Origin of the sequence: Methylocella tundrae (assembly GCF_901905185.1) — a bacterium.
Lineage (GTDB): Bacteria > Pseudomonadota > Alphaproteobacteria > Rhizobiales > Beijerinckiaceae > Methylocapsa > Methylocapsa tundrae.
This window is the reverse complement of the sequence record NZ_CABFMQ020000120.1, coordinates 113,968-196,879: the sequence shown is the minus strand read 5'-3', so window position 1 is coordinate 196,879 and position 82,912 is coordinate 113,968. Positions and strand designations below refer to the sequence as shown.

General features: G+C 61.2%; 70 protein-coding genes and 1 pseudogene (1 of these 71 cut by a window edge). 35 read left to right on the top strand and 36 right to left on the bottom strand.

What is annotated here, in order from left to right; translation table 11 throughout:
* The first annotated feature begins 152 nt into the window (after window positions 1-152).
* Both MPC4_RS18105 and polX read left to right on the top strand, forming a co-directional pair.
* Entirely contained in the window at window positions 153-611 is a 459-nt protein-coding gene (locus tag MPC4_RS18105) for a YbhB/YbcL family Raf kinase inhibitor-like protein (RefSeq protein WP_174513753.1), read from the top strand.
* A gap of 93 nt (window positions 612-704) precedes the next feature.
* Complete coding sequence (polX, locus tag MPC4_RS18100) at window positions 705-2,420, top strand: DNA polymerase/3'-5' exonuclease PolX (RefSeq protein ID WP_174513752.1); 1,716 nt, start codon at window positions 705-707, stop codon at window positions 2,418-2,420.
* A gap of 212 nt (window positions 2,421-2,632) precedes the next feature.
* Here the strand turns inward: polX and MPC4_RS18095 are convergent, their stop codons facing one another.
* Window positions 2,633-2,968: a nitroreductase family protein gene (locus MPC4_RS18095; protein WP_174513751.1), complete on the bottom strand. Its 336-nt coding sequence runs from the start codon at window positions 2,966-2,968 to the stop codon at window positions 2,633-2,635.
* 44 nt (window positions 2,969-3,012) lie between these two features.
* A pseudogene (locus MPC4_RS18090) lies at window positions 3,013-3,292 on the bottom strand (DNA -binding domain-containing protein).
* A gap of 678 nt (window positions 3,293-3,970) precedes the next feature.
* Here MPC4_RS18090 and MPC4_RS18085 point away from each other — a divergent pair.
* Genes MPC4_RS18085 through MPC4_RS18070 form a run of 4 tightly spaced genes read left to right on the top strand, consistent with a single transcriptional unit; the run spans window position 3,971 to window position 8,488 of the window.
* Window positions 3,971-4,273: a DUF485 domain-containing protein gene (locus MPC4_RS18085; protein ID WP_134492857.1), complete on the top strand. Its 303-nt coding sequence runs from the start codon at window positions 3,971-3,973 to the stop codon at window positions 4,271-4,273.
* On the top strand, window positions 4,273-5,964 hold the full coding sequence (locus MPC4_RS18080; RefSeq protein ID WP_174513750.1) for a cation acetate symporter: 1,692 nt from the start codon (window positions 4,273-4,275) through the stop codon (window positions 5,962-5,964). Before MPC4_RS18085 ends, MPC4_RS18080 begins: the two co-directional genes overlap by 1 nt.
* 45 nt (window positions 5,965-6,009) lie before the next feature.
* Window positions 6,010-7,815, top strand: a complete 1,806-nt coding sequence (locus tag MPC4_RS18075; RefSeq protein WP_244629099.1) for a putative nucleotidyltransferase substrate binding domain-containing protein — start codon at window positions 6,010-6,012, stop codon at window positions 7,813-7,815.
* A 1-nt stretch (window position 7,816) separates the two neighbouring features.
* Window positions 7,817-8,488, top strand: coding sequence for a 3'-5' exonuclease (locus tag MPC4_RS18070; protein ID WP_174513749.1), 672 nt, complete (start codon window positions 7,817-7,819; stop codon window positions 8,486-8,488).
* A gap of 428 nt (window positions 8,489-8,916) precedes the next feature.
* On the opposite strand, the gene MPC4_RS18065 is transcribed toward MPC4_RS18070, so the two are convergent.
* From MPC4_RS18065 to MPC4_RS18050, 4 genes are all read right to left on the bottom strand, one after another.
* Complete coding sequence (locus tag MPC4_RS18065) at window positions 8,917-9,768, bottom strand: PPK2 family polyphosphate kinase (RefSeq protein ID WP_174513748.1); 852 nt, start codon at window positions 9,766-9,768, stop codon at window positions 8,917-8,919.
* A gap of 304 nt (window positions 9,769-10,072) precedes the next feature.
* Window positions 10,073-11,665 carry a flavin monoamine oxidase family protein gene (locus MPC4_RS18060; RefSeq protein WP_174513747.1) on the bottom strand — a complete coding sequence of 531 codons (1,593 nt, stop codon included), beginning with the start codon at window positions 11,663-11,665 and terminating at the stop codon, window positions 10,073-10,075.
* 63 nt (window positions 11,666-11,728) lie between these two features.
* Window positions 11,729-12,061 carry a (2Fe-2S) ferredoxin domain-containing protein gene (locus MPC4_RS18055; RefSeq protein ID WP_134492865.1) on the bottom strand — a complete coding sequence of 111 codons (333 nt, stop codon included), beginning with the start codon at window positions 12,059-12,061 and terminating at the stop codon, window positions 11,729-11,731.
* Between the two features lie 558 nt (window positions 12,062-12,619).
* Complete coding sequence (locus tag MPC4_RS18050; RefSeq protein WP_174513746.1) at window positions 12,620-13,687, bottom strand: GlxA family transcriptional regulator; 1,068 nt, start codon at window positions 13,685-13,687, stop codon at window positions 12,620-12,622.
* 163 nt (window positions 13,688-13,850) lie between these two features.
* On the opposite strand from MPC4_RS18050, the gene MPC4_RS18045 reads away from it, so the two are divergent.
* From MPC4_RS18045 to MPC4_RS18020, 6 genes are all read left to right on the top strand, one after another.
* The gene (locus MPC4_RS18045) at window positions 13,851-14,423 is read left to right on the top strand and encodes a cysteine hydrolase family protein (RefSeq protein ID WP_174513745.1); all 573 of its coding nucleotides are present in this window, start codon (window positions 13,851-13,853) and stop codon (window positions 14,421-14,423) included.
* Window positions 14,424-14,824: 401 nt separating this feature from the next.
* A complete protein-coding gene (locus MPC4_RS18040; protein ID WP_174513744.1) occupies window positions 14,825-15,229 on the top strand; it encodes a winged-helix domain-containing protein in 405 nt (134 codons plus the stop codon).
* 582 nt (window positions 15,230-15,811) lie between these two features.
* Window positions 15,812-17,560: a methanol/ethanol family PQQ-dependent dehydrogenase gene (locus tag MPC4_RS18035; RefSeq protein ID WP_280514835.1), complete on the top strand. Its 1,749-nt coding sequence runs from the start codon at window positions 15,812-15,814 to the stop codon at window positions 17,558-17,560.
* Window positions 17,541-18,362: a substrate-binding domain-containing protein gene (locus MPC4_RS18030; protein WP_174513742.1), complete on the top strand. Its 822-nt coding sequence runs from the start codon at window positions 17,541-17,543 to the stop codon at window positions 18,360-18,362. The genes MPC4_RS18035 and MPC4_RS18030 overlap by 20 nt, the downstream gene beginning before the upstream one ends.
* On the top strand, window positions 18,359-18,823 hold the full coding sequence (locus MPC4_RS18025; RefSeq protein WP_174513741.1) for a c-type cytochrome: 465 nt from the start codon (window positions 18,359-18,361) through the stop codon (window positions 18,821-18,823). The genes MPC4_RS18030 and MPC4_RS18025 overlap by 4 nt, the downstream gene beginning before the upstream one ends.
* A gap of 3 nt (window positions 18,824-18,826) precedes the next feature.
* Entirely contained in the window at window positions 18,827-19,642 is an 816-nt protein-coding gene (locus MPC4_RS18020) for a cytochrome c oxidase assembly protein (protein WP_174513740.1), read from the top strand.
* On the opposite strand, the gene MPC4_RS18015 is transcribed toward MPC4_RS18020, so the two are convergent.
* From MPC4_RS18015 to coxB, 5 genes are read right to left on the bottom strand one after another with little or no spacing between them, the layout of a single operon-like run.
* Entirely contained in the window at window positions 19,621-19,998 is a 378-nt protein-coding gene (locus MPC4_RS18015; RefSeq protein ID WP_174513739.1) for a c-type cytochrome, read from the bottom strand. The genes MPC4_RS18020 and MPC4_RS18015 overlap by 22 nt on opposite strands.
* Complete coding sequence (locus MPC4_RS18010) at window positions 19,986-20,462, bottom strand: hypothetical protein (RefSeq protein ID WP_174513738.1); 477 nt, start codon at window positions 20,460-20,462, stop codon at window positions 19,986-19,988. The genes MPC4_RS18015 and MPC4_RS18010 overlap by 13 nt, the downstream gene beginning before the upstream one ends.
* A 4-nt stretch (window positions 20,463-20,466) precedes the next feature.
* Window positions 20,467-21,090, bottom strand: a complete 624-nt coding sequence (locus MPC4_RS18005) for a cytochrome c oxidase subunit 3 (protein WP_174513737.1) — start codon at window positions 21,088-21,090, stop codon at window positions 20,467-20,469.
* Window positions 21,083-23,035 carry a cytochrome c oxidase subunit I gene (ctaD, locus tag MPC4_RS18000; RefSeq protein ID WP_174513736.1) on the bottom strand — a complete coding sequence of 651 codons (1,953 nt, stop codon included), beginning with the start codon at window positions 23,033-23,035 and terminating at the stop codon, window positions 21,083-21,085. Before ctaD ends, MPC4_RS18005 begins: the two co-directional genes overlap by 8 nt.
* 22 nt (window positions 23,036-23,057) lie before the next feature.
* Complete coding sequence (coxB, locus tag MPC4_RS17995) at window positions 23,058-24,011, bottom strand: cytochrome c oxidase subunit II (protein WP_174513735.1); 954 nt, start codon at window positions 24,009-24,011, stop codon at window positions 23,058-23,060.
* Between the two features lie 146 nt (window positions 24,012-24,157).
* On the opposite strand from coxB, the gene MPC4_RS17990 reads away from it, so the two are divergent.
* Window positions 24,158-24,553 (top strand): GlcG/HbpS family heme-binding protein, encoded by a 396-nt coding sequence (locus tag MPC4_RS17990; protein ID WP_134493195.1) that lies wholly within the window; start codon window positions 24,158-24,160, stop codon window positions 24,551-24,553.
* A 77-nt stretch (window positions 24,554-24,630) separates the two neighbouring features.
* On the opposite strand, the gene MPC4_RS17985 is transcribed toward MPC4_RS17990, so the two are convergent.
* Entirely contained in the window at window positions 24,631-27,024 is a 2,394-nt protein-coding gene (locus MPC4_RS17985) for a transketolase (protein WP_174513734.1), read from the bottom strand.
* A 127-nt stretch (window positions 27,025-27,151) separates the two neighbouring features.
* Here MPC4_RS17985 and MPC4_RS17980 point away from each other — a divergent pair, with 127 nt between their 5' ends.
* Window positions 27,152-27,616 (top strand): Lrp/AsnC family transcriptional regulator, encoded by a 465-nt coding sequence (locus MPC4_RS17980; RefSeq protein WP_134492894.1) that lies wholly within the window; start codon window positions 27,152-27,154, stop codon window positions 27,614-27,616.
* 177 nt (window positions 27,617-27,793) lie between these two features.
* Here the strand turns inward: MPC4_RS17980 and MPC4_RS17975 are convergent, their stop codons facing one another.
* The 13 genes from MPC4_RS17975 to gltS all read right to left on the bottom strand — a co-directional run bounded on the left by MPC4_RS17975 (window position 27,794) and on the right by gltS (window position 43,604).
* A complete protein-coding gene (locus tag MPC4_RS17975; RefSeq protein WP_174513733.1) occupies window positions 27,794-29,362 on the bottom strand; it encodes a GMC family oxidoreductase in 1,569 nt (522 codons plus the stop codon).
* Window positions 29,363-29,389: 27 nt separating this feature from the next.
* Complete coding sequence (locus tag MPC4_RS17970) at window positions 29,390-29,914, bottom strand: Twin-arginine translocation pathway signal (RefSeq protein ID WP_174513732.1); 525 nt, start codon at window positions 29,912-29,914, stop codon at window positions 29,390-29,392.
* Window positions 29,915-29,999: 85 nt separating this feature from the next.
* The gene (locus MPC4_RS17965) at window positions 30,000-30,395 is read right to left on the bottom strand and encodes a VOC family protein (RefSeq protein WP_174513731.1); all 396 of its coding nucleotides are present in this window, start codon (window positions 30,393-30,395) and stop codon (window positions 30,000-30,002) included.
* 9 nt (window positions 30,396-30,404) lie between these two features.
* Window positions 30,405-30,812 carry a c-type cytochrome gene (locus MPC4_RS17960; RefSeq protein ID WP_174513730.1) on the bottom strand — a complete coding sequence of 136 codons (408 nt, stop codon included), beginning with the start codon at window positions 30,810-30,812 and terminating at the stop codon, window positions 30,405-30,407.
* Between the two features lie 228 nt (window positions 30,813-31,040).
* The gene (locus tag MPC4_RS17955) at window positions 31,041-31,394 is read right to left on the bottom strand and encodes a ribbon-helix-helix domain-containing protein (RefSeq protein ID WP_174513729.1); all 354 of its coding nucleotides are present in this window, start codon (window positions 31,392-31,394) and stop codon (window positions 31,041-31,043) included.
* A 119-nt stretch (window positions 31,395-31,513) separates the two neighbouring features.
* Entirely contained in the window at window positions 31,514-33,595 is a 2,082-nt protein-coding gene (locus MPC4_RS17950; RefSeq protein ID WP_174513728.1) for a sigma-54-dependent Fis family transcriptional regulator, read from the bottom strand.
* Between the two features lie 240 nt (window positions 33,596-33,835).
* Entirely contained in the window at window positions 33,836-35,479 is a 1,644-nt protein-coding gene (groEL, locus tag MPC4_RS17945) for a molecular chaperone GroEL (RefSeq protein WP_174513727.1), read from the bottom strand.
* A gap of 175 nt (window positions 35,480-35,654) precedes the next feature.
* Window positions 35,655-35,975 carry an MmoB/DmpM family protein gene (locus tag MPC4_RS17940; RefSeq protein ID WP_134493197.1) on the bottom strand — a complete coding sequence of 107 codons (321 nt, stop codon included), beginning with the start codon at window positions 35,973-35,975 and terminating at the stop codon, window positions 35,655-35,657.
* 112 nt (window positions 35,976-36,087) lie between these two features.
* Window positions 36,088-37,161, bottom strand: coding sequence for a ferritin family protein (locus MPC4_RS17935; protein WP_174513726.1), 1,074 nt, complete (start codon window positions 37,159-37,161; stop codon window positions 36,088-36,090).
* Window positions 37,158-38,246 carry an FAD-binding oxidoreductase gene (locus tag MPC4_RS17930; protein ID WP_174513725.1) on the bottom strand — a complete coding sequence of 363 codons (1,089 nt, stop codon included), beginning with the start codon at window positions 38,244-38,246 and terminating at the stop codon, window positions 37,158-37,160. The genes MPC4_RS17935 and MPC4_RS17930 overlap by 4 nt, the downstream gene beginning before the upstream one ends.
* 130 nt (window positions 38,247-38,376) lie before the next feature.
* Entirely contained in the window at window positions 38,377-40,035 is a 1,659-nt protein-coding gene (locus MPC4_RS17925) for a ferritin family protein (RefSeq protein ID WP_134492912.1), read from the bottom strand.
* 432 nt (window positions 40,036-40,467) lie between these two features.
* A complete protein-coding gene (locus MPC4_RS17920) occupies window positions 40,468-41,943 on the bottom strand; it encodes a porin (RefSeq protein ID WP_244629098.1) in 1,476 nt (491 codons plus the stop codon).
* Window positions 41,944-42,407: 464 nt separating this feature from the next.
* Entirely contained in the window at window positions 42,408-43,604 is a 1,197-nt protein-coding gene (gltS, locus tag MPC4_RS17915; RefSeq protein ID WP_174513724.1) for a sodium/glutamate symporter, read from the bottom strand.
* Window positions 43,605-43,831: 227 nt separating this feature from the next.
* Here gltS and MPC4_RS17910 point away from each other — a divergent pair, with 227 nt between their 5' ends.
* From MPC4_RS17910 to MPC4_RS17900, 3 genes are all read left to right on the top strand, one after another.
* Complete coding sequence (locus MPC4_RS17910) at window positions 43,832-44,893, top strand: helix-turn-helix domain-containing protein (RefSeq protein ID WP_174513723.1); 1,062 nt, start codon at window positions 43,832-43,834, stop codon at window positions 44,891-44,893.
* A gap of 193 nt (window positions 44,894-45,086) precedes the next feature.
* Window positions 45,087-46,184 (top strand): efflux RND transporter periplasmic adaptor subunit, encoded by a 1,098-nt coding sequence (locus MPC4_RS17905; protein ID WP_174513765.1) that lies wholly within the window; start codon window positions 45,087-45,089, stop codon window positions 46,182-46,184.
* Complete coding sequence (locus MPC4_RS17900; RefSeq protein ID WP_174513722.1) at window positions 46,184-49,231, top strand: efflux RND transporter permease subunit; 3,048 nt, start codon at window positions 46,184-46,186, stop codon at window positions 49,229-49,231. Before MPC4_RS17905 ends, MPC4_RS17900 begins: the two co-directional genes overlap by 1 nt.
* 30 nt (window positions 49,232-49,261) lie before the next feature.
* Here the strand turns inward: MPC4_RS17900 and MPC4_RS17895 are convergent, their stop codons facing one another.
* On the bottom strand, window positions 49,262-50,308 hold the full coding sequence (locus MPC4_RS17895) for a cation diffusion facilitator family transporter (RefSeq protein ID WP_174513721.1): 1,047 nt from the start codon (window positions 50,306-50,308) through the stop codon (window positions 49,262-49,264).
* Window positions 50,309-50,373: 65 nt separating this feature from the next.
* Window positions 50,374-51,057, bottom strand: a complete 684-nt coding sequence (locus MPC4_RS17890) for a TetR/AcrR family transcriptional regulator (RefSeq protein WP_174513720.1) — start codon at window positions 51,055-51,057, stop codon at window positions 50,374-50,376.
* A gap of 263 nt (window positions 51,058-51,320) precedes the next feature.
* Between MPC4_RS17890 and MPC4_RS17885 the strand changes: the two genes are divergently transcribed.
* Both MPC4_RS17885 and MPC4_RS17880 read left to right on the top strand, forming a co-directional pair.
* The gene (locus tag MPC4_RS17885) at window positions 51,321-52,391 is read left to right on the top strand and encodes an HlyD family secretion protein (protein WP_244629097.1); all 1,071 of its coding nucleotides are present in this window, start codon (window positions 51,321-51,323) and stop codon (window positions 52,389-52,391) included.
* Window positions 52,378-53,940, top strand: coding sequence for an MDR family MFS transporter (locus MPC4_RS17880; RefSeq protein ID WP_174513718.1), 1,563 nt, complete (start codon window positions 52,378-52,380; stop codon window positions 53,938-53,940). The genes MPC4_RS17885 and MPC4_RS17880 overlap by 14 nt, the downstream gene beginning before the upstream one ends.
* Here MPC4_RS17880 and MPC4_RS17875 read toward each other — a convergent pair.
* From MPC4_RS17875 to MPC4_RS17865, 3 genes are all read right to left on the bottom strand, one after another.
* Entirely contained in the window at window positions 53,937-55,280 is a 1,344-nt protein-coding gene (locus MPC4_RS17875) for a threonine/serine exporter family protein (protein ID WP_244629096.1), read from the bottom strand. The genes MPC4_RS17880 and MPC4_RS17875 overlap by 4 nt on opposite strands.
* A gap of 40 nt (window positions 55,281-55,320) precedes the next feature.
* Window positions 55,321-56,724: a class II fumarate hydratase gene (fumC, locus tag MPC4_RS17870; protein WP_174513717.1), complete on the bottom strand. Its 1,404-nt coding sequence runs from the start codon at window positions 56,722-56,724 to the stop codon at window positions 55,321-55,323.
* Window positions 56,725-56,845: 121 nt separating this feature from the next.
* Complete coding sequence (locus tag MPC4_RS17865) at window positions 56,846-58,543, bottom strand: NAD-dependent malic enzyme (protein ID WP_174513716.1); 1,698 nt, start codon at window positions 58,541-58,543, stop codon at window positions 56,846-56,848.
* A gap of 394 nt (window positions 58,544-58,937) precedes the next feature.
* On the opposite strand from MPC4_RS17865, the gene poxB reads away from it, so the two are divergent.
* Entirely contained in the window at window positions 58,938-60,671 is a 1,734-nt protein-coding gene (poxB, locus tag MPC4_RS17860; protein ID WP_174513715.1) for a ubiquinone-dependent pyruvate dehydrogenase, read from the top strand.
* Between the two features lie 211 nt (window positions 60,672-60,882).
* A complete protein-coding gene (locus MPC4_RS17855) occupies window positions 60,883-61,863 on the top strand; it encodes an aldo/keto reductase (protein ID WP_174513714.1) in 981 nt (326 codons plus the stop codon).
* 32 nt (window positions 61,864-61,895) lie between these two features.
* Here the strand turns inward: MPC4_RS17855 and MPC4_RS17850 are convergent, their stop codons facing one another.
* Window positions 61,896-62,972: an NAD(P)H-dependent flavin oxidoreductase gene (locus tag MPC4_RS17850; RefSeq protein ID WP_174513713.1), complete on the bottom strand. Its 1,077-nt coding sequence runs from the start codon at window positions 62,970-62,972 to the stop codon at window positions 61,896-61,898.
* A gap of 348 nt (window positions 62,973-63,320) precedes the next feature.
* Between MPC4_RS17850 and MPC4_RS17845 the strand changes: the two genes are divergently transcribed.
* Entirely contained in the window at window positions 63,321-63,758 is a 438-nt protein-coding gene (locus MPC4_RS17845) for an ArsC/Spx/MgsR family protein (RefSeq protein WP_174513712.1), read from the top strand.
* A 2-nt stretch (window positions 63,759-63,760) separates the two neighbouring features.
* Entirely contained in the window at window positions 63,761-64,513 is a 753-nt protein-coding gene (locus MPC4_RS17840) for a hypothetical protein (RefSeq protein WP_174513711.1), read from the top strand.
* A 494-nt stretch (window positions 64,514-65,007) separates the two neighbouring features.
* Here the strand turns inward: MPC4_RS17840 and MPC4_RS17835 are convergent, their stop codons facing one another.
* The 3 genes from MPC4_RS17835 to MPC4_RS17825 all read right to left on the bottom strand — a co-directional run bounded on the left by MPC4_RS17835 (window position 65,008) and on the right by MPC4_RS17825 (window position 67,506).
* Entirely contained in the window at window positions 65,008-65,949 is a 942-nt protein-coding gene (locus MPC4_RS17835; RefSeq protein WP_174513710.1) for an electron transfer flavoprotein subunit alpha/FixB family protein, read from the bottom strand.
* Window position 65,950: 1 nt separating this feature from the next.
* Entirely contained in the window at window positions 65,951-66,700 is a 750-nt protein-coding gene (locus tag MPC4_RS17830) for an electron transfer flavoprotein subunit beta/FixA family protein (protein ID WP_174513709.1), read from the bottom strand.
* Window positions 66,701-66,951: 251 nt separating this feature from the next.
* Complete coding sequence (locus tag MPC4_RS17825; RefSeq protein WP_210253686.1) at window positions 66,952-67,506, bottom strand: DUF4142 domain-containing protein; 555 nt, start codon at window positions 67,504-67,506, stop codon at window positions 66,952-66,954.
* 308 nt (window positions 67,507-67,814) lie between these two features.
* Between MPC4_RS17825 and MPC4_RS17820 the strand changes: the two genes are divergently transcribed.
* Window positions 67,815-68,456: a glutathione S-transferase family protein gene (locus MPC4_RS17820; RefSeq protein WP_134492946.1), complete on the top strand. Its 642-nt coding sequence runs from the start codon at window positions 67,815-67,817 to the stop codon at window positions 68,454-68,456.
* A gap of 212 nt (window positions 68,457-68,668) precedes the next feature.
* Window positions 68,669-69,538, top strand: a complete 870-nt coding sequence (locus MPC4_RS17815) for a xanthine dehydrogenase (protein WP_174513707.1) — start codon at window positions 68,669-68,671, stop codon at window positions 69,536-69,538.
* Window positions 69,539-69,722: 184 nt separating this feature from the next.
* On the opposite strand, the gene MPC4_RS17810 is transcribed toward MPC4_RS17815, so the two are convergent.
* Window positions 69,723-70,124, bottom strand: a complete 402-nt coding sequence (locus MPC4_RS17810; protein WP_174513706.1) for a group III truncated hemoglobin — start codon at window positions 70,122-70,124, stop codon at window positions 69,723-69,725.
* A 249-nt stretch (window positions 70,125-70,373) separates the two neighbouring features.
* Between MPC4_RS17810 and MPC4_RS17805 the strand changes: the two genes are divergently transcribed.
* From MPC4_RS17805 to hemN, 5 genes are all read left to right on the top strand, one after another.
* Window positions 70,374-70,988 carry a glutathione S-transferase family protein gene (locus MPC4_RS17805; RefSeq protein WP_174513705.1) on the top strand — a complete coding sequence of 205 codons (615 nt, stop codon included), beginning with the start codon at window positions 70,374-70,376 and terminating at the stop codon, window positions 70,986-70,988.
* A gap of 53 nt (window positions 70,989-71,041) precedes the next feature.
* Window positions 71,042-72,661: a SagB/ThcOx family dehydrogenase gene (locus tag MPC4_RS17800; RefSeq protein WP_174513704.1), complete on the top strand. Its 1,620-nt coding sequence runs from the start codon at window positions 71,042-71,044 to the stop codon at window positions 72,659-72,661.
* A 93-nt stretch (window positions 72,662-72,754) separates the two neighbouring features.
* Window positions 72,755-73,012, top strand: coding sequence for a type II toxin-antitoxin system Phd/YefM family antitoxin (locus MPC4_RS17795; protein ID WP_174513763.1), 258 nt, complete (start codon window positions 72,755-72,757; stop codon window positions 73,010-73,012).
* Window positions 73,013-73,032: 20 nt separating this feature from the next.
* Window positions 73,033-73,422 carry a type II toxin-antitoxin system VapC family toxin gene (locus MPC4_RS17790; protein WP_174513703.1) on the top strand — a complete coding sequence of 130 codons (390 nt, stop codon included), beginning with the start codon at window positions 73,033-73,035 and terminating at the stop codon, window positions 73,420-73,422.
* 217 nt (window positions 73,423-73,639) lie between these two features.
* The gene (gene hemN / locus MPC4_RS17785; RefSeq protein ID WP_174513702.1) at window positions 73,640-74,989 is read left to right on the top strand and encodes an oxygen-independent coproporphyrinogen III oxidase; all 1,350 of its coding nucleotides are present in this window, start codon (window positions 73,640-73,642) and stop codon (window positions 74,987-74,989) included.
* 66 nt (window positions 74,990-75,055) lie between these two features.
* On the opposite strand, the gene MPC4_RS17780 is transcribed toward hemN, so the two are convergent.
* Window positions 75,056-75,703 (bottom strand): TetR/AcrR family transcriptional regulator, encoded by a 648-nt coding sequence (locus tag MPC4_RS17780; protein WP_174513701.1) that lies wholly within the window; start codon window positions 75,701-75,703, stop codon window positions 75,056-75,058.
* Between the two features lie 302 nt (window positions 75,704-76,005).
* On the opposite strand from MPC4_RS17780, the gene MPC4_RS17775 reads away from it, so the two are divergent.
* The 5 genes from MPC4_RS17775 to MPC4_RS17755 all read left to right on the top strand — a co-directional run.
* Complete coding sequence (locus tag MPC4_RS17775; protein ID WP_174513700.1) at window positions 76,006-77,142, top strand: thiolase family protein; 1,137 nt, start codon at window positions 76,006-76,008, stop codon at window positions 77,140-77,142.
* Window positions 77,142-79,463 carry a 3-hydroxyacyl-CoA dehydrogenase/enoyl-CoA hydratase family protein gene (locus MPC4_RS17770; protein ID WP_174513699.1) on the top strand — a complete coding sequence of 774 codons (2,322 nt, stop codon included), beginning with the start codon at window positions 77,142-77,144 and terminating at the stop codon, window positions 79,461-79,463. Before MPC4_RS17775 ends, MPC4_RS17770 begins: the two co-directional genes overlap by 1 nt.
* A gap of 37 nt (window positions 79,464-79,500) precedes the next feature.
* On the top strand, window positions 79,501-81,294 hold the full coding sequence (locus tag MPC4_RS17765; protein ID WP_174513698.1) for an acyl-CoA dehydrogenase C-terminal domain-containing protein: 1,794 nt from the start codon (window positions 79,501-79,503) through the stop codon (window positions 81,292-81,294).
* 70 nt (window positions 81,295-81,364) lie between these two features.
* Entirely contained in the window at window positions 81,365-82,111 is a 747-nt protein-coding gene (locus MPC4_RS17760) for an enoyl-CoA hydratase-related protein (RefSeq protein WP_174513697.1), read from the top strand.
* 256 nt (window positions 82,112-82,367) lie between these two features.
* Window positions 82,368-82,912, top strand: partial view of a DUF47 domain-containing protein gene (locus MPC4_RS17755; RefSeq protein WP_174513696.1) — the 5' portion only. It continues 1,351 nt past the right edge of the window; the window shows 545 of its 1,896 coding nt (coding positions 1-545); the start codon lies at window positions 82,368-82,370; its stop codon lies off the right edge, out of view.

The window sequence follows — 82,912 nt, the reverse complement described above, 5'->3', positions numbered from 1 at the left end:
CAAACTATCCCGAGATCGCCGCCGCTCTGGTCGGCTGGGGAATTGATTCCATAAGCGTCAATCCATCCAGCCTGATCGGCGCGCTGAAGGTGGTGGCGGATGCGGAACGCGCGGCGGCCGCGGCGCGGCCTTAGAGCGTGGGAGACGAATCCATGCAACTCAGATCGAGCGCCTTTTTCGACGGTAGCGCTATCCCGCGGCGTTTTACCTGTGCGGGCGAAGACGTGTCCCCGCCGCTCCATTGGACTGATGCGCCGGAAGGAACTCGCAGTTTTGTCCTTCTCTGCGACGACCCCGATGCCCCGGCAGGGATTTGGCGTCACTGGGCGGCTTACGATCTTCCTGCCGATCGTGCAGCGCTCCCCGAGGGCGCTGGTCGGGCCGGAGGCGAGGATAGCTCAAAACAGGCGCTTAACGACTTCGGCCGATCGGATTACGGCGGCCCCTGCCCACCACGCGGCCATGGGCCGCATCATTACCATTTCCGGCTGCTTGCGCTCTCAATCGACCATCTGCCAGTGCGCAGGAATCCATCCTGCCGGGATGTCGAACGAGAGGCGCGCAAACATCTTCTTGCGGAAACAATCCTCGTGGGAATGTACCAGCGATGATCAGTAAGATCGGTTTCGTTCACGAGGGTTTTCCAGGCTGTGTCGCCGGATCCGCTGCTTACGCGCCTTCCTGAAAGATAGGGAACAGGATCGATGCCGGTGCAGAATGCCGAGATTGCGGCGTTGTTCGACCAAGCGGCCGAGCTACTGGAGATCAAGGGCGATAACCCTTTTCGCAGCAGGGCATACCGCCGAGCCGCGCGCCTCATTGAAGGATTGCCTAAAAGCGTTACGAGTCTTCTGAAAGCAGGGGAAGATCTCTCGGAATTGCCCGGCATCGGCAAAGATTTGGCCGGTAAGATTGCGGCCATCGTCACAACCGGAAAATTCGATCTCCTCGAATCCTTGAAGGACGAGTTGCCCGGCGATCTGGGCGAGATAGCCGCCTTGCCCGGTCTCGGTCCGAAACGCGTCAAGCTTCTCTACGACAAGCTCGGCGTTCGCTCGATCGAAGATCTTTATCGCGCCGCCAAGGCGGGGCGTCTCCGCGAGCTCCGGGGCTTCGGCCCAAAGAGCGAGGCGAAGCTCCTTGCCGCGCTCGCCAAGCCCCCGAGCCAGAAGAGGTTTAAACTCGCAATGGCCGAGGCGGAGGCGGAAGCGCTTGTCAGCTTCCTGCGCCCGGGGTTGGACAAAGCTCGGGTCGTAGTGGCGGGCAGCTATCGCCGGCGTCGCGACACGGTCGGGGATCTGGATATTCTTGTCGCCGCGCACCGCAATGCGGCTGTCGGAGACAGGCTCTCAAAATATGAGAACGTGGCGAACGTCCTCGCCCACGGGCCGACGCGGACCACCGTCGTGCTTCGCTCCGGCCTCCAGGTCGACCTCCGCGTCGTTCCGGAACAGAGTTACGGCGCGGCTCTGATGTATTTTACCGGCTCCAAGGCGCACAATATCGCGCGCCGCGCTCTCGCCAATGAGCGCGGTTGGAAACTCAATGAATATGGTCTTTTCGACGGCGAGCGGCGGATCGCCGGTGCGACAGAGGAAGACGTCTATGGGAAGCTCGACCTCGCCTTCGTCCCACTGGAGCTGCGCGAGGACCGGGGCGAAGTCGTGCTGGCAAAGAAGAAACGGCTGCCCAAGCTCGTGTCGCTCTCCGACATTCGCGGCGATCTTCACGTCCATTCGGAGTGGAGCGACGGCACGGTTCCCATTGCCGACATGGCCGCAGCAGCCAGAGAGCGCGGCTACGCCTATATGGCGATCACGGACCACAGCCAGCGCGTAACCATCGCTCATGGCCTCGATCCTGCGCGGCTTTCGCGGCAAATTGACGAAGTTGATCGCCTCAACGACGAACTCGAGGGCTTCGTCGTGCTCAAAGGCGTCGAGGTCGATATTTTGGCGGATGGTCGCCTTGATCTTCCAGATAAAATCCTGTCTCGTCTTGATGTCGTTGTTGCCGCCGTCCATTATAAGTTCGATCTCTCCCGCCAGTCTCAGACGGAGCGGATCATACGCGCGATGGACAACCGGAACATGTCGATCCTGGCGCATCCGACCGGCCGATTGATTGGAGAGCGGGAGCCCTATGACGTCGATATGGAGCGCGTCATCGCTGCGGCGCGTGAGCGCGGTTGCCACCTCGAGGTGAATGCTGAGCCGGAGCGGCTGGATCTGACAGATGTGCACGCTCAAGCCGCGAAATCGATGGGCGTCAAAGTCGCGATCTCGACCGACGCTCACACGACCGCGGCGCTCGGATATATGCGGTTTGGCGTCGACCAGGCGCGCCGCGGCTGGCTCGAGTCTGGCGACGTCATCAATACGCGGCCGCTGGGCGAACTGAAAAAGCTCCTCAAACACTGACTGGTCGCACCACGGACGCGGCGGCAGCAAAGACAAGTCCTTCAGCGCTACGACCTCAGATCGCGACCCGAACAATAAACCGCAAGCGAACGCGATAGCTGAGTCTCACAAGCTGCGCTCAAGCGCCCTCGCGCGGGATCGACGCAATCTGCAACGAAATGGCGCGAACTCAACCGTCGCCGCGCCTTGCGTCTGCGGCGTTGCGAAGCGATTTAACTGATCCAACGAACTTCGGGCGCTTTTCGTGGAACGGCCGGCGCGGGAGTCCTTGGGCGACCGACGATGATCGGGGCCACAGGGACATGGGGTTCTGGAACGCCAATTGTTTCCTTTCCCTTCGGCGTGCCGAACCAGGCCTGCGCGAGCCCGATCCAGCAAGAGCCGAAGCCGGCACCGTGAGCAGCGAGCATGAGGTTTTCAGCTGCCAGCGCACAGTCCTCGACAATCCATGGTCCCTGCGCGATGGCCGAGATCACGATCAGGGTCGGCGCGTGGTAGAAGATGTGGAAGTCCGGGTCTGCTAGTCTTTCACAGAGATGCGCCGGCATGGGGGCCGTGGACCGGATGTTCAGCAAGTGAGCCTTGGTTAGACTCAGTGCGGTGCGCCGCCCTGGTGCAGATGTCGGTACCCGTGCTCGGTCATCCACCGCGCCCGGGCCAGGTGGGTTTCCCAGGCGTGCCGAGTCCCGGCCGGGCTCGCGCTCTGGATCCCGGTGCAATACGATCCGCGCGACCTCTTTCCAATCTGCACCGTCTTCCTCGGCGTCGAGGAGACGAAGATAGGTCACCAGACGCTGTTCGTCATAGCCCGTTAGCACCGAGGCCGTCGGTGCTTCGTCAGGCATGTCAGGGTCGAGCGGAGGCTGCTGCATCGCGTGAACGAGTCAAGGAAACCTTGGGAACTTCAGATTAGGCGTATTGCGATGCCGGGAATAGACCCGAACTGCGCATCGCGTGATGGAGAGCCTGCATCACCCTGGTGGTTCCGAAACGCCTCGGATCACCCTCGCTGGTATCGAACTCATGCACCGGATCAGAAAAAGTCAGTTCAAGCTCGGAAGGCTTCGCATCAAAGACCACCGGGCGCCTGCCGCATGAGTCGGATCATCCCTTGCCGTTCCGCTGTGCTCTCACGGAAATTTTGCACCATAGCCCTTAGCTTTGAGCAGCATGAAGCGAATACGCGTCTTTTTCATAGGCAGCTGTCAAAGGGAGAAGACCTTATTGATGACGGTAGGCGCGTTGATCCTGGTCAATGCACCACGATCGCCCTGGAACTAGGCAGCGAGGCGACTGGGCCGATCGGCCTAGCGCGCCTCGATAAAATCTCCTCAGAAAGCGGGGTTTGAGCGTGTGAGTTTCCGAACTGGTCGCGCTGATTATCAACGCCTGTCGCTAAGGAGTTTTGGCGGACCCGTCGCGTCCAAAGCGGGTTGACCGCTTTGCGATGTGGAGGATTGCGAAAGGCGCTTTATTAGCGCAATGTGGCGGACGAAGGGCGAGAGTCCAGCAGTCCAGACAATGGACGCCAGAAGCGGGAGGGGAACAGCATGGCGCAGGGCTACGAATCCATCCAACGAAATCCGAAATATATTGAACTCGTCAGGCGGCGCTCAACGTTCGGCTGGTCTCTCTCAGCGGTCATGTTGGTGATTTATTTCGGGTTCATATTGCTGATCGCTTACGAGCCCAAATTTCTTGGCACGCCTATCGGCGCCGGAGTTATGACAATCGGGATTCCGATCGGCCTCGGCGTAATCGTTTCAGCGTTCGTTCTTGTCGGAGTCTATGTTCGGCGAGCCAACGCGACTTACGACGGTCTCGTTCGTGACATCGTCGAGGAGTCACGCTGATGCGCCCGTTGTACGCTCTCCCCGCCGCCGCAATTCTCGCGCTCCTCCCGGTCCTCGCGCATGCCGCGGGAGCGGTCGAAGGGGGCGCTAAGCAGGCGACCAACTGGTCAGCCATTGCGATGTTTGTGCTCTTTGTTTGCCTTACTCTTGGCATTACCTATTGGGCGGCCAAACAGACGAAATCCGCCGCCCAGTTCTATTCCGCCGGCGGCGGCATCACCGGGTTTCAGAATGGCATCGCGATCGCCGGCGACTACATGTCGGCCGCCTCATTCCTTGGCATCTCGGGCCTTGTCTATCTTTCCGGCTATGACGGGCTGATCTACTCTGTAGGGTTCCTGGTCGGCTGGCCGATTGTAACGTTCCTGATCGCCGAACCGCTGCGCAATCTCGGCAAATATACATTTGCCGACGTCGCGTCGTTCCGTCTGGGGCAAACGCCGATTCGAATCCTCGCCGCCTGCGGCTCGCTCGTCACTGTGGCGTTCTATTTGATCGCCCAGATGGTCGGGGCCGGTAAACTGATTCAGATTTTGTTTGGCCTCGACTATTGGATGGCGGTCGTGATCGTCGGGGTGCTGATGATTGTCTATGTCACCTTTGGCGGAATGCTCGCAACGACCTGGGTGCAGATCATTAAGGCTGTCCTGCTGCTGTCGGGCGCCAGTTTCATGGCGTTCGCCGTCTTATGGAAGTTTGGCTTCAGCCTCGAAGCGCTGTTCGCGAAGGCTGTCGAAGTGCACCCGAAGCATCTCGCCATCATGGCGCCCGGCAGCCTCGTATCCAATCCGATCTCGGCGATCTCGCTTGGGCTCGCGCTGATCTTCGGCACCGCTGGATTGCCGCACATTCTCATGCGCTTCTTCACGGTCTCCGACGCCAAGGCCGCGCGCAAATCTGTGTTTGTGGCGACGGGCTTCATTGGCTATTTCTACATCCTCACCTTTATCATCGGTTTCGGCGCGATCTGCCTCGTTGCGACTGATCCGGCGTTCCTCGACACCGCGATCGCCGCGGTCAAGGGACCGATCGCCGCGATCAAGGGCGGCTCGAACATGGCGGCCATTCATCTTGCGGATGCGGTCGGCGGAAGCCTCTTCCTTGGCTTCATCTCCGCGGTCGCTTTCGCCACTATCCTCGCCGTTGTATCCGGCCTCGCGCTGGCTGGCGCGTCGGCGATCAGTCATGACTTGTTCGCGACCGTCATCCGCAAGGGTCGCGCCAATGAGCAGGAAGAAATGCGGGTGTCGAAGATCGCCACGGTGTGCCTTGGCGTCCTTGCCATTGTGCTTGGCATCGTGTTCGAAAAGCAGAACGTGGCCTTCATGGTCGGCCTGGCGTTTTGTATAGCCGCCTCCTGCAATTTCCCGGTGCTGCTGTTGTCGATGTTCTGGCGAGGGCTGACGACGCGCGGCGCCCTCATCGGCGGCTTCCTCGGCTTGACCTCGGCCGTCGTCCTGGTCGTGCTTTCACCGGCTGTCTGGGAGGTGACGTTTGGCAACCCGAAAGGATCAGCGCCATCTCCGTATGAAAACCCCGCGCTGTTTTCGATGACCATCGCCTTCGTCGGCATCTGGCTGTTCTCGGTGCTTGACCACAGCAAGCGCGCACAGATCGACCGCGCCGGGTTTGACGCTCAATTTGTTCGTTGCCAGACCGGCATCGGCGCGACCAAAGCGTCGGCGCATTGACAAGAAGGAGAGCTCCGGACACGGCTCATTTCGCGTCCGGAGCGCATGAGTTTGCCGAACGCCTTTGACGAGCAGAACCCGCCGTTCGATCGCCTGACGTCGCAGGAAATCGAGGAAGTACGCCGCGCCCTCGACATCGCCTATTTCCGCCCCGGCGAGACGATCATCGCCCAGGGCGAACCATCCGAGGCGCTCTATGTCATTATCAAAGGCGTCGTAGAGGAACGCGCCGGCCGGGAGGTTCTTTCCCTTCTCGGGCCAAAGGATTCCTTTGACAGCCGCGCTCTCGTTCAAGGGCGGGCGAGCCACGAGTTCCTCGCGCGGGAGGAGACGCTGTGCTACCTGCTGCCTGGAAAGGCGGCGCTCGGCCTTATTCAGAGCAACCCGCGTTTCGCGGCGTTTTTCTATCTTGAAATTTCGCGCAAGCTCGATGCGATGGCGCGGGATGAGGAGGACAGCCGCGTCGGCACGCTGATGCGCGCGCGCGTGTCGGACATGAAGTTGCATCCCGCATCCTTCATTGATGCAACCGATACGATCGAGGCGGCCGGCCATCGCATGCGGGAGATCAACACCAATGCGCTATTCGTGCGCGACGGCGCACGGACCGGCATCCTGACCGGAATGAATCTCTCCAAAGCTGTTGTGTTGAACCGCATGCCCATCGAAGCGCCGGTCGGACCGATCACGCACTTTGACGTGGTCTCCCTTTCCCCGGATGATTTTGTCTATTCGGCGTTGATCCTGATGACAAAAAGCAACAAGCGCCGCGTCGCGGTTCACGACGGCGCGGCCTACATTGGCATTCTCGAAGATATCGAGCTTCTCAGTTTCGTGACCGGCAATGCGCAGTTAGTCGCGCAGCGGATCGACAGGGCGCTCACACTTGCGGACCTCACCATCGCATCCCGTGAAATCGGCGGTCAGGTTCGCCTGCTGCGACGTCAAGGGGTCAAAATCGAGGTGGTCGCGGAAATCGTCTCGGATCTCAACCGGCGCCTGTTTGCTAAAGTGTTCGATATTCTTGCCCCGGCGCCTATCCGCGCTCGCGGTTGTCTTGTGGTTATGGGCAGCGAGGGGCGCGGCGAGCAGACGGCGCGCACCGATCAGGACAACGCTCTGATCCTGGCCGAGCCAGTGGATGAGCGCCTGCTTGAAGCGTTTCGCTGCGATTTCACCGCGGCGCTGGAAGGCTTTGGCTTCTCGCCTTGTCTGGGCAATGTGATGGTGCGCAATCCGGCGTGGTCGCGCACGCTTGCCGACTATCTCGCGGCATTCCGGCGCTGGGTCGCGCTTCCCGACGAAAACGCCCATATGAACGTCGCGATCTTCTATGACGCCGCCGCTGTTGCGGGCAACGCCGAGCTTTTGGCGGAGGCCAAGGCCCAACTGATCGCGGCGACGCGCGAAAACAGCGCCTATCTGGCGCATTTCGCCCGTGCGATCGAAGCCTTTCCGATGCCGATCGGATTCTTCAATAATCTGCTGACGCTGGACGGCCACGGCGACGCCGTCGATCTGAAGAAGGGCGGCATTTTCCCTATTGTGCATGGCGTGCGCAGTCTTGCGCTGGAACGCGGGCTGACTGAAACCGGCACCGGCGAGCGCATTCAACGGCTCGTCGAACTTGGCCTGATCAGCCGCGACCTTGGTCGCGAACTGACTCAGTCCCTGTATTTCCTCATGACGCTGCGCCTTGACGCCCAGCTTGCCGCCACAGGCGCATCGAGCGCGCTGGTGCGACCGGCGGAGCTTTCAAGCCTGCAGCGAGATCTGCTGCGTGACGCGTTCCGTGTCGTGAAGCAGTTTCGCGATGTCGTCCGCCGGCGCTTTAACCTTGGCATGTTCTGACATGATTCTCCGTGCGCTGAAGCGCCTCTTCCATCAGATCAGCCTCGGCGACCAATCCTACCGCTTCATGTTCGCTCCCGGACCCATTGACGAAGTCGTCGCTTTCGACTGCGAGACCACAGGGCTCGACTGTCGCCGCGACGACATCATCACCATTGCCGCAATTCGCATAAAAGGCGCCCGCATCCTGACGAGCGAACGGTTCGAGGCGGTCGTGCGGCCGGAGGCGCGCATGCGCGCAGATGCGATCAAGGTGCACCGCCTTCGCGAGGCGGACGTCGAGGCGGGCAAGCGGATAGAGAAGATCATCCCGGAGTTTCTGCGCTTTATAGGCGGCCGACCGCTGGTTGGATATTATGTCGAATTCGACGTCCGAATGATCGACAAATATATGCTTGGACTGATCGGCATCGAACTGCCGAACCCGCTCATCGAGGTTTCCAAGCTCTACTATGAGCGCAAATACGGTGACGCGCCGGCAGGCGCGATCATTGACCTTTCATTCTCCGCGATCCTGAGCGACCTCGACCTGCCGGCGCTCGATCAGCATGACGCGTTCAACGATGCGCTCATGACCGCGATGATCTATCTGAAGCTGCGCGATTTTAAGGAGAGGGGGGTTCGCATCCCAAGATCGCGCGTCACGAGAGGCACGGAGGCGCCGCTCGGATAGAATCCGCGACAGCGGGAGGGGAGCGGGCGCCGCCAATGCCCCACTCAGTGCTTATCTGCCATTATGAAGTCGAGGAAAGCGCTCTGGCCGATCCCCGTGCTGCTGATCGAAATCCTCTCTCCGAGCAATCAGGCAGAAACCTCTGCCAATGTCCTGGGCCTATGCCTCGATCCCGAGCGTTCAGGAGATCCTCGTCGTCAGGACCGCCGGGATCGGCGCCGATCATCCTCTGCGGCGCAACCGGGACGGATCATGGCCCGACCGGGCCCTCGCCATCGGCGAGCTGAAACTTGAGAGCGGCGGTCTCGGACGCCTCTCGCCGCCGCTTATCGCACCATGCGGCTGGCGGCGAATAGTTAAGCAAGATCGCCGGGCCGGGCCCCGTCATAACGCCAACGCCGTCCAGCGCGGGAAGCCGGCCATATTCTTCAGTTTGTCTGTTGTTTCTTTTCGGCCTTTTCGGCGGCATGATATTTACGACGGATGTCGGCGAGATCGACGGTCGGTTTCGGATACGACATATGAAGATCGTCCATGGTGTCGGCGACGATCTGGGACACCGCGAGATTGCGAAACCATTTATGGTTGGCGGGGATGACGAACCAGGGCGCATGGCGCGTGCTGGTTGCGCTGAGCGCTTCCTCGAAGGCGATCGTGTAATCGTCCCACAGCGCGCGCTCGGCATAGTCGGACTCGCTTATCTTCCAGTTCCGCTCCGGATCATCGAGGCGCTCGGCGAAACGGGCGAGTTGTTCTTCCTTGCTGATATGTAGAAAGAATTTCAGGATCGTTGTCCCGGCCTCGGCGAGCCCTTTTTCGAATTCGCGAATGCGGGCGTAGCGCGCCGTCAAGGTCGGCTTGTCGATCAGTTTGTGCACGCGGGTGACGAGAACATCTTCGTAGTGGGAACGGTTGAAGATCGCGATTTCGCCTTTGGCGGGCGCATGGGGATGGACGCGCCATAAAAAATCATGCGCGAGTTCGAGCGGCGTCGGCTGCTTGAAGCCTGTGACATTGGCGCCCTGCGGGTTGAAGGCTGCGAAGACGTGGTTCACCGTGCCGTCCTTGCCCCCGGCGTCGAGCGCTTGCAGGACGATCAGAACCGAGTGATTCTTTTCGGCGTAGAGCAGCGACTGACGGCTCATGAGTTCGCTCTGGTACCGCGCCGTGTCCGCGGCCGCCGCTTCGGCCGTTTCATGATGTCCCTTATAGGCGGGATCGACGTCCTTGAGCTTCAGTGTTTTGTCCGGATCGACAAAAAAAAGATCACGATAATCCATACTTGCCCCGTTTGTTTTCGAGCGAATGGCTGGCGCATATGGGCGAAAGGGAGAAATGGACCTCCCCGAACGAGCTTCGACGTTTTGAGCCTTGCGAGCTGCTTGATTCGTCATTGCAGACATCGCTCGGGGCTATCTTGCCTGGCTTTGCGATCCTTTTGAAGGTCTGATCTTAGCGCGGTGACGAGTGCGAACGGCGAGAATTAGGCCCCAAACGCTACGCCTACGGTTCCGCAGCAGGCGCCGCGCTGGCGTGACACAGCGAAATCTCAAAGGCCGGGCGTCCGCGGCGGCGAAGTCCGCCTCAGTGTGTCGCGGCGCCGCGCGCCGGCGTTCTGCGGAGGAAATATGCGTTGACGGAGAGGCAGAATTCCTTCCATGCCGCCGCGATGTCGCGCAACATTGCCTGCACATAATCTTTGGAGGGTTTGTCCTCACCCGGAAAATTCGACAGCGCGCAGGAGGTGCGGTTGAACTCAAGGACGCAATCCATGAGACCCTGGATGAACCCCTCGAACGTCCTGAGCGCTTCGGGCGTCATCGCGGAGCGGCCGCGCTCCACCGCGACGGAGCTCATATCGAAGGGAAGGTCCTCGAGTTGCAAGAGCGCCTCGCTGAAAATTTGCTCTATGCTGGCGACCACGGCGCGCTGCGTGACAATCTCCTTGTCGGCGCTCGCCAGCATGGCGTTGAGATGCTTGCGGTAGATTTCGAGAAGCTTTGCTTGCCGCCCGGCCACCCACCGGCCGAATTCGGCAATGCCTTCGGCGTTGGACCCCATCGCCTTCACGTGATTTTGTGTATTGTCGGCGGGCGCGAAACTGCCAATATCGCGCAGAAGGCGGCGGGCGGAGTCGAGCGCCCCCTCCATATAGCCGCCGGCATAGCTCGCCGTCTCGGAGCCGCCGAAGAAGAGCTTTCCGTCCCAGGCCGCCTGCCGCAAAGACGGATTGCCGTAGTGGGGATGGTCGTCCGGTGGAACCAGGTCGCGGCGGGAGCAGGTATATTCTTCCAGCGCCCAGTCCTGATAATGCTGCTCGCCATGTTCGAATTCGGGACCGAAGATCTGGCCGATCTGATTGCCCATCAGCATCGGCAAGCCGACCTTGAAGGTCTCCCGCAAAGACGGCGACAGCGCGAGAAAGCCGCCGAGCGCCGCGCTCGAACCCGCGCCATCGCACGCGTCGAAGATCTCCCGAAACACCGCCTGTCCATGCGTAACGAAGGCGTTGCCCGACTGGCCCGCCTCGCGCCACAGCGGCCGGTCATAAACGATGACCGCCTTCGCCTCGCCGGCCATCCAGGTATAGGTTTCGCGCATGGCGGCGATCACATGATCGTCGAGGCCCGGCTCGAAGCGGATCTTCTCCTCGGCGAGGCGGGGAGGCAGGGCGAGGACGACGCGGCGGGCTTCGACGACGGTCAGCGCGTCGCCCTGCCGGATGTGCAACTCGACATGGTCGCCGCGATCGACGATCGCTGAAACCGCATGATCAAGACGCAGCCGGTCCGCCGGGATTTTCCGCGCGAGCGCTTCTATGATTGAAGCCATGCCGCCTTCGACGCGCCGCGCGCCCGCGTGCACGCTTTCATTCTCGCTCGGCTCCGCTTTCTTTTCAAAGTCGTTCAGCCGAAAGACCGTTCCGGAATCATGCTGCGGGAAACTGACGAGCCCGAGGTCGGCGATCAATTTGACCATTCCAGGCTGAGTGTCCGGCCAGTGCCAGGTCGGGCCGAGGTCGAGCCGCATGCCGGCCTTTTTCGAGGCGACCGAGAGCACCCGTCCGCCAAGCCTTGAGCGCGCCTCGAACAAAGCGAACGAGCGCGCCTGCGACTGCAAACCAGCGGCAAGCGCTAACCCGCACAAGCCTCCGCCGACGATGGCCGTATCCAGCATACCGAACCTCTTTGTCGCTTTTCGTACCTTCCGGCCGAAATATCGTGCTCACCGTGGTTCGAATCACCGCTTCGGCACGATGATCAAACGCTCGACCGGGTTGCCTTCGACGAAATGCGATTGGATGATTTCGTCGATGTCCTCAATCTTTTCCGGGTGATACCAGATCCCCTCGGGATAGACGACCATCAAGGGACCTGCGCGGCAGAAGCTGAGACAGCCGGATGCGGTCACATTGACGTCGGACAGCTGCTTTGCCTCGACCTTTTGCTGGAGGCGCTCCCACAACGGCTGCGCGCCGCTGTCCATGCAGCTGCCACGCGGATGGCCGGGCGGTCGTTTCGTGAAACAGGCAAAGACGTGGTATTTGAAGACAATCGGTAGATCGAGCGACATGAATCCATCCCGGATGGCGGTGGAAGCGGTGTTCCTGGAATTATTCAAATCCTGTGCCGACGGATTCAGGCGTCATCGATCGTTGTCTGCTCTGTTTCGGACAAAAACGAGAAAATCCCCGAAAATGAGGGCGTGACGCGCAGATTTTGCGGTCGGCGGCGGCGACTCGGGCGCTGGGAAGGGACTTTCTTAACGATTTCGCTATCGCAGCCGGATGACGAAGAGTCGCGGCTTTGGCGCCAAAGCACACAAATGGCCAGCCGTGGCTCTTGGCCGCTTTATGACAAAACGGGCAGACTCATATGCGCGCGTCCGGCGTCTCGCATGCTCTGTCGAGGTCCGCCGGACGACGCTCTTCAGGCGAGCAAAGCAGCGGCTCTTTTGCGTTTGCAATGCTTCGTCGTCACCTCGACGATGCGCAACCGCCGGGACCGAGGGTCGAATGCGCCTCGCGTTTACGACACAAAAGAAAACCGTATGACCATCATCATTAAACGGCGCGCCGATAAACCCGCCTGAAAATACGCCGAGAGCGGGCATGAAAGCGCCGCCCCGCTTTTACTGCCGCTCGTCACGGAATGGGCTCCCGACGCCGGCGGCTATGCTGAACCGTCGCCGATAATCCGCGGGCGTCAGCCCCATCACTTTGAGGAATACTTTGCGGAAGGCGCTCGCGTCGTCATAGCCTACGGCGAAGGCGATTTCGTCAAACCGCCGGCTCGTGAATTCGAGCATTTCGCGCGCCCTGCCAACGCGCAAATGCTGGCAATATTCGGTAGGCTTAAGCCCCGTCGCCTTGTGGAAGCGGCGCAAAAAAGTGCGCTCCTCAAGCCCGGCCCGCGCCGCCATCGCCTTTAGCGACACATGGCGCGGCTGCGCCCCTTGCGCCTGCAGCCAGTGCTGCGTCTTCAAAATAGCCTCGTCGCCATGACGAAGCTTCGGCGAGAAGCTGCTGTAGTACCGCTGCTCGCGTCCGGCCGGATCGACCAAAAGAAATCGCGCCGTCTCGATCATGATTGTTGGCCCGAGCAGCCTGTCGACCAGCTTCAGGCCGAGGTCGGTCCAGGCCATGAGGCCGGCCGCGGTGATAATGTCGCCGTCATCGACGATCAGCTTGTCCGCATTGACATGGATGTCGGGGAAGCGTTGCGCCAACGTCTCGGCGTGGCTCCAATGCGTCGTCGCCAAACGTCCGGCAAGAAGGCCAGTCTCGGCGAGAAGAAAGGCGCCCGCGCAGATCGAGCAGAGCGTGGCTCCCCCGCGGTGCTGTTCGGCGAGCCACAGAGCGAGGCGCGCCGTTGCGTCCCGTTCCGGCGGCTCGGCGAGACTCGGCGGCGCAATGATCACAGCGGGACGGCTATCAAGCTGAGGATGCGTGTCAAAGGCGCTTTCGACGCAAGCGTGCGCCGCGTCCAGTCGCCAATGGCTGATCCGAAGCGCGGTCGCGTCGCCGCCATGCCCCTCAGCGAGTCTGTTTGCGATGCCAAACAGATCGGTCAATCCGTACACGGCGGCGAGCTGCGCGCCGGGATAAAGGAGAAGGCCGATCTCGACCGGATCGCCGCTGCCGCCGCGCGTCGTGATCGCGGGGAATGACGACGCCTCTTTGTCTTTGTGTTTTCGCATGGCTTCTCCGTTGCAACAGCCGACGCCGCGGCTGGCGCCCGTGCGTTATTTGTCGGTTTCAGCCTCAATAATGTCACTTCCGCCAATCGGCGCAATGGGCGCATCGACGTATCCCTTCCATCGCGAGGGCAAGGGCCTTCGCAGTTAAGGAAAGGATAGGCGCATGACCAAACGCGCTCTTGTGGTCGTCGACATTCAGAATGACTATTTTCCCGCCGGGAAATGGCCGCTGAGCGGCATTGAGGCGGCGGCGGACAACGCCGCCCGGTTGATCGCCTCCGCGCGCGCCGCGGGCGATCTTGTCATCCACATCCGCCACGAATTTGCAACCGATGACGCGCCCTTCTTCACCCCCGGCTCCGAAGGCGCGCAGGTTCACCCGAAGGCGCGCAATCTCGCTGGCGAGCATGTGGCGCTGAAGCATCAGGTCAACGCATTCCGCGGGACGGATCTCAAAGAGACCCTGGACCGAAACGGCGTCACGGAGGTCGTGATCTGCGGCGCCATGAGCCACATGTGCATCGACGCCGCCGCCCGCGCGGCCAGCGACTTCGGTTATCAGGTCACGGTGGTGCATGACGCCTGCGCCACGCGGGATCTCGAGTTCGACGGCGTGCATGCGCCGGCGGCGGAGGTCCACGCGGCGTTCATGGCGGCGCTCGGCTTTGCTTACGCCACATTGCGGTCCACCGACGAATATCTTGATGCATCAAAAATCCAGCCGAAGGTCGCCTGACGCCGTCGTCGTGAAGACCACCGTCAACATCACGCCCTGAAGAAGACAAGGACAGCGAAGCATTAGTTGCTCTTTTTCGGGGCTGCCGCCTGACCCTGTTGCGGGCGCCCCTGGCGCAGATTTGCGGCTCGCGCGCGAAGTAGATGGAGCCGAGGCGCCCGGCTCCGATCATCAAACGGGTTAAGAGGAGCTGGTAATACTGTAGATTTGCAATGCCCTATAGATTCGGAAGCAAAACTGTGCGACTAACGGTGTCGCCGCGCCGAAGTGTCCTATGGTAGGCGCGGTTGAACCATAAAGCTGAAGGGCCTTCCCGGTGTATGTGAGGATCGAGCATCGACTCTCTCGGCCAGGTTGCAAAACTAACCCAGTCAACCCCTATTAACATTTGCAAGGCGTCAATGGACACTGCACTCGAACGCATCCGCGAAAAAATCGCTGAACTTGAGACGAAGATCGTCGACCTGCGTATTGCCGAACGTGAGCTGCAAGCTCTCGAAAAGCCAGCGGCGCGAAGGGCAAAACAGGCGCCCGAGCCGGAGCCAAAGCCAAAGCGCGTTTCGAAAAAGGCGAACGAGCCGGCTGAGGCGCGCCAGACGATAGGCTCTGCGATTGCTGCGGTGCTTGAGCAGCATGGCGCCCTTTCGGCCGCCGAGATCGCCGAGCATATCAAGGCCACAGGCCGGGATATCAGCAACAGAACGGTGTCCTTTGCGCTTCAGGCGCTGAAAAAGCGCGGACTCGTCAAGAACGCGGATGGCCAGTGGACGCCGCCCAAGTCCCGCTCTCGGCAGGCGAGCGCTTAAAAGCGCCCGGGCAATGTGCTGACGGCTCAGCTTTGATGGGGTGCGGCTTCTGAACGAAGCCGTGGCCATTGTCTTGGGCGATGGTCTGGGCGCCGGCGGAACCGCGCGTCGCTCAGGCTGTGGCTTGAGCCGGCGGCGCGGCGCCCGCGCCGATCGCAGGCGCTGCTTCATCGCCGACGAAGAGGAAAGCGGGCGGTTGATAGTAGCACCCCCGCTGGCGCCCCGCCCGTAGATCTCACAGGCAGTCGCCGACCTCGGTGCGGCCTTCGCGCGGCTTGGTCCGCGCGGAAAAATCGAGGAGTCTGACCCGGAAGGGCTAGCCATAGGCCAGAGCGGCCCCATGGCAATCCGGCGAGCGGCCACATCTTCGCCGACGCAAAGCCCGGCGCAATCTTTCGCGGCTCCTTGAAATTCTTGCGCCTGCCAACCGTTCGCTATTCGGCGGCCGCCGCTAAGCCACTTAAACGTGATCTCGGAACCAATCCGGAGCGATCCGCTTTTAAGGATCGGTGTAGAGCTTAGCGGATGATTGCAATGACTGGTCGCGCCAGGTGGGCTTTTAGAGTCCTCGCTTCAGGGCTGATGAGCACGTTGACGCTTTGGTGCGCCTCGGCGCAGACGCCCCCGTCCTTTGCCAAGGCGGACCAGGACGGTCAATGGACCATGCCGGCGAAGGACGTCGCCAGCACGCGTTACAGCTCCCTCGATCAGATCAACGCTCAAAACGTCAAGGATTTGAAGGTCGCCTTTACATTTTCGACCGGAACGGACAGGGGCGTCGAATCCGCTCCGCTCGTCGTTGGCGACACCATGTATATCGTAGCGCCTTATCCGAATACGTTGTTTGCGCTGGATCTGAAGAATGATGGCGCGTTGAAGTGGCGCTACGATCCAAAGCCAAGCCGCGCCTCGCAGGGGGTCGCGTGCTGCGATGTGGTCAATCGGGGCGCGGTCTTTGCCGACGGCAAGCTGATCTACAATACGCTTGACGATTATACAGTCGCCGTCGCTGCGGACACGGGTCAGGAGGTTTGGCGCACCAAGATGGGCGAGATTAACAAAGGCGAGACCATGACGATGGCGCCTCTGCTCGCCAGAGATAAGGTCCTCGTTGGCGACTCAGGCGGGGAAATGGGCGTACGGGGCTGGGCCGCGGCGCTCGACGTGAAGACCGGAAAAATTCTTTGGCGCGCCTACAATACCGGCCCCGATTCTGATGTGTTGATAGGCTCCGAATTCAAGCCCTTCTATGACTCCGAGAAGGGAAAGGATCTCGGAGTAACAACCTGGCCCGCCGACATGTGGCGGCACGGCGGCGGCTCGGTTTGGGGCTGGGCGTCCTATGATCCAGATCTCAACCTGATCTATTATGGCGTGTCCAATCCTGGCCCCTGGAACTCGACGATCCGGCCGGGGGACAACAAATGGACCTCGGGCATTTTTGCGCGCGATGCGGACACGGGTCAAGCGCGCTGGTTCTACCAATATAGTCCACATGACCTCTACGACTATGATGGCGTAAATGAAGAGATTCTGCTTGATCTCATTTGGAAAGGGCAGCCGCGAAAGGTGCTCGTCCATCCCGACCGCAATGGCTATGTCTACGTCATTGACCGCACTAATGGCGAGGTCTTGTCGGCCGAGCCTTTCCAGGCGATCACAAGCACGACCGGGGTCGATCTGAAGACCGGCCGCCTTCAATATGTCGAGGCCAAACGCCCGAAGACAGGAGAGACGGTCAGGGATATCTGCCCGGCGCCACCCGGTGCGAAGGACTGGCAGCCCACAGCCTTTTCTCACAAGACGGGCCTTCTCTATATCCCGCACAACAACCTCTGCTTCGACACGGAAGAGCTGGACGTCGGCTATATAGAAGGCACGCCCTATGTCGGCGCCAATGTTCATATGAAGGCCGGTCCCGGCGGCAATCGCGGCGAATACGCCGCATGGGACATCCTTAAAGGCAAGAAAGTCTGGGCGATCAAGGAGCGGTTTCCTGTCTGGAGCGGCACTGTCGTCACGGCGGGCGATGTCGCTTTTTATGGGACCATGGAGGGTTGGTTCAAAGCGGTGAACGCCAATACTGGCGAATTGCTTTGGCAGTTCAAAACCGGCTCTGGAATCATTAGCCAGCCCGTCACCTATCGCGGTCCCGACGGGAAGCAGTATGTCGCCGTTCTGTCGGGCGTCGGCGGCTGGTCCGGCGCGATCGTCGCCGGCGGCCTCAACAAGATGGATGGCACCGCCGCTCTCGGCTTCGTCAACGCCATGAAGGATTTGCCGGAGGTGACGACGAAGGGAGGCATGCTCTATGTCTTCGCGCTTCCTTAAGATCCTCGCCGCGGCGGTGACATTTACCGCGGTTTCAGCGGCGGCTCAGGGGCGCGAGCTGCGTGTGTGCGCCGATCCCAATAATTTGCCATACTCCGACGTCAAGGGCGCGGGGTTCGAGAACAAGATCGCGCAAGTGATCGCCTCTGACATTGGCGCCGATCTCAGCTATTTCTGGTTTGCCCAAAGGCGCGGGTTTTTACGCAATACGTTGAACGCGAACGCCTGCGATGTGGTTATCGGCATCCCCGCCGGCATGCACATGCTGCGCACCACAAAGCCCTATTATCGGTCGGGCTATGTCTTCGTCACGCGCGAGGACCGTCCTCCGATCACAAGCTTTGACGACCCAAGCCTCGCCCATCTGAAAATCGGCGTGCAGCTCACAGGCAACGATGGAGTGAACACGCCGCCGGCTCATGAGCTCGGCGATCGTGGCATCGTCTCGAATATTCGAGGCTTCATGGTCTATGGAGACTATGCCGAAGCGGCTCCTCTGCAGGACATCGTCAGCGCGGTGACGAAAGGCGATATCGACGTTGCGATCGTCTGGGGCCCCCAGGCGGGCTGGTTCGCCAGCAAGCAGCCGACGCCGTTGCGCGTGACCCCTGTCGCCGACGCCCGCGTCCCGCTTCCGATGAGCTTCGACATCGCCATGGGCGTGCGCAAGTCTGATGAGGCGTTGGCCGCGGAGCTCGAGGCCGCGATGATCCGGCGGCGAGCCGACATGGACGCCATTCTCGCGGACTATCACGTTCCGCGCTTTGCTATCCCAAGCCAAAAAGCTGAGGCGGCGCCATGAATAGAACAGGCCTTTTCGCCTTATCGTTTGGATTAGCGTGCGCCCTGTCCTATTCATCCAGCGCTCAGGATCAGGGCGCGGCCGGAAGCACGAGCGCAGACTCCGCCGCCTTGCCGGCAGTTTCTCTTGGCGGTTTCGCGCCGGCCGGCGGACAGGTCGTGACCGGCGTCAGCAAGATCGGCGAGGAATATGCCAAAAGTGCTCAACATATCGAGGCCGGAAGGCAGCTTTTCCAGGCCATGAACTGCTCGGGCTGCCATTCCAACGGCGGCGGCGGCATGGGTCCGCCCCTCATGAAAAAGAACTGGATCTACGGCGGAAGCGTCGAGAATATCGCCTCCACGATTGTCGAGGGCCGGCCAAATGGCATGCCGACTTTCCGCGGCCTGCTGCCTATGGAGCAAGTCTGGGAAATCGCAGCCTTCGTCAAATATATGGCTGATCACCCAACGGAGAAATAGGCCGTGACGCAGCACTATATCCCTTATTGCGGCGTCGCGCCGACGCCTGGATCGATCAAGTGGAATTTTGATCCCGTCCTGCTCGCGATCCTGGCTGCCGGCGCCTGCGCCTATGCGCTGGCGTTTTGGATCCTCAAACCATCAGAGCGCGCAAAGCTTTCACTTCACCCGATCGCCTTCGCGGCCGGCTGGATCTTTCTTGTCGCGGCGTTCATTTCTCCTTTGTGCAACCTCGGCGTCGCGCTTTTTTCCGCCCGCATCGGTCAGCATATGGTGCTGGCGCTGATCGCCGCGCCGCTCCTCGTTATTGGCGGCGCTGATATTCTCGTGGCGCGCGCCTTCGGTCGCGACGGCCGCCGATTGACGCAATCTGAAATCATAGCTGCGCCGCTGCTGTTCGCGCTGGCGCTGTGGCTCTGGCATACGCCTGCGGCCTACGACGCCGCGCTGCGTAGCCACGTCGTCTATTGGTTGATGGAGATCAGCCTTCTCGTGACGAGCGTGTTGTTGTGGCGCTGTCTGTTGCGCGATCGCTCACGAAATCCCGGCGCGGCTCTCGCTGCGAGCCTCTTCACAGCCTTACAGATGACCGGCATCGGAGCCTTGCTCGCTTTCGCGCCGTGCGCGCTCTTCACCGTGCATTTCACGACAACGCAGGCGTTCGGCCTTTCGCCGCTTGAGGATCAGCAACTGGGCGGTCTTTTTATGTGGCTGCCGTTCGGCTTGATCCTGACAATTCATGTGATCGGCGCCATCGCCGCGACGATGCGCAATGCGGAGCAACGTCCGGCGGACTTCTATCGCAGCGTTTCGAGATAGGCGACGATTTTTCTTGCGGAGGCTTCGCTCATCGGAAGATCAGGCATGGCGTTTCCAGGAACGACAGCTTGAGGATGCCGTACCCAGCTTTGCAGATTTTCGGGCGTATTGCGCAAGACGCCAGCGACATAGACGCGTGAGCCGATGTGGTCGAGCGGCGGCCCGACATTTGCGTCGGCGCCGTCAATGCCGGGGATCGAATGACAGTATCCGCAGCCAAGGCTTGAAATCAGAGCGGCGCCCTGTCTCGCTTCAGTTTTGGAATCTGAACGCGCAACGTCACATCCGGAGCAGGCAAACGCGATGCCGAGCGTGACGCCAATCCGCAAAGCGCGTTGAGGAGCTATTTTCCGCATGATGGTCCTGCAAGAGCCGCGAGCGAGTCAAAAAGGATCGCGATCAGAAACAGACTGCTCATCAAAATGCCCCCAAGGGCTATAAACCGGGTGCGCCCCTCGCCGATCTCGGTGGTATGCTGCGCAGCAGTCGCGCCGCTCTGTCTGGGCTGTTTGGTGGCGTTTTCACGGCGCGTCGCGAGCCAGGCGCGATAGGAAACGAACAAAGCTGCGAGCGCGACGGCACAGGCCAGTCCGTCGACCGCCAGCAGGAAAGCCTGGCTGGCGCCGGGCGTCATCGCCGCGTCAAGGCGCGGCTCTGCTCCGGCGCAAGCCTGACCCGCGACGCTGACATTAACCAGAAGATGCAGGGCCCAGATGAGCGGCGCGCCCATGAGGCCAAAGGCGAGAGCCACAATCTCTGCCTCACCGCGCGCGGGAGCTGGATGACTTATGTCGGACGCGGCGAGTTGATCTTGCGCCATGCCGTCACCTCAAATAGGGCACGAGAAAGAACGTTGCGAAAATGAAAAGCCAGACGATGACGATGAAATGCCAATATATGGCGACGATGGAGACGGCGTCGCCGCGGTTTGCATCGAAGCTGCCCAGTAGCGCCCAGACCAGCAGCGCCGCCAGCGCGATGACGCCGGCGGTCGCATGGACGATGTCTAACCCGGTCGTCAGCACATAGAATGAATGATAGGCGTCAGCCGAAATTGTCGCGCTTTGGTGCAGCCAGTCACGGGACTGAAGACCGACGAAGATTACGCCCAAGGCAAGCGTCAGCGCCAGCGCCTGGACCAGCCGGTCCGTCGCGCCGGTTGCGACGCACCGCTGGCCCCATGCCAAAGCGGCGCTGCTGGCGATCAGAACGATCGTGCTTGCGCTCGCCAAAGCGAGCGGCGGCAAGCCGTCCAGGGGCCATTTTTCGGCTGACTGAAGTAAGGCATAGCAGTAGCCGAAGAGCACATAGGCGAAGAGCGAGCCTTCCGTCGCGACGATCAGCCACGCTCCGTACCAGCCTGACGCGCGACCGTTCGGGTCGACGCCGGAGACGCCTTTGATCGCCACAGGTCCGGCGCCGTTGGCTCCGAGCGCAATCTCAGACATGCTCAGCCTCTCCGGTGATGATCAGCGGCGGCGCCGGATTTGGCTGCAGCCAGACGATGAGAACAACAGCGCAGGCAAGCGTCGCTCCTGCTGCGAGCGCCCAGACATGCGCCAGCAAACCGATGAAGACAAAAGTGGTTGCAACGCCGAGAAGGAACGGCAGCCAGCTGTCCCCCGGCATCCGCAGCACGCGGTCGGGTTCGCCATCGAGGACTGTTGTCGCGACGATCTCACGCCCATCATCCAGAGCAAGGCCGCGATCGAGGATCGACGCGCCGGGGTCGCCGAGGCGATCCTCCCACAAAGGATGACGGCTGCCCACTTGCGGAATGACGGCGAAATTATAGGGCGGCGGAGGCGAAGGCGTCAGCCATTCGAGCGTGCCCGCGTCCCAGGGGTTGGCGCCGGCGACGGCCCTCCGGCGCAGGCTCACAAACACGTTGATGATAAAGAGAAGAATGCCGAACGCGAAAAGGAACGATCCAATCGTCGTAATCAGATTGAGCGAGGACCAGGCCATGTCGGCCGGGTAGGTGTAGACTCGCCGGGGCATTCCGAGAAGACCCGAAATATGCATTGGGAAAAAGGCGAGGTTGAAGCCGATGAACATCAGCCAGAAATTCCATTTGCCCAATCGCTCGTCGAGCATGCGTCCCGTCATTTTCGGTAGCCAGGTGTAAAACGCGCCGATGACAGGAAAGACGTTGATGCCAATCAGCGTATAATGCAGATGGGCGACAATGAAATAAGTGTCTGTGAGTTGCCAATCGACGGGAGCCGACGCCGTCATCACGCCGCTGACGCCGCCGATGACGAAAAGCGCGATCGTGCCCGCGTAGAAATGGAACGCCGCGGTTGCCTGGGGGCGCCCCGTCCATATGGTGGCGATCCAGCAAAAAACGGCGATGGCGCTCGGTACGGTGATGACGAAAGATACGCTGCTAAAGAACGCAAGAGCCATGCTCGAAATGCCAGTCGCGAACATGTGGTGCACCCAGACGCCAAAGCCGAGCGCCATGGTGGCGACGGTCGACAGGGCGACCAGCGTGTAGCCGACCAGCGGCCGGCGGCAGAAGATAGGCAAGCCGTCCGAGACGAAGCCCATGGCCGGCAACACGACGGCGTAGACCCAGGGATGGCCGAACATCCAGAAGAGATGCTGCCAGAGTAGCGGTTGTCCGCCATTGCCCTCCGTGAAGAAATGCGACCCGAAATTGCGATCGAGCCAGAGCATCAGGAAAGCGAGGCTGACGCTCGGGACGACGAGGATGTTCGCGACTGACGCGGTCAGCGTTCCCCACACGATGATCGGCAATCGATTGATCGACATGCCGGGAGCCCTCGTGCGCATGATCGTCACCACAAAATTAATGGCGCCGACCGTCGTCGAAATGCCGAGGAAGATCATCCCCAGGGCATAGAAGTCGATATTGACCCCCGGATTTGCGGCTTTTTCCGCATAGGGCGCGTAATTGAACCAGCCGGCGTTCGGGGCGACGCCAAGCACAAAACTCGCATAAATGAAAAGACCGGAGAAGAGAAAAGTCCAATACGAGAGCGCGTTGACGCGCGGAAACGCCATATCGCGCGAGCCAAGCAGCAATGGCCAGAGATAATTGCTAAAGCCCGAGAGGATAGGCATTGCGTAGAGGAAAATCATCGACACGCCATGCATGGTGAAGAGTTCGTCATACTGTTCCGGCGTCAGCAGCCGTAGATTGGGGCCCGCCAATTGCAGGCGCATGGCGAGCGCCTCGAGACCCCCCGCAATCAAAAACGCGAAGGCGGTCACGATATAGCGCAGGCCGATTTCCTTATGATCGACAGTGACGAAAATGCCGCGCCAGCCCGGCGCGGTTTCCCACAGCGCATGCAAACGGCCTTCGAGTTCGGGAGAGGGCGCAACGAGAGCCGGCAACCGGATCACTCTCTCTTGATCGACCATGCAGCGTCCTTCCGCATTTTGCTCAGTTCAGGGTCGCGAGATAAGTTGTCACCGCATGAAGCTGCGCGCCCGACATGTCGAGCCTCGGCATCTTGGCCCCAGGTTTGATGTGCTGCGGATCTGCGATCCAGCCGGCCAGCGCTCCGGGCGTATTGGGCAGAGCTCCAGCCGCGATGGCGGCTCTGCTCATCAGATGCGTCAGATCTGGCCCAACCGCGCCTCCCGCCAGGGAGCCGCGGACGGTATGGCAGACGGAGCAATGGCTCTGAAACGCCTTTCGGCCATCCGCGATCGCCGCCGGCTCAGACGCGAGCGGCGCTTTTCCCTTCACCTGCCTGGCGCGCCATGCGTCGAAACTGTCGCGGCTTTCAGCGACCACGGTAAACGCCATATGGGCGTGTTGCTTTCCGCAATATTCGGCGCACTGTCCGCGGTAGACCCCGGGTCTATCGGCCCGTAGCCAGGTCACGTTAATATGACCGGGGATCATATCTGTTTTGCCATTCAGGGCGGGCGCCCAGAACGAATGAATGACATCACCGCCCCGCAAGCGAATTCGGACGGCTTCGCCGACCGGAATATGTATTTCATTGGCTGTGGTGAAGATGCGGAAGGCGTCCTTGTCGAGGTAGCGAATCTCCCACCACCATTGCCGCGCCGTCACCTCGAGGTCGATCGCCGGCGCCCTATTCGAGCGGTTCACCGCGGCCATGGTCGCCAGGGTCCACACGAGCAGCCCAACAAGCACCGCCACCGTCAGCCCGGCGCCAGCGTATATCCAGCTGAGCGGCGTGTTGGCCTGCACAATCCGGTCTGCCTGTTCGATGGGTCGCCGCCGGAAAATAGCGAAAAGAATCAGAGCGCTGATAATGATGATTACGCCCAGCGAAACAGCGATAAGACCGCGCGTTAACGGCGCGATCGCGGAAGCGCCGGAGCCGTATCCTGTCAGATAGTTCAGCGGAAATTCGCTCATGCGCCCGGCGCCTGGTGATCAAATCCGGCGGTAAACGTCGCCATTTGAGGTTGGTTCCGGACTGTCCGGTTCATGCGGCGGACGCGAGGGAACGGGGTGCGCGCCGCGGCGTTACGAGCTCAATCCAGACAAGGAGGGATTTGATGATGGTTACATTGAACGATGCGCGCCGCGTGATCGCTGCGGCGGAAACAAAAGCGCAGGAAATCGGTCAGCCGTCCAACATCGCGGTGGTGGATGCCGGCGGAAATCTCGTCGCCTTTGCCCGGATGGATAAAGCCTGGATGGGCAGCATCGATATTGCGATCAACAAGGCGTTCACTGCGAGAGCCTTCGACATATCGACTGAAAAGCTTGGCGAGCTGAGCCAGCCGGGCGGCCAATTTTTTGGCATCCTCGCCAGTAATCACGGGCGGGTCATGATTTTTGCAGGGGGCGTTCCGCTCAGGAAGGGCGATGAGATTGTTGGCGCGATTGGCGTCAGCGGGGGCATGAAGGATCAGGATATCGCGTTGGCCGAGGCTGGCGCGCGCGCCTTTTAGGGCTGGCGCGCCTCCCCTTTATTGGCGCGATGCAGAGTCGACTTTGAGAATGGTTTTGTGTCGGCGCGACGGCTGATCTATGAGGCCATCCGCGCATGCCTTATCGGCCGTCCGGGCGCGATGGTTTGCGCCGCCATGACGATGGCCTTCGCATCAATGCCAAAATGGCGGTAGAGGTCGGCCAGCGTTCCGGTCTGGCCGAAGTGCTCGACGCCCAGTGATCGGGTGCGATGGCCGAGGACGGAACCAAGCCACGCGAGCGTCGCGGGGTGGCCGTCGAGAACCGTGACAAGGCAGCAATGGGATGGAACCTCAGTGAGCAGGCGCTCTATGTGGCTTCGCGCCGTGGCGACGCCGTGCTCGCGCGCGCGGCTTGCCGCCATCCAGCCGGCGTTGAGCCGATCGGCCGAGGTGACGGCGAGGAGGCCGACGTCCCGCCGGTCTTCCGCCATCAGGCCGATGGCGGCGATAGCCTCCGGGGCGATGGCGCCCGTGTAGGCGACGACGATCTGCGCATTCGGGCCGGGCCTGCGCATCCAATAGGCGCCATCGATAATGTCGCGCGAGAGGGCGGGGGTGAGAATTCTTTGAGGCTGCTCGAGCGAACGGGTTGAGAGGCGCAGATAGACTGCGCCGCCCCGCTCGTCCCGCAGCCAGCTCGTTTGGTCCGGCTCTCCTTCACCGGAGCGCTGAATATAGTCGAACGACCAGCGCATGATGGTCGCCAGCTCGTCGACGAAGGCGGGCTCGAAGCTGGCGAGGCCGTCCTGCGCCATGCCGATGAGTGGCGTTGCGATTGACTGATGGGCGCCGCCTTCCGGCGCCAGCGTCACGCCGGAAGGCGTCGCGACGAGGATAAAGCGGGCGTCTTGGTAGCAGGCATAATTCAAGGCGTCGAGCCCGCGCTCGATGAACGGATCGTAGAGCGTGCCGATGGGCAGGAGGCGCTCGCCAAAGAGCGTGTGCGACAGCCCGAGCGCGGAAAGCATGGAAAACAGGTTCATCTCGGCGATGCCGAGTTCGACGTGTTGTCCGGCCGGAGAGAAGGTCCAATGGAATGTCGAGGGAATACGTTGGGCCTTGAATGTGTCGGCGATCTCCTCGCGGGCAAATAGCCCGCGCCGGTTAACCCAGGCGCCGAGGTTCGTCGAGACCGTCACGTCCGGCGAGGTTGTGACGATGCGCTTCGCCAGCTCCGTATCGGCCTTGGCGATTTCATGCATCAGAACGCCGAAGCCCTGCTGCGTTGACATCGCTGTCTGCGCCGGGGCGGCGATGTCGGGAACGCTGATCGCCGGCGCCTCGAAACGCCGCCGCCCCCGCTGAACGAAGGGCGCGTTCGCCACGAACGCTTCGATTTCCTCCGGCGACCGGTCGAGCCCCTCGAGGAGATCCCATTCGTGACCCTCGCGGACGTTCATCGACTGACGCAGCGTTTCGATCTGCGCGGGGGTCATCAAGCCCGCATGGTTGTCCTTGTGGCCGGCAAGCGGCAGGCCGAAGCCTTTAATCGTGTAAGCGATGAAGCAGACCGGACGGTCATGTGTCCGGGCATCCTCAAAGGCCTTGAGCAGCGACGGCAGATCATGGCCGCCGAGATTGCTCATCAGCCGGAGGAGTTCGTCGTCGCTGCGCCGTTCGATGAGGCGTGAGGCCGCGCCTTGATCGCCAAGATCATCAAGGAGACGCTTTCGCCACGCGCCGGGTCCCTGGAAAGTCAGCGCTGAGTACAGCTGGTTCGGACAGCGGTCTATCCAATCACGCAATATTTTGCCGCCGGGCTCTGCGAAGGCCTGCTGTTGCAGCGTCCCGTGCTTGAGGATGACGACATCCCAGCCGAAGTTTTGGAACATCGATTCGAAACGCGCCCAAAGCCCCTCGCGCACCACGGCGTCGAGGCTCTGGCGGTTATAATCAACAATCCACCATGTGTTTCTGAGGCCCTGCTTCCAGCCTTCAAGGAGCGCTTCGAAGATGTTGCCTTCGTCCATTTCGGCGTCGCCGATCAGGGCGATCATGCGTCCTTCCGGCAGATCGGTCCCCCAGCCCTTGGCCCTTACATAATCCTGCGCAAGCGACGCAAAGAGCGTTTGGGCGACGCCGAGACCGACAGATCCGGTCGAAAAATCGACGTCATCAATATCTTTGGTGCGGGAAGGATAGGATTGGGCGCCTTTGTAACCGCGGAAATTCCCAAGTTTCTCTCGAGTCTGATGGCCGAACAGATATTGGATCGCGTGGAAAATCGGGCTGGCGTGCGGCTTCACGGCGACCCGGTCTTCGGGCTTCAACACCGCAAAATAGAGCGCCGTCATGATCGTCGCCATTGACGCCGAAGAGGCCTGATGGCCGCCGACCTTCAGGCCATCCGCATTTGCGCGCAAATGGTTCGCGTTGTGAATCATCCACGTTGCGAGCCACAAGACTTTGCGTTCAAGCTCTGAGAGAACAGGTAGACGGAGATCGGTCATGCGCTAGCTCCTTTGAAGCCCTAGTTTAGGTGGCCAGCGCTGGCGATTGGAGCTAAATTGCGTCGGCAGGCCAATCAGTTTTGGCTGAATCAGCTAATGTGGGCTGGAAAATCGCGAGCATCGGCTCATGCGGGATATTGATGAAATCGATCGCAAGATTATCGCCGCCGTTCAAAACGACGGCCGGATCACGACGCATGAGCTTGCCGCCCGCGTCGGCCTTTCGCCGTCGCCTTGCGCGCGACGCGTTCGGACGCTGGAAGACAGCGGCATCATCAAGGGATATACGGCGATCATCGATCAGTCGAAGGTCGGGTTGCCGATCAGCGCCTTCGCGTCGATAAAGCTCGAACGTCAGCGCGAAGCAGATCTCGATCGTTTCGCGCATGCCGTCGCGCGCTGGCCGGAGGTCGCCGATTGCTACCTGATGACCGGCCAACGTGATTATCTGCTGCGCATCGTAGTACGCGATCTTGAAGCCTACGAGCGTTTCCTCAAGGACAAGCTGACACGCCTCGATGGCGTCGCCTCGATCGAAACGAGTTTCGCGCTCGGTCAGGTCAAGCGGTCCGAAGTGCTGCCGTTGCGCTAAAGTATGACGCCGAAGGAACGGCGTCATGCTGTAAGATAAAAGGCCTAAAGAGCAGAATGCGATTCCGTTTGAACGCATTCCGCTCAAGGCGCGCCGCCTATCCTGCAACATCCGGCGCGGGCCAAAGTCAGGCGATGCGCGCCCGTGGGCGCAACGCATCGACGGTCTCGCGGGTTGTCAGATCGTATTTGCGCTCATCTCTTTGGCGATATGATCTGCCTGGCGGATCGCCAGGGCGACGATGGTCAGCGTTGGATTTTCGCAGGCGCCTGTCGTGAACTGAGAGCCGTCCGATACGAACAGGTTCTTGATGTCATGCGTCTGGCCATGCTTGTTCACAACACCATCGCGCGGCTTCTCGGACATGCGGTTTGTGCCGAGATTATGCGTCGACGGATATGGAGTCTGGGGGAAGACGCGGGTGGCGCCGACAGACTCATAAAGCGCCGTTGCGCGCTGATAGGCATGGTTGCGCATGGCGACGTCATTGGCATGATCATCATAATGCACATTGGCGACCGGAAGGCCGAACTTGTCTTTCGCAACAGGGTCCAGAGTGATCCGATTGGTCTCCTGCGGCATGTCTTCCCCGACGATCCAGAGACCCGCCATGTTCTGGTAGGAATCAAGCGCAGAGGTGAACTCGCGTCCCCAGGCCCCCGGATCAAGAAAGGCCGCCATGAAGGGCAGGCCGACAGAGATTGTTTCGAATTCGTAGCCGCCGGAAAAGCCGCGTTCTGGCTTGTGCGCCGCCTCGTCGCGGACGATGCCCGCCATCGTCGTGCCGCGATACATGTGAACAGGCTCGTCGAATATGGCGAAGACGGCGCCCGTCGTATGACGCATGTAATTGCGGCCGACCTGACCTGACGAATTGGCGAGGCCGTTCGGAAACAGAGACGAGGCGGAATTAAGCAACAGCCTTGGGCTTTCGATCGAATTGCCGGCGACGCAGACAACCCGCGCCTTCTGCCGTTGCAGCGTTCCGGCGCTGTTGGCATAAACGACGCCGGTGACTTTGCCGGATGCGTCATGTTCGATTCTGACAGCCTGACTGTCGGGCCGCACTTCGAGGTTCCCGGTTTCCTCCCCTTTCGGGATCTCTGTATACAGCGTCGACCATTTGGCGCCGGACTTGCAGCCTTGAAAGCAGAAACCGATCTGTTGGCAGCTGCCGCGTCCGTCACGCGGCTCGGAGTTGATCGCCATTCGGCCGGTGTGCACCTCCTTGTAGCCAAGCTTTTTCGCGCCGGCTTCGAGGACTTTGAAATTATTATTGCCGGGAAGGCCAGGGATCCCATTGGTGCGGGTGACGCCCATCTTGTTCTCGGCCTTTTCGTAATAGGGCTCGAGCTCTTTCAAGGTGAGGGGCCAATCAAGCAGATGCGCTCCCTCGATCTGCCCGTAATGGCTGCGGGTCTGAAACTCGTAATCCTGAATGCGAAGCGAGGCTCCAGCCCAATGCACCGTGGTGCCTCCAACGGCCTTGACGATCCAGGCGGGCAAATTGGGAAAATCGCGATGGATGCGCCAGGAGCCCGACGTTGTGCGCATGTCCGACCAGGAGAGCTGCGTGAAGGAAGCCCATTCATCGTTGATGAAATCCTCGATCTCGAAGCGTTGTCCAGCTTCGAGAATAACGGTTTTCACGCCTTTCAGCGCCAGCTCCGCGCCGAGCGTTCCGCCGCCTGCGCCGGAGCCGACGATCACGACGACCGAATCGTCGTTGAGATCAAATTTAGCCATGATGCGTCCTCATATTCTTATGGCTAGTCAGAGCCAGGTCAGATCGTTGAAACCGCGGTGGAGATAGCCGCCTTCCGACGCGCTTTCTCCCTCATATCCAAACAGCGGCCAGATCTCTTTCTGGTTATAAAGTCCGACGACGAGGCCGGAGCGAATCATGAGAAAGAACGGACCTGCTTCGATTTCCTTGAGGATCGCAACGCGCGGCTCCTCCCAACCGATCTCAGCATAGGGGACGCCGTGCCGCGCCTTGGCGATGCCGTCGATAAGCATTACGCTATCTTCGATCATGGCCTTGACGGCGGGATTATCCGCTGACTTTTTGTCATAGCCTTTGACCGCGATGGCGTAATATTTGTCGGTCAGCCGGTCATGCGGGTAGATATCGCGAGCGATCTTGACAAGAGTCAGCATGGTTCCCGGCTTCAGGCTGTTGACTTCGAGTCCCCAGGCCTCGCCGGCGTGAATGAGCGCGGAGCCCGAAACGACGATCGCCGCGGAAATCGTCGCCGACCCCGCAAGAAATCGCCGCCGGTCGATTGTCTCTGGCATAGAACTGTTTGTCTCGCCCGCCTTCATGGCGTTCCTCCAATTTTGTATCAATTTGCTTTTATTGTTTGGTATGCAGAGGCGCCTTCTAACGATAGCGGCCATGCTTTTGAAGAACCTCGATCTTGTAGCCATCGGGATCCTGAACGAAGAAGAAGCGCGCCATCAGACTGCCGCCACGAAAAAACTCTTTGACCGGATTAGGCTTCAGTCCCTTCGCCTCGAACCGGGCATGCTCCTTGTCGAGATCATTGACGACAAAGGCGACATGCCCATAGGCGTCGCCGAGCGCGTAGGGCTGCTTTCGGTCATGATTGATCGTGAGCTCGATCTCGAAGTCGGCGTCGGGGCTCCGCAAATAGACCAGGGTGAAATCGTCGAACGGAAAGCGATCGGCGACTTCAAGGCCGAATGCCGCGCTGTAGAAGTCGACCGACCGCTTTTCCTCCAATACCCGAATCATCATATGAATGGCTTTGGTCATGCGACGTTCTCATTTTGGAGCTGATAGAGATTTCAGATATTCGATGACGAGCTTCCGTTTCTCCGGATTTGTCTGCCGGTAATTCATGAACGTGCCTGGATGGGCTTCCTGAGAGTTCGTTATCCAGGGATCGAGCGTCGCCTCGCTCCAGACCCAATCGCCGGATTGCAGCGCATTCGAATATTTGAAACCCGCAATGCTGCCAACCTTGCGTCCGTAGACGCCGAAGAGATTGGGTCCCTGGCGCGCGCCGGCGGCGGGATCGCTCGAATGACAGACCCCGCAACTCGTCAGGAATTGTTGTTTGCCCGCGGCGGCGTCCTCGGCGCGGGCGGAAACGGCATAGAGAGTCAACAGACTGGCGCACACAGCAACAGCGCAGCGGCGGTGTCCGAAGACCTTCGACAAATCTCTCATCAATGCTGCCTTCCATGCGCGGCCCGCCGCCACCTTTTCGACTGGCGTGTTGAAGCTATATTTTGCAAGCAGGGATAGGGTAGTAATTGATTACTACCTTTGCGAATTTCGCCCGATTGTGAAAAAGCGCCATGTAGGTGGCGGCCAACGCATGATTGGGAGATCGGCGCCTGTTGGTCGAGGCGATCGGCCACCCGGCTCGGCCATCAGATTGGCGCGAGGCGGCTATCAGTCGAGAAAGGCGGCTTTGCTCAGGTCGAGGCGAAGATTGGCGAAACTACCTGGCGCCGCATTGATCAGAGCCGGCAGACTTGCGTGACTGCCGATCTCGACCGCATAACGAATGCAGGCGCAGCGCAACAAGGCTGTAAAATTTCCGATTTCGCCATGAAATTCCAGAATCTCATCATGCAGCCTGGTCAGAAAACGACCGAGCGTCATGCCTTCCGATGCCGCGATCGTCTCCAGGATCTGCCAAAACAGCGCTTCGAGCCGGATCGACGTCACATGACCGCCGAGCCGGATCGAGCGGGTCTGACACTGATAAGATGTTGCGTCCAATTCGCAGAAGATCTTGCACATTCAATCCTCCTTATCAGCCTACCGTCTTGGTCGAGTGCGCGTGCGACGGCAAGGCAAACGTCGCAAGACGGTGGGGGCAACAAGCTTGCGACGCTGGCCCGGTCCACGCGGCCGTCGAATTACTCCGCAACGCGATCGGCGTCCGGCGCTGAATTGCTATCGCGCGGCATATCGAGCCCATAGGCTTTCAGGCGGCGGTAGAGCGTCGTGCGCGCTATTCCAAGGGCCGCTGCGGTCAGGCTGATGTTTCCCTGAAAGCGATGCAACACGTTCTCTATGTGCTGCTTGCCGAGGCTACGCAGATCACTTGCTCGCGGCAATTCTTCGTCCAGTGAACATGAGTCAGCGCGGACGCGAGGCAGTCTACAAGAAGCGGACAGATCCGAACGTTCTTCCGGCAGACGGTAGTCCACAATCTCCTCAGGGAGCCACCCGCGGCCGATAACTGGCGTGTCGCACAGCAGGAGCGCGCTCTCCACCACATTGCGAAGTTCGCGAATATTGCCGGGCCACGGATAGGTCTTGAATAGACGGAGCACGTCCGGGGCGAAACAGCGCAGGCCGAGATCATGCTTCTTTGAAAGATGGTTGAGGAAATGTTGCGCCAGCAAGACCGCGTCGCCATCGCGTTTGCGCAAAGGAGGAACCTTGAGCGTCGAAACGTTGAGTCGATACAAAAGATCGCGACGGAATCGCCCTTTTTCGACTTCTTCGCGAAGGTCGCGATTGGTCATCGCGATGAGCCGGACCTTGATCGGGCGGGGCGTCGCGTCGCCCACTCTGCAAACCGCGCCTTCCTCCAGAACGCGCAGGAGAAACGGCTGGAGATCCAGCGGCAGTTCGCCGATCTCATCGAGGCAGAGCGTGCCATTATTGGCCCGCTCGAAGCGGCCGATGTTGCCATTCGAGGCAGCGCCTGTGAACGCGCCCTTCACATAGCCGAAAAGTTCTGTTGCGATCAGATCGCGTGAAATGGCGCCGCAGTTGAATGGGATGAACGGTCCATCGGCGCAGGGGCTTGCGTCATGGATTGCCCGCGCGAACAGCTCTTTGCCAACGCCTGTTTCGCCTTCGATGAGAACCGGGGCCTGATAGATGGCGAGGCGGCTTGCGCGGTGAATGGCGTCCAGCATAATGGCGCAATTGGTGACGATTGGCTCAAAGGCTTTGGAGCGTATGACCGCGGGAGCCGGCGGCCGCTGCGCAGCGGCGGCGATGACGACCGCGCCGATCAAGGCGCCATCGTGATGGACCGGCAGAAGATTGCCGGGATTGATGCCATAGCGCGCGGCGGCGGCGAGATCGAAGCTTCTACCGTCCTTGTTCAGCGTTAGAAGCGGTTGATCCGAATGGAAAGATCCATCCGCAAACTCGCGCGCCTTGGCCCGCATCGCCATCAGCCGAGGCGCATGTTCGTTAGCCAGCACGACCTGACCGCCGCGGTCGACGACAATAACGCCGTCTGACCACCCCCTGCCGATCCCGGAGCTGTATTCCAACAGCATTCTGCGCTCAACCTCGAGTTGCAGCGACAGCGCGGCTTCAATTCCGCGCGCCACCATGACCGCGAACGCAAGGTTATGCTGCTGGAAGGTGCTCTTCGCGCCGGACATATCGACGAGGCCGAGCAGGACCCCATCAAGCGGGTTGCGGACTGGCGCGCCGACGCAGGTCCAATTTTTCGTCAAGGCGCAGAAGTGCTCCGGCCCGTGAATCAAAACCGGAGCGCGCGACGCCAGCGTCGTGCCGATTCCATTTGTTCCCGCGTTGGCCTCGCTCCAATCCGCTCCGACGACGAGGTTGATGTCCTGGCCGGCCTCCAGCGTGCCGGGATCGCCGACCGCGTCGAGCACGACTCCGTCAACATCGGTGAGAAGCAGCATGGATCCGCTGCCGATCAGCAGTTGTTGCGCTTCCGACAACACTTTTGCTGCGGCCTGTAGGAGCAGACGATTGCGCTGCAGTCTCTGCTCGAACTCGCGTTGCTCGATAATTGTCTTGGAGCCGGGAAGCTTGTGATCGATGCCTATCGCGGCGCATCGCTCCCAGGATTGCGCCACGACGTTACGCACCTTGAGCTGACGCGATGTGCCAGCCAGATAATCTTCCCAGGCTTTCATGATGGTGCGTTCTTCGCCGGGACCAAAGCCCGTCGATTGCTCGGGCGTCCCCGCCCATTCATTCAACTGGTCGAGATGCATCGCCTCGAATGTCCCCCGGAGCCAATTCCCATCCCTTATCAGGCAATTTATTGCCGTTCGCTCTCTCTGCGGAGAGCGTTAAAAGAGCAACTTATTCCTTCCCCTCTTTCGAGACAATCGCTAATTCAAACCACCAGCTCGCTATTCACACGCTTAAGCTCGACATTGCAGGGCTGCCAAAAAAGCGAGCCGAAGAAAGCGCTTCAAACCGGAAGCGCTCCCTTTCGCGGCGTTCAATTCTCAGGCGCGGCCGAGCAGCTCTCCACCACCGCCGCGCGCTGGACCGGCGGTCGGATCGACGTAGTCGCCGCGATCAACGATCAGCGTATTGGTGCCCAAAATGAGTTTGGCGGAGGACACCGCGTTACGGACGGAGGCGATTGTCACGCGGACCGGATCGATGACGCCAGCTTCGAACATGTCGGCCAATTGCCCGGTCCTGGCGTCGAAACCGACGCCGGCGGGGGCCTTCGCCACCGCGGCAATGGTGGCCTCGGGATCGCGTCCCGCGTTTTCGGCGATTTGAGCGAGGGGCCGCTGCATCGCGGAACGGAAAAGAGCGACGCCTATGGCGGCGCCTTCATTGGCCGCGCCATTGCCTTTTGGCCTTATCGTGGCGGCCAGTTCGAGCAGCGTCGTTCCGCCTCCTGCGACCACTCCATCGAGGAGCGCCGCCCGCCCTGAGCACAAAGCGTCGTCGAGAAGCTGCAGACGTCGCCGGCGCTCCGCTGGCGTCACGCCCCCGGCGAGGATCCGCACGGTTCCGGAGGTCATTTTGGACATGCGTTCATCGAGCTTGTCGCGTTCGATGTTTTGCGGCGCCAGGTCGATCTGCTGACGGATCTGCGCGCGCCGGGCCTCGACCGCTTCGGGCGAGCCGCGTCCTCGCAAAATCATTGTCTCGAATTGCGACACGACAACGCATTCGGCGCGGCCCAGATTTTCGAGGCTCGTACGCTCCAGAGCATAGCCGAGATCGCCGAAGATGACTTCGCCTCCGGTCAGGACGCCGATATCCTCCATCATCTGCCTGCGCCAATGACCAAAGTCCGGCGGGTTGACGACGACGAAGCGCCCGCGCCCTTTGGAGCGGCTGGCCAGCAGGCCGATAAGGGCCTTTGGATCGACCTCTTCGGCGATAATGAGCAGGCTCGCGTCCTTCGCCTCGATCGCTTCGACGAGATGCTGGATCTGCTCAAACCGAAGAATCTTCTGATCGGTCAAGAGAATATAGGCGTCGTCAAGCACCGCCCGCATCGTCGGAACGTCAGTAATCATGTGATGCGAGACATAGCCGCGATCGAATGAAAATCCTTCGATGACTTCGATCACATCCTCGACCGCGGAGCCTTGATCGAGCGTGATAATGCCGTCCGGCCCGACCGCTTCCAGCGCCTTGGCCACGATATCGCCGAGCGCTTTATCGGTCCCTGCAATTGTCGCGACGGACCGCAGCTGGTGCGGTCCGGCGAGAGGCCGCGCGCGTGTTGCGAGCGCCTCGACCATTGCCTCCTCGGCGTCGTCCAATCCCTCGATAAGATCCGCCGCGGCGGCGCCGCCTTGAGACAGAATCGCGACGCCCTGCTGAATAAGAGCGTTTGCCAGCACGGTCGCCGTGGTCGTCCCGTCGCCAGCTACGTCAGCGGTCTGCTTGGAGACTTCCCGGACGATCTGCGCGCCAAGATTTTCGAAGCGGCATTCGAGCTCGATTTCCTCCGCAATGCTGACGCCGTCGCGCGAGACGATGGGCGTGCCCTGCGGTCGCGCAATGATGGCGTTCAGGCCGCGCGGCCCGAGAGTTCCGCCGACCGCGGTCGCAAGCTTCTCGACCCCTCGCGCCAGCGCCGCGCGCGCTTCCGATCCGTGCAACATCAGCTTTGCCATTATATCCTCCCAAAACCATTTCAACTGAGATCGTTTCGATCTTCTTGCTTGTTGCTTTCCACGCCGGAGGAACCGCCGGCGTCGCGTTACGGGTTGGCGGCCAAGTTTGTGAGACGCAAACAACGGCCGCCGGAAGCGACCGTTGCCCTTGTCCAGTCTTTAGCCGGCGCCGCGCTTATTCATACGCCATGGCATCGTCCATGTTGCCGAAAAGCACGACGGTGTCATCATCAATCATAACCATGCGGCCATAGTGGGTTGAAGTCGAGATTTCGAAAAGGTGGGGGGTCATCTCGCGACCCAGGGCCTCGGTGAGCTCCTTCATGTCGAAAGTGATTTTGCCTTCCCCGTCAATGCGGATCATCGCCGGCATATAGGTGACTTTGATGCCTGGCTTTGCCTCCATCACCTCGGCGATGGCCCGGGCTTCGACACTGTCGTTCATGGTGACGCCGCATTGATGCGAGATCGTCTCATCGAATGTGATCTGATCCATTGGCTTGAATATATTTGCGGTGTGATCTGTGCTCACGGTGGGGTTCCTTCAATTCGCGTAAACAGGCATGTTGGCGCGGCTGCGCGCCGCGCCGTTGTCAATTCAAGAAAACTCACCGTGGGAGTTTTTCGACGCCAATGGCGTTTGTGATGGAATCTATCCGCGCAAGCTGCGCTTCTAAAACATCATCGAACCGCGCCCGCTTGTTGACGGGCAGCGACCAGATCGGCTGCAACTGCCGCGCCGCGGCGAGCGCCTGTCCGCCATGCTGGTGAAGCCATTTCTCGAAAAGCTTGCGGTTTTCGGCCCCATATTTCACGTCGGAGGCCAACATCGTCAGCAGTTCGACCGTGTTGGCGAGGTTGCGCTCATAGTCGGCCTCGCCAGACGAAATCACCGAGGGCGTCATGAAATCGTTTTGGGCGGCTGCGACCTGCATGATGAACCCGCTGCGGAAGAGTTCGCCAAGGAGCGGCTCGACGCAGACATTGGTGGCAAAATATTGCTCAATATAATCGTTCGTTCCCATCACCCCTTCAATGGTGGCGCGGGTCTCTTGCCAGAGCTCGTCTTCGAGCCAATGCTTTTTGCCGGCGGCAAGATCGAGGTCGGGCAGGTCAAGGTTGAGATCGCCGAGATAAAGGGTGATGTCCTGAGCGAAGCGGATCTTGTATGAACAGTTCGTCAGCAGCGCATTATTGACCATCTGCGTGTAGCCCAAACGCTGGGCGTGCATCAGCGAAACGCCAAGACCGTATTCGAGGTGCTTATAGGCGCCGAGATGATCTTGCAGAATTTTGACCCATTGCTTGTCGAAGCGTTGCGGCGCGCCTGAGCGCCTGCCGTTCTGAACAACGTTGAGCACCATGCCGATGATGGTCGACTGGCGCTGATAATGGGTGCGCTCCCACTCCTGATCGGGCGCGCGGAACACATGCCAGTCCGAACTTTTGACTTTCGTCCAATCCTTGCTGTAGGTCGGATCGCCGTTGGCGAAGGCGATGATCCAGTTCTGGGCGAGGTAGCGCTCCGGATCGGGCTGGACGTCGACTGTGACGTCCTCGTAATGCGTCGCTTTACGGCCCTTCGGCTGAAAGTAGTTGTAATGGCGGCTGTCCGATCCGGGAAAGGTTTTCGCACCCGCGGCGCCAGAAATGGACTCTTCGACATCGACTTTAATGTTCATAGCGCTGTTTCCTCCTCAACTTTTTCGTTGTTGGTTGCAGGGGTAAATTTGTCGAAATAAATGCGTTCCGGTTCGACCCCCGCCATTTGTAGAACTGGAAGCACTGCGTCGATCAATGGAGGCGGCCCGCAGGCGTAGGCGTCCGCGCCGTCCCCAATCGATTCGGCCCTGAGCCCACGCTGCACCACTTCGTGGATGAAGCCTCGCTCGCCCTCCCATTGCTTGTCATCCGCCGCGGCGGACAGAGCCGGGATGAAACGGAAATCGGGCAGTTCAGTTTCGAGCGATTGAAAGCGGTCGAGCCAAAACAGGTCCGCCTGCGTGCGTGCGCCATAGTAGAGCCGGATCCGCCGTTGCGGCGCCTCCGCTATTTGGTCTTCGAGGATTGCCAGAAGCGGGGCGAGCCCGGATCCGCCGCCGATCAGAACCAGGGGCGCATCATCGCGGTGCTCGCGGCGGAAGCATGTGCCGTAAGGGCCGCTGACGGCGACTTTGGCGCCTTTGGCCAGATCGCCGTCAAGACGTGACGAAAAACGACCGCCCGAATATTTTTTGATGATGAATTCAAGCCGGGATGGGTCGCTCGGCGGATTGCCCATCGAATACGACCGCGTCGTTGAGCCATCGGGCAGGGTAATGTCTGCATATTGGCCGGCGAAGAAAGTCATCGGCCTGTCGAGGGAAAGAACAAGTCGACGGATATCCTGCGTCAGCGCTTCAACAGTCTCCACCTTGCCGCTGAACTCGCTGACGGCCACCGAGTGCGACAGAAGTTCCTCATCGAACATAAGAAGTTCGATTTCGAGGTCGCTGAAGGGAATTGTGCGGCACAGTAGAACGTGATTGGAGTCGCGTTCTGATTCGGGCAGCGCGAATGTTGAGTATTTCAGCATTTCGGCGTCGCCATCCAGCAACACGGCCTTGCATGCTGAGCACTGACCTTCTTTGCAACCATGGATCAGCGCTACGCCTTGCCGGAAACCAGCGTTCAAGACGGTCTCGCCTTCGTATACCCCGAATTCAGTGCCGGTCGGCTGCAGCCGCACCGTGTGCAGCGGCTTGCTCGTATCGGGCTTGCTTACCAAAATAGCCTCCTTCCAACCGTTTGGCGTCTCGCCAGCTGGATCTATCCATCATCTGCTTTTTTTGCCTGCGGACCGGCGCAGGACAGCGGCGTCACGCTGCTGTGCCTGCGCCGGTTCAGGAGGTCTGAAATCAGAGACGCTTGATAGTGAAGCCCTTGCGATATTCGGCGATGTGCTTCTCGCGTTCGGCGGGCGAGAGCGCGCGCAACGCCGTAATCGGCGCTTTGATCGTGTAGCCCCGCACGTGATCGAGCGTCCACATATCCTTCTCCTCGAGAGACAAATGGGGCTGAGCGATCAGCGTCTTGCCGTCGGGACGCACGAAGCCCATATCCTTGATGGCGTCGGCGACGTCCCAGCCGTCATAGAGCTCCTCCCATTGACGCTTGCCGCTGAAGCGGCCCATCGCTGGCGTGGGACGGCCCTGGTATTCGGCGGCGAAGGCCTCCTTGTGCGTCCAGCGGTCGACTTCGTGGCCATAGGTGTAGAGTTGGCCGTCGACGACGTCGGTCGTGAACTGATCGCGAATGACAGCGGGGACGAGGTTTGACCAGCAGCGGTGCGGATAGACGTAGCCGGTGTCGGCGAAGGTGATCGGCACGCTGCCGGGCTTTGAGAGCTTGCGGTAGTTCTCCCACCACGCCCCATATTCATTGTACCAGCCCGGATATTTATATTCGAACCATTCAAAATCGCGCTCGTCCGGTCCTTCGAGGCGCCAGAAATTCGCCCACCACCCAGCAGAGAAGAACTGCGCCACCTTATGCACATAGCCCTGCTTGACGATGCGATCCCAGGCGGCGTGAACGTCGTCGTGATGGATCTTGATGCCGTATTTTTCGAGCGGAAGCATATAGGTACGGTAGTAATCCTCGTAGATCCAACGGTGCCAGAGCTCGGCGTAGGACTCTTTCTTCTTGTCCCGATGCTTGGTGCCATATTCGACAATGGTGCCGACGGCGGCGTCGACGATTCCGTGATTTTGCCAGAAGGCGTAACGAATATCGCGCTCGAGAAGCAGGTGATTGTCGGGGTTGTTGATGACCGACATGAGGAAGGAATGGCCGTTGCCGATGTGGCGCGATTCGTCCGATTGCACCGAAAGAAAGACCGTCGGCAAAGCATAGTCGCCGTTACGCGCGGCTTCCGACGGCATGGCGACGAAGAGCGTATTGGTGAACGCGCTTTCGGCGACGACCTGGAGATAGATATTGGCCGCGGTGACGGCGTCGCCGGTCAGGAAGGCTTCGCCGAACTGACGGCCGATCGTCGTCGCATAGCACTTGCCGAAGGCGGCTTCGGTGATGTCGAAGCCCGCCGGATCGATGTAATTTTCCATATACCACTTCTTCAGGTTCATCTGAATGGTGGAATGGCGGAATTCATCGACCATCTGCATCGTGAAGCCGGTGCGCAGATCATCGCCGGGCGCGAGCCGGCCGAGCATCGCCATGGAGCGGGCCGCGGAAATCTCGGGGAACGGAATGATCGCAAGAAACAGTTTCATCCATTCGACCCAGCGCTGCTCGACATTGCTGAACATGTCGCCGCGCAGGGCGGCGTCGAGAGCGCCGTAAACCCGATTGTCCTTTTCTTCCTGCATCGGGAAGTAGGAGCGAAGGACCTGCTTCATCGGGTCCTTGGGATGTTTCGAAATCTTATAGTCCGTCGGAAATGTCATCGCCTCCTGAACATAGGAAGGCGTCCAGCCGAGATCGGAGATCCTGCGCGTCGCCTCGGCGATCGGCATGCCTTTCTGTTGCGTAATACTGCTTAACGACAGTGACATATTCTAAGTCCTCCCTTTATGCACGATTGGAGCAGCCTGTCGCATGGCCGCTCTCGGACGTTTCTCCGTAGGCCGGTTCAAGCTCCGTTCGGCTCGAAGCGCAGCGCTGGATGTTCTTGTTTGTCACAGCGCCGCCCACGAAATGACCGCAACACTCGTGCCAAAAGAGATACATGTGATAAATCAGTTGTGTAGAGACAAAGTGGCGCGCGGCGGCTGTGCGCTTCAGTGTCCGAGTGTTGCGAGGTGAAACATTGTCGCGACACTCGTCAGCCGCGCAGCAATCGGGATCTCGCTCTTGAAGGTTTGTTGTGCGTCGCCGCATCGAAGGCTAGGGAGCAAAAAAAAACGCCGGATGGCGGACCATCCGGCGTCGAGGGGGGAGGAAGATTAAAACCTGGACGGTTTCTCTTGCGTCAAGCTTGCGACGCGTCAAAACGAAAACAGCGTGCCGACAGCGAGAGCGTTTGAACTGAATGTTCCGCCGGATTGGTTTCTTGCAATGCCACGAAACAAATTTGCTTCCAGCATGACCCACGAAGTCAATTGATAGCGTGCGAAGGCGACATAGGATTCATACGATCGAAGCATATAGGCGTCGTAGTTCTGGGTGGCGTCGTAGCTATTGGCCTGAAGGTAACTGATGCCATAATTCGCGCCCAACGTGAGTTTGTCGAAGAAGGTGTAGCTGCCCTGGGTCAACCAGCCGTAGGAGTCGCGCTTCTGGCCGTTTGGACTGATGCCATCGAAGAACAGCACGCTGGTTCCAAGGCCGTTGCCGTAGTAGCCGTAGCCGAGGAAGCTCGCGTCGCCGACGTCAAGCTTCAGGCCGCCATCGATGGCGGAGGCTCGGATGGCCTGCCCAACCGGCAACGCATCGCCGACGCCAAATCCTTCGGAGCGCTGCTGCTCGGTTATGCCGGCGGTCCAGGCCGTCAACTTGACCGCTGGCGCGATCTCGCCCGTATATCTCAGCCGCGCCTGAAACATGGGCTGGTCGTGGGCGGTGAGGTTGCCTGAGTCCGTCCCGGTAAACACGGCAAGCTGGTCATAGGGCGTAAAGATGCCGACCGAGGCCGTGAGGCCATAGAATGTCGGCGTCGTATAGCTGATCTGCGGAATCCAATCGGCATAGACATAGCCGCTGCCAATATGACCGGAGGTGAAGCCCGGCTGGGAGTTTCTGAAGGGCAGGCCGACGCCGAGGAGCATCGCATCATAGAGGATCACGTCGCCGCCGAAAAATCCGAGATCGCGGCCGATCTTGATCGTGCCGACGTCTGGCGCGCCAATCGTTCCGAAGATCTGGCGCATGTCGATCGCCGGCGTTCCGAGCGCCGTTGCGTAGCCGAAACTATTCGCGTTGAAAGGCGACGCCCCGACGTTGATATTCGTGCCGACGCTGTAGGCGCCGAAAGTCGCCCCGATATCATATCCCATCTGATTCGTCGCGAGGCTGACGACGAGCGAGCTGCCAAGCATGCCGCCGCGAATGGAATTGCTGTTGTTGTAGATGCTGGTTCCGATGTTGACGAGGCCGCCAACCACGCCGCCAGCCGTTGCTGTGCCGGTGGTCTGCCCCTTGAATTGTTCGACCGAAAAATAATCTATGCCGCCCGATATCTTGACGTCGACGTCGCCGACGCGCACGCCAACGCCTTTATCGAGGGCTGTGATGTAGCGATCTGCGGATATAGGAGCCCCTTTGCCGGCGACGGCCTGACGGCTTGGTTCTGCGGATTTGCGCTTGGCCTCAACTGCGCGGCGCTGCTTCAGCTTTTGATAGTCGCCTCTGGACAAAATACCCTTGGCCTTGAGCTGCTCGATCAGGTCGTCGGTCGTATCGGCCCGCGCGGCGTTCGCCATTACCCCGGCGCCGACAAGGCAGCAAAACAGAGTGCGGGCCATACGGCGCCGACTCCGAAACATACGCGGCGATTGACGCATAAAATCCCCTCCCGAATTTGCGGCGCATTGATCAGCCCGTCATTTATCGGCGCCGACTTGCAGCAAAGGTCGGGCCAGGAGGAAAATTTGATCCAAATCAATGTGTTGACGAAATATTTGATATTAAAATGAAATGTTGCGCTGTAGCGGCGTAGCGATTTGAAACACGCGCGCAACAGTGTCGCGGCGGACGACTGCATCCAAAAACGTGGCGAAAAGGGACGCGAAGGGCTTTTCTTATGACTTTGTCCCGATTGCCGCCGTCAGCGGCCAAGGCAGAGCTGGAGCCGCGGCTTGACATGGCTGCGGCGCGGATCATCGACCGGCCAGAAGCGTCGAGGGGCTCGTAGAGCAGAAGCCGGGCTCTGCAGCTCGCCTCGTCTTTTCGATGCGTGAGGGCCGCGCCGAGCGCTCCCAGCGAAACCTTACCTGACGAGGACGCCAATCGCCGTGGCGTTGGCGATGTCGATGAAGAAGGCCGACACCAGAGGCAAAATAATGAAGGCCGTTGGAGCCGCGCCATGGGCTTTCGTGATGGCGGTCATATTGGCGATCGCCGTTGGCGTCGCGCCGAGGCTGATGCCGCTGAAGCCGGCTGAGATGACCGCAGCTTCATAGTCGCCGCCCATCGCCGGAAACACAACGAACACGATATAGACGATGGCGGCGATGGTCTGAAGCGTCAGGACGGCGGCGAGGGCGGGGCCAAGGCCGCCAAGCGTCCAGAGCTGCATGCTCATCAAGGACATCGCGAGAAAGACGTTGAGCGCGAGATCGGAGACGAGCGCGAGCGAACGCGTGCGCGCCGGCCACTGCAATCGCGGCAGCAGTCGCGGCGTGATGTTGGTGATTGCGATGGCGGTCAACAGGCATGCGACGAACAGGGGCAGCTTCAATCCGAGCCCGACGAGCGCTTCATGGACGATAAAGCCGATCAGTATCGCCACATTGAGGATCAGCACGGTCCACAACAGGCTGATATGGTTCAAATCGTCTTTGTTTTCCTCGTCGGGAAGTCCGAACATGGGCGCGGCGTCCTCGAGGCCGTGGAGCTTATGGCGCGAAATCAGAAAGCGCGCGACAGGGCCGCCGATGAGGCTTGCGATCACAAGGCCGAGCGTGGCGGCGGCAACGCCGATCTCCATGGCGTTGGCCAATCCAAATCGCTGGGCGATCAGTGGCGCCCACGCGATGGCGGTCCCATGGCCCCCTATGAGCGACGCCGAGCCGAGCAGAACAGTAATTCCCGAGGGCAGGCCGAGCGCCGTGGCGCTTCCGGCGGCGATGAGGTTCTGGATCACGAGGAATACGAGCGTCAGCCCCAACAGGATGAGCAGGGGGCGACCGCCCACGAGGAGATCCCCAAGCTTGGCGTTGAGACCGATGCCAGTGAAGAAATAAAGGAGAAGCATGTCGCGGGCGTCGAGATCGAAAATGATTTCGAGTCCGAACGCCTCATGTGCGACGAGCGTCGCGAGGGCCGCGAGCAAGCCGCCGGTTACGGCGTCCGGAATGCTCCAGCGCCGAAGCGGGGCGATCAGGCGGTTCAGCCCGGCGCCAACAAAGAAGACGATGATCGAAATTGTGAAGGTGAGAAAGCCGGGGGCTTCGAGCGTCGTCATCGAAAGTCCGTGAGCGCGACGAGGTCGTCTGGACGAGCTTAAACGCCAGAAGACGCCCGCGATGGGGGCCAAGCAGCGGGAGCGAAGCTTAGTTTCTGGAACTTTGCAACCCTCGAAGGCAAAGTTGCCGGGGTCGCGCCGGCCGCCCTGGCAGTCTGATTAGCAGCTTGAAAGGCAAAGCTTATCGAGTTTATATGTGGAGCTTCAGGAGTCGAAGGAGATCGACGGTGGTCGAACAACCCCGAACCTCGCCAGACGCGTCCGACCATAATTCGCCAAAGCTTATTTCACATTTAACCTATTCCACGAAAGATCTTCCTGAACAGGAACAATTCGGTGGATGGCGCGAGTTTATTTCCTCAACAGTAGATCTTTCCCTTCTCGAACCGCGCGATCAGCGATTTGAAGCTGAGCAGCAGGTCTGGGACCTTGGTCGTTTCGCGCTCACGCGGGCGACCATGCCGCGCGGCGTTTCACGCACATGGCGCCATCTCGATAAGGACCCGCTCGATCACTGGTGCCTCGTGGTGGTGCAAAACGCCGGCGCCGGCCATGCCGGCCGCGAGGAGCCACGGCTGATTGGATTTCGCTCGCTGGGGCGTCCTTTTGAAGGCGCGGCGGCGGATTCCGACGTTCTCTCTCTGTTCGTCCCCCGCGATGTGTTCCGAGGCATGACGGACATGATTGACGCGGCGGACAATGTCATTCCAGATGCGGGCCTTGGCGCGGTTCTGGCCGACTTCGTGGTCTCGCTCCAGCGTCGACTCCCCGGCATGACGCGGGCGGAATTGCCGCAGATCGATGAAGCGACCCGCTCCATCATCATGGCTTGCCTCGCGCCGACCCTCGATCACAAGGCGGCTGCGCAGAATGCGATTGCCGCGACCTTGCTGGAGCGGGCGCGCCAGATCATCGAAGCCAATCTCGGCTCGCCCGAGCTCGGGGCGGACCTTTTATGCCGTTCGCTTGGCGTTTCCCGCTCGCGGCTCTATCGCCTTTTCGAGCCTTCGGGCGGCGTCGCGCACGCGGTTCAGCGTCAGCGTTTGCAGAAAGCGCATGAACGGCTCTCCGATCGCCGCAATGATCGCCCGATCGTGCAAATTGCGGAGGGGCTTGGTTTTAGCGACGCCTCAGGATTCAGCCGATCCTTCAAAAAAGAATTCGGTTATAGCCCCAGCGCGGCGCGCGCCGCCGGCGTGATTGGTCTGCCCGCGCCGCGGGCGGGAAGGCGTGCGTGGCCCGCAGCGACGGGCAAACTTGGCGATGTTCTGCGGGGCCTTCATGTCTGACGGCCGATGCGGCTCACTCCCATTGCGGTCAATGTTTGCGCTACGATTTGGGATTTTAGGCCTAGCAATGGGATTTAGTGCTCATCCCACGCCGGGCTCACAAAGCTATAACCGGCGCGTTGCAGTGCCGCGCGCCGGCTGCTCCTGATGATTTGAGATATTCCAGTTAGAGGACGGCACTTTGGCCCGCACTATCTCTCCTAAAACAAGACGCGGCCTGGCATTCGCGCTGCTGGCCTCGCCGGCATTCGCGCTGCTTCTTGCGGGGTGCAAGCAGGAGAGGGAAGCCAAAGCTCCAGAGCCGCGGCCTGTGCGAACCGTGACCGTCGAAAAGAGCGAAGTCGGCGAAACCGTCGTGCTGACCGGACAAATCCTGGCCGAGAACGAGGCCTCGCTCGCTTTTCGCATCGGGGGCCGCATCATCGAACGATTGGCCGGCGTCGGTGATCATGTCGAACCTGATCAGGTGCTGGCGAAACTCGATCCGCAGAACGAGATAAACGCCCTGCGCTCCGCGCAAGCCGCTCTGTCCGCCGCGCAAGGACAATTGGTGCAGGCCCGCAACACCTTCGATCGCCAGAATACCTTGTTGCAGCGGGGGTTTACGACCAAGGTCCTGTTCGATCAGGCGGAGCAGGGGCTGCGCACGGCGCAGTCCCAGGTCGATGACGCGCACGCGCAGCTGCAGATCGCCGAGGACCGCCTGAGCTATACGGAGCTCAAGGCGAATGTGACAGGTTCGATCACCGCCAGAGGCGCCGAGTCGGGCGAAGTGGTGCAGGCGGGGCAAATGATCTTCCAGGTCGCCCGGCAGGACGGGCGCGACGCCGTATTTGACGTGCCGGCCCAGGTGATACGGTCCGCGCCGCCGAACCCGAAAGTCATCGTGACCTTGACCGATGATCAGTCCGTGACGGCGCAGGGTCGCGTGCGGCAGGTCGATCCGCAGGCCGACCCCGTCACCCGCACGTTCCGGGTGCGCGTCAGCCTGATCGACACGCCGCCCGCGATGCGGCTCGGCGCGACGGTGACCGGGCGTATGCAACTCGAGTCGACGCCCGGCATCTCGATTCCGGCGAGCGCCCTCACGAATAGCGATCGCCAGCCCGCCGTCTGGATCGTTGATCCCGCGAACCTCACCGTTTCGCTGCGCAACGTCGACGTGCAGCGTTTCGATCCTGGATCGGTCGTCGTTTCGCAAGGGCTCGAAGGCGGCGAGATTGTCGTCACCGCCGGGGTGCAGGCGCTTCATCCGGGTCAGAAGATCCGTCTTCTGGGGTCGGCGTCGTAATGGGTCCCAATCTCTCCGAATGGGCGCTGAAGCATAAGTCATTCGTCATCTTCATGATGATCGCGGTGACTGTCGCCGGACTTGCCTCCTACTTCCGGCTTGGCCGCAGCGAGGACCCGGCTTTCACTTTCCGGACGATGATCGTGCAGGCCTCCTGGCCCGGCGCGACGCTGGACGACACGCTGCAGCAGGTCACCGAACGGCTCGAGCGCAAGCTGCAGGAGACCAAGGGTCTTGATTTCCTGCGAAGCTACACGAAGCCCGGCCTTACGACGATCTTCGTCACTCTTAAGGGATCGACGACAGCCGCCGAGGTGCCGGACATCTGGTATCAGGTCCGAAAAAACGTCGGCGACATTCGCCACACCTTGCCTGCCGGCGTCGTCGGCCCCGGATTCAACGACGATTTCGGCGACACCTATGGGCTGATCTACGCCTTTACCGCGGATGGCTTCACTCATCGGGAGCTGCGTGACTATGTCGAGGATATTCGCTCGCGCTTGCTGCAGGTTCCGGACGTCTCGAAAATCGATATCCTGGGCGCGCAGGACGAGCAGATCTTCGTTGAATTCTCGATACAGCAGCTCGCCGGACTTGGCATCGACCGGGCGGCTTTGATCGCGGCTCTGCGGGCGCAGAACGCGGTGAGCCCGTCAGGCTCCGTCCAGACCGGCGCCGAAAAGCTTTCGCTCCGGGTTTCCGGCGCCTTTCGCTCCGAACAAGACATTCTCGACGTCAACTTTCTGTCGAACGGCCGGATGATCCGGCTGCGCGATATCGCCGAGGTGCGCCGCGCCTTTTCCGACCCGCCGCAACCGATGTTCCGCGTCAACGGCAAGCCGGCGATCGGCCTCGCCATAGCGATGCGCGATGGCGGCGACATTCTGGCGCTCGGTCGCAACGTGAAAACTGCGATCAATCAGACGGTCGCCGATCTGCCGCTCGGCATCGACGCGACGCTCGTGTCCGATCAGCCGGTCGTCGTCAAAACCGCCATCGGCGAATTCATGGAATCGCTCTGGCAGGCGATCGCCATTATCATGGCGGTGAGCATCGTCAGCCTCGGCTTCCGGCCCGGCGCGGTCGTGGCGCTCTCGATTCCGCTGACGATGGCGATCGTTTTCCCGATTATGGAATTTCTCGGCATCGACCTCCAGCGCATTTCCCTCGGGGCGCTCATCATCGCGCTCGGCCTTCTGGTCGATGACGCGATGACCACCGTCGACGTCATGACATCGCGTCTCGCGCAGGGCGACAGCAAGGAGCAGGCGGCGACTTTCGCCTATAAGACGCTGGCGTTCCCCATGCTGACGGGCTCGTTCGTCACCGCCGCCGGCTTTGTTCCGATCGGTTTCGCGCGCAGCGCCGCGGGGGAATATACCTTCTCGATTTTCGCCGTCGTAACCATCGCGCTGATCGTTTCCTGGTTCGTCGCCGTTCTGTTCGCGCCTTTGCTTGGCGTCGCCCTTCTCAAGAAACCGGCGGCTGGGGCTCCCGAGAAACAAGGCCTGGTCCTGCGCATTTTCCGCAGCATTCTTCTTGGCGCGATGCGGATGCGCTGGCTCACCATCGCCGTGACGCTGGCCTGTTTCATCGCTTCCATCCTGGCGATGCCCTATGTGCCGCGGCAGTTTTTCCCGGCGTCCGACCGCCCGGAGCTCGTCGTCGATCTCACGCTGCCGCAAAACGCGTCGATCTTCGCCAGCGATGAAGCCGCGGCGAAACTCGATGCGATCCTGAAGGGTGATCCCGACGTCGCCAGCTGGAGCACCTATGTCGGACGCGGAGCCATCCGCTTCTATCTTCCGCTCAATGTGCAACTGGCCAATGACTTCTTCTCGCAGGCCGTCGTCGTCGCCAAGGATGTGGCGGCGCGCGATCGGCTTCATGCGAAATTGGAGAAGGAGCTCGCCGAGCAGCTGCCGAGCGCCGTCACCCGGGTGTCGCCGCTGGAGCTTGGGCCGCCCGTCGGCTGGCCGGTGCAATACAGGGTCAGCGGCCCGGACATCGAGCAGGTGCGCGCGATCGCCTTGCGGCTTGCTCAGGCAATGGGCGCGGATGCGCATGTCAAAGAGGTCAATTTCGACTGGATCGAGCCGTCGCGGCAGGTTCGCATCAAGATCGATCAGGATCAGGCGCGGCTTCTGGGCCTAAGCTCGCAGGCGCTCGCCGAGGTTTTGAATACGGTGATGACCGGAACGCCGATCACGCAGGTGCGGGACGGCATCTATCTCGTCAACGTCGTCGCGCGGGCGAAGGACGAGCAGCGCGTTTCGCTGTCAACTCTGCGCGCCCTGCAATTGCCGCTTCCGAACGGACGCACGGTGCCGCTGAGCCAGGTTGCGACCTTCGACTTCGATCAGGAATATCCCCTGATCTGGCGGCGCCAGCGCGTCCCGACATTGACGGTGCAGGCCGACGTGCAGGCTGGCGCGACGCCCGAAACCGCCGTCCGCTCGCTCGCTCCCGCTGTGCAGAAGCTGAGCGAAAGCCTTCCGGCAGGCTATCATATCGACGTCGGCGGCACGGTGGAGGAAAGCGCGCAATCGCAGGCCTCGGTCTTCGCCAAGGTTCCATTGATGCTGTTCCTGATGGTGTTGTTCCTGATGGCTCAGCTACATAGCTTCAGCCGGCTGGCTCTCGTCGTGAGCGTCGTGCCGATGGGCCTCATCGGCATCGTCGCGGCCTTGTTGATTTCCGGCCGGCCGCTCGGCTTCGTCGCCATCCTCGGCATTCTGGCGCTGATGGGCATGATCGCGCGCAACGCGGTGATCCTCATCGAGCAGATCGAGACCGAGCGGGCGCAGGGGCGCGACGTCTGGAACGCCGTCGTCGAGGGCACGCTTTCACGTTTCCGCCCGATCATGCTGACGGCGATTTCGACGGTGCTCGGCTTCATTCCGATCGCCCCGACGGTGTTCTGGGGCCCGATGGCTTTCGCCATCATGGGCGGCCTGTTCGTTGCAACCATGCTGACGCTGATCGTCCTGCCGGCGCTCTATGTCGCGATGTTCCGCGTCAAGGAGCCGGCGCACGCCGAGGCCTGAACGGCGGCTCCCGAAGGGTCTTGTTCAAGTTCAATCCAGAACATCGCGCCGGATGTCGTCATTGCCGCGATGTTCAGCTTCTGAGCCCCGACGCATAGGCTGTCTTTTCGGAGGGGATTGGCCAAACCGGCGCTCGAAGGTCGTCTTGAAAGAGTCGGGTGTTTGCGGCTTGACAAAAATCGCGACGACGGAAGGGTGGCTTACATGGAGGCGCTGCTCCAACTCGAGCACGCGGGCTTCGATCATCGGCGTCGTCAAATTGTCCGCAAATTCGAGACTGAGCGCGACGAGAATTTGATCGGGCGCCAAATGGATCGTCAGCACGCCATTGGCGTTGGCGACGCCGTCGATCTCGCCGGCGAGGCGCAGGATCGCCTCGATGATTGAAGGGTCAGCGGATTCACCGATGAGCAACCCTTTGGTTTCGCGCGCCAGCACCACCGCGGTCAGGGCGAGCACGACGCCGATCAGGATCGAGGCGACGCCGTCCAATTCGGGCCTGCGCAGGCTGACTGACAGAAAGCACCCGGCGAAGGCGATTAAAAGACCAATGAGAGCCGCGCTATCCTCAAAGAGAACCATAAAGGACGGCGGGTCCTTGCTGTCCCGCACCGCGCGAAACAGCGCAGCGTATGGCTTTCTGCCTTTGAAATTACGCAACGCGATCCACCACGTCGCGCCGTCGAACATCGCCGAAAAAGCGAGCACGATATAGTTGACGGACGGGTTCTCGATCGGCTCCCGAGCAATGACCTGGGCCACGCCCTGATAAAAGGCGATCCCGGCGCCGAGCGCGAAAACCAGAAGCGCGACGACGAAACTCCAGAAATAGACTTCGCGGCCGTAACCTAAAGGATGCTGGCGATCGGGCCGGGCCGTCGCGCGATGAAGGCCATAAAGAAGCAGCAGCTCATTGCCGGTATCGACGAGCGAATGCACGCCTTCGCTCAGCATCGCGGAGCTGCCGGTATGGGCGGCGGCGGCGAATTTCGTCGCGGCGACAAGAAGATTGCCGACGATCGCAGCGTAGATGACGAATTTGGATGAAGGGCGCCGCGCGCGTTTCGACGAGATCATGGCGAGTTGGCCTTCAAAAAGGCGAGTTCAGGAGGCCAGCTCCAGTATATTGCGTCAACGACTTGTCAGTCATCCTTGACAAGGCCCCGCACAAATATCCGCACGGCCTCGCGGGTTTGGCGATCGAGCGCTTCGGGGTCCGTCTGGACGCCGAGCAAGGCTATGCGCGAGACCCGTCCGAGGACGATGCCAAGGAACAGATCCGCGGCGAGCGCCATGTCGTCGATCGCGAAACGGCGTCCGGCGGAAAAGCGCGTGAGGATGCCCTCGACAAGCCTGATCTTTCGGTTTGTTCCTTCCTCTACGGCAAGCTTGCCGAGTTCGGGAAAACGCTCGCTCTGCGCCGTGAGGATACGAAGGAGAGCGATTGATGCTGGCGACAGGGATGAATCGATAAAGCGCAGCGCCAGAATCGTAAGCGTTTCTTCCAGGGATTTGCCGCTGAGGCCTTTTGCGAATTCGGCCTCGATAGGGGCGTAGATCGTAAGGATGCGCCGGCGCAGAACATCGGCGAATAACTGACCCTTATCCGCATAGCGCGCATAAAGCGTCGCCTTGCCGATCATGGCGGCCTCGGCCAGGCGCTCCATCGACGTCCCGTCGAAACCATGCTTCAGGAACATGTCGGTTGCGATCTCCAGCAGGCGTTCGTCCCGCTGCGCCGCCGCCGCCTTGGTTGGGCGCCCGCACCGTGGGGACGAATCGCCCCTGCGTCCTTCGCCGCGCCCGTCTGTTGAAGTCGTTTTCATCGCATGTCTCGAAATCCTGGCTTGCCGAATGTCAGCCGCCGGTATAAAACGGTACCGTTCCGTTCCATTATGGCAGACTCATGGATTCGTCCGCAAGTTCTCTTCCTCGCACCCGATCACTTTCCCCTGAAAATACGCCGGTGAGGGACGCCGAGGCTATCATTCGTTTGCGCGAGGGCGCTCCGACGTCTGTCCCTCCTTCTGAGGGCGAAGCCGCGGCCGGCTCTCGACAGAGGCCCGTTCGATCCCGCCGCAAACGCCTATTGACCGTCATTGCGCTCCTGCTCGCATTCGGGGCCGCTGGCTGGTTCGGCTGGCGCTGGTGGACGGCCGGCCGTTTCGAGGAGACGACCGATAACGCGTTTCTGCAAGCTGACAAGGTTGTGGCGACGCCGAAAGTCGGAGGATTCGTCGCCGAGGTTTTTGTCTCGGACAATCAGCCGGTGAAGGCGGGCGAGGTCCTGGCGCGGATCGACGAGCGTGACTATCGCATCGCTCTTTTTCAGTCGCAGGCCGATCTCGACAGATCGAAGGCCGGTCTTGAGGGAGTCGCCGCGGCGCTGATCCAGCAACAGGCAAAGATCGAGGAAGCAAAAGCGGATGTCGCCACAATGACGGCGGCGCTTGATTTCGCAACGGAAGAGCAAAAGCGCTATGGCGACCTTCTGCACAGCGGAGCCGGCACGATCCAGCGCTCGCATCAGGCGACCTCGGACCTTCTGCAGAAGCAGGCTGCGCTCGACAAGGCGCGAGCCAGCTATGACGCCGCCCAGAAGCAGACGGACGCCCTGCACTCCCTCGAGGCCGCCGCGCGCGCCAGCCTGCAGCGAGCCGAGATCAATCTCGATCAGGCCAAGCTCAATCTCGAATATACGACGATCAGAGCGCCGATCGACGGCGTCGTCGGCGACAGGTCGCTGCGCAAGGGCCAGCTCGTCCAGCCAGGCGCCAATCTCCTGACGATCGTGCCGATGGGCAAATCGATCTATCTCATCGCCAACTTCAAGGAGACGCAGGTCGGCGCGATGGTCGAGGGACAGCCCGCGTCCTTCACCGTCGACGCCTATGGCGATCACGTGTTTCATGGCCGCATCGACAGCTTTGCGCCGGGGACAGGCGCGCAATTCGCGCTGCTGCCGCCGGAGAACGCGACCGGAAATTTCACCAAGATCGTGCAGCGCGTCCCGGTCAAGATCATCCTTGACGACAATGATCCCTTGATTCAGCGCCTGCGGCCAGGGCTCTCGGTTGAGGCGACGATCGACACGCGCGCGCGGCCCGGAACGGACCACGCCGGCGCCATCGCGTCGAGGGCGGACGATGAGCGGCGGTGAGGAGGCGAAGGCGAACGCCGGGGACTGGCTCGCCGTTGCCGGCGCCATTCTGGGGGCCTTCACCGCCATTCTCGACATCCAGATCACCAATTCGTCGCTGGCCGACATCGAAGGCGCGATCGGCGCGTCGGCGGAGCAAGGGAGCTGGATTTCGACGGCCTATCTGATGGCCGAGATCATCGTGATTCCGCTCACGGGCTGGCTTGGGTCGATCTTTGGCCTTCGCCGCTACCTTTCGGTCAACACGAGCCTTTTTGTCGCCTTTTCGATTGCTTGCGCCTTGTCGACGTCGTTGCCGCAGCTGATAATTTTCCGCGCCGCGCAGGGGTTTACGGGCGGCGTCCTCATCCCGACGGCCATCACCATCGTCCGGACGCGGCTGCCGAAGTCGCAACAAGGGGTCGGCATCACTTTCTTCGGACTGACCGCGACCCTTGCTCCAGCCCTCGGCCCGACGGTTGGCGGTTGGCTGACCGATAGTTTTTCCTGGCACTATATTTTCTACCTGAACCTTATTCCGGGCCCGATCGCCGCCGTCATCCAGCTCACAGCTTTGCCAAAGCAAGCCACCCGGTGGGCCGAACTGCCAAAGGGCGACTGGTTCGGCATCGCCGCGATGGCGATCGGGCTCTCGAGCCTCACTTTCGTGCTCGAGGAAGGCCAGCGCAAGGAATGGTTCGAATCGGATATGATCATCCGCTTGTCGATCGCGGCGGGCGGCGGCGTCCTGCTTTTCATTCTGCGCGAGCTGACGGCGGCGAGGCCTTTCATCAACCTGCGCGTGCTCGGCAACAGGACGGTCGGCGCCTCCAGCGCCTTAATGGCTGTGCTTGGCGCCGTCTCGCTGGGCTCGACCTATGTCATTCCGCTCTACTGCGCACAAATTCAAGGCTATAACGCCGAGCAGATCGGCTACGTCGTGATGTGGAGCGGATTGCCGCAGCTCATTTTGTTTCCGGCCATGCCGTTCCTCATGAAGCGGTTCGATCCGCGCATTCTCGTCGTCGTCGGCACGCTGCTTTTTGCGTCGAGCTGCTTCATCAATGTGAACCTGACGCATGACGTCGGCATGGACCAGCTGATCCTGCCGCAGCTTTTGCGCGCCGCCGGCCAGCCGCTGTTTTCAATCCCGCTGTCGCAGCTTTCGACCGCCAATCTTCCTCCAAGGGAGACGGCGGACGCCTCGGCCTTATCAAACATGATGCGCAATCTTGGCGGATCAGTCGGCATCGCCCTGCTTTCGACGATCATCGAGCGGCGCGAACATTTCCACTTCTCGATTCTTGCCGAAGGGATGACGCAGAACGCCGTGCGGACCCAGGAGCGGATCGCCATGCTGATGGCCGGAGCGCGGGGCGTCATCGCCGATCCCATCATCGCCAGGGCGCAGGCGCTGGCGTCGATCGCGATGCAGGTTCGCCGGGAGGCTTACGTATCGGCCTATTCCGACGCCTTCTGGGTCGTCGGCGTCGGGCTCATCGTCAGCCTCGCGGCGATCACGCTGTTACGCAGGCCGCCGCGGTCAAAGGCGCCGGTCGAGGCTCATTAAGAGCTACGCGGCGTCTTTGCGAGGGCGGGCGATCTGGGCTTCACGAAAGCGGCCACAAAATATTGGATGCACAATTTTGGAATGATGAGGCCAAAACCCATTGCGATAATGATGAGGAAGGCCGTCGCGCCGTCGGTGAGGGCGGCCGCCAGCAGATGGGGCGGCGCGTCAGGGCCAAGGCTCATCAGATCGACCAGCCCGCCGGCCATTCGGAACAGAAAGACGCCGGGTATGAGGGACACGACCGAGGCGAAAGCGACCGCCGCGAACGGCAATCGGAGCCGATCCGCGATCGGCGTCATAACGGTTCCGACGATCAGGCAGGCGGCGAACGCTCCCGCCTCGGCGCTGGCGCCCGCTATCGCAAGCATCGCCCAGCGAGAAGCATGCGCCAGCATTCCGACCAGAATTGGTATCGGCAGCATTCGCCACGGCATGGAGAAAAAAGCGCCATAGGCCGCGACGGCGACGCCCGCGGCGATTATGTCATAGCCGAGCGGAACCGCACGCGAAGCGCCCGAGACGGGCAGGCTCGTTCCGCCGAGCGCAAGCCCGACAAGAAGCCCCGCGCAAATCATCAAAATGATGAGGCTGGCAAAGCCGATGCGGGCGCCGCCGAGCGCGATGCGCGCCCTGGCGAGATCGAGCATGCCATTGAGGAGATGGGGTCCGGGAACAAGCACCATACAGGGACAAACGGCGACAAGCCGAAGCGTGGAGCTGAGATCGAGCCGCACGACGATCGCGCCGACGACGCCGGCGAGCAGGGCGGCGCAGAAAGGCGGCGCAAACGGGTTGCGGCTCGCCAGCGTCAGGCCGCGCCGCAACAAGGCTCCCGCGCCGGCGCTCAGCGCGATCAGGATGAGGCTTAAGAAATGAGTCGCGCCAAAAATCACCCCGAGCGCCGCCGCTCCCGCGCCCGCCAGCAAGGTGAAGCGCCATAGCGAAACGGGCGGCAGGCAGGCGATCGTCTCTATTCCCGGTCGCATCGCCGCCGCGCTTGCGCGGCCTTCACAAACCGCGTCGATCAAGTTCGTGGTCGCGGCGACCTTGTTCATGTCGACGCCGAGTGGCGCGGCCTCGATCATGTCGATAAAGGCGCCGGCGTCGTCCTCGATGCGCAAGGTCAATTCGCCCCAATGCACAAAGACGGTCGCGCGATAGCCGAATGCTTGCGCAAGGCGCGTCGCGCCCGCGATCGTGTGTTCCGTTGTCTGACCATTGACGAACAGGAGCCTGGCGCAAGCCAACACTATATCCATAGCCTCCCGCCGTGGCGGGTCTACGCGCTTTGGCGGCGGCGAGACCGCGGGCAGAAGCTGGTCAGAACGATCGGACATTCCTTAGCCGTTCCCCGACCCTTCTGCGCGAGCCGACCATTTACTCCGTGGCGACATAGGGCTTCACCATCTTGGCGGGATCGACGATGCGGTCGAACTCCTGCTCGGTGACCAATTCGAGCTTCAACGCCGCTTCCTTCAGCGTCAGATCATGATCCATGGCGTAATGCGCGATCATTGAGGCCTTGTCGTAGCCGATCACCGGTGCGAGCGCGGTGACGAGCATGAGCGAACGATCGACATAACCCTTGATCTGCTTGAGGTTCGGCTTCGTCCCCTCGACGAGGAATTTGCGGAAGTTCACACATCCGTCCGTCATGATCGTGATCGAATGCATGATGTTGTGGATCATCAGCGGCTTATAGACGTTCATCTCGAGGTAGCCGCCGGCGCCCCCGAAGCCGACAGCCACGTCGTTCGCCATGACCTGCACGGCGATCATGGTCAGCGCCTCCGCCTGCGTCGGATTGACCTTGCCCGGCATGATCGAAGAGCCGGGCTCATTTTCCGGAATGACCAGCTCGGCGAAGCCGGCGCGCGGGCCGCAAGACATCAGCCGAATGTCGTTGGCGATTTTGTAGAGCGAGACGGCGAGCGTGCGGAACGTGCCGGAGAGCTGCACAAGGGCGTCATGCGCGCCCTGCACGGCGAATTTGTTCGGCGCGGTGACGAAGGGCAGGCCCGTCAGCTTTGCGATTTCGGCCGCCGCCGCTTCCGCGAATCCGGGCGCGGCATTGATTCCCGTGCCGACCGCCGTGCCGCCGAGCGCGAGACGGTAGACGCCCTTCAGCGCGTCGTCGATGCGTTCGAGATCGTCCTCCAGCATGGCGGCGTAGCCGGACCATTCCTGGCCCAACGTGATTGGCGTCGCATCCTGCATATGGGTGCGGCCGATCTTGACGATATCGGCCCATTCGGCGGCCTTTGACGCGATCGCGTCGCGCAGCTCTTTCACCGCCGGGATCAGCCGGTGCGCGACATTGACCGCGGCGGCGATATACATCGCCGACGGAAAGGTGTCGTTCGACGATTGCGACATGTTGACGTGATCATTCGGGTGAACCGGCGTCTTGCTGCCGAGCGGCGTTCCCGCGAGCTGGGAGCAGCGATTTGCGATCACCTCGTTCACATTCATGTTGAACTGGGTGCCGCTGCCGGTCATCCAGACATGCAGCGGGAACATCTCCTGATGCTGACCGGCGAGGATTTCGTCGCAAACCTTGATGATCAACCCGTGTTTTTGTTCGTCGAGCCGGCCGCCGGCCTTGTTTGCGATGACCGCCGCCTTCTTCAAAATGGCGTACGCCGTGATCATCTCGCGCGGCATCAGATCCTTGCCGATGCTGAAATGCTCGAGAGACCGCTGCGTCTGCGCGCCCCAGAGCCTGTCGGCCGGCACCATGACCTCTCCGAGACTGTCGGTTTCCGTGCGAAGATCGTTCATTGTATGTTTCCCGAACTTGTGCGGATGTGTGATTGGCGCCGCTGAGATCGCCGCGGCGAGGGTTTTGTCGGGACGCTCGGCCGCACGGCAAGGGCGGCCGGGCGATCAATATCGGAACGGCTCAATCCCGCTTGAGGTAGGGCCGGTACTGAGGCTCCCAGACGTAAGCCTTGATGCGCCCCGACAAGGCGGCTTCGTCGCACCGATCGGCGACGCCGTCGGCCTGGGCCTGACGCGCGACGGCGTTCGCGACAGCGAGCGACACCGCGCGCAGCCGATCGACGGTAGGCAGCAGCCGTCCGTTCTTGTCGTCTATCGTCGGCGACATTTTGGCGAGGGCCTTGCCCGCCGCCATGAACATCGCATCGGTCACTCTTCGCGCCCCGGAAGCGAGGACGCCGAGCCCGACGCCCGGAAAGATGTACGAGTTGTTCGTCTGGTCAATCGGGATCGTCCTCCCCTTCCATTCGACGGGCGCGAAGGGACTGCCGGAGCCGATCAGCGCGCGTCCATCAGTCCAGGCGATGAGCTGTTCCGGCGTCGCCTCGCTGCGCGAGGTCGGATTGGACAGCGGGAAGATGACAGGCCTTTCCACATGCTGCGCCATCGCGCGAACGACAGCCTCGGCAAAGGCGCCGGCCTGGCCCGAAACGCCGATCAGCGCGGTTGGCTTGGCGTTTGACGCGACGTCGAGGAGACCGATCTCGTTTGGCGTCTGCAGGGTCCACCCGGCGACCGCCTCCCGTTTCTGCACGAAGGGCGTCTGGGCCGGAGTGATCCCCTGCATGCCCTCGATGAGGAGACCGTTGCGGTCGACCATGAAGAAGCGGCTGCGCGCCTCCGTCTCGCTCGCGCCATCATCGATCATCGCTTGCAAAATGAGAGACGCGATGCCGCAGCCGGCCGAGCCGGCGCCGAGAAAAGCAATACGCTGCTCTGTCAGTTTCACGCCGGTCACGTTGATCGCGGCCAGAAGGGTTCCGGCGGCGACGGCGGCGGTGCCCTGGATGTCGTCGTTAAAGGTGCAGAGCCGGTCGCGGTAGCGCAGGAGCAGGCGGCTGGCGTTGGATCCCGCGAAATCCTCCCATTGGAGAAGGACGTCGGGCCAGCGATCGGCGACGGCTTCGACGAAAGCCTCGACGAAATCGTCGTACTCTGCGCCGGTCACGCGCTCATGCCGCCAGCCCACATAGAGCGGATCGGCGAGGCGCTCCTTGTTGTTGGTCCCGACGTCGAGCAGGATCGGCAGCGTCATGTCGGGGTGAATGCCGGCGCAGCCCGTATAGAGCGACAGCTTGCCGATCGGTATGCCCATGCCGCCGGCGCCCTGGTCGCCGAGGCCGAGGATGCGCTCGCCGTCGCTTACCACGATGACGCGGACCTGATCGAAGCGCGGATTTGAAAGGATCTCACGAATGCGATGCTTGTTCGCATAGCTCAAAAACACGCCGCGCGGCTTGCGCCAGATCTCGCTGAAGCGCTGGCATCCCTCGCCCACGGTTGGCGTGTAGACCAGTGGCAGCATCTCCTCAAGGTTGCGCACCAGCAGAGCATAGAACAGCGTCTCATTGGTATCCTGCAAATCGCGCAGAAAAGCGTAACGCTCGAAATCCGTTTCAAAAGCGCGCAAGACCTTAAGGCGGCGCGCCACTTGCTCGTCCAGAACGCCAACGTGAGGCGGCAGCAGTCCATGCAGATGGAAGACGCCGCGCTCCGCCTCCGTGAAAGCGGTTCCCTTGTTCAGCATAGGCGTATTGATGAGGCTGAAGTCGGTCAGATCGGTTTCTATTGGACTGTTGAAGTCAGGTCCGGTCGCCATATGTCTCCTCCTTTATTACGCTCGCTAAAGGTCCCGACAATTAACTCGGGCGTCTTGGATCGCGGCGCGGATCCTTCAGGCGGCCGCCGCGTTTTTCGAATCTCACGAATTTCCGCAATCAGGCCCTTATTCTCGGGAGGATGAAGGGCGGCTTAAACAAATGCGAGAATTTGAGTTGATGGCCCACATTGCCGCTGACAAGGTTATACGAGGCGTCCGCGTTTGCAACTTGACCGTTATCAGCATTCGTTGACAAAAGCAGGGGCAGCGGTCACGCTTTCAAGGACAAGCCTCGATCCAGTAACAGGTGATAGCTCGACGACTTACCCTCTCGCGGAAGCGGCGGCGCCCGGTCTCACTCTCCGCGATGATGCAAGCTTTAAGGGATGGGATCATGAAGACTGTAGCGGATCAATTCGCTGAAACGCTGGCCGCCGCCGGCGTGAAGCGCATTTACGGCATCGTCGGCGACAGCCTGAATGGCCTGACTGATTCCGTGCGCCGCCAGGGCAAGATCGAATGGATCCATGTGCGCCACGAGGAGGTTGGAGCCTTCGCGGCTGGCGCGGAAGCGCATCTGACCGGCGAGCTCGCCGTATGCGCCGGCAGTTGCGGACCCGGCAATCTGCATCTCATCAACGGTCTGTTCGATTGCCATCGCTCACGCGTGCCCGTGCTGGCTATCGCGGCGCAGATCCCCTCCGCTGAAATCGGCTCGGGTTATTTTCAGGAGACCCATCCGCAGGATCTGTTCCGCGAATGCAGCGATTATTGCGAACTGGTTTCCGGCGCCAACCAGATGCCGCGCGTGCTCGAAATCGCCATTCGCACGGCTGTCGCCAAGCGCGGCGTTTCAGTCGTGGTGATGCCTGGCGACGTCGCGCTGCAGGCCGCGTCGGACGCGCCGACGGCAAAGCCAGCGGGCCTGCTCGCGCCGCGGCCTGTGGTGAGGCCGGCGCCGGCGGAGCTGCAGCAGCTGGCGGACCTGCTGAACGGCGCCGAGCGGATCACTTTGTTATGCGGCTCCGGCTGTCAGGGCGCGCATGATCAACTGTTGTCGCTCGGCGAGCGGCTTAAATCGCCGATGGTCCATGCGCTCAAAGGCAAGGAATACGTCGAATGGGACAATCCTTATGACGTGGGCATGACGGGCCTCATCGGCTTTTCGTCCGGCTATTACGCCATGAATGATTGCGATGTCCTTCTGATGCTCGGGACCGATTTTCCCTATCGCCAATTTTATCCGAAGGCCGATGCGGCGCGCATCGCGCAAATCGACATCAGGCCGGAACAGATCGGCCGCCGGGCTTCGGTCGATCTCGGCCTCGTCGGCGACGTCGGAGCGACGCTCGAAGCCTTGTTGCCGCTGCTTAAGGAAAAGACCGACCGCAAGCGTCTCGATCAGGCGCAGGAGCATTATCGCAAGGCGCGCCAGGGCCTCGACGATCAGGCGCGCGGAACCCGCGGCAAAGGACTGATCCATCCGCAGCAGGTCGCCCGCGCCCTCAGCGACCTTGCGTCGGATGACGCGATCTTCACCTGCGACGTCGGTCTGCCGACCGTTTGGGCCGCGCGCTATCTCGCGATGAATGGCAAGCGTCGGCTCATGGGGTCGTTCTGGCACGGCTCGATGGCGAATGCGATGGCGCAGGCCATCGGCGCGCAGTCCGCCTTCCCGAAACGTCAGGTGATCTCGCTCTCAGGCGATGGCGGTTTCGCCATGTTGATGGGCGATTTTCTCAGTCTCGCGCAGCTTGGCCTGCCGGTGAAAGTAGTTGTGTTCAACAATGGCTCGCTGGGCTTTATCGAACTTGAGCAAAAGTCGAGCGGCTTCGTGGACACCGGGACCGAGCTGAAGAACCCGAATTTCGCGGCTATGGCGGAAGCGGTCGGCATACGCGGAATAAGGCTTGAGGATCCCGCAAGCGTCGAAGCCGGCGTCGCCGAGGCGCTCTCTCATGAAGGTCCAGTGCTCATCGACGCCGTGGTGAACCGCATGGAGCTCGCCATGCCGCCGAAAGTGACGGCCGAGATGGCCAAGGGCTTCACGCTTTACATGGTGAAGGCGGTGATGAACGGGCGCGCCGACGAAGTGCTCGATCTCGCGCGCACGAACCTTTGGCGCTAAAGCGCGATGCCGGAAAGCCTCAGACTGTTCTGACGCATGTCATGAGTCAGAACAACGGCTTGAGAGCATGTGAGCGCATCCTTCCGCTGCGGCGGCAGCTCTTCTGCTGCGGCGCTTGCGCGTTGCTCCGGCGAAAGTGTTTTGCCAACCGGCGGCGCGCATGTGATTAAGGCGCCCTTTGACCTGAGCCTTGCCGTCAGGAGTATTGACGATGGACTATGTAAAGCTCGGCTCGACCGGACTTGAGGTTTCGCGGCTTTGCCTCGGCTGCATGACCTTTGGCGAGCCTGACCGGGGCCCCCACAGCTGGACGCTCGACGAAGAAAAAAGCCGGCCGATCATCAAGCAGGCGATCGAACTCGGCGTCAATTTTCTGGATACGGCCAATGCTTACTCGGACGGATCCTCCGAGGAGATCGTGGGCCGCGCGATCAAGGATTTCGCGCGCCGGGACGAGATCGTTCTCGCCACGAAGGTGTATATTCGCATGCGTCCTGGGCCGAACGGCGGCGGCCTTTCGCGAAAAGCCATCTTCGCCGAGATTGACGCCAGCCTGAAGCGGCTTGGCACGGATTATGTCGATCTTTATCAGATCCATCGCTGGGACTATGGGACGCCGATCGAAGAAACGCTCGAGGCGCTTCACGACGTCGTGAAAAGCGGAAAGGCGCTCTATATCGGCGCCTCATCAATGTATGCGTGGCAATTCTCCAAGGCGCTCTATACGGCGCGGCTCAATGGCTGGACCGAATTCGTCAGCATGCAAAATCACGTGAGCCTTCTCTATCGCGAGGAGGAGCGCGAGATGTTGCCCCTTTGCGCCGATGAGAATGTTGCCGTGTTGCCCTGGTCTCCGCTCGCCCGCGGCCGCTTGACGCGAGCCTTTGACGAAACGAGCGAGCGCCAGCAGACTGATGAGTTCGGCAAAATTCTCTACGCTCATATAACCGATTCCGATCGCCAGATTATCGAGTCGGTCGGCAAGATTGCACAAGCGCGCGGCGTTCCCCGCGCGCAGGTGGCTTTGGCCTGGGTCGCGCAGAAAAACGCCGTTACGGCGCCGATCATCGGCGCTTCGAAACCGCATCATTTGAGCGACGCCATCGCGGCCTTTTCGCTCAATCTGACGCCGGAGGAAATCGCGGCGCTCGAAGCGCCCTACACGCCGCATGAGGTGGCTGGATTCGCATAGCCCGAACGCCGCCGGCGGCCGAGCGGCAGGCGTTACCCTGCCGCTTCGTTCAACTCGGAGACGAGTTCGGCCATCAAAGCCGCCGCGGGCAGGGCGCGCGCGAGCGGTGCGCCTTGCCCCGCCCATTGCGCTCCATATCCCGGCTCGCCGGCCGCCTTCGCCGCGGCGTTCAGAGCCTTCCCGGCGTCATAGGCAATCGGATAGGCAGGGACCGCTCCTCGGTCGATTTGCTCGCCAAAAGCGGTGAAGCGGTTGGCGAGGCATCGCGCGGGACGTCCTGAGATTGCCTGCGTCATCACCGTGTGATGCGCCGCCTCGCTCCGCAAAGCCAGGCGGTAGAATTCGTCAGCCTGCGATTCCGGGCAGGCGATAAAGGCCGTGCCGAGCTGGGCCGCGCTGGCTCCAAGATGCAAGACCGCGGCGACGCCCGCGCCGTCCATGACGCCGCCGGCCGCCACGACTGGAATGTTGAGATTGCGCACGAGAAGGCGCGTCAGGGCCATGGTCCCGAGACGATCGTCCGGCGCGTCAGGATCGAAGACGCCGCGGTGGCCGCCAGCCTCATAGCCTTGCGCGACCACGGCGTCGATTCCGGCCTGCGCGACGGCGCGCGCCTCAGTGAGATTTGTCACGCTGGCGAAGAGCAGGATTCCGGCCGCGCGGAGTGCGGCGATGCGTTGCGGCGAGGGCAGGCCGAAATGGAAGCTCACGACCTTGGGCTTTTCCTGTAGAAATAGAGCGAGCATGGCGTCGTCATCGACGAAGCTTCGATAGATTTCACTAAGGCGCGCTGGCGGCGCGGCGCCAAAGCGTTGGAATTCAGGCGTCAGCCGTTTGAGCCAGGCCTCCTCGATCGCGGCGTTCGCGACCGCGGGCCTGTGGCAGAAGACGTTGACGTTGAAGCCTCCGTTTGTGGCCGCGCGGAGAGATGCAATCATGTCGCGGGCGCCATTGGCGTCGGTGGCGCCGACGCCAATTGATCCCAATCCGCCGGCGTTGGATACGGCCGCCGCGAGAGCCGGCGTCGAGATGCCGGCCATGGGCGCCTGGATGATCGGATGCTCGACGCCAAGACGATCAAGAAGCTGGCGGTCGTAAGCAAGGGCCATGGAAAGTCTCCTGCCGCTCGATGAAGCGTGGCCAATAGCGGGGCATCTCGTGAATTGCCAGAAAAAAGCACGCCGTCCCGTCAGATAGCGCCGCGTGCGCAACGTTGCATGACGCCGGCCGGACTTCAAAGGCGTGTTGCAAGAATGCGGGCGGGCCGTGGCTCGAAATTCCGAGCTGACCCGCGCCGCAGGCGATGCCGATGGTCTGGTCCAACCCCCCCGCCGCTCAAGAATGCCGGGGGGCGGTCGCTCCCCGCGTGGCTCCTCCCGATTTATGCGGTCGATCTGGAGGTTCTGCCGCGGCCTGTTTCTTGCGTGCCAGCGGGCAGACTTTGGAGATTTGTCCGAATGGCGACAATCCTGTTCTGGGAAAAGCCTGGCTGCGGTGGCAATGCGCGGCAAAAGAAGCTGCTGGCCGCTTCGGGCCACGCGGTGGTCGCGCGCAACCTGCTCGCAGAGCCCTGGACCTCCGAGCGGCTACGCGCTTTCTTCGGCGCCCGGCCCGTGCGCGACTGGTTCAACAGCGCCTCGCCACGCGTCAAGTCAGGTGAATTGCGGCCGGAGACGCTGGATGAGCCTGCCGCGCTCGCCTTGATGCTGCAAGACAAGCTGCTGATCCGCCGCCCGTTGATGCAAGTCGGCGATCGCTGCGAGGCTGGGTTCGATATGGCGCTTGTGGCGGAATGGATCGGCCTCAGTCCGGCGGGCGGCGAGGCGGTGGACGATCGATGCGCGCGGCTTGCCGGGCCACATCAAAACAGACAACATGGATACATCGGGGATTAGTTATGACGGATATGGCCGAACTGAAAAAGCGCAAGGAGCCGCTCAATCTTGCGATCGTGCATGTGGATCCAGACGCCTTCATCACGCATCTGATGGGGTGGCTGGAAATTACCGCATTTATCACGGCCCAACGGGCAGGGCAGGCCGAGGCCCCCGCCGACGGGATAACGCCAAGGCTTTCGGCGGAGCAGTTGAAGACTACCGGGGTGCAGAATGTCGGAAATGACGCGATTTTCGCATTCTGCATGACGGCGGCGCTGAAAGGGGACAAGGCTGCTGTGGACAAAGTCGAAGCCGCTCTGGCGGAGCGCATGGGAGAAGAATTCCCCGGATCATTCGCTTTGTCCTATTTCCGTGCGAATATTGGAAATCCAGAAACGCTGGACGATTTTGTTGGTCAATCCGGCAAGAAATTGCTCGTTGGCGACATTCCTCCGCCGCCGCTGCGCGCCAAGGAAAATTGGAGCACGGGTCTGCGCTTCTTCGAGAAGGCGCGCGCATCAAATTTCGTGCATGAGATCATGTATCCTCTGGCGAAATGGACGCGCGAGCGCTGGACAGAAACCTTGGACAAAGGCGTCGCCTTCCTTCAGCATATCGAGGACAATGTTCCCGTATTGCGCGAGGCGCTGGGAGACGCCCGCAATGACCAGGCTTTCACCGCGAATTTGCTACTCAAGCTAGCCCCCGCCGTCGACATGGAATTGAATGATGACTATCAGGGATTTCTGCGATCCCTGGCGCGCCGGGCCTAAGCAGTAATTGAGCAGCTTTGTTGGCGGCTCATGTATGTCAAGATGCAGTTGAACGCCGTCAGATGCTGCGCGCGCTGGGCAGCCGGGATTATAGCACATCCGTGTGATGGCGCTTGAGACAGCGCATCATCAATGATGCGCATAATATAAGTTATGGAATGTCGATAGCTCGGAGCGATGCGTCCCATCACTGGGGAAACTCTCGGGTCCGGCGGCCGCCGCCGCCCATGACGCCTTAGAGGCGGAATTGCATTATGTTCCTTAAGCTGTTGTTTTTAAGGCATGATATGGGTCAGGAAAGTCTGCAGCTTTTCGGCGTCATGCTCCCGGATAGTTTGTCGAAGCGTCCTCGGGGATTATCTTGAGTGGTCCACAAGACGGCCGCCATCTCGACAATCGCAAGGGCGTGGCCGTTCGGCCAATGTTGTAAAGGTTGATCATCATGTAAATGGGCGAGCGGAGTCAAAAAAATATTCCCGTTCCCAAGTGGCGGCTCAGGGGGATTTTAGAGCGGCGTCGAGTTCAGGCAGGGCCTGGAACAGATCGGCCACGAGGCCGTAGTCCGCGATCTGGAAAATCGGAGCGTCCTCGTCCTTGTTGATGGCGACGATGACTTTCGAGTCTCCCATCCCCGCGAGATGCTGGATGGCTCCCGATATGCCAACCGCAATATAAAGCTGCGGCGCGACGATCTTTCCGGTCTGGCCGACCTGCCAGTCATTGGGGGCGTAGCCGGCGTCGACCGCTGCGCGCGACGCGCCCATAGCAGCGCCAAGCTTGTCGGCTATCGGTTCGATATAGGTTGCGAAGTTTTCCGCGTTCTGCATGCCGCGCCCGCCGGAAATGACGATGCGGGCGGCGGTCAGCTCGGGCCGCTCGGATGCGGCAAGCTCCTGCCGCACGAAGAACGCATCCGCCGCGGCCGGCGCCGCCGCGACCGGAACAATTTCCGCCGTCCCGCCGGATGCGGCGGCAGGCTCAAACCCTGTGGTTCGCACCGTGATGACTTTCCGCGCATCCTTCGATTGCACGGTGGCGAGCGCATTGCCGGCATAGATCGGCCGCACGAAAGTGTCGGGCGAGATGACCGCCGTGATCTCCGAGATCTGCTGCACGTCGAGCGAGGCTGCGACGCGGGGCAGCACGTTCTTGCCGAAGGTCGTCGCCGCAGCTAGGACCGCATCATAGTTCTCTGCAAGCTCTGTCACTAGCGGCGCGACGGTCTCGGCGAGGAGATGGGCATAGAGCGGATCGTCGGCAAGCAGCACTTTTTCGACGCCTGCGACCGCCGCTCCAGCTTCGGCGACAGCGCCGGCGCCATGGCCGACCACAAGCAAATGAACTGGACCGCCAAGGCGGGCGGCGGCGGTGACGGCGTTCAGGGTCGCCGGTTTCAGGACATGGCCGTCATGCTCGGCCAGAACCAGGGCGGTCATGTCAAATCACCTTCGCTTCGTTTTTCAATTTGTCGACGAGGGTTGCAACATCGGGCACTTTGACGCCGGCGTTGCGTTTCGGCGGCGCGTCGACGCGCAGGATAATCAGGCGCGGCGCAATGTCGAGTCCAAGGTCAGCCGCGGGAATGATGTCGAGCGGTTTCTTCCTGGCCTTCATGATGTTGGGAAGGCTCGCATAGCGCGGCTCGTTGAGGCGTAGATCGGTGGTCACCACCGCCGGCAGCGCCAGCGATACGGTCTCAAGGCCGCCATCAATCTCGCGGGTCACTTCGGCGCGGCCCTCCTTCAGGACGAGCTTCGAGGCGAACGTGCCCTGCGGCCAGCCGAGCAACGCCGCGAGGGATTGACCCGTCTGGTTGGAATCGTCGTCGATAGCCTGCTTGCCAAGGATCACCAGCTGCGGCGCTTCGCGCTCGACGAGCGCTTTCAAGATCTTCGCGACGGCGAGCGGCTGAACTTCATCGTCGGTCTGCACCAGAATGGCGCGGTCGGCGCCGATGGCGAGCGCTGACCGCAGGACCTCCTGCGCCTGAACCGGGCCGATCGAGACGGCGACAATTTCGGAGACGACGCCAGCCTCCTTCAGACGCACAGCCTCTTCGACGGCGATTTCGTCGAACGGATTGGCGGAGAATTTGACGTTGTTCGTCTCGACGCCGGAATTGTCGGCTTTTACGCGGACTCTGACATTATAGTCCACCACGCGCTTCACAGCCACAATGGCTTTCATCCTTTGAGTCCTTCCTCGTCTTTCTCGTCACCCTCCCAGAGGGGGCGACGCCGCGGCCAGAGGTCTCCGATACCCTCTTTCGCGTCTAACAGGCTATAGCTTGTTTTGCCGTTGATCATCAATTCGAAGATCAAGACGCGCATGACGCGCGATCTCTCCGGAGCGTTGGCGAGGAAGTTTTTCGACGAAACCTTCCTTCTGTCTTTGAAAAAAGCGGCGAGGGTTCGTCGGCGCCGCGGCGCGAGGGCGCGCTAAAGACTGGCAAGCACGGAAATCAGGTGCTTTACCTCGGGCAATTCGCGCGTCGCGATCGCCTGCAACCCCGGGTCGAGGCCGTTGCGGACATATAGTTCGTAGACGGACGCAAGATTCTGCAAAGCATCTTTCTCAATTGAAACATACATCACATCAAAGTCGTGGCCCTGCAAACCCGACAGATGTTGCAGGAAATTCGCTTGTGAGGCCAACATGCGCGGAGGCTTGATCCCAATCGCCAGACGATTGCTTGGCGATGTTTCGTCGGCCGCCCCGGCTCCGCCCGTACGGACCCAATGCATCAAGGAATTGCCGACAGACGTTTCGTCTTGGGCGACGTGTTCAGCGAAATCGCGGATTTTGTCATTTTTCGAATGAGCGATCGCCATACGACTCGCTTGATCGAGAAAATGGATGCTCGGGAATGCATCCCCGATGAACGCTGCTGACTGCTCGAGGCTCGAGGGCAGGTTTCGCCCGGCGGCGATAGGCGGCGCATCAGGCGCAGTCGCCGTCTGAGCCTTCAGAGGCGCGACAGCCGCCGCGATCAACGCGCTTGCCGCAATGAGGCGTGTACGCGCACCTTTTGCGCTCATATCGTTACCGTGACTGGAGCTTCTCCTTTGCAGAACGGCTTGAGCGGCAGCGGGTTCCTTCACGAATTCGAAAAGAGCTTTCTCGCCCCCGCGGCGCCGGGCCGATCGTCAAAAGGCGGCGGCGCGGCGCCGCCTCTGCATCTGCGTCGTCTTAGCCTCGATGCGCGCGCCAGCTTACGTGAACGGCGCCCGCTCCGGTTTTGCTCGACTCCAGCCGATCCGGTTGATAAGCGCGATGGGGCGCAATCCTCTGAGAGGCGTCAATGATACTCTATTCGGAAGACAGCTCCCCTTTCTCCGCTCCGGTGCGGACCGCGATCTACGCGAAAGGGTTGAAAATCGACATCGAACCGCCACCGGGCGGTTTACTGTCGGCAAAGTTTCACGCCATCAATTCGTTCGGGACAATACCGTGCCTCATTCTCGAAAGCGGAACGCCGCTGCCGGAATCGGCGGCGATCATGGAATATTTGGAAGATAAGTTCCCGGAGCCGTCCCTTCGGCCGGGAGAACCGGAAGCGAAGGCGCGGGTCCGGTTGCTGCAACGCATCGGCGAGCTGCAGATCATGACGCCGCTCGTCGAACTCTGGCGACACGCCGACCCGGCGAAGCGCGATCAAAGCGCGGCCTTATGGCTGACGCGCCTCATACGCGGACTATCGTCGCTGCAAAGCTATGTGGGCGCTGAACGTTTTGCCGCTGGCTCGCAGTTGACGCTGGCCGACTGCGAACTCGCGCCCGCTCTCTTCATGCTTCCGAAGGTCGCCGCCGCCTATGGCAAGCCGGCGCTTCTCGAGGCTTACCCGCCGCTCGGCCGCTACGTCGAAAGCAGTGGCGGCCATCCCGCCATTCGTCGGGTCCTCGATGAAATGGCGCCGACGTGGGAGCTTCGCGACGCCGCTTGATAAAGCGCCTTCCTCGCCTTCAGTGCTGTATTTCTAACAATATAGGATGGCGTCATCGTCGTCTTTGCGACAAATTATGATTCAACGGCAGAATCTTCTCGAAGAAAACATCGCCAGATCGGTGTAACTCACCGAATTTATGGCGTCTTTACGACCGCCTCGCCGTGGCTCGAAGTTTGCTGAGGGTGGATGCCCGAAGAGGAGGTTCGACCATGCGAGAGGCGCAGTTTGCATCCTTGTTCGCCACCGAGGCGCAATCGCTCGCCATTATTTTGGGAACGAATGAAATCGCATCGGCGACGGCTGTGCGGCTGACGTGGGACGGTTACCTCGTCATTTTGAGCCATGATCCATACCCGCCCGTAATTCGCCGGGGGATGGCGTTCCATGACGCCCTCTTTGAGGATCGCGCGCAGGTCGATGGAATCACCGGGGAGCGGGCGGAGACGGTGATGGAGATCGTCGGCGCTCTGGCGAAACCCGGACATGTCGTCGTCACCCCGTTCGAGTTGACCGACCTCATCGCGCTGCGCACGCCGGATGTATTGATCGACGCCCGGATGCAGAAATACCGCGTCACTCCCGATCTTCGCGGCATTTCCCGGCTGACGATCGGTTTCGGACCGCATTTCGAGGTGGGCGTCAACTGTGATGTCGCTATTGAGACGCATCCAACCACAACGGGAAAATTGATCGAGACCGGACGTACCGCCGTGGCGGACGGCAGAGCGCGAGACCTCGGCGGCGTCGGCAAAGACCGTTTCGCTTATTCGGACCGTCACGGCCTATGGCGGACGCCCGTCGACATCGGCATGCGTGTCTTCAAAGGCTTGGTCATTGGAAATCATGACGGCGCTCCCGTTTGCGCTCCGATGGACGGGTTTTTGCGGGGCGTCGCCCGGGACGCGACCGTTGTGCCTCACGGCGTCAAACTGCTTGAGATAGATCCTCGCGGCCGCGCAGCGAGCTGGACGGGGTCCGACCAGAGGGGCCGCGCGATCGCCGAGGCTACAGCGAAAGCCATCCGCATTGGCGCTGCGCGCCAGAAGCTGCTCGACGCCGCCCAGCTGTCGCGAGGGTAAGGATAGCGCCCGACGCATGAGGTCGCGCGCCCTTCGTTTCGAGGGCGCGCGGGTCTTGACCGGCTATGCCGGAAACGGCCAATCGCACGGGAGAAGCCAATTCGCCATCATGCGCGCGGCGATAACAGCCGCGGCCGGTTTGTTCGATTGTAGTGAACGCCAAGGATCTTTGCTGCGGGCGTTTTCACCCCGGATGGCGCGCCGGCCTGCCGTTTTTGTCGACGAAAATGAAGATGCCAGCCTTGAAGCTCTCCGCCATGTGGCGCACTTTCGCAATCGCCTTCGCTCCATATTCGGCTGGCAATGTCGCCTTCGCCGTTTCTTCGAAAAGCGCGAGCCATCGTTCGAAGTGCTCGAGTTCGACGGGCATTTTCATATGGAGCGGAAACGGCGATCCGGTATAGCGCTCCGTTTTCAAGAGCGCCTTCGACCAAAAGTCGGCGACGATCCGCAGGTGAACGTCCCAATCCTCGATAGCGCTGTTGAAGATGGGCCCGAGCAGCGAATCCTGGCGCGCCTCGCGGTAGAATTCGCGCACCAAATTGTTGATTGACTCTTCGACCTCGGGATTTGGCGTTTCCGTCATGACGTCGTTCCTTGGATGTTGTCACGCAGCCTCTTTCGCACACCTACATAGACAATGCGCGAAAGCCCGTCATCTCCTCCATTGACGCAGAGGCCGACATGGATAAATCGAGAGAGGTTCTGCGCCGCATTTGAGCCATGCGGCTCTGGTTATGCTCAGGTCCCGCAAATCCCTGGCGCCGGAATTGCCTCGACAACAGGCGATTTGTCCGCATTGCAATGCAGGCCCGCTCAACAAGGCACGGATTGAATGAAGTTCTACATGACGCCGGGGTCTTGCTCGACAGGCATCCATATTCTGCTCGAGGAGACCGGTCTGGCTTTCGAGGCTTACATCGTCAATCTTGTGAAAGGCGACCATCTGAAGCCCGAATATCTCGCGATCAATCCCAATGGCACAATTCCGACATTGGTCCGCGACGATGGCGTGGTTCTGACGGATTTTGTCGCTATTGCGACATGGCTTGCCGAGGCCTATCCACGCCGGCAGTTGTTGCCGAACGATCCGCGAGCGGCGGAAGACGCGATGGCGAGCTTGCGGTTTTACACGCAACACATCCACGGCGAGGGTTTTCGCCGCGTCTTTACGCCTGAGCGATACGCCTCGAAAAAAAATACGGCGGAGGCGGTGAAGGGAGAAGGACGCGAGATCGTCGCCAAGGCCTTCGAGGTGGTGAACGACGAACTGGCCGGCAAGGATTACGTCGCCGGCGCATTCTCCATCGCCGACGCCGCTCTGTTCTACGTCGAGTTCTGGGCGGACAAGACGAAGATGGAGCTGCCGTCCAATTGCCTCGCCCACTATCGGCGCATGTTGACGCGGCCCGCAGTCCGGCAGGTTCTGGCGGAAGAAGGTTATCGCTGAGACAAGACGCGCGGGCGAGCGAGGGCAACTGGTTTGACGCGGCGAGGATCTGAATGAATTCTCACACCGACGATAGAATGCCGGCGGACATTCGCGGCTACCATCAGCGCACCAAACATGCGCCGAACCGCTATGCCCTTGGGCCGTCGTTTCTCGACTGGACGTCGCAGCCATCGCCCTATCGTTTGTTCGAAGGTTGCCGGCGTGTGTCGTTGCCGCTGCCCAGCGCAAAAGAGACCGCGCTGTTTCCGGGCTCCGCCGCCGAGCCGGCGCCGCTCGATCACGACGCTCTTGGCCTGTTTCTGGAGCTCGCCTTCGGGCTCAGCGCATGGAAGAACTATGAAGGATCAACCTGGGCGCTGCGCAACAATCCCTCAAGCGGCAATCTGCATCCAACCGAGGCCTATCTCGTCATCGACAGTATGGCCGGCGTCGGCGATAAAGCCGCGCTCTATCACTATGCGCCGCTCGGCCATGAGCTGGAGGAACGGGCAATCTATGCCGGCGCCCGCGTGCTGCCGGCGCGCGGCTTCGCCCTTGCGCTCAGCTCGATCCCGTGGCGGGAGGCATGGAAATATGGCGAGCGCGCCTTCCGCTATTGTCAGCTCGACGCGGGACATGCGATTGGCTCCGTTGCGCAAGCCGCCGCGGCGCTCGGCTGGAGCGCCCGCCTCTTGCCGGAGCCTTCCGACGAAGATGTTGCAGCGCTCCTCGGCCTCACGCGGGCGGATGCGGCGCATCGCCGCGAGCCGGAGCATCCGGACCTTCTGCTTTGGGTCGCGACGGATGATGCGCCCATCCATCCTATCGATATGCGCCCATTGGTTGATGCGGCGCGCATTTGGCGCGGGACCGCCAATCGGCTGAGTGAAGATCATGACGGATGGCCGCTGGTCGATCTCGCGGCGCAGTTTTGCCGCAAGCCGCGCATGAGCGCGCAAGACCCGGCTCCATCGCATCAGAGCGCAACGCCGGCGCCGGATTTTGGCAAGATCGAGGTGGCCGATGTCGTTCGCCGGCGCCGAAGCGCGCAACGCTTCGACGGGGAAGCGGTTTTGCCGCGCGCCTCCTTTAGCGCGATGCTGGCCGCCTTGGCGCCGGGCGCCAAGCCGCTGCTTGCCGCTTTTCCCTGGGCCGCCGCCTTGACCTTGCTTCTCTTCGTGCATCGTGTCGACGGCGTCGAGCCCGGATTATATGCGCTGGAGCGCAATCGGCAGGCCGCCTCGCGACTGCGAGCGGCTTCGCCCGCGTTCGACTGGGCGCCCGTCGATCTCGACGGATCGCCATTGTATCGCCTGCGCGGCGGCGCCGTCGAAAAGGAAGCAACGCGCCTTGCCTGCCTGCAGCCGATTTCGGGCAAAGGCTGTTTCAGCCTCGCCATGGTCGCCGATTTCGACCATACTCTTCGTGAAGACGGCGCTTTTGGCTACCGGCGCCTTCACTGGGAAGCCGGGCTTATTGGTCAATCGCTTTATCTGTGGGCGACGGCTGCCGGGCTCTCTGGAACCGGCATCGGTTGTTTCTTCGATGACGAGGTTCACGCCCTGCTCGGCCTGCCCGTCGCAGAAACGCAGTTTCAGGACCTCTATCATTTTACCGTCGGGGCGCCGATCGAAGATCCGCGCATTCTGACGCTTCCCGCCTATTCCGACGAAAGACGCGGGGACTTATAAGTCCTTTCTCAGAAAATCAGCGGCGCGCTTATGCGGTCGTCCTCGCGCGGCAGATGTTGACATGGACCAATGATTGGTCCATTTGTTGCTGTGATGCAGATTTCCGTAACCGACGCCAAAGGGCAATTGACCGATCTTGTCCGCCGCGCCGAAGCGGGCGACGAAGTCATCTTAACGCGCCACGGGCAGGCCGCCGTCCGCCTTGTGCCGGTCAAGACAGTCCCCGAGGCAAAGGAGCGCAGGAAGCTTCTCGAAGCGATCCGCGCCAGCGGGGCCGCCAAGGCGAGTTCTGGAGCGAGCGCGGCGCGCAGTCAGGACTTCCTCTACGGCGACGACGGTCTGCCCGAATGATCGCGCGCGTCTGACCGTCCATGATCGCAATTGACACATCGGCGCTCATGGCGATCGTTCTCAACGAGGCTCAGTCCGACGCCTGCATCAGGGCGCTCGAAACCGAGCCGAAGGTTCTGATTTCGGCGGGAACGCTGGCGGAAGCCCTGATCGTCGCAGGACGCCGTAACGTCGGCGAAGAAATGACAAGGCTCATAGATGGCCTCGGCTTCGAGATCGTCACCGTAACCCCTGCTTCGGCGCGGCGGATAGCCGAGGCCTATGCGCGTTGGGGAAAGGGCGCGCATCCGGCGGGGCTGAACTTCGGCGATTGCTTCGCTTATGAAGCAGCCAGGGAAAATGCCTGCGCTTTATTGTTTGTCGGAAATGATTTCTCGCAAACCGACCTCGAAAGCGTCCTTTCAGCGTGACGCCGCGCGGACGCGAGTTCCATTCAACCGGGAATTTACGTGGGCTTGCGGCTTTTCGTCCCCTTTGATCCTGGTCAATTTGCCAGGACGCGCCATATGCAATCCAGCAAAGCGGATCGATTACGCCAACGCCGCGCGAACGGCGTAATCGAGCTGAACGGGGCCAAGAAATCGCGGCCCTGATCAGGGTTGATTGCGCGATTTGAGAGACGCTTCGATGTCATCTGTCTTCGACAAATACGCGAAGCGCAGCGTGCCGCGCTATACGAGCTATCCGACCGCGCCCCATTTCAAAGCGGAGTTCTCCGAAGCGCTCTATCGCAAGTGGCTCGGCCGGCTCGACCCGAATGAGCCCATTTCGCTTTATCTGCACGTGCCGTTCTGCCAGCGGATGTGCTGGTATTGCGGCTGCAATATGAAGCTGTCGGCTCGCTACGCCCCGGTTTCCTCCTATGTCGAATGTTTGATCGCGGAGATTGATCTTGTCGCGGGCGCCTTGCCGGCGAGGATGCGGGTCGCTCATGTTCACTTCGGCGGCGGCACGCCGACCGCCCTCGATCCCGGCGATCTCGCCGCGATTATGGGGCGCATCGCAGAGCGCTTTCAGTTGCAGCCCGGCGCCGAACTGGCGATCGAGAGCGATCCGCGAACGCTGACCGATGCGATGATCGAGCGGATCGGCGCCCTTGGCTTCAACCGCGCGAGCTTTGGCGTGCAGGAATTCGACCCTAAAGTGCAGGCGGCGATCAACCGGATACAACCGCCTGAAATGGTCGCGCGGGCAACGGAAGGCCTGCGCGCGGCTGGCGTCAGGCGCATCAATTTCGATTTGATTTACGGATTGCCGCATCAAACCGTAATGGCGCTTCGCCAGACTGTCGAGCAGTGCGTCGCGATGCGGCCGGACCGTGTCGCCCTCTTCGGTTACGCTCACGTTCCGTGGATGGCCAAAAATCAGCGCATGATTCCCGAGGACGCCCTGCCCCAGAGCACGGAGCGCGCCGCTCAGGCGGAGGCCGCCGCGGCCGCGCTCGTTTCCGGCGGCTACGCGCGGATCGGCATCGACCATTTTGCGCTTGCCGGCGATCCGCTTGCGATCGCCGCCCGCGCCGGAGAGCTGCGGCGCAATTTCCAGGGCTATACGAGCGACGCCGCCCAAACGCTGATCGGCGTCGGCGCCACTTCCATCGGCCGAACGCCGAAGGGCTACGTCCAGAACGCCGCCGAGACGGGGGCCTGGTCACGCGCCGTTTCCGCGGGGCGGCTGTCCGTCGCGCGCGGCCATGCGATGAGCGCGGAGGACGCGCTTCGCGCTCATGTGATCGAACGCATCATGTGCGATGGCGCAATTGATCTCTCAGCGGCCGGACGCGCCTTTGGGTTCGAAGAGGAGTGGTGGACTGTCGAGAAGACGATGCTCGCTGAACTGCAAGGCGATGGCGTGATCTCCCAGGAGAAGGACCGCTTGGCGCTCGCCCCGGATTCGATGCATTTCGCGCGCATCGTCGCCTCGGTTTTCGACGCTTATCTTCGCGCCGCCCCTGTTCGTCATTCCGTCGCGGTCTAGCGCGCCGGCGCCCGGGACCGCGCGGACGACCCGCAGGCGGCGTGAAGAGGGATAGCGAAGCGCGCTTCAGCCTGGCCGCTGGCTTGCGGGGACCAGCCACGCATTCAACCCGCCCATCATGAACTTTGTCAAAAATTCGTGCAGCTCTGGCGCGCTGATGGCCAGCGGCCGGCCGCCATGAAAAACCGCTTCGGCGCCGGCGGCGATGATAATCGAAGACGCCAGCATCAGATCGTGTTGAGACAAGATCGAGGCGGGAATGAAGCGCCGGAGATCTTCTTCCAAATTCGCCGAAAGCCCGCGGATTGTTGTCGAACGATAGAGCTGCGCGCGTACGTTGTGCTGGTTGCGCCCGATGAAAGCCATGGCGCCGTCGATCGACTGCAGCAGATCGAGATAAGCCCGGTATGTCAGAAACAGAAGCTCTTCCGCATTCGTGGCTTCGGACGCCGCCTGTCTGGTTTCAATCCGGATCTTCTCGAAGAGGTTTTGCGAAAGGACCTCGAAGATCGCCTCTTTAGTGCGGAAGTAATTATAGAATGTCCCCGGAGAAACGCCGCTCAGATTGACGATGTCGCGGACCGTCGCTGCGTCCATGCCGATCGAGCAGAACACGCGCCATGCGGCGGCCTGGATCGCGGCGCAGTTCTGCTCACGCGTGAGCTTTCTCTTCTCCGAGGCGCGATATTGCCGCGACGACGCTGTGTTCAGCATAGAACTGAACCCGTCTTTTGGAAATTCAGTCATCGAACAAAATATACTCTGATCGGGGATTGCTGCAACGGGAGATCAGCCCGCGAATGGACCAAACATCAATCGTGAAGCTCGGCTTAACGTGTGATTATTGTCACCTTCTTAAAGCTGTTGCTGGGGTCACTGGCGGGAGCTATCCTGCCAGGGCGAACCTGCCTTCGGCCGCCAGCTTTTGAAGGGCGTCACACGCCCGACCATTCGCTTATGCGAGGATCATGACCTAGTCTTGCCCTCAGGAACCATTACCGGGTGGAGAATTTTTGATGACCAAGGCAGTTGTCGCCGGATATGCGCGCTCGCCGTTCACGCTTGCGAAGAAGGGGGATTTAGCCTCCGTTCGGCCTGACGAACTGGCGGCGCAGGTGATTCGCGCTCTTGTCGCGAAATCCGGCGTTGCGGCGGGCGACATCGAGGATCTGCTGCTCGGCTGCGCCTTTCCAGAGGGCGAGCAGGGCCTCAATCTCGCGCGTCTTGTCAGTCTCCTGGCGGGTCTTCCGAACTCGCTCGGCGCCGCCACCATCAACCGCTTCTGCGGCTCCTCCATGAGTTCTGTGCATATCGCCGCCGGCGCCATCAAGATGGAGGCGGGTGAAGCCTTCATCGCCGCGGGCGTCGAAAGCATGAGCCGCGTGCCGATTATGGGCTTCAATCCCCTGCCGCACCCAGACTTGGCCGCAGCCATGCCCGGCGCCTATATCAGCATGGGCGACACGGCCGAGAACGTCGCCGCCAAATGGCAAATCGGCCGCCGCGAACAGGAGGAGTTCTCCCTGCGTTCGCAGCAGCGCGCCGCGGCGGCGCGCGAGGCCGGCAGGTTCGCGGACGAGATCATACCGATCACAGGCAAGAAGGGCGCGGTGACGCAGGACGGCTGCATCCGCACTGAAACCACGCTTGACGCCCTTGCCGCCCTCAAGCCTGCCTTCAGCGCCGAGGGCGTCGTAACCGCCGGCACCTCCTCGCCGCTGACGGACGGCGCGGCCGCCCTGCTGATCTGCTCGGAGGACTATGCAAAACGCCACGATTTCGAAATTCTCGCCGCGATCAGGTCTGTCGCCGTCTGCGGCTGCGCCCCGGAGATCATGGGGATAGGACCGGTCGGGGCCTCGCTGAAGGCGCTGGCCCGCGCCGGCCTCGACGTGAGCCAGCTTGACGTCGTCGAATTAAACGAGGCCTTCGCTTCGCAGTCGATCGCCTGTATCCGCGAGCTGAAGCTCTCGCCCGATCAGGTGAACATTGATGGCGGCGCCATCGCGCTCGGCCATCCGCTCGGCGCCACGGGCGCGCGTCTCGTCGGCAAGGCGGCTTCGCTCCTCAAGCGCGAGAAAGGCAAATATGCGCTGGCCACCCAGTGCATCGGCGGCGGCCAGGGCATCGCCACCATCCTCGAGGCGGTATGATGACGGAGATCAAAAAGGTCGCGGTCATCGGGGCCGGCGTAATGGGCGCGAGCATAGCGGCCCATGTCGCCAATGCGGGCGTCCCTGTCGTGCTGTTGGACATCGTCGCAAAAGACAATCCAAACCGCAGCGCCATCGCCGAAGGCGCGTTGGAAAAGCTGCTCAAGGCCGATCCCGCGCCCTTCATGAGCAAGGCCGCGGCGAAGTTCGTGACCACGGGCAACGTCGAGGATAATCTCGACCTCCTCGGCGATTGCGACTGGATCATCGAAGCGGTGATCGAGCGCCTCGACGTCAAGCAGGCGCTTTACGCGAGGATCGAAGCGGCGCGCAAGCCCGGCGGCGTGGTCTCGTCCAATACCTCGACGATCCCGCTCGCGACCCTTGTGGAAGGCCTGCCGGCGGGCTTCGCGGAGAGCTTCATCATCACCCATTTCTTCAATCCGCCTCGCTATATGCGGCTTTTGGAAGTGGTCGGCGGCGAGAAGTCGAAGCCCGAGGCTCTGGCGGCTGTATCGCGCTTTGCCGACGTCATGCTCGGCAAGAGCATTGTCCGCTGCAAGGACCGCCCCGGCTTCATCGCCAACCGGCTCGGCGTCTATTGGCTGCAGACGGCGGTGACGGAAGCTTTTCGATCCGGCCTCGACGTCGAGGAGGTCGACGCCATCATCGGAAGGCCTATGGGCATTCCGAAGACGGGCGTGTTCGGCCTGCTGGATCTTGTCGGCCTCGACTTGATGCCGCATATCACCGCGAGCCTCGCCGCGACATTGCCCAAGGATGATCCGTTCCATGCTGCGAATACGCCGGTTCCGCTGGTCGCAAAACTGATCGCCGAAGGCTATACCGGGCGCAAAGGCAAGGGCGGCTTCTACCGGCTGAATCACGAAAAGGGGAAGCTGAAGGAGGCGATCGACCTCAAGACCGGCGAATTCCGAACGAGCCGCAAGCCCGAGTTGGAGGCGGTCGCGGCAAGCGGAAAAGACCTTGTCCGCCTGCTCGATCACGACAGCACGCACGGCCGCTATGCCTGGCGCGTGCTTGGCCAGACGCTCGCCTATGCCGCGGCTCTGGTCGGCGACGCCGCCGACGAGATCGAGTCGATCGATGAAGCCATGCGGCTCGGCTATAATTGGAAGTTTGGTCCCTTCGAACTGATCGACCAGCTTGGCGGCGCATGGTTCACGGCCAAACTCGAAGCAGGCGGCTTTGCTGTTCCGGCCATGCTGGGCGTCGCCGATGGCCGCCCGTTCTACCGCGTCCATGAAGGGCGCCGGCAGGCGCTTGGCCTTGACGGCGCCTATCACGATCTCTTGCGCCCCGAGGGCGTAATCATGCTGGAGGACATAAAGCGGGCCGCCAAGCCGGTCCTGCGGAATGGCTCCGCCGCGCTATGGGACATCGGCGACGGCGTCGCCTGCTTCGAGTTCACGACCAAGATGAATGCGATCGACCCCGATACTCTGGACCTTTTGATGCGGTCCGTGCATCAGGTCGCCAAGGATTATAAGGCGCTCGTCATCTATAATGAGGGCTCGAACTTCTCGGCCGGCGCCAATCTCGGGCTCGCCCTGTTCGCCGCCAACATCGCCGCCTGGAGCGAGATCGAGAACCTCGTGGCCCAGGGCCAGACTGTCTACCGCATGCTGAAATATGCTCCCTTTCCGGTGGTTGGGGCGCCTTCCGGCCTGGCGCTCGGCGGCGGCTGCGAGATTTTGCTGAACTGCGACGCCGTGCAGGCGCATGCCGAGACCTATATGGGCCTCGTCGAGGTCGGCGTCGGCCTCATTCCCGGCTGGGGCGGCTGCAAGGAAATGCTCCAGCGCTGGTTTGCGCTCGGCCGCCTGCCGAAAGGCCCGATGCCGCCGATCTCCCGCGTTTTCGAGATCATCGGCATGGCGAGCGTCGCCAAATCGGCGGCCGAGGCGAAGGAACTGTTATACCTGAAATCCGCCGACGGCGTTACGATGAACCGGTATCGCCTGCTTGCCGACGCCAAGGCCAAAGCACTGAAGCTCGCCGCCGGCTACGCGCCCCCTGCCCCGCAAACTCTGAACCTTCCGGGCCGCAGCGCCAAGGCCGCGCTCAAAATGGCGGTGGAGAGCCTCGCCCGGCTCGGCAAGGCGACGCGACACGACGTTGTCGTCTCCACCGCTTTGGCCGATGTGCTCTCCGGCGGCGACACCGATATGATGCTCCCGGCCGACGAAGACGCCCTGCTGAAACTCGAGAGGGCAAATTTCATGCGCCTGATTCGCCATCCAGACACGCTCGCCCGGATCGAGCACATGCTGACGACCGGCAAGCCTTTGCGGAACTGAGATCATGCGTCAAAAGAGCGAGTAGGAAACGTCCAACATGGCCAGCTACAAGGCTCCCCTGCGCGACATGCGCTTCGTCCTCTTCGAACTCATGGACGGAGACGAACTCGCCAGCCTTCCGGGCTACGAAGAATTCACCCGCGATCTCATCGATCCCATCCTGGAAGAAGCGGCCAAACTCTGCGAAGAGGTTCTTCATCCCCTGAACCGCACCGGGGACGAAGAAGGCTGCACGTTGGAAAACGGCGTGGTGCGCACGCCAAAGGGCTTTCCAGAAGCCTACAGACTTTTTCGCGAAGGCGGCTGGACGTCGATTGCCTGCGATCCCGCCTATGGCGGCCAGGGTCTGCCGAAGGCTGTCGATACGCTGATCGTTGAAATGATCTGTTCGGCGAACCTCTCGTTCAGCCTCTATCCCGGCCTGACCGCTGGCGCCTATGTTTCCTTAAGCAACTATGGTTCGGACGAACTCAAACAGACCTACCTTCCAAAAATGGTCGAAGGCGTTTGGTCCGGCGCCATGTGCCTGACAGAGCCTCAGTGCGGCACTGATCTGGGCCTTTTGCGCACAAGGGCCATCCCTGAAGCGGACGGAAGCTACAAGATCACGGGCGCCAAAATCTTCATCTCGGCCGGCGAGCACGACCTCACCGAGAACATCATCTATCTGGTGCTCGCCCGGCTGCCCGATGCGCCAAAGGGGATCAAAGGCATCAGCCTGTTCCTTGTGCCGAAATATCTCGTCAAGGACGATAGCTCGCTCGGCCCCCGCAATGGCGTCGCCTGTGGAGCGATCGAGCATAAAATGGGCATCAAGGCCTCGGCCACCTGCGTCATGAACTTCGACGAGGCGAAAGGCTGGCTCGTCGGCGAGCCGCACAAGGGCATGCGCGCGATGTTCGCTATGATGAACGCCGAGCGTCTGGCGGTCGGAATGCAGGGCCTTGGCGTCGCCGAAGCCTCCTATCAGGGCGCCGTCGCCTACGCCCGCGAACGCTTGCAGGGCCGCTCCCTGAGCGGCGCCAAGCATCCCGATAAACCCGCCGACCCGATCATTGTGCATCCCGATGTGCGGCGCATGCTTCTGACCCAGCGCGCCTATGCCGAAGGCTGCCGCGCTTTGGCCGCCTGGGCGGCGAAGAACCTTGATCTCCAGCAACGCCATCCCGATCCAGAGGCGCGGAAGGAGGCGGAAGATTTCGTCGCGCTGGTGACGCCGGTGATCAAGGCGCTGCTTACCGATCTCGGCTCGGAGGCGGCCAATCTCGGCATGCAGGTTCTCGGCGGCCACGGCTACATCCGCGAGCACGGCATGGAGCAATATGTCCGCGACTGCCGCATCGCGCAAATCTACGAGGGCACCAATGGCGTGCAGGCGCTCGATCTCGTCGGGCGTAAGCTGCCGGCGGACGCCGGACGCCTGCTGCGCCGCTTCTTCCACCCCGTATCCGCCTATATCGAGGCTAAGACGCAACAGAACGACAAGGCGCTGGCCGAGTTCGTTCAGCCGCTTGGCAAGGCTTTCGTCCGTTTGCAGCAAGCGACCGCTCAGGTCGCCCGCGCGGGGTTGCGCAATCCGGAAGAGGCGGGCGCGGCCGCAACGGACTACCTGCGCCTCTTTGGCCTGACGGCTCTCGCCTATCTCTGGACCCGCATGGCCGAAATCAGCCTCGCCAAAACGGAGGCCGACGATCCCGACGGCTTCTACGCGGCCAAGGTCGCCACCGCGCGCTTCTATATGCAGCGCCTGCTTCCGCAAACGAGCGCGCTCTTCTCGGCCATCATGGCCGGCGGCGCGTCAATGATGGCGTTCGAGGAAGCGGCGTTTTGAACAACGCCCTTGCTGGGGCGCGGACGGCTGCGGCTGCGGCTGCGGAGCGTCAAGGACAGGAGCCGCGGCGATGATAGACTCCGTTCTGGTCTGCGACCCGGACGACGGGGTTCGCCTGCTCACCATGTCGCGCCCGGGACGCCGCAACGCCTTGGACAAGGCGACCTATGTGGCGCTTGCCGCCGCCTTGGCGTCCGCGCGCGATGACGCATCAATCCGCGTGATCGCGCTCACCGGCGCTGGCTTGTGCTTCACCAGCGGCAATGACCTCGCCGACTTCCAGATTTCGACGGACGCGGGCGAGACGTTCGTTGCGCTCGATTTTCTCAAGATGCTTTCGACCTTTTCAAAACCCGTCGTCGCGGCGGTGGAAGGTTTCGCAATCGGCATTGGCGCGACGTTGCTGCTCCATTGCGACCTCGCCTATGCCGGGCGCGGCGCGCAATTTCGCCTTCCCTTCGTTCCGCTCGGCCTCTGCCCCGAAGGAGCGTCGAGCTATCTCCTGCCAAGACTTGCCGGAGCCAAGCGCGCGGCGGAATTGCTGCTGCTTGGCGAGCCTTTCACGGCGCAGACCGCGGCCGAGGCCGGCCTCATCAACGCGCAAACGGATGATGGCGAGGCCCTGTCCGTGGCGCTGGCCAAGGCGAAGGCGCTCGCGGCGCTGCCGTGGGAGGCCGTCGCGGCGACCAGAAATCTCCTGAAGCGAAGCTTCGCTCTAAATGTGGCCGAGACGCTTGAAGCGGAAGCTCAGAGCTTCGAGGCCTTGCGCCGCAGCCCGGCGGCTCAGGCGGCGTTCGCGGCTTTTTTCGCCAGATGAGCTTCGCGTTCGGGGGAAGGTTTTACGGTGTGGGCTCCGGAGCGGATTTGCGTTTGTTTGCAAGTCTATCCTAGTTTAAACTTGGCTTGATGAAGTTGATGACAGTTTTACGACAAAGATTGTCGTTCAAAGGATTTAACGGCGAGATGATATTCCCGCATTTGCCGCCAGGCTGGTTTTGCTGTTTCTTGACTTAGCTCAAGGCGGCGCGCCCGCGCCTCGATCATGACTGTATCGTCGCAAAACAGGAGCCTAGATGAAGACGCAGATTCTAGCCGCGATCGGCGAAAGCGAACTGCGGCCCGCGGCGCGCCTCAATGCGGCGCTCGCGGCCAATGACCGGGTGAAATACGCGTTTTCCCTGTTGCAGATGGCGTTGGCCCATGCGGAACATCCAGAGCAGCCGGCGCCGACGCTGAAGCGGGAGCGCATCGCCTGCGGCGTCGACGATCCCGATCTCGACGTCATGGTTGCGAGAGCGCGCAGGGAAGGCAAACTGCGCCGGGCGCCCGGCGCCGGGAGGCTCCTCGCGCGCATCGCGGACGACATGCGCGTGATGGCCGCGCCGGTCCTCGCCGAAAAGGCCGCCGACTTCGCGGCGCGGCTCGATCAATTGCTCGCGGCAATGCCCGCGGCGGAGAACGATCTTGTCGATCCGGGCGCCATATCCGCCATGACGCAGGCGGGCCACGACCGCGCCGACAGCCTGCATCGCCTCGTCATGGATCTGCATAAACGGCTGAACGCCATGCAGGCCGCACTGGCGGAGGAGAATTTGGACGGCGCAGCCGCCTATAATCT

What these genes read in the sequence shown, in the direction of transcription:
- MPC4_RS18105 (WP_174513753.1), top strand. Translation starts at nt 153, where the DNA reads ATGCAACTCAGATCGAGCGCCTTTTTCGACGGTAGCGCTATCCCGCGG.
- polX (WP_174513752.1), top strand. Translation starts at nt 705, where the DNA reads ATGCCGGTGCAGAATGCCGAGATTGCGGCGTTGTTCGACCAAGCGGCC.
- MPC4_RS18095 (WP_174513751.1), bottom strand. Translation starts at nt 2,968, where the DNA reads ATGCCGGCGCATCTCTGTGAAAGACTAGCAGACCCGGACTTCCACATC.
- MPC4_RS18085 (WP_134492857.1), top strand. Translation starts at nt 3,971, where the DNA reads ATGGCGCAGGGCTACGAATCCATCCAACGAAATCCGAAATATATTGAA.
- MPC4_RS18080 (WP_174513750.1), top strand. Translation starts at nt 4,273, where the DNA reads ATGCGCCCGTTGTACGCTCTCCCCGCCGCCGCAATTCTCGCGCTCCTC.
- MPC4_RS18075 (WP_244629099.1), top strand. Translation starts at nt 6,010, where the DNA reads ATGAGTTTGCCGAACGCCTTTGACGAGCAGAACCCGCCGTTCGATCGC.
- MPC4_RS18070 (WP_174513749.1), top strand. Translation starts at nt 7,817, where the DNA reads ATGATTCTCCGTGCGCTGAAGCGCCTCTTCCATCAGATCAGCCTCGGC.
- MPC4_RS18065 (WP_174513748.1), bottom strand. Translation starts at nt 9,768, where the DNA reads ATGGATTATCGTGATCTTTTTTTTGTCGATCCGGACAAAACACTGAAG.
- MPC4_RS18060 (WP_174513747.1), bottom strand. Translation starts at nt 11,665, where the DNA reads ATGCTGGATACGGCCATCGTCGGCGGAGGCTTGTGCGGGTTAGCGCTT.
- MPC4_RS18055 (WP_134492865.1), bottom strand. Translation starts at nt 12,061, where the DNA reads ATGTCGCTCGATCTACCGATTGTCTTCAAATACCACGTCTTTGCCTGT.
- MPC4_RS18050 (WP_174513746.1), bottom strand. Translation starts at nt 13,687, where the DNA reads ATGCGAAAACACAAAGACAAAGAGGCGTCGTCATTCCCCGCGATCACG.
- MPC4_RS18045 (WP_174513745.1), top strand. Translation starts at nt 13,851, where the DNA reads ATGACCAAACGCGCTCTTGTGGTCGTCGACATTCAGAATGACTATTTT.
- MPC4_RS18040 (WP_174513744.1), top strand. Translation starts at nt 14,825, where the DNA reads ATGGACACTGCACTCGAACGCATCCGCGAAAAAATCGCTGAACTTGAG.
- MPC4_RS18035 (WP_280514835.1), top strand. Translation starts at nt 15,812, where the DNA reads ATGAGCACGTTGACGCTTTGGTGCGCCTCGGCGCAGACGCCCCCGTCC.
- MPC4_RS18030 (WP_174513742.1), top strand. Translation starts at nt 17,541, where the DNA reads ATGTCTTCGCGCTTCCTTAAGATCCTCGCCGCGGCGGTGACATTTACC.
- MPC4_RS18025 (WP_174513741.1), top strand. Translation starts at nt 18,359, where the DNA reads ATGAATAGAACAGGCCTTTTCGCCTTATCGTTTGGATTAGCGTGCGCC.
- MPC4_RS18015 (WP_174513739.1), bottom strand. Translation starts at nt 19,998, where the DNA reads ATGCGGAAAATAGCTCCTCAACGCGCTTTGCGGATTGGCGTCACGCTC.
- MPC4_RS18010 (WP_174513738.1), bottom strand. Translation starts at nt 20,462, where the DNA reads ATGGCGCAAGATCAACTCGCCGCGTCCGACATAAGTCATCCAGCTCCC.
- MPC4_RS18005 (WP_174513737.1), bottom strand. Translation starts at nt 21,090, where the DNA reads ATGTCTGAGATTGCGCTCGGAGCCAACGGCGCCGGACCTGTGGCGATC.
- ctaD (WP_174513736.1), bottom strand. Translation starts at nt 23,035, where the DNA reads ATGGTCGATCAAGAGAGAGTGATCCGGTTGCCGGCTCTCGTTGCGCCC.
- coxB (WP_174513735.1), bottom strand. Translation starts at nt 24,011, where the DNA reads ATGAGCGAATTTCCGCTGAACTATCTGACAGGATACGGCTCCGGCGCT.
- MPC4_RS17990 (WP_134493195.1), top strand. Translation starts at nt 24,158, where the DNA reads ATGGTTACATTGAACGATGCGCGCCGCGTGATCGCTGCGGCGGAAACA.
- MPC4_RS17985 (WP_174513734.1), bottom strand. Translation starts at nt 27,024, where the DNA reads ATGACCGATCTCCGTCTACCTGTTCTCTCAGAGCTTGAACGCAAAGTC.
- MPC4_RS17980 (WP_134492894.1), top strand. Translation starts at nt 27,152, where the DNA reads ATGCGGGATATTGATGAAATCGATCGCAAGATTATCGCCGCCGTTCAA.
- MPC4_RS17975 (WP_174513733.1), bottom strand. Translation starts at nt 29,362, where the DNA reads ATGGCTAAATTTGATCTCAACGACGATTCGGTCGTCGTGATCGTCGGC.
- MPC4_RS17970 (WP_174513732.1), bottom strand. Translation starts at nt 29,914, where the DNA reads ATGCCAGAGACAATCGACCGGCGGCGATTTCTTGCGGGGTCGGCGACG.
- MPC4_RS17965 (WP_174513731.1), bottom strand. Translation starts at nt 30,395, where the DNA reads ATGACCAAAGCCATTCATATGATGATTCGGGTATTGGAGGAAAAGCGG.
- MPC4_RS17960 (WP_174513730.1), bottom strand. Translation starts at nt 30,812, where the DNA reads ATGAGAGATTTGTCGAAGGTCTTCGGACACCGCCGCTGCGCTGTTGCT.
- MPC4_RS17955 (WP_174513729.1), bottom strand. Translation starts at nt 31,394, where the DNA reads ATGTGCAAGATCTTCTGCGAATTGGACGCAACATCTTATCAGTGTCAG.
- MPC4_RS17950 (WP_174513728.1), bottom strand. Translation starts at nt 33,595, where the DNA reads ATGCATCTCGACCAGTTGAATGAATGGGCGGGGACGCCCGAGCAATCG.
- groEL (WP_174513727.1), bottom strand. Translation starts at nt 35,479, where the DNA reads ATGGCAAAGCTGATGTTGCACGGATCGGAAGCGCGCGCGGCGCTGGCG.
- MPC4_RS17940 (WP_134493197.1), bottom strand. Translation starts at nt 35,975, where the DNA reads ATGGATCAGATCACATTCGATGAGACGATCTCGCATCAATGCGGCGTC.
- MPC4_RS17935 (WP_174513726.1), bottom strand. Translation starts at nt 37,161, where the DNA reads ATGAACATTAAAGTCGATGTCGAAGAGTCCATTTCTGGCGCCGCGGGT.
- MPC4_RS17925 (WP_134492912.1), bottom strand. Translation starts at nt 40,035, where the DNA reads ATGTCACTGTCGTTAAGCAGTATTACGCAACAGAAAGGCATGCCGATC.
- MPC4_RS17920 (WP_244629098.1), bottom strand. Translation starts at nt 41,943, where the DNA reads ATGGCCCGCACTCTGTTTTGCTGCCTTGTCGGCGCCGGGGTAATGGCG.
- gltS (WP_174513724.1), bottom strand. Translation starts at nt 43,604, where the DNA reads ATGACGACGCTCGAAGCCCCCGGCTTTCTCACCTTCACAATTTCGATC.
- MPC4_RS17900 (WP_174513722.1), top strand. Translation starts at nt 46,184, where the DNA reads ATGGGTCCCAATCTCTCCGAATGGGCGCTGAAGCATAAGTCATTCGTC.
- MPC4_RS17895 (WP_174513721.1), bottom strand. Translation starts at nt 50,308, where the DNA reads ATGATCTCGTCGAAACGCGCGCGGCGCCCTTCATCCAAATTCGTCATC.
- MPC4_RS17890 (WP_174513720.1), bottom strand. Translation starts at nt 51,057, where the DNA reads ATGAAAACGACTTCAACAGACGGGCGCGGCGAAGGACGCAGGGGCGAT.
- MPC4_RS17880 (WP_174513718.1), top strand. Translation starts at nt 52,378, where the DNA reads ATGAGCGGCGGTGAGGAGGCGAAGGCGAACGCCGGGGACTGGCTCGCC.
- MPC4_RS17875 (WP_244629096.1), bottom strand. Translation starts at nt 55,280, where the DNA reads ATGTCCGATCGTTCTGACCAGCTTCTGCCCGCGGTCTCGCCGCCGCCA.
- fumC (WP_174513717.1), bottom strand. Translation starts at nt 56,724, where the DNA reads ATGAACGATCTTCGCACGGAAACCGACAGTCTCGGAGAGGTCATGGTG.
- MPC4_RS17865 (WP_174513716.1), bottom strand. Translation starts at nt 58,543, where the DNA reads ATGGCGACCGGACCTGACTTCAACAGTCCAATAGAAACCGATCTGACC.
- poxB (WP_174513715.1), top strand. Translation starts at nt 58,938, where the DNA reads ATGAAGACTGTAGCGGATCAATTCGCTGAAACGCTGGCCGCCGCCGGC.
- MPC4_RS17855 (WP_174513714.1), top strand. Translation starts at nt 60,883, where the DNA reads ATGGACTATGTAAAGCTCGGCTCGACCGGACTTGAGGTTTCGCGGCTT.
- MPC4_RS17850 (WP_174513713.1), bottom strand. Translation starts at nt 62,972, where the DNA reads ATGGCCCTTGCTTACGACCGCCAGCTTCTTGATCGTCTTGGCGTCGAG.
- MPC4_RS17845 (WP_174513712.1), top strand. Translation starts at nt 63,321, where the DNA reads ATGGCGACAATCCTGTTCTGGGAAAAGCCTGGCTGCGGTGGCAATGCG.
- MPC4_RS17840 (WP_174513711.1), top strand. Translation starts at nt 63,761, where the DNA reads ATGACGGATATGGCCGAACTGAAAAAGCGCAAGGAGCCGCTCAATCTT.
- MPC4_RS17835 (WP_174513710.1), bottom strand. Translation starts at nt 65,949, where the DNA reads ATGACCGCCCTGGTTCTGGCCGAGCATGACGGCCATGTCCTGAAACCG.
- MPC4_RS17830 (WP_174513709.1), bottom strand. Translation starts at nt 66,700, where the DNA reads ATGAAAGCCATTGTGGCTGTGAAGCGCGTGGTGGACTATAATGTCAGA.
- MPC4_RS17820 (WP_134492946.1), top strand. Translation starts at nt 67,815, where the DNA reads ATGATACTCTATTCGGAAGACAGCTCCCCTTTCTCCGCTCCGGTGCGG.
- MPC4_RS17815 (WP_174513707.1), top strand. Translation starts at nt 68,669, where the DNA reads ATGCGAGAGGCGCAGTTTGCATCCTTGTTCGCCACCGAGGCGCAATCG.
- MPC4_RS17810 (WP_174513706.1), bottom strand. Translation starts at nt 70,124, where the DNA reads ATGACGGAAACGCCAAATCCCGAGGTCGAAGAGTCAATCAACAATTTG.
- MPC4_RS17805 (WP_174513705.1), top strand. Translation starts at nt 70,374, where the DNA reads ATGAAGTTCTACATGACGCCGGGGTCTTGCTCGACAGGCATCCATATT.
- MPC4_RS17800 (WP_174513704.1), top strand. Translation starts at nt 71,042, where the DNA reads ATGAATTCTCACACCGACGATAGAATGCCGGCGGACATTCGCGGCTAC.
- MPC4_RS17795 (WP_174513763.1), top strand. Translation starts at nt 72,755, where the DNA reads ATGCAGATTTCCGTAACCGACGCCAAAGGGCAATTGACCGATCTTGTC.
- MPC4_RS17790 (WP_174513703.1), top strand. Translation starts at nt 73,033, where the DNA reads ATGATCGCAATTGACACATCGGCGCTCATGGCGATCGTTCTCAACGAG.
- hemN (WP_174513702.1), top strand. Translation starts at nt 73,640, where the DNA reads ATGTCATCTGTCTTCGACAAATACGCGAAGCGCAGCGTGCCGCGCTAT.
- MPC4_RS17780 (WP_174513701.1), bottom strand. Translation starts at nt 75,703, where the DNA reads ATGCTGAACACAGCGTCGTCGCGGCAATATCGCGCCTCGGAGAAGAGA.
- MPC4_RS17775 (WP_174513700.1), top strand. Translation starts at nt 76,006, where the DNA reads ATGACCAAGGCAGTTGTCGCCGGATATGCGCGCTCGCCGTTCACGCTT.
- MPC4_RS17770 (WP_174513699.1), top strand. Translation starts at nt 77,142, where the DNA reads ATGACGGAGATCAAAAAGGTCGCGGTCATCGGGGCCGGCGTAATGGGC.
- MPC4_RS17765 (WP_174513698.1), top strand. Translation starts at nt 79,501, where the DNA reads ATGGCCAGCTACAAGGCTCCCCTGCGCGACATGCGCTTCGTCCTCTTC.
- MPC4_RS17760 (WP_174513697.1), top strand. Translation starts at nt 81,365, where the DNA reads ATGATAGACTCCGTTCTGGTCTGCGACCCGGACGACGGGGTTCGCCTG.